The sequence below is a fragment of the Streptosporangium brasiliense genome, assembly GCF_030811595.1.
In the GTDB taxonomy this organism is placed as follows: Bacteria; Actinomycetota; Actinomycetes; order Streptosporangiales; family Streptosporangiaceae; genus Streptosporangium; species Streptosporangium brasiliense.
Genome location: NZ_JAUSRB010000002.1, coordinates 1303648 through 1417964, shown reverse-complemented (window position 1 = coordinate 1417964; position 114317 = coordinate 1303648). Strand labels below are relative to the sequence as shown.

The following is a 114317-nucleotide window of genomic DNA, read 5'->3' as shown; positions in this document are numbered from 1 at the left end:
ACGCCTGGCCTCCCCGTCAGTGGACCAGCCATCCGGGGGCGGATCTCCCCGACGCTCCGGTCTTTCCCGGTGATTTCCCGGAAAGGGGGGCGCCTGTGGTGTGAACCGGGCGTCACGTCACAGGCGGGCTGCGGAAGGTTCATCACTCCCTTACTCCCCGCCCTTCACGTGCTCGGTGTCCTCCTCGTCGAACTTGCGGGTGTCGCGGGGCTCGGCGTAGGGCTCCTCGTCGGCCGGCCGACCCGCCTCGATGGCGCGTTCCCGGGCGAGTTCGGCGTCGAACTCCACCCCGAGCAGCACGGCGATGTTGGAGATCCACAGCCAGATCAGGAAGACGACGACCCCGGCCAGCGCGGCGTAGGTCTTGCTGTAGGAGCCGAAGTTGGCCACGTAGAACCCGAACGCGGCGGACGCGGCGATCCACACCACGACGGCGATCATGCTGCCGGGAGTGATCCAGCGGAACCCCGGATGCTCGACGTTGGGCGCGGCCCAGTACAGCAGGGCCAGGACCAGCGCCACGATGACCACCAGGATCGGCCACTTGGCGATCCCCCAGATCGTCAGCGCGGTCTCGCCGATCCCGAGGACCTTCCCGGCCTGCGCGGCGAGCTCTCCGGTGAACACGACGGAGACCGCGCCGACCGCCATCAGGATCACCAGGACCGTGGTGATGCCCAGGCGCAGCGGCAGGGTCTTCCAGATGGGCCGGCCCTCGGGCATCTCGTACATGACGTTGGCGGCCCGCATGAAGGCTCCCACGTAACCCGACGCGGACCAGAGCGCGATGGCGATACCCATGATCGCGGCGATCCCCGCGGCGCGCTGGCTGCTCTGCAGGGCCTGGAGCACGGTGTCGATGGTCTGCCGGGCGGGGCCGGGGGCCAGGGCCCCCAGGTTGTCGGTGAGCGACCGGGTGGCCGACTGGCCGAACAGGCCGAGGACGGATATCACCGCCAGCAGCGCGGGGAAGATCGACAGCACCGCGTAGTAGGTGAGCGCGGCGGCCCAGTCGGTGAGGTTGTCCTCCTGGAACTCCTTGACGGTGCGTTTGAGCACGTCCCACCACGACCTCTTGGGCAGCTCGGCCGGGCTCTCGGGCGCCCGCTCGCCCTCCGGCCCCCGGGCGGGGGCGGTTGCCGTGTGCCGGGTGTCGTTATGTGACATGGTGCACCATCTCCAGGTCCAGCGGCCGTACCGCCCGCGTCGGGGCGGCGGCCGCGCTTGTAGCGGCCGGAGCCGCCGGCGGCAGGGCCCGGACCGGGCTCCGTCGGGTGCCGGGCGCGCCCTGTCCCGGCCGGGGATCCGTCCGCCGGCGCCTCCGAGGGGTGTGCGTTCTCGCTCGGAGTCGGCGCTACCCCGCCTGGCCCGCGGCATTCACCGGAACGGCCGGCAGGGATCCAGAGGCTTCACGCCGGAGGGCGGGACCGGGCCCCGCGGTTCCGGAAGGTGGGGCCGGGCCCCGGGGCTCCGGAGGGTGGGGCCCGGACCGGCGGTGAAAAGTTCGGTACGGGGCGAAATGTCCTGTCCATAATCTTCACTTATGGAGCAAACAATTACCGCGGAACCCCGCGTCGACCGTCGGGCGCTCGCCGCGGTGGGCGTCACCGTGCTGCTGTGGGCCTCGGCATTCGTCGCCATCCGCAGCGCCGCGGAGCACTTCGCCCCCGGCGCCCTGGCCCTGGGCCGGCTGCTGGCGGGCTCGGTGGTGCTGGGCGTGATCTGGCTGGCGCGGCGCGAGGGGCTGCCGCCGCGCGCCGCGTGGCCCGGCATCGTGGGCTCGGGGATCCTGTGGTTCGGCCTCTACATGGTCGCCCTGAACTGGGGCGAGCAGGAGGTGGACGCGGGGACCGCGGCGATGGTCGTCAACGTCGGCCCGGTCCTGATCGCGCTCCTCGGCGGATGGCTGCTCAAGGAGGGGTTCCCGCCCCGGCTGCTGGCGGGGATGGCGGTGTCGTTCGCCGGCGCCGTCGTGGTGGGGATCTCGATGTCCGACGGTGGTCGCGCGTCGATCGTCGGCGTCCTGCTCTGCCTGCTCGCGGCCGTGACGTACGCCGGTGGCGTGGTCTGCCAGAAGCCAGCGCTGAAGCACGCCTCGGCGCTGCAGGTCACCACCTTCGGCTGCTTCGTCGGCACGGCGGCCTGCCTGCCGTTCGCGGGCCAGTTGGTGTCGCAGGTCGCCGCCGCCCCGCTGCCCGCGACGCTGAACGTCGTGTATCTCGGGATCTTCCCGACGGCTCTGGCGTTCACCACCTGGGCCTACGCGCTCGCCCGCACCACCGCCGGGAAGATGGGCGCCACCACCTATGTCGTCCCGGCGCTGGTGGTCCTGATGGCCTGGCTCATCCTCGACGAGGTGCCCGCCTGGCTGACCCTCGCCGGCGGTCTGCTCTGCCTCGCGGGCGTGGCGGTGTCCCGGGGAAAGGGCCGGGCGCGGGCCCGGTAACGTGGCAGTCCACTACGTGATCAACGGGTGGTCGCGGTCCGCCTCGACCTCCTGAGCGACTCGGGGAGGCGCGGATGCGCGACCAGACGATCGGTGACTTCCTGGACCGGTTGGCCGACCGGGTGCCCGCGCCGGGCGGGGGAGCGTCGGCCGCCCTGCACGGTGCCCAGGCCGCCGCGCTGCTGGGCATGGTGGCCCGCTACAGCGACGGCCCGAAGCACGCCGAGCACGGGCAGGTGATCAACCGGATCCTCGCCGAGGCGGACGCCCTCCGTGACCACGCCCTCCAGCTCGCCGAGGACGACGCGGCGGCGTTCACCGCCGTGACCGACTCCTACCGGCTGCCCAAGGCCACCGACGAGGAGAAGGCCGCCCGTTCGGCGGCGATCGCCGGGGCGCTGGCCGCCGCGGCCGTACCTCCGGCCGGGACCGTCGCCGCGGCGCGCCGGCTGGTCGAACTCGCCGAGGAGCTGCTGCCCATCGGCAACCGCAACGTCATCACCGATGTCGCCGCCGCCGCGGAGGCCGCGCGGGCCGCGGCCACCACCGCCCGGGTCAACATCGAGATCAACCTCGCCGGCATCAAGGACGAGGAGGTCCGCGCCGGCCTGGCCGCCCAGGCGGCTGGGGTGGACGAGATCGCGGCCAGGGCCGAGAGAGTCACCGCCGCCGTGCGCGAGGAGATCAGCGGGTGACCACCTCCGCACGGCCGGAGCCCGGGACCCCCACACTGGAAGGACTCACCCAGATGAGCGCACGACCCCTGTCCGGGAAAGAGCTGGCCGCCGCCATCCGGGCGGACGCCGCCGGGCAGGCCGCCGAGCTCGCCGCGGCCGGCCGCCCCCCGAGACTCGCCGTGGTCACGGCCACCGCGGACGAGTCCAGCGCCTGGTACGTGCGCTCCATCGTGAACGCGGCGGGCAAGGCGGGCATCGCGTGCGAGGTCGTGGACCTGGGGCCGGAGGCGCCGGTGGCGGCGGTCCGGGAGCGCCTGGAGTCGCTGAGCGCCGACGGCCGGGTGAGCGGGATCATCCTGCAGACCCCCCTCCCCGGGGGCGCGAAGCTTGAGGACCTCGCCTCCTCCATCGCCCCCGGCAAGGACGTCGACGGGGCCAACCCGCTCTCGCTCGGCCGCCTGGCCGCCGGGCTGCCCGCCTTCGCGCCGGCCACCGCCGAGGCGGTGGTACGGATCCTGGAGCACCACGGGGTGGAGATCGCCGGCCGCCACGCGGTCGTGGTCGGCCGTTCCACGGTCGTCGGCAAGCCCGCGGCGCACCTGCTGCTGGACCGCGACGCCACCGTGACGGTCTGCCACTCGCGCACCGCCGACCTGGCCGCCGTGGCCGCCACGGGCGACATCCTGGTCGCGGCCGTCGGCCGGGCGGGGCTCATCACCTCCGAGCACGTCAAGCCGGGGGCCGTGGTGGTGGACGTGGGCACGAACCCCACGCCGGACGGCGGTCTCGTCGGCGACGTCGACCCGGCCGCGGCGGAGCGGGCCGGCGCGCTGACCCCGGTGCCCGGCGGGGTGGGCCCGGTGACCACGGCCCTCCTGCTGAGCCACACCGTGCGGGCCGCCCGGGGGTAGCCGGAGGCCGGCGCCTACCGGACGGCGGTGGGGCAGAACGTGCCGGGCGGCCGGTACGTCTCGCGCGCAGACGCGGCCCGGGCATCCGCTGAAGGACATGCGGACAATCGAGCTGCCGGACGGCGGCTGGGGCCACGGCCGGGAGGAGGGCGCCAAGTTCGGTGGTTATAGGGTCATACCTCGCATTCGGTGATGAGGAGCCCTCTTGTGTCCGCCAAGCCAACGATCCTTTATCTGACGGACCTGTCGTACGAGGCGCGGGGCCGGCGGTACTGCGACGAGGACATCTTCGTCTCCTCCCAGCTCAGGCAGGGGTTCACGGTCGTCCTCTGCCATCCGCTGGACGCGGTCGCGCTGATGGACGACTTCGACGTGACCGTGGTCCGCAACACCGGGCCGGTGATCCACTATCAGGCCGAGTACGACCGCTTCCGGGCCCGCGCCCTGGAGAGCGGCGTCCGGGTGTACAACCCGCTGACGGGCAAGGCCGACATGGTCGGCAAGCGGTATCTGGTGGATCTCAGCCGCGACGGATACCCGGTCATCCCCACCGTCGACCGTCCTGACGACCTCGGCCGCCTGCCCGGGACGGCGGAATACGCGGTCAAGCCCATGCTCGGCGCCGACTCCATCGGGCTCAGGTTCGTGGGGCCGGAGGAGCTGGACCGGATCGCCTTCGGCGACGTGCTCGTCCAGCCGCGGATCGACTTCGTCCACGAGGTGTCGTTCTACTTCGTCGACCGCGCCTTCCAGTACGCCCTGTACGCCCCCCGGCCGGATCGGCGCTGGGAGCTGGAGCCGTACCGGCCGGACGCGACGGATCTGGTCTTCGCCCAGCGCTTCGTCGACTGGAACGGCCTCGACCACGGCATCCAGCGGGTGGACGCCTGCCGCACGCGCGAGGGGGAGCTGCTCCTGGTCGAGCTGGAGGACCTGAACCCCTACCTGTCGCTGGACGCCCTCGACGCGACGGCGCGCACCGCCTTCGTCTCGGCCATGGAGAGATCGGTTCTCGGGCTGCTCCGCGGGTGACCCGCGGGGCGGCCGGAGGTCGCGGGGTGCGCGCGGCGGCGGTGGGATGTCACCGCCGGGCGGTGGCCTCGGGACCGACACCGCCGCGCGGCGGCCGCGGCGCCGGGGCCGCCGCGGTCAAGCGGGGATCGAGACCCCGAGGCCGCCCCGGGTCCGCGCGCCGTAGCGCTCCTTCTCCCTGGCGAGGTCGAGCGGCTTGATGCCGCTGCGCCCCTGGAGCACCTCCTCGGTGAGCAGGTCGGCCGGGACCAGCCAGGACACCTCGAACTCCAGGCCGTCGGGGTCCTTGGCGTACAGGGCCTTGGTGGTGGAGTGGTCCGAGGCGCCGACCAGCGCGTTCAGCTCGCCGAGCTTGAGCGCGATCCGCTCCAGCTCCTCCAGGGTGTCGACCTCCCAGGCCAGGTGGTAGAGGCCGACGGTGGAGCGCCCGGCGCCGGAGGGGCCCGCCTGGGCGCCGATCTCGAACAGGCCGAGGTCGTGGTCGTTGCTGGAGCCGGAGGCCTGCAGGAACGCGGCGCCCGGCATGTTCATGACCACCCTGAAGCCGAGGGCCTCCGCGTAGAAGGCCACGCTGCGCTCGACGTCGCGCACGAACAGGACCGCGTGGTTGAGCCGCTGGACCGGCATGGTTCCTCCCATGAAACTTGAACTCTCAAGTACGCTACCCCCATATTCTTGAGAGTTCAAGTAAAGTGGGACCGTGACGCGATGGCTGGACGATGACGAGCAGCGCGCCTGGCGCGCGTTCCTGGGAGCCTCGCAGCTCGTCCAGGAGGAGCTGGACCGGCAGCTGCAGAGAGACTCCGGCATGCCGCACGCCTACTACGCGGTGCTGGTGAAACTGTCGGAGGCGCCGGAGCGCATGCTGCGGATGAGCGAGCTCGCGGCGGAGGTCAACGCCTCGCAGAGCCGGCTGTCCCACGCGGTGGCCCGGCTGGAGGAGCGCGGCTGGGTGCGGCGCGAGCCGTGCGCCGCCGACCGGCGCGTGAGCTGGGCGGTGCTCACCGACGAGGGGTTCGAGGTGCTCGCCGCGGCCGCGCCCGGTCACGTCGAGGCGGTACGGCGGAGCTTCTTCGACCTGCTCGACCCCGAGCAGGTCCGCCGGCTCGCCGAGATCTGCACGGCGGTGCTGCGGAAGGAGACTCCCTGAGCGGGCCTTGCGCCGACCGAGGCTCTTCCGTCGTACGGTTGCTCCCGACCATTCGACTCGACAGGGGGATGCGCACATGGCGGAGGCTTCTCTGATCCGGACGTACGCCGATCGCGACGCGGAGCGCGCGCTTTTCCGGACCGTCCACGAGGTCGCGGTGGGTTACGCCGGAGTGGAGGTGTCCCAGGTGTTCGACGTGCTCCGTCGCCGGCTGGTCGGCGTGCCGGGCCTGGACGACCACGGGCTCCGGCGGATCGCCGAGGAGATCAGCGTGGGCCGGGACCCGTCCGGGCTGTAGCCGCCGGTCCCGGGGGCCCGCGAGGTCCCCGGGGCCGACGGCCGCCGGTCCGGAGAGGCCGCGGCCCCCCACGGGGCTCCGCGGGCCCTGCGCGGCGCCCGGAGGGTCAGTGCGGGCCGGGGGCCGTCCGGGCGGCGGCCAGGTGGGCCCCGGGGTCGGCGACGATCCGGTGGATGACCTGCCCGGCGGCGCCGAGGGACGCGGCGTCGCCGCCGAGCCGGGAGACCGTGAGCTCGGGCACGGCGTGGCGCATCCCGGCCAGCCGGGCGGTCATCGTGTCGTGGGCCGGGCCGTGGATCCACCGGAACAGCGGGGCGAAGACGCCGCCCAGCACGACCGTCCCGGGGTCCATCAGGTGGACGGCGGAGGTGAGGGCCACGCCGAGCGCCTGCCCGGCGCGCTCGCAGGCGCGCAGCGCGCCGCTCTCGCCCGCCTGGAGGGCCGCCACGAGCTCGGGCACCCCGCGCAGGCCGGCCGCCCGCAGGAGGGCCTCCTGCCCGGCGTACTGCTCCAGGCAGCCCCGGCCGCCGCAGCGGCAGGCGGGGCCGTCGGGGGAGACGATCACATGGCCCAGCTCCCCCGCGAGGCCGCGGGCGCCGCGGAACAGGGCGCCCCCGACCACCAGGCCGGCGCCGATACCGATCTCCCCGGACACGTGGAGGAAGTCGCCGGGGCCCGAGCCGAACCAGAGCTCGCCCAGCGCGGCGAGGTTGGCCTCGTTCTCCACGGCTACCGGGAAGTCCAGCAGGTCGCCCACGCGGACGTCGTGCCAGCCGAGGTTGGGGGCGGTGTGGAGCAGCCCGCCGTCCACCGGGCCGGGGACGGCGAGGGCGGATCCGGCGATGACGAGGCCTTCCGCACGGGCTTCATCCACAATCATGTGGGCAAGTTCTTGCAGGTGAGACATGGTTTCCACAGGCGAGCCGGCCTGGTTGTCCACAGCCTGTGCACGGCGCAGCCGTACCGCGAGAGTGAGGTCCACGACGCACGCGGACAGGTAGTCGACGTTGATCTCCAGGCCGAGGGCCCCGACCCGGTGCCCGCTGAGGCTGACCGCCGTGCCCGGCCGGCCGCGCTCGCCGTCCCGCAGCGCGCCCGACTCGGTGACCATGCCCGCGTCGAGCAGGTCGCCGACCATCTTGGACACCGTGGTCTTGGTCAGCCCGGTGATCTCGGCCAGGGCCGCACGGGTGATCGGCCCGCTCCTGCGGACCTCGGCCAGGACCACGCCGAGGTTGCGGGCGCGCATGGAGTCATGGCGTACGGCCTGCGTCATGGAACACCCACCCCTTGACGATCCCATCTCCCCGCCCCATATTAAGTCCATTAAGTGGATTAAATCGGAGGACCGCACATGAGCGACTACACGCCCAAGCCCGAGGACCGCTTCACCTTCGGGCTGTGGACCGTCGGCTGGCAGGCCCGCGACCAGTTCGGGGACGCGAGCCGGGCCCCGCTCGACCCGGTCGAGAGCGTCCACCGCCTCGCCGAGCTCGGTGCGTACGGTGTCACCTTCCACGACGACGACCTGCTGGCCGTCGAGCCGGACCGGGACAAGGCCGTCGAGCGTTTCAGGAAGGCGCTGGCGGAGACCGGTCTGAAGGTCCCGATGGCCACCACGAACCTGTTCACCCACCCGGTCTTCAAGGACGGCGGCTTCACCAGCAACGACCGCGACGTGCGGCGCTACGCCCTGCGGAAGGTGATGCGCAACGTCGACCTGGCCGCCGAGCTCGGCGCGACCACCTACGTCTGCTGGGGCGGCCGCGAGGGCGCCGAGTCCGGGGCCGCCAAGGACATCAGGGCCGCGCTCAGCCGTTACAAGGAGAGCATGGACCTGCTGACCTCCTATGTGATCGACAAGGGCTACGACATCAGGTTCGCCATCGAGCCCAAGCCGAACGAGCCGCGCGGCGACATCCTGCTGCCGACCGTCGGCCACGCGCTGGCGTTCATCAACGAGCTGGAGCACTCCGAGCGGGTCGGCCTCAACCCCGAGGTCGGCCACGAGGAGATGGCCGGGCTCAACTTCGCGCACGGCGTCGCGCAGGCGCTCTGGCACGGCAAGCTCTTCCACATCGACCTCAACGGCCAGCACGGCCCCCGGTTCGACCAGGACCTGGTCTTCGGCCACGGCGACGTGAAGAACTCCTTCTTCCTGGTGGACCTGCTGGAGAACGGCGGCTACGACGGCCCGCGGCACTTCGACTACAAGCCGCTGCGGACCGAGGACGCCGAGGACGTCTGGGTCTCGGCCGCGGCGAACATGCGCACCTACCTGATCCTGAAGGAGAAGGCGAGGGCCTTCCGCGCCGACCCCGAGGTCGCCGAGGCGCTCGCCGCCAGCCGGGTCGCCGAGCTGTCCGAGCCCACCCTGGCCCCCGGCGAGACGCTGGAGGATCTGCAGCGCGACGACTTCGACCTCGACCGGGCCGCCGCGCGCGGCTTCCACTTCTCCCGCCTGAACCAGCTCGCCCTGGAGCACCTCCTCGGGGTCCGCGGATGACCCTCGTGGCCGGGGTCGACTCATCGACCCAGAGCTGCAAGGTGGTGATCAGGGACGCCGAGACGGGTGCCCTGGTCCGGCAGGGGCGCGCCGATCATCCGGGCGGGACCGAGGTCGACCCGGAGGCCTGGTGGACGGCGCTGCGGGAGGCGATCGCGCGGGCGGGCGGGCTGGACGGCGTCGCGGCCATGAGCGTCGGCGCCCAGCAGCACGGCATGGTCTGCCTGGACGAGTCCGGCGCCGTCGTGCGCGACGCGCTGCTGTGGAACGACACCCGCTCCGCCGGGGCCGCCCGGGACCTGGTGGAGGAGCTGGGCGGGCCGCTGAGGTGGGCCGAGGCGGTCGGCAGCGTGCCGGTCGCGTCGTTCACCGTGACCAAGCTCCGCTGGCTGGCCGAGCACGAGCCCGCCAGCGCCCGCCGCACGGCGAGCGTGTGCCTGCCGCACGACTGGCTCACGTGGCGGCTGGGCGGGGAGTTCGTCACCGACCGGGGCGACGCCTCCGGGACCGGATACTGGTCGCCCGCGACCGGCTCCTACCGGACCGACCTCCTCCGGGCCGCCTTCGGCGCCGTCCCCGAGCTGCCGCGCGTGCTGGGGCCCCGTGACCCGGCGGGCGAGCTGCGCGCCCCCGGCGGCGCCCGGGGACCGGTCCGGCTGGCCCCCGGGACCGGCGACAACATGGCCGCGGCCCTCGGGGTCGGGGCCGCGCCGGGGGACGTGGTCGTGTCGATCGGGACCTCCGGGACGGCGTTCGCGGTCGCCGGGAGCCCGAGCGCCGACCCCGGGGGCGCCGTCGCCGGGTTCGCCGACGCCACCGGGCGGTTCCTGCCGCTGGTGTGCACGCTCAACGCGGCCCGGGTGCTCGACGCCGCCGCCCGGATGCTCGGGGTCGGCCTCGACCGGCTCGGGCAGCTCGCCCTGGAGGCCCCCGCCGGGGCGGACGGCCTGGTCTGCGTGCCGTACCTGGAGGGCGAGCGGACCCCGAACCTCCCCGAGGCCACCGGGTCGCTGCACGGCCTGACCCTGGGCACCTCGACCCCCGCGCACCTGGCCAGGGCTGCGGTGGAGGGTCTGCTCTGCCACCTGGCCGACGCCTTCGACGCCCTGGGGCTGGACCCGGCCCGGGTGCTGCTCATCGGGGGCGGCGCCAGGTCGGAGGCCGTACGGCGGATCGCCCCGGCGGTCTTCGGACGGCCCGTGATCGTCCCCGAGCCGGGGGAGTACGTCGCGGACGGGGCGGCCAGGCAGGCGGCCTGGCTGCTCGGCGGCGGTGACGAACCCCCGGCCTGGCAGGTGGGCGGGGCCGAGCGTCACGAGGCCGACGCCACGCCCGCGGTGCGGGCCCGCTACGCCGAGGTCCGCGCCGGGCGCTGACGGCCCGCCGCGCCGGCGTCCGGGGCGGGCGCCGCCCGCCCCGCTCACCGCCGCCGCGCCTTCTCAGGGGGCCGCCGCCTTCTCAGGGGTGGGTCAGGGTCGGATCAGGGGCGTCGCCGGATGTGTGGAAGGGGCTCCGCGGGACAGTCTTGGCGCATGCTCGCGTTGAAGAGGCTCTACCCGCTGATCGCCTGCGCCGGGATCGTGATGGCCACGGGGGCCACGATCATCGGTCAGATCGATCCGGATCCGTATCTGGACCCGCTCAATCTGACGATCAGCGAGTACGCCACCCTGGACCGTGGGGGAGCGACCGAGTTCGCCATGGCGGCCCTGGGGATCGCCTCCTTCGCGCTGGTCGCGGGGTTGCGGGCGGCCAGGGCACCGGTCGGCGCGGTGGCGGAGCGGCTGATGCTGGTGTGGAGCGCCGCATTGGTGGTGATCGCGATCGTGCCGACCACCGCCCCGGGGCCGGCGCTGGACCTGACCGCGCAGGTGCACCGCTACGTGTCGATCGCCGCGTTCGTCGCCATGCCCGTGGCCGGCGCGCTGATGGTGGCGCGGTTCAGGGAGGACGAGCGGTGGCGGGCGGTGTCCAGGCCGGTGGAGTGGCTGGCGCTGGCCGGCGGCTTCGGACTGCTGGCGATCACCTACGTGGCGCTCCCCGGCGACCGGGTGCTGATCGGCCTCGTCGAACGGGTGCTGCTGGGCACCGAGGTCGCGCTGGCCGGCGTGCTGGCCGTACAGCTGGCGCGGCTCACCTGGAGGCGGAGCGGCGCCCGCGCTCCGGAGGCCCCGCGCGCGGCCCACGCCTCACGCACGGCTCTCGGCTGACTTGTCAGTTCTCATGACTGTTCATGACAGGTCACAAATAGGATACGAATACTGCTACCAGTCAGTGCTATCCTCGTCGGCGATCTAAGAGATCGTCCGGAGGTCTCCCGCCCCGGCGCTCCGAGACCGAACCGTAGAGGTGACATGGCATCGAGCAGGTCCATCCGGTTCAAGATCTCGGTATTGGTGGCCATCCCGCTGACCTCTCTGGTCGCACTGTGGGGCTTCGCGGCGACCGTCACGGTCGGCGAATCGATGAGCCTGCTCACCGTCACCACGCTGTACGACTCCTTCGGCAGTCCCGGTGACGACCTGACCAGCGCACTCCAGCGCGAGCACCTGCTGTCGGCCGAATACCTGGCCGGCCGCTCGGCCGCCGACCGCGCCACCCTCGCCGGCCAGCGCACCGTGACCGACCAGGCCCGCGAGCGCTTCCGCGAGGCGACGGTCGCCGACTCGGCGCAGTCGGCCATGACCGAGGAGATCAGGGCCCGCTTCGACGAGCTGATGAGCCGCGTGAACGCGCTCGACACGGTCCGGGCCAAGGTCGACAGCGGCAGGATCGGGCCGATCGCGCTCTCCAAGGACTTCGCCCTGGTACCCGACGCCCTGCACCGGCTCTTCACCACCATGAGCCTCAACAACGACCTGCCGCTCTACCGGCAGTCGCGGGGCCTGGCCCTGATCATCTACTCCAAGGACTTCCTCAGCCGCCAGCGGGCGCTGGCGGCCGGGGCGCTGGCGCTCGGCCGCGCGTTGACCCCCGGTGAGCTGCGCCTGTTCACGCAGCTGTCGACCAAGCGGGTCTTCCTCATGGAGCAGGGGCTGCCCGAGCTGGAGCCGGGACTGCGCCAGCCCTTCGCCGAGCTGACCGTCTCGCGGCTGTACGCCAGATTCGCCGACCTGGAGGAGCGGCTGCTGGCCGGGGCCGCGGTGTCGCCCACCGAGTGGCGGGCCGCCAGCGACGAACTGGAGGCCGGCTACCAGCGGTCTGTGACGACGACCGCCACCGTCCTGTCCGAACGGGCGATGCCGTCGGCCGTCGAGACCTTCGCCAGGGCCGGGATCGCCGGGGTGCTCGGCCTCGTCGCGGTCGTCGCGTCGCTGCTGGTCTCCTACCGGGTGGGCAGCGGGCTCACCCGGGAGCTCGCCGGTCTGCGGCGGGCCGCGACGGATCTCGCGGAGATACGGCTGCCGCGGGTCATGGAGAAGCTGCGCCGGGGCGAGGCGGTGGACGTGGAGGCCGAGGCGCCCTCGCTGAAGCCGCCGGGCAGCACCTCCGAGATCCACGATGTCGCCGCCGCCTTCGACAGCGTCCAGCACCGCGCCGTCGACTCCGCCGTGGAGCAGGCCCGGCTGCGCGACGGCGTCGCCCAGTCCTTCCGCAACCTCGCCCGGCGCAGCCAGTCCCTCCTGCAGCGCCAGCTCAAGCTGCTCGACGGGATGCAGAAGCAGGCGGAGGAGCCCGAGGCGCTGGAGAACCTGTTCCGGCTCGACCACCTCACCACCCGCATGCGCCGCCACGCCGAGGGCCTGGTGATCCTCTCCGGCGGGGCCGTGGGCCGCAAGTGGCGCTCGTCGGTCCTGATGGAGGACGTGCTGCGCGGCGCCACCGCCCAGGTGGAGGACTACGCCCGGGTGCGGATCTACCCGATGTCCGGCACCACGCTGGTCGGCAGCGCGGTGGCGGACATGATGCACCTGTTCGCCGAGATCATCGAGAACGCCACGGTCTTCTCCCCGCCCGGCGGCGAGGTGTCGGTCCGGGGCGAGCTGGTGGGCCGGGGCTTCACGATCGAGATCGAGGACAGGGGGCTGGGCCTGACCGCGGACAAGCGGGCCGCGATCAACGAGCGCCTGGCCAGCCCGCCGGAGCTCGACCCCGCCGAGACCGACCGTCTGGGTTTCGCGGTGGTCGGCCTGCTGGCCGCGCGCTACGGGGTCGGCGTGACGCTGCGGGCCTCGCCGTACGGCGGGACCGGGGTGGTCATCCTGCTGCCGGAGTCCCTGCTGGGCGACCCGGAGCCGGCCGAGTCGCCGGAGCCGGTGCTGCGGGAGATCGCCGGGCCCGCGGAGCCGGCGGAGCCCGCCAAGCCCGTGGTCCCGGTCCCGGCCGACCTGTGGAAGGCGCCGGTCCGGCGTGGCAACGGAGGGCTGCCCCGCCGGGTGCGCCAGGCGAACGTCTCACCGAAGCTCCGGCAGGAGCCCGCCCCGGTGGCCCAGGTCGAGGAGCGGTCGCCGGAGGAGGCGCGGGCCCTGCTGAGCTCGCTCCAGGCGGGGTGGCGGCGCGGGCGGGCGGACAGCGAGAACGACGACGACAGCGGTATGGAGCGGTGAGCGGGTCCGGGATCGGGAGCGCGGCCGCCATCACGGGCCGCACGGCCGACCAGGGCCCAGAACGAGCGTGACATCAGAGGGGAAGGGGTTTTACCACGTGCCGGGTGAGCTTTATTGGCTGCTGGATGACTTCGTCACGAGCGTGGCGGATGTATCGCACGCGTTGATCCTGTCCAACGACGGGCTGATGATGGCCTCGTCCCGGGGGCTGAGCAAGGAGGACGCCGACCATCTGTCAGCGGTGGCCTCCGGTTTCCAGAGCCTGGCGAAGGGGACCAGCCTGCAGTTCGGGGGCGGGGCCGTACGCCAGACGATGGTGGAGATGGACTCCGCGTTCCTCTTCGTCACCTCCGCGGGCCAGGGAAGCTGCCTGTCGGTCATGACCACCGGGGCCGCCGACGTGGGACTGATCGCCTACGAGATGGCCCGGCTGGTCACCCGTGTCGGCCAGCATCTGGCCACCGGCCCGCGGGTGGCCGGCCAATGAGCGACGACATCGAATGGGTCGACGAGGAGGCGGGACCGGTCGTCCGCCCCTACGCGCTGACCGGGGGGCGGACCAGGTCCTCCTCCACCGCGTTCGATCTGTTGTCGATGGTGGTGGCGACCGGGTCGGCGGTCTCCGCCAGTTCGCACCTGGGCTCGGAGCACCGGCGGCTGCTCGGCCTGATGCGGCGGACCCGGCCGATCGTGGAGGTCGCCTCGGACGTCGGGCTGCCGATCGGGGTGATCAGGGTGCTGCTGGGGGACCTGCTGGACCAGGGGCTGATCCTGGTGCGGTCGCCGCTGCCGGCGGCCACGGCGCCCGCCGAGAGCCTCCTGCGGGAAGTGATCAGCGGCCTCCGGGCGCTGTGACCCCCGGAGACCGCTGGGAAGGCGGTGACGGGCCGGTGGTCCGCGGCCTGGGCCGCGGGCTGCCGGGCCGGGTCAGCGCTGGCTGGCCGTGAGCACCTTGAGGGAGTGCTCCACGAGCGTCACCAGCACGGTCTTGGCCGACGCGCGGCGCCGCACGTCGCACAGCAGCACCGGCACGTCCGGATCCAGGTCGAGGGCGACCCGCACATCCTCGGCCTCGTAGCGGTCCGCGCCGTCGAAGCAGTTGACCGCCACGATGAACGGCGTCCCGCGCTGCTCGAAGTAGTCGATCGAGGGGAAGCAGTCGGTCAGCCGCCGGGTGTCGGCCAGCACGACCGCGCCCAGCGCGCCGTAGGACAGCTCGTCCCACATGAACCAGAACCGCTCCTGCCCGGGGGTGCCGAACAGGTACACGACCAGGCCCTCCCGGATCGTGATGCGGCCGAAGTCCATCGCGACAGTGGTGGTCGTCTTGCCCTCCACGCCCTCGACGTCGTCGATGCCGATGCCGCGGTCGGAGAGCACCTCCTCGGTGCGGAGCGGACGGATCTCGCTGATCGCGCCGACGAGCGTGGTCTTGCCCACCCCGAAGCCACCCGCGATGAGAATCTTGAGCGCGACGGGTTCGTCAGAGGGCCCGAAGTCCATTGATCACTTCCTTGAGAATGCGCTCGCTCGCCGAAGCGCGCCCGATCGAGATGAGCTGGTGATCCTGTAGATCGCCGAGGAGGACGCGGACCACGCCGAGCGGCAGGTCGAGCTCCGAGGCGACGTCGGCCACCGACGTCGCGGTGACGACCAGGGAGAGGATGCGTTCCTGTTCCGGCCCTGGCACGAACCCGCCGGACGCGACCGCGCCGGTCGCGGTGACCATCGCGATCAGGTCCAGCTCGTCACCGGAGGAGCGGGTACGGCCTCCGATGAGCGCGTAGGGCCGGACGACCGGTCCGGCCTCCTCGTCCATCCACTGTGTCATCCGGTCCCCGCGCCTTCGGCCGGGGGAACGGACGGCGCGTGTACTCCGTGTGCGCCCGCCTCCCTCACGAGAGGCCTTGGCGCGGAAGGGTGGAGATGTGCTGGCCGACCCGCTTGACCAGCATGGCCATCTCGTAGGCGATGTGGCCGACGTCGGCGTCGGAGCTGCTCAGCACGGCCAGGCAGGTCCCCTGCCCGGCGGCCGTGACGAACAGGAACGCCGATTCCATCTCCACGATGGTCTGGCGCACCTCGCCGCCGCCGAAGTGGCGTCCGGCTCCGCGCGCCAGGCTCTGGAACCCGGCCGCGACCGCCGACAGGTGTTCGGCGTCCTCCCGGCTGAGACCCTTGGAGAAACCGACGGCGAGTCCGTCGGTGGACAGGATCACCGCCTGGCGTACCGCGCCCACCCTGGTGGTCAGGTCGTCGAGGAGCCAGTTCAGCTCGCCGGTGTTAGTCACTTTTCCGGTCATCAGTCCCCCTTGTCGCCTGTCGTCTGGTGTGCGAAGTCATTTCCGTGTTCTTCCTCGCGCCCGCGCCGCGCACCCGCCTGGAAGGCGGAGAACAGCGCCCGGACCTCGTCCGGTGAGCGCTCCGACTGCTCCGGATCCTCAGGGGGCTCTGCCGCCCGCTCAGGCTCGACAGGCGCCTGAGCCTCCTGACGGAGCTGTGGTGCCAGGTTCGCCTGCCGTACCCGGCGGGGCAGGGTCCCCGGCCCGGTGGTCTCACGGGCGGGCTCGCCGGTCCCGCCGCGGGCGGGCCCGCCGGACGCCTCGCGGTCGGCTCCGAGTTCCGGCAGGTCGGTCACCACGGCGAGGGTCGGGGCGGCGAGCGGAGGCACGGGGGGCCTCGCGCCGGAGGGGACCGTCCTCGTCCGGCGGGGCAGTCCCGAATCGGAGCGGGCCGGAGGGAGCGCGGCGGGCTGCGCGGGCTGGGGGAGGTCCGCCGGCCGCTCGGTGAGCCGCTCGGCGGTCAGGGTGAGCGGCGAGGGGGTCTCGGCGAGCACCGCGCGCGGGATGAGCACGATGGCCGTGGTGCCGCCGAACGCCGAGCCGCGCAGGAGGACCTGGATGCCGTGCCGGGCGGCGAGCTGGCCCACCACGAACAGGCCGAGCCGGTCGCTGTCGGCCAGGTCGAACTCCGGCGGGCTGGCCAGCCGTTCGTTGATCGCCGCGTACTCCATGGCGCTCAGGCCCAGGCCCCGGTCCTCCACCTCGACGGCGAACCCGTTGGCCACCACGTCACCGCGGACGGTCACCGTGGTCTGCGGCGGCGAGTAGATCGTCGCGTTCTCGATCAGCTCGGCTATCAGGTGGGTGATGTCGGCGACCGCGGCCCCGTCGAGCGAGGCGTCGGGCATCGGCGGCACGCTGACCCGCTTGTAGTCCTCGACCTCGGCGATCGCGGCCCTGACGATGTCGACCACGGCCACCGGCCTGCGCCAGGCCCGGCCGGGCGCGGCGCCGGACAGGATGATCAGGCTCTCCGCGTGCCGCCGCATGCGGGTGGTCAGGTGGTCCAGCCGGAACAGGTCCTCAAGGCTGTCGGGGTCGGTCGCCCGGCGCTGCATGCTGTCGAGCAGGGTGAGCTGGCGGTGGAGCAGGCCCTGCTTGCGCCGGGCCAGGTTCACGAAGACCTGGCTGACGCCGCGGCGCAGGTTGGCCTGGCCGACGGCGGCCTCGACGGCGGTGTGCTGCACCGAGTCGAACGCGTGGGCCACGTCGCGGATCTCGATCGAGCCGTCCGCGGCGATCGGCGGAGCCTCGGCCTGCACGTCCACCTCCTCGCCGCGCCGCAGCCGCTCCACGACGCGCGGGAGCCGTACGTCGGCCAGGTCCAGCGCCGTCGAGCGGAGCCCGGCCAGCTCGGCGGCCAGGCGGCGGCCGAAGCGGACCGAGATGATGATCGAGGCGATCACCGCGATCAGGCCGATCCCGCCGGCGATCCCGATCCGGACCATGATGCCGGTGGCCACCGACTGGGCCCGGTCGGCCAGCATCTTGGAGGAGGCGAGGTTGAGCTGGTCGAGCCAGGTCGCGACCCCGTTCGTGGTCGTCTTCCAGTTGCGGGCCTCGGGCGGCAGCCGCTCGTCCGGAGTCCCCGCGACGGCCCGCTCCAGCGCGACGAACTTCTCGAAGGCCGTGGAGTCGAAGGTGGCCCGGTAGGGGTCGCCCAGCTCGGAGTCCAGGGCGGACAGTCCGCGCGCGTGCAGGAAGCGCCGGGTGGCGGCGTACTCGCCGAAGGCGGTGCGCTCCCCCGGGGTCATCCGGTAGTCGATCAGGGCCCCGCTGATCAGCGCGTTCTCCCTGGCGATCATCTCGCGGGCGTTGCCCATCGACTGCATGGCCGCGGCCTGCTGGAAGATCGACAGGTCGGGGACCGCGGCGAGCTGGTCGTAGAGCAGGAAGACCGAGTCGAGGATCCGGTTGTAGTTCGTCAGCACCTCCAGCCGGATGTCACGGCCGCTGTCGATGCCGGCGCGGATGGCCGGGAGCCGGTCGAGCTGGCGGATCAGGGTGTCCAGCGCGGAGCGCAGCTCCGGACCGTGGGAGTCGGAGAGGGCGGCCTCGCGGAACTTCTCGACCGATCGGTCGGTGCGGCCGCGCTGCTCGCCGATCTCGCTGGTGAGGATCCGGGAGGTGATCGCCACCGAGGACTGCGCACGCTCGGCCTGGAGCTGGAGTCCCAGCTCGGTGGAGGAGACGCCGATGGTCTGGTAAACGCTGTTGGCCCGGAGCAGGGCGGCCCCGTCGCCGACGGTCAGGTTGAGGACGAAGCCCCACAGCGCGCTCAGCGACAGCAGGGGTAAGAGCAGCAGCAAAAAGATCTTGAACCGAATCGACCGGTTTCCAGAGCCCATGCCCACTCGTCCCAACCTCTGAGTGTGTGGAGGCCCGTGCCGCTTTGGGATTAATTCGCCTCCGGAAGATCGCACAGGAGACTAGCACCGATAAGGTTTTTCCGCAGTGGAGGATCTGATGATTAGTGTGATTACCGGGGCTAGTGCCGGAATCGGCGAGGCCGCCGCGGTGGAGCTCGCCGGGCGCGGGCAGCAGGTCGTCCTGGTCGGCCGCGACCCCGCCAAGACGGCTCGGGTGGCCGAGCGGGTGAGGGCGGTCTCGGGGACCGCCCCGGCCACCTTCACCTGCGACTACACCTCGCTCGACGACGTGCGCCGGCTCGGCGCGGAGCTGCTGGCCCGCTACGACCGGATCGACGTCCTGATCAACAACGCGGGCGTCATGACCACCGCGCGCACGCTCACCCGCGACGGTCACGAGACGATGATCCAGGTGAACCATCTCGCGCCCTTCCTGCTGACGAATCTGCTGCTGGAGCGGGTGACCGGCCGGGTGATCACCACCTCGTCCCGGGCCGGCAAGACCGGGCGCCTCGATCCGGCCGACCTGAACCGCGACCGGCGGCGGTGGAGCGGCTGGCTGCAGTACGGCGACTCCAAGCAGGCCAACGCGCTGTTCACGGTGGAGCTGGCCCGGCGGCTGTCCGGGACGGGAGTGAGCGCCACCTGCTTCCATCCGGGGGTGATCAAGACGGAGTTCGCCGCGAAGACGTTCATGATGTGGATGGTGAAGAACATCCCCGGCATGGGCCAGACCACCGAGCAGGGCGCGAGCACCATGGTCCACCTCGCCACCCACCCGGACGGTGCCGCCCACCCGGGCCGCTACTTCGCCAGGAGCGCCCCCGCGGCCGTCCCCCGGGGGATGACCGACCCCGCCCTGGCCCAGGCCCTCTGGGACGCCAGCTCCGCCGCCGTCACCCTGCGCGCCGGGGCGTAGCCGGGCCGCCCGGCGGCCCGCCGGGGCGCGGCCGGGAGACGCCGGCGCCGCGGGTACGGCGTGGGCGGTAGACGTCGGCGCCGCGGGTACGGCGTGGGCGGCGCGGGCCGCCCGGTGGGCGCGGGGACGGCGTGGGTACGGCGGGGCCGCCCGGTGGGCGCGGGGAAGTTCCCCGGGCGGCCACCGGCGGTTCGCCGGGCGTTGGGCGGGCCCGGTTAGGGTCCCGGGCCTGTGAGTGTCACGACCCCGCTGCGGGTGTCCGCGCGCCTCCCGGCCGGCCGCGACCCGTTCTTCGACAACGCCAAGTTCCTGGCCATCACCCTGGTGGTCTCCGGGCACCTGGTCGAGGACCTGCGAGAGGTGCCCGCCGTGCACGCGGCGTACTTCTACGTCTACCTGTTCCACATGCCGCTGTTCATCGTGCTCAGCGGCTACCTGTCGCGGAACTTCACCTTCTCGTCGGGGAAGGCGCGCAGGCTGATCAGCGCGCTCGCGGTGCCGTACGTGATCTTCGAGCTGGTCTACGCGCTGCCCCGCCTCGTCCTGTACGGCAAGCTGGACATCAGCCTGCTCGACCCGTACTACCTGACCTGGTTCCTGATGTCGCTGTTCCTGTGGCGGCTGTCCACCCCGGTCTGGCAGCAGCTCAGATGGCCGCTGGCGGTCGCCGTCGCGCTGTCACTGCTGTCGGGGACGAGCAGGCTGCCCGACGAGCTGTCGATGAACCGCACGCTCGGGCTGCTGCCGTTCTACGTGCTCGGGCTCATGCTCCGGCCGGAGCACTTCGAGTGGCTCGGACAACGACGGGTCCGGATCGCGGGGGCGGTCACGCTGGCCGCCGGGGCGGTCGTGGCGCTGGTCGTGCACGCCCGGGTCAAGACCGAGTGGATCCGCTGGCGGCACGCCAACGACGCGATCGGGGTGGACGACCTCACCGGCAGCCTGGTCCGGCTGGCCCTGCTCGCCTCGGGGGCGCTGCTGGTCGCCGCGTTCCTGGCGGTCACGCCGTCCCGGCGCACCTGGTACTCGGGGCTGGGCATGGCGACCATGTACGCCTACCTGCTCCACGGCCTGGTGGTGAAGGTCGCTGAGCGGTTCTACGGGGACTGGGCCGCGACCCTGCCGGGCGCGGCGGCCGTCGCGGCCTGCGGGGTCGGGCTCGCCGCGCTGCTGTGCACCGGGCCGGTGCGGCGGATGACCCGCTGGGCGGTCGAGCCCGGGACGAGCTGGGCCTTCACCCGGCTGCGGAGGCCCGCCTGAACCGGGACCCCAGCCGGCCGAGCCGGGACCCAGCCGGCCGGACCGGACTCTCATCCGGCCGAGCTGGGACCCAGCCGGCCGGACCGGACTCTCATCCGGCCGAGCTGGGACCCAGCCGGCTGAGCCGGACTCTCACCCGGCCCGCTCACGTCTGGAGCTCCCTGACCGCGCGGTAGGCGGCGGTGATCGCCGCGTCGGCGTAGGCGGCCGGCACCGAGTCGGAGTTGGCGATCGCGATCCGGCCGGCCCGCCGGCGGGCCAGCGTCGCGGGGAACGGGCCCCGCGGGTAGAAGTCGAGGTTCCACGGGGTGGCGTACTCGGGCGCGTAGCCGTGGCCCCACCGGTTGACCGTGATCGCCTGGATGTCGCGGGCCGGGTCGAAACCGCCCGGGCCGAGCAGCCGGGTGAGCTGGTCGCGGATGCTGTACTCCAGGTAGTCGTAGGGCGTCTTGATCAGATTGTGGCGCCCGGCGATCGAGCCGTCGGCCGGTGACATGCCCGGCACGGCCGGGGTGGAGATCATGTGCACGTTGATCGGCTGGTCCGGGGTGTCCGGGCGCCGGTAGTCCCCGATGCTCACCGGGTAGTCGAGCTCGGCCACGCACCAATAGGCGCCGGTGAAGCGGGTGTGGTGGACGCCCAGCCTCTTCCAGGACTCCCAGTTGCGGAGCTGGACCGTCGAATACAGCATCGGCACCTTGACCGCCTTGCGCAGCGCGTCCTTCTGCTCGTCCGGCAGCTCGCCGACCAGGTAGGGGATCACCATGTTCCAGCAGGCCATGATCACGCCGGCCGCCCGGACGGTCCTGACCCGGTCCCCGTCGAAGTAGCCGACCGTGGCGGTGGCGGCCGTGGCGGGGTCGCCGTCGTTGGCGGCCGAGACCACCGGGCACGACAGGCGGACGCGGACCTGGTTGCGCGGCAGGTCCAGCCGGTCGTAGTCGAACGTCGCGGTGCTGATGTCCGCCATCTCGGTGGCCGTGGCGAAGCCCGGGACCATCCGGCCGACCATCATCCGGACGAGCGCCTGGTTGCCCTCCGGGAAGTGGTAGATGTACGGGTCGTCGGCCTTCCACTGCTTGATCACACTCGGCGAGTTGTACTCCGACGGCTCGGACCTGTCGAGTCCCAGCCCCCGGAACCCGGGATAGCCGTGGGCGCCGGCGCTGCCCCAGGCGTCGATCGCGCCGAAGGTGTCGGAGCCGTAGCCCCACTCGTCGTTCGGCATGGTCCGGACGTACCGCAGCACGTCCGGGTGGACCTTGCAGACGTCCCTGAGGAACTCCGCGTAGGTGAGCCCGGCCAGGCGCCGCTTCTTCTGGCGGTCGGACAGGCCGGGGAACCAGTCCGGCGGGTGCCCGTAGAGCATGATCAGGTCTTTCCTGGCCTGCTCGGCGACCGGCAGCTCGGCGATCCACTCCGGGGCCTTCTTGCCGGGGGTGAAGACGACCAGCTTCTCCCTCGTGAAGGTCTCCCGGTCGCAGAAGACGCTGTCGTACATCTTGAGGTCGGTGTAGAGCTTCTGGTCGAAGTACTTCTCGAACCTGCGGACCTTCACCCCGATCTTGTCGAGCAGGTCCTTGCCCTCGGGGGTCCACGCGGACGGGGCTTCGATCGACTGCGATCCGCCGTACCCGATCAGCGGTCCCCCGCGGTCCTGCGGGTGGAACTCGTTGCGGCGGGCGTGGCCGCCGAGCTCGTCGTGGTTGTCCAGGATCAGGATCCGCGCGTCCGGGGCGTGCTCCAGCCACCGGTGGGCCGCGCTGACGCCGCTGATCCCCGCGCCGACCACGACCAGGTCGTAGTGCTCGCCGGTGGGTTCGGGCGCGCCCGCGTAGTCCCAGAAGCGGCCGTCGCGCAGGGCGTGCGGCACGCTCAGCGCCTGGGGGGTGTTGCCCTGCAGCCCCGTGAGGTCCGGCGGGTAGACGATCTCGGGCGGAGCCTCCGGCCGCCCCGTGCCGATGGCGCCGGGCCGCCCCGCGCCGGCGCACCCGGCCAGCGCGCCCAGCGCCGCGACCCCCGCGGTCACGGCCACCCCGTCGAAGAAGTCGCGGCGGGAGATGGGCCGGTCCATGCCCAGCTCGCGGGCCTTGATCGGAGTGATCTCCTGGGGATCGGTCATGGGGCGATCATCACGATCAGGGGGAAATCCCCCAGCCGCCACACGCCGTTTCCGGCAAGTTTTTGCCCGCCCGGCCGGAACGCCATTAATGATATTCGCCGATTGGACGCCCGATGTCACCGGGGAAAGGCACCGGGTGGTAAGCGGAAACGGGCGATGCCCGGAATCGTTTCAGTGATATGTGCGGTAATGCCGCTTTCCGGATGGATGTGCGGGGCGTGCAGGATCGACCGGCCGGGCGCGCCGGACCCTTCGATGGGGCGCGGTGACCCCGGCCGGCGGGGCGGGGCGCCCGGCCGGCCGGATCGCCGGCCGGTTCAGGAACGCATTGACGATTGCGCTCGTTGTCGGGGCAGAGATGAAGCGCAGTGATTTGCGCCGATAGTCCGACAACGCCTATCTCGCCCGGAGGGCGGGTGGTGAATCAGGGCATATCGGAGTAGCGTCCGCATTCGGGATTTCGGTTAATGACGGGACGAGGAGCCTCGCGTGGTCGGTAAGCAGGGCAGGGTCACCGGCAAGATCGGTCCCGGCCTGGTCGGGGAGGTGATGGTGGCGGTCCGAGGGGGTGTCGAGGCGTTCTACGCGCACGCCACGGTCCCCGACGAGGAGATCCCCACGGGCTCGATCGTCATCGTGGTCGACTACTTCCCGCCGCGTACGGTCTACGTCGCCCGCGCGCTCGTCTGACTCCCTCCTTCTTCTCCTTCCTCCCTCTCCCTCCACCGCGGAGACTGTGATGCCTACGGAGTATCTCGTCATCGGGGGCGCCGTCCTTGTCGCCCTTCTCGTCATCATCATGCTGTTCAAGGCCGTCTGGCGGGTGGCCGAACCCAACGAGGCGCTGATCATCTCCGGTCTCGGCGCCCGGGGCAAGACCGAGCTGACCGACAGCCTCGGATTCAAGATCGTCACTGGTAAGGGCACCTCCGTGCTCCCCGGCTTCCAGACCGCGCGCCGCCTGCGCCTGGACAGCCGCGCCGCCAACCTCCAGGTCTCCTGCGTCACCCAGCAGGGCATCCCGGTGGTCGTGAAGGGCGTGGTGATCTACAAGGTCGGCGACGACCTGCACTCCATCGCCAACGCCGCCCGCCGCTTCCTCGACCAGCAGGACTCCATGAACGGCGCCATCCACGAGCTGTTCACCGGCCACCTGCGCTCGATCATCGGCAACCTGACCGTCGAGGACCTCATCCTCAACCGCGAACGGCTGACCGGCGAGACCCGCGCCTCGGCCGCCGACGAGATGATCAAGCTGGGTCTGATCGTCGACTCCCTGCAGATCCAGGAGATCGACGACGAGACCGGCTACATCACCAACCTCGGCAAGCCGCACGCCGCCAGGATCGCCGCCTCCGCCCGCATCGCCGAGGCGCAGCGCGACCAGGAGGCCACCGAGGCCGAGCAGATCGCCGCCGCCAACAAGGCCTCGGCCTGGCGCGACTCCCAGATCAAGCAGGCCGCCTACCAGGCCGAGATCGACGAGGCGCAGGCCAGGTCCCGCCAGGCCGGCCCGCTGTCGGAGGCCTCGGCCCGCCAGGAGGTCGTGGTCCAGGAGACCCGCGCCGCCGAGCTGGAGGCCGCGCTGGCCGAGCAGCGGCTCCAGGCCCAGGTCCGCAAGCCCGCCGACGCCAGGGCGTACGAGACCGTCACGCTCTCGCAGGCCGAGCGCGACGCCCGCATCGCCCAGGCCGAGGCCGAGGCCCGCGAGACCGAGCTCCGTGCCACCGCCCAGGCGTCCCAGGTCAAGCAGGCCGCCGCGGCCGAGGCGGAGTCGGTACGGCTGCGCGGTCTGGCGGCGGCGGAGGCCACCAAGGCCACCGGTCTCGGCGACGCGGAGGCGGCCAAGGCCCGCGGCCTGGCCGCCGCCGAGGCCGCGCAGGCCCAGGGCCTGGCCGAGGCCGAGGCCGCCAGGGCGAAGGGCCTGGCGGAGGCCGAGGCGATCCGGGCCCGCGCGCAGGCCCTGGCGGAGAACCAGGAGGCGGTCATCGCCCAGCAGCTCGCCGAGAACTGGCCGAAGATCGTCGAATCCGGGGCGAAGGCCTTCGGCAACGTCGACCACATGGTCGTCCTGAACGGTGCCCAGGGCATCGAGGAGATGCTCGCCAAGGCCCTCACCCTCGGCGGCACCGGCCTCGGCCTGGCCCGCTCCCTCCTGAACGGCGCCACCCCCAACGGCACCGCCGCCAACGGCACCGGCCCCGAGACCAACGGCAAGGCCGTCGACCCGGCCCCCTGAGGCAGGCGACCGCCCGCCGGGGCTGTCTCTTGAGGGAGGGTCCCGCGCGGGCGCGCGGGGGGCCGTCCGCGGCCTACCGCGTGCCGTAGCGCTCCCGGCGGACCGTCGCCTTCTTCCCCTTGATGGTGCTTCCCCGCAGGACCGCGATCACCTCGTCGGCCGCGGACTCCGGGACCTCCACGAGGGAGAAGCGGTCGGCGATCTCGATCGCCCCGATCTCGCGCCCGCTCAGGCGCGACTCGCCGGCTATCGCGCCGACCAGGTCCTGCGGCCGGATCCCGGAGTTGCGCCCGGCGCCGACGAACAGGCGGGTCATCCGGCCCGTCGGCGCCGGGCCGCGCCGTTCCTGGCGTCCGGCGGGCTCACGGCGGCCACGGCCGTCCCGCTCGGTCCTGAGTGTGACGTCCGGGATCTCCTCGTCGTCGTCGGCGCCCCCGCCGGCCTCGTGGGCCAGCTTCACCGCGGCGAGCGCCACCTCCACGATGTCGAACTCGTCGGCGAGCGTCTCGACCACGACGCGGAAGCGCTCCAGGTCGTCCTCCAGGAGGCTTTCGTGCAGCGCGGCGCGGGTCAGCTCCAGCCGCCGGGCGCGCATGTCGGCGATCGTCGGCACCTTCTCGATCGGGATCCGGCGCTTGGTCACCCGCTCGATGGTCTTGAGCATCCGGTGCTCGCGCGGCTCGGCCAGGGTGATGGCCACGCCCTCGCGGCCGGCCCGGCCGACCCGGCCGACCCGGTGCACGTAGGACTCCGGCGCGGAGGGGACGTCGTAGTTGACCACGTGGGTGAGCTGCTCGATGTCGAGCCCGCGCGCGGCCACGTCGGTCGCGACGAGCAGGTCCGCCGTGCCGCTCCGCAGCCGTCCCATCACGCGGTCGCGCTGCTCCTGGCCCATCCCGCCGTGCAGCGCCTCGGCGCGGTAGCCCCGCCCGTTCAGGGTCTCGGTGAGCTGGTCGACCTCGTCACGCGTGCGGCAGAAGACGATCGCGGCAGTGGGCGCCTCCACGTCCAGCACGCGCCCGAGCGCCGCGGGCTTGTGCGCCCGCGGGACCATGTAGGCGGTCTGCCGCACGAGCGGGGCCTCGCCCGGGGCCGTCGTCTCGCGTCCGATCTCGATCCGGACCGGGTCGTTCAGGTGGCGGCGGGCGATCCCGTTGATGCGCGGCGGCATCGTCGCCGAGAAGAGCACCGTCTGGCGGTCTTCGGGGGTCTGCTGCAGGATCGCCTCGATGTCCTCGGCGAATCCCATGTCGAGCATCTCGTCCGCCTCGTCCAGGACGACCATCTCCAGGTCGTCCAGGCGGAGCGTGCCGCGGCCGATGTGGTCCAGCGCGCGGCCGGGCGTCGCGACCACGACGTCGACGCCCTGCTGGAGCGCCCGCAGCTGCCGGCCGATCGGCTGCCCGCCGTAGATCGGCAGGATGCGCGCGCCCAGCTCGCGGCCGTAGTGGTGGAACGCCTCGGAGACCTGGACGGCCAGCTCGCGCGTGGGCACGAGCACCAGCGCGATCGGCTCGGGGCCCTCCCCGTCCCGGGCCATCCGCTGCAGGACCGGCAGCGCGAACGCGGCCGTCTTCCCCGTCCCCGTCGCGGCCTGCCCGAGGAGGTCGTGCCCTTCGAGCAGCGGGGGGATCGCCTCGCGCTGGATCGGTGTGGGCTCCTCGTAGCCGAGACCGGACAGCGCGCGCAGCAGCTCGGGCCGCAGTGCCAGGTCGGCGAAGCTGCTCGTGTCGTCGGTCGTGTTCAGGCTCATGGTCGGGCTCCTCGTTCCGGGACGGACGTGTACGGGACTCACGCTGACCACACGTTCCGTCCCTGCTGCGTGTCCCATCCTCGCGGCGGACCCGGGCCGCCGGTTCCGCCGACCCAGTATGGTGCACCTCTTCAGCGTGGCGGCCGTGGCGAACGGCCTCCCGCACGTGTGCGGATGGGGCAGCCGACCGACCCTACCGGGGATGGGCCGGGCGACGTCGACCGGGCAGCGTTGGGCAGGCCAAGGTGCTTATTTCGTGACATGCCCCGGTATGGGCTAAATGAACAGTTCCCGGCCGATGGGCCGCCGCCGGCGGCGGTCACCTTCCGGACAGGTGCGTCAGGCGGGCGGCAGGCCGAGCTGCGTGCGCAGGTCGGCGTGCTCCTCGGTGAGGACCGCCCTTTCCGTGGCCGCGTTCAGGGTGCCTGGGGGGCCGTCGCGGCGTGTGCCCGCTGCGATGCGAGTGCCAGGACCACCTGCCACGGCTGGGTGAATCGCAGCATATTGCCGGAGGGATCAAGGAAGGCGCAGTCGCGGACGCCGTCGAGCTGGTTGATCGGTTCTTGCATCACTTCAGCGCCCGCGGCCTCGATGTGCTCGAAGGTGGCGTCGCAGTTGTCGGTCACGAAGACAAGGCGGCCCAGCAGGCCCTTGGCCATCAGGTCCTCGATCGCCTGACGGTCGGCCGGCGAGGCACCCGGGTCCGCGCCGGGTGATCCGAGGCGGATCTGCACGTCCGGCTGCGACGGCGGGCCGACGCGCACCCACCGCGTCCCCTCGGTCTCGACGTCGTCGCGTACCTCGAAGCCGAGCACGTCACGGTAGAAGCCGAGCGCCTCGTCAACGTCGTGGACGGCGAGAGTGCAGGACGACAGCTTGAGATTCATGCCGGTCACGCTGCGGACCGGTCGGGGGGTACGGCTCATCGCCGTTCCTTGTCGTCGGCGCTGAGAAAGACGATGTCGAGGTCGCGGAGCCGGTCCGGGTCGGTGTCGATGGCGATATGGGCGATCTTCCCGCCGCTGACGGTGAACGTGAAGACGGCCTTCGGCCGGCCGCGGTGCGACCAGACGGCCGCTGGAACGCCGTCGACCAGAGCGAGCCGGGCGGCCTGAGCCCGGCCGGCGAAGAAAGCCGCCACCGCGTGGGCGCCGCGGACCTCGACGGCCACGGCGTCCGGGTCGAGCAGTTCGAGCAGGGCGGCGAAGTCCCCGCTCCGGGAGGCGGCAAGGAAGGCGGCGACGATTTCCCGCTTCGCCGATCGCGCGGCGTCGGACGCGTCCGCCGCGCCTTGCACCCGGCGCCGGGCCCGGCTGGCGAGTTGCCGGGCCGCCACCGGGGAGCGGTCCATGATGGCGCCGATCTCGCCGAACGACACGGCGAAAACGTCGTGCAGGACGAACGCGAGCCGTTCGGCGGGAGTCAGCGTGTCCAGCACCACCAGCAGCGCGACACCGACCGAATCGGCCAGCAGCGCCTCGTCCTCGGGGCCGGCCTGGCCGACTGGGCGGATGCCCGGGTGCGGCGCGGCCGGCTCGGGCGGCAGCGCCCCGGCCGGCTCCTCACGCCGGGCCCGACGCGCCTCGAGCATGTTCAGGCAGACCCGGGCAACGACCGTGGTCAGCCACCCAGCCAAATTCTCCACCTGGCCGGTGTCGGCGCGGCTGACCCGCAGCCACGCCTCCTGCACCGCGTCCTCGGCCTCGCCAGGTGAGCCGAGCATCCGGTAGGCCACCGCGTGCAAGCGGCCCTGGTGCTCGGCGAACCGCTCGCTCAGCCAGTCGTGCTCAACCATCTGTCACATTCCTCCGTCGCGGCCTGTCATACCGATTGACCGGCGAACCCACGCCGATGTGACATCCGGGCCCGGCCCGGGATGTTCGGCCTGCCGGTTCAGGCAGCGCGTACACCTCGAACAGGGTTCAGGCAGCGCGTACACCTCGAACAGAAGGAGACACACCATGAAAGCGCACGTGAGCTCGATCCTGCTCGGCGTCCGGGACATGGAGCGGGCCAAGCAGTTCTACACGGACGGTCTCGGCTGGAAGATCAAGAACGACTACGGCATCTCGGTGTTCTTCGAGTCGGACGGAGCCTCGCCCGTCGGCTTCTACGGCCGTGAAGGCCTGGCCGACCAGGTGGGCACGGCCCCGGAGGGCAACGGCTTCAGCGGACTGGTCCTCACCTACGTCGTCCGCAGCGAGGCGCGGGTCGACGAGATCATCGCGGAGGCCGAGAAGGCCGGCGCCACGATCCTCAAGCCCGCCGGCGCTCTGCCATGGGGCGGGTACGGCGGCACCTTCGCCGACCCGGACGGCTACATCTGGAGCCTCGGCTACAGCGCCCGGGGAACGGATCAGCCCTACGCGGAGTAGCCGCCAAGGAGGAGGAGTGGGTCCGGCGTCGACGCGGGACGCCGGTGCCCTCGCGGAGGGATCCGGCTTCCGCGGCGTCTCGCTCCACCTGAACCCGGACTCCAGGGAGGCGGTGGACGAGACCATCCGCAACGCGGTGGCTGCGGGCGGCGGCGTGGTCAAGCAGGTGGCCGCCGCCCGGTGGGGCGGCTCGTCCGGCCTCGCCGCGCGCCGGGCGGCTCAGATCATCACGTGGGCGTCGGGGTGGCCGACGAAGGAGAACTGGGCGTTGCGGGTGAGCTTGATGTCGTCGGCCTGCCAGGTGTGCATCCCGGCGTCGCCGCTGCGCCAGTAGACGAAGTTGAACCGGTCGGCGGAGTAGATCTTGACGCGGTCCTCCTTCAGTCTCCGGACCAGGTGGGTGTCCTCACCACGGGTGATGTCGGCGAAGCCGTAGTGGCGGAACATGTCGGCCTTGCCGAGGAAGGTGCCGCCCTGGACCAGCCAGCTGTAGCGGTGCTCCAGGCCGGGCAGGCGGAGCATCGTGGTGTTGCTGCCCTCGAAGTAGGCGTAGTGGGCGCCCTTGCCGACGAGTTCGGCGTCGGAGTAGTCGAAGGCGCGGACCAGGTCGGACAGGTAGTGCTCGCCGTAGAGGTTGTCGTCGTCCATCTTGGCGATCAGCTCGCCCTCGGCCGCGGCGATGCCCAGGTTCATGCAGGCGCCCAGCGACAGCGACGGGTCGGCGGGCAGCACCACGACGTCGGAGATCCCGGCCATGCGGGCCTTGTCGGCGACCACGACCGGGTCGATGTCCAGGCCGTGCAGGACCATCACGAGCTGGAGCGGCCGGTGGATCTGCTTGGCCACCGAGGAGATGGCGTGCTCGATCTGGGCGGCGCGGTTGGTGGGCAGCACCACCGAGACGGACCTCGACCGCTGCTCGACGGGCCTGCCGAGGAAGGAGAGGATCTGGTCGACGCGGTGGGTGAACAGGTGCTTGTCGAAGACCTCACGCATGGCCAGGTGGCCCTGGCGGGCGCGGAGCTCGGGGCTGTTGATCAGGTGCAGGACCTGGTTGTAGGACTCCAGCTCGTCGCGGGCGATCGGGATCAGCGAGCCGAAGGTCTCCTGGATGGCCCGTGACCAGCCGGAGACGATCGAGGTGGAGCAGGCCGACAGCTCGAAGACCCGGCGGGCGCACATGGTCGGTGAGTCGAGCACCGAGTTCACGTTCAGGAAGACCTTGTACATCTTGTACGCGGCCAGCATCTGGTCGTAGGGGAGCTCGCCCACGATGTGCGGGACGTATTCGGCGGGCCAGGCGTACTTCTCGTCGACCGTGCCGTTGCGGGCGAAGATGTGCAGGCCCAGCTCGCGGATCGGGGCGAGGACGGTCTCCATCTGCTCGCGGCGCTCGGGGTGCTTGTCGCGGAAGTACATGCCCGCGAAGACCACGTCGTGCAGCCGGCCACGCCGCTCCTGGATCGGGTTGTGCACCCGGGGCTGGGCGGCGAACTGCAGGACGTCGACCCGGTCGTGCCCCAGCACCTCCCGGTAGCGGGGCACCATGTCGCCGTCGCAGGTGAAGACGTAGTCGAACAGCTTGGCCGTGTCGATGAAGAAGTCGAAGTTGGGCGGGTCCTCCTTGTTCCAGAAGACCGTGGGGATCCCCTCTTCGCGGCACCAGTCGATCAGGGCGCGCAGCTCCGGCTTGGGGGCGTTGGAGCCGGTCATCTGGTAGCGCCAGCGGCCCTGGTTGCCGTGCCAGGCCGACTCCACGAACAGCAGCTCGGGACGGCGCTCGGCGAAGATCTCCGGCCAGTCGCGGAGCCCGAACTCGATCTGGTCCCACTCGTATTTGAACGCCATCCGGGAGAAGTCGTCCAGGATGACCGCGACCTTCATGTCCGGCCGGTTGACCGGTCCGGCCGGCCACTTCACCTTCGGCACGTCCACGACGGGCCCCTGGCGGTCGAGCTCCTCGATCACCTCGGCCACCGGCCGGGGCGCCTCGGGCCCCTTGCGGGGCCGCAGCGCCATGCGGAGCTTGCCCGGCAGCCGCACGACCCCCGACCCCTTGGCCCCCGTGATGGCCTCGGCCACCCGGTAGGGCCGCTGGACCTTGGTGGACTCCAGCTTCCACTGCGCGTAGTCCGCGCGGGCCTCGGCGATGGCCAGCCGCCGCTCCAGGTCCCGGACGCGCTCCTCGAAGCGCTCGACGACCTTGCGCTCCTCGGGCAGCCAGTTGATCGGTCCGAGACGCTGGTACTTCGGCTCTTCGGGGGTCTGCTCACTCATGGGGGAACTCATGGGGATCGCCTTTATCCGGGGTCGTGCCAGCGTACGGCTTCGGCCGCGACGAAATATTCGTTTTACAGGGATTTGGGCGGTACGGCCTGTGCCGCCGGAGAGAGGTTGCCGCCCTTGAGCCAGGCCTCGATCACGCGGGCGATCCGGGGGCCGGCCTTGCCGTCCCAGAGCGGGGGCAGCTCGCCCGAGGGCGTCGCCGCGCCGTCGGCCAGGGCCCGGTCGGCGGCGGCGGGCAGCAGCGCCGGGGTGACCAGGCGGTTGGTGCCGTGGGTGACGGTGATCGGCCGCTCGGTGTTGGGCCGGACGGTCAGGCAGGGGACGCCGAGCATGGTCGTCTCCTCCTGCACGCCGCCGGAGTCGGTGACGACCAGCGCCGCGCCCCGCACCAGGGACAGGAAGTCCACGTAGCCCAGCGGGTCGACGATGAGGAGGTTGTCGCCGTTCACCAGCCCGGCCTCGGCCAGGCGGGCCCGGCCGCGCGGGTGCAGCGGCACCGCGATGGGCAGGCGCTCGCTCACCGCCAGCACGGCGTCGACCAGCTCCTTGGCGGAGGCGGGGTCGTCCACGTTGCCGGGGCGGTGCAGGGTGGCCACGCCGTACCGCTCCGGGAGCCCGAGGCGGGAGCGGACCGGGGCCGGGTCGAGGCGGTCCAGCGCCGAGAACAGGCTGTCGATCATCGGGTTGCCGACGAGGTGGACGCGCGCCGGGTCCACGCCCTCGTTGGCCAGGTGCGAGAGCGCGTCCGGCGAGGTGGCGAACAGGATGTCGGACAGGGCGTCGGTGACGACCCGGTTGACCTCCTCGGGCATCTCCCGGTCGAAGGAGCGCAGGCCCGCCTCGACGTGCGCGGTCGGGACGTGGAGCTTGGCGCAGACGAGGATCGCGGCCAGCGTCGAGTTGACGTCGCCGTAGACGACGACCAGCGCGGGCCGGTGCGCCAGGACGACGTCCTCCAGGCCGGTCAGCAGGGCCGCCGTCTGGCGCGCGTGCGAGCCGGACCCGACGCCCAGATTGGCGATCGGCTCCGGCAGCCCGAGGTCGGCGAAGAACACGTCCGACATCAGCGCGTCATAGTGCTGACCGGTGTGGACGATGCCCTGCCTCACCCCCAGGGCGTCGAGACCGCGCACCACCGGAGCGGCCTTCACAAAGTTGGGCCGCGCGCCGAGCACGTGCAGGACGAGGGGATTGTCGGGGTCCGGGGTCGTCCCCAGTGGGGCGTTGTCCCTCATTGACCTCGCCTTTCATGCGGGAGTGTGGCAAACGTTGCCTATGGTACGGTCACGGCGTGGTATCCGATGCCAGCAGGCCAGACTCCTCCAAGATCTCCGCGAAGTCGGCACGTGCCGGTCTGCGGGGGCTCATCAGGGGGTTCGTCCAGCACCCTGTGATCGTCTCCCGAGTCGTGGTGACCAAGGTCAAGTCCGACCCCGTGCGTGTGGCGCAGGCGGCCGCGGAGACCCTCCCGCCGAGGCTCCGCCCCGTCGTGGGACGGTTCGCCTGGCCCGCCGCGCGCCAGGCCAGGTTCGTGGTCCGCAGACTCGGCATGCGCGTGCTCAAGGGCCCGTGGAACGGAGCCAAGGAGCACTTCGACGCCGGCCGGATGACCGAGGCCGTCGCGGTGCTCCAGCCGTACGTCAAATACCCCTTCATCAAGCGCCGGGCCACCTACTACGCCGGCGAGCTGGCGGCCATCCAGCCCAACCCGATCCCGCCCAAGTCCAAGGTGATCGTGGGTGAGCGGATCGAGGGCCGGGTGCTGCACTGCGTCACCAACGCCCTGCCGTACACGCAGGCCGGATACACCGTGCGCACGCACCGGATCGTCACCGCGCAGCGGGCGGCCGGGCTGGACCCGCACGTCGTGACCAGCTGGGGCTGGCCGATGATGCAGGGCCACGTCGACGTCACGCCGTACGAGGAGATCGACGGGACCCCCTACCACCGGCTGCTGCCGAGCGGCGAGGTGCCGTTCGAGAGCCACGGCCGCATGATCCGGGGCGCCGGCGAGGTGACCGAGCTGGTCAGGACGCTCCGGCCGCAGGTGCTGCACGCCGCGACCGACCACCGCAACGGCTCGGTGGCGCTGGCGGTGCGGGAGCGGACCGGCACGCCGATGGTCTACGAGGTCCGGGGCTTCCTGGAGGAGACCTGGGCCTCCCGCGACCCCAAGCGGGTCGGCAGCCAGCGGCACGTGCTTCAGCGCGACCGCGAGGCGTTCATCATGCGCTCGGCCGACGCCGTGGTCACCCTCGCGGAGACCATGGCCACCGAGATCGTCGAGCGGGGCGTGCCCAGAGAGCGGATCTTCCTGGCGCCCAACGCGGTGGACGACTCGCTGCTGACCGCCGAATACGACGGCGCCGCGTTCCGTTCCGCCTACGGCATCGAGCCCGGCGAGATCGTCATGGGCTCGGTGTCGAGCATCGTGGCCTACGAGGGCTTCGCGACCATGATCAGCGCCGCCGCCCTCCTGCGCGACCGGGGCGCCCCGATCAGGCTGCTGCTGGTCGGGGACGGCGCGGCGCGCCCGGAGCTGCTGGAGCAGGTCGAGGAGCTGGGGCTGGGCGACCTCGCGATCCTGCCCGGCCGGGTCGGTCCGGACGAGGCGCTGCAGGCCCAGTCGGCCATCGACATCTTCGTCTGCCCCCGGGAGGACCTGCGGGTCTGCCGGCTCGTCACGCCGTTGAAGCCCGTCGAGGCGATGGCTCTGGGCAAGCCGGTCGTGCTCAGCGACCTGCCGGCCCTGTCGGAGCTCGTCGGCTCCGACGGCGCCGGGCTCCTGGTCCCCGCCGGGGACCCGGAGGCGCTCGCCGACGCCCTGGCCGGGCTCCGCGACGACCCGGCACGCCGGGCCGCGATGGGCGAGGCCGGACGGGCCGAGGTGGCCGCGAAGCGCACGTGGAGCCGTGTCGCGGAGACCTACCGTGACATTTACCGGTCGCTTGCGGGTTGATGGTCCTGTGCCGGTGACAGGTAACCCAGCCGTTTGTGATGCGTTCAATCGCATTAGGCGTGGCTTGCGCGGAGTTGAGATAGCCTTTGCCACCATGAAGTGTTGTTTCCGGCTTTCCAGGGTCACCCTGTGAGTGAGCACAGCCAGCCGGCCGGCGGGCGCGGTGCCCTCGCGGGCGCGGCCGAGGAAGGAGGCCGCGTGAGCGCCTATGACCTGGCCGTGATCGGTCTGGGATACGTCGGCATGCCACTGGCCAAGGAGGCCGCAGCCGCGGGCCTGCGGGTCGTCGGCTTCGAGGTCGACCCCCGCAAGGTGGAGGCCCTCAACGCGGGGCGTTCCTACATCGACGACCTGACCGACGCCGACCTCGAACACATGCTGGCGGGGGGGTTCAGCGCCACGCTGGACGAGTCCGTGCTGGCCGACAGCCGCACCATCGTCATCTGCGTGCCGACCCCGCTGGACGAGGACCACCGCCCTGACCTGTCGGCGGTGGAGGGGGCCACCCAGACCGTCGCCCGCAACCTGTCCTCGGGCACGCTCGTCGTGCTGGAGTCCACGACCTGGCCCGGCACCACCGACGAGGTCGCCCGCCCGATCCTGGAGGCCTCCGGCCTCGTCGCGGGCACCGACTTCCACCTCGCCTTCTCGCCCGAGCGCATCGACCCGGGCAACCCCAAGTACGGCCTGCGCAACACCCCCAAGGTCGTCGGCGGCTACACGGCCGCCTGCCGGGACCGGGCGGTCGGCTTCTACTCCCAGTTCGTCGAGCAGGTCGTGCCGGTCAGCGGCACCCGCGAGGCCGAGATGGCCAAGCTCCTGGAGAACACCTACCGCCACGTCAACATCGCCCTCGTCAACGAGATGGCGATCTTCTGTGACGAACTCGGCATCAACCTCTGGGAGTCCATCGAGGCGGCGGCCACCAAGCCGTTCGGCTTCCAGAAGTTCCTGCCCGGACCGGGCGTCGGCGGGCACTGCATCCCCGTCGACCCGTCCTACCTGTCCTACACGGTGCGCAAGCTGGGCTACCCGTTCCGCTTCGTGGAGCTGGCCCAGGAGATCAACGAGCGGATGCCGTCCTACGTGGTGGCCCGCGTCCAGCGGCTGCTCAACCGGCACAAGAAGGCCGTCAACGGCTCCAAGGTGCTGTTGCTCGGCGTCACCTACAAGCCCGACATCGCCGACGAGCGCGAGACCCCGGCCCTGCCGGTCGCGCGGGCGCTGCTCGAACTCGGCGCCGAACTGGTCTTCGCCGATCCGTACGTCAAGGAATGGCGTGTGGACGGTAACCCGGTGCCGCGTGAGGAAGACCTCTCCAGGGCGGTCGCCGAAGCGGACGTGACGCTGCTGATGCAGCAGCACGCCGCCTTCGACCTGTCGACCGTCGAGGACCACGGCAGACTCGTGCTCGACACCCGAGGCGTCCTCGCCGAGGGTGAACGCGTCGAGCGGCTCTAGCGACGGAGGGCTGCGCGCAGTGCACGTGCTCGTCATGACGGTGGTGCATCACCCCGAGGACGCCCGGATCCTGCACCGGCAGATCCGCGCGCTCGTGGATGCCGGTCATGAGGTCACGTATGCCGCGCCGTACACCGCACGGGGCGTAATGGTCCGGTCGTGGGTGAACGGCGTCGATCTCCCCCGGGCGGCTGAGCGCAAGCGGCTTTCGGCCGTGCGCGCCGCCCGCAAGGTGTTCAAGCGCATGCGCGACCAGGTTGATCTGGTGGTGATCCACGACCCCGAGCTGCTGCTCGCGGTCGTAGGCGTGCGCAAGCGGCCCCCGGTGGTCTGGGACGTGCACGAGGACACTCCGGCGACCCTGTCGCTGAAGCCCTGGCTGCCCGCGTTCCTGCGCCCGCCGGTGCGCTTCCTGGCCCGCATGCTCGAAGGCACGGCCGAGCGTCGCCTGCACCTGCTGCTCGCCGAGACCGCCTACGCCGGCCGCTTCCACCGGGCCCACCTGGTCGTCCCGAACGAGACCTGGGTGCCCGACGACGTGACCCCGCCGGGAGACGACCGCGTCGTCTACCTCGGCTGGCTGTCGGAGGCGCGCGGGGTGCGCGACGCCATCGAGGCGGCCCGGCTGCTGCGGCCCTACCGGGTGGCGGTCGAGCTGATCGGCTACGCCGACCCGCAGTCGCGTCCCATGCTGAACGAGGCGGTGGCCGAGGGCGTGCTGGAGTGGCGCGACTTCATGCCGAACGACGAGGCGCTCAAGCGGCTCGACGGGGCGCTGGCCGGGCTGTCGCTGCTGCACGACGAGCCCAACTACCGCCACTCCATGCCCACGAAGATCGTGGAGTACATGGCCCACGGCATCCCGGTGATCACCACCCCGTCGCCGCGCGCGGTGGAGCTGGTCGAGCGCTACAGCAGCGGCATGGTCGTGCCCTGGGAGGACCCCAAGGCCGTGGCCCAGGCCGTGCTCACCCTGCGGGACGACGTCAGGGAGCGGCATGCTCAGGGCGCCCGAGGGTATGCGGCGGCCCGTGCGAACCATCACTGGCCCAACTCGGCCCGCCGTTTCGTGTCCCAGCTGGAGGCATGGGCAGGGGTTAAAAGCTGATTTCTTGTCTGGCGATGCTGCTTATGTCCGCCTGATCACAAGAACGGTAGTGTCCTGAACGTGCGCTGGTTGACCGCTCTTCTCGGCGTGGCGATCCTCGCGGCGGTGGCGGCGATCGTGCTGGTCCTGCCCAGGGACGGGGACGTCCCGGCGGGCGACAGGACCTCGGCCGCCCCCTCGCCCTCCACCACCGTCTCCGCGGCGCTGACCCCCGAGGCCAGCGCCTTCACCGACCCGTGTGGAACGTTCGACACCGAGATGGCCTCGCCCTACGCGGTGACCGGCTACTGGCTCATCCCCACCGCCGACCACTGCACCTGGCGGCGGCAGTTCGGCGCCATCCACGAGGTGGGCGGCGACACGGTGATCCGGATCGGCTGGGGACTGCAGGCCCGCCGCCTCGACGACGACGGCCGGATCCTGGAGAACAAGAGCGAGGACGACGAGGAAGAGGACAAGGTCGACCCCCGCTACGAGCCGTGCGAGGAGGACGGGCTGCCGTGCGTGGCGGCCGCGGAGCGGGATCTCAAGGCGGCCAACCCGGGCAACCGGGTGAGCTGGACGTTCGTCTACCGGACCGACGAGGCGTTCGGGCCGGGGCTGTTCCGCTGTCCCGAGTTCGAGCGGAAGATCCAGGTCGGCAAGACCGTCTTCTACCGGCTCATCGCGACCGAGGACGGCACCGACGACCCGAGCTGCGCCAACGTCAGGAACAAGGGCCGCGGCTATCACGTGATCCTGATAGCCGCCGCGGAGAAGGACAGCCTCACCGAGCTGCTCGACCTCGGCGACCAGTTCGGCGTGAAGGTCTTCCCCGCGCTGCCGCTGGCCCCGCGCGACCCGGCGCAGAAGACCCGGGCCGCCCAGCAGGGGACGAAGACCCTCATCACGCTCACCCGGCGCATCCTGCAGGACTACGGCGCCCGCTTCCAGGACCGCGTCTCGCTCGGCGGCTTCTACCAGCCCTTCGAACTCCAGATGCGGGAGATGCGCTACACGGGGTCGGACGACCCCGAGGTGGCCAAGCTCGACCACCCGACCCTGCGGGTCTACGCCTCCCAGCACGAGATCGTCGAGCAGGAGATGCCGGGCAAGCCGATCCTGGTCAGCCCCTACATGGACGCGCGCAAGCGGCTGCCGATCAGCGCCAGCCCCAAGCAGGTGGCGGCCGGCTTCGAGGCCCTCGCCAGGACCGGGGTCGGCATCATCGCGCCGCAGGACAGCCGGGGCACCGGCAAGGTCGGCCTGTTCTGGCCGGACCAGCGCGACGACCAGGTGGACGAGCGGCTCCGCACGGTCGTGGGGGAGACGACCAACGGCATCGCCTACCACGGCTCCACCCGCGACTACTACCGGGAGATGGCCGCGGCGCGGACCCGGATGGTGGAGCAGGGCTACAACGTGCAGCTCTGGGCCAACGTGGAGGCGTTCGAGCCGTCCGACGAGAAGTTCTGCGCCGACCGGGCGGGCACCCGGGGGCGCACCGACAAGGAGCGGCTCGACACGGCCGTGACCCAGGTCGGCCGCTACGTCTCCAAGGTCGTCTCCTACATGTGGAGCGACTTCTTCACCTGCGGCTCCCCGTCCCTGGCCGAGGACATCGCCCGCGACCACGACCGGCCGATCCCGGTGGACGCCGTCCGCAAGGAGCGCGACATCCAGGACGGCATGGAGATCCGGGGCTACAACCTGCCCATGGGCTCCAAGGTGACGATCACCTGGGACGGGCAGGAGGCCCCCAAGGTCGTCGACGTGGCCGGGGTGGACCTGACGGAGCCGCCGCCCGACCTGCCCGCCCGGATGACGACGGCCTGGGTCCCGTTCGACTGGACCCAGGTCCCGCCCGGCGCCTGGGTGCGGATCGAGGTCGCCGCGCCCGACGGACGGGCCGCCGCCGCGCCGCTGCACGTCCTGATAAACGCCTGACCGGTGTAACGTGCCTGGCATGGTTCCGCGCATTCCCGTCAGCGTGGATCTGGTCGTCCTCACGGTGCGCTGCCAGGCGCTGAGCGCGCTCGTCTGGCGGCGGGACAAACCCCCCTATGAGGGACGCTGGGCCCTCTCAGGCGGCTTCATCCAGCTCGACGAGGACCTGCCCGCGGCGGCGGCCAGGGTCCTCGCCGAACGGGCCGGCCTGCCCGGCGCCCCGGTCCACCTGGAGCAGCTCCAGACCTACGGCTACCCCGACCGCGACCCGCGCCAGCGCGTGCTGAGCGTCGCCTACCTCGGCCTCGCCCCCGACCTGCCGGCCTCCACCGAGGCGCACATGAGCTGGCAGCCGGTCTCCTCGCTCCAGGAGATGGCCTTCGACCACCGGCGCATCATGGTCGACGGGATCGAGCGCGCCCGGGGCAAGCTCGAATACACCCCGCTGGGCGCCGCCTTCTGCCCCCCGGAGTTCACCGTCGCCGACCTGCGCCGGGTCTACGAGATCGTCTGGGGCCGCGCCCTGGACCCGCGCAACTTCCACCGCAAGGTCACCAAGGCCGAGGGCTTTCTGGTGCCCACCGGCCGCACCACCACCCGCGACGGCGGCCGCCCCGCCAAGCTCTACCGCCGGGGCCCGGCTCTCCTGCTCCACCCCCCGATGCTCCGCTCGCTCAAGGAGTAGGCGCGGGGTCTCAGAGCTCGTCGATCTCCGTCAGGTCGAGGTCGACGTCGAAGGGGACGCCGAGCTTCAGCCGGTCGTGGTGGATGCCGGTGGCGACGTAGGACCTGGTGGCCGGGTCGAGCTCGTAGACGTAGACCGTCGGGCGGCCGTCCTTCTCCTCGATCCGCCAGAAGTGGGGGATGCCCGCCGCCGCGTAGAGCGCGGGCTTGCGCTCCCGGTCGCGGATCTCGGACTCGGTGGAGACCACCTCGACGGCCAGGACGACGTCGGCCGGTTGATAGGTGGTCTGCCTCGGGCCCTTGACGGCCTCGGCACGCACCACCAGGACGTCTGGCTCGGGCCGTTGCCGCTCACCGAGCGTCACGGTCATCTCGCGCTTGACCCGCAGGTCCGGCGGGACCGCCCGCCGCAGCGCACTCTCCAGGAGGAAGAGCGTCGACATGTGGAAGTTGGTCTGGGGGCTCACGAAGACGAGAGTGCCATCGATCAGCTCGGTGTGCGGGGGAATCTCCCGCAGCCGGTCGAGGTCATCGGCGGTGAAACCATCCGATGACGGGATGATCCAGTCGGGGACGGACTCCCGCTCGGACGGCTCCGTCTCGGCCGCCTCCGCGTCGGACGGCTCCGTCCCGGTCGCCTCCGTGTCGGGCTGCTCGGTCTCGGCCAGCGGTGCGGTGCTCATGTCGTCCTCCCGGTCGGGCACGCCTCTCACCTCCAGTCTTCCAGGATGATGCCCCATCCGCCCGCTCCTCATAAAGTAAGGCCATGCCTCGTTTCCGCGCGATCCTGGACACAATGCCCCCATACAAGGCGGGCAAGGCCGTGGTGTCAGCCGACGGTCGGTCCTACAAGCTGTCCTCGAACGAATCCCCCTACGAGCCGCTGCCCTCCGTGGTCGAGGCCGTCGCGAAGGCCGCGACCGAGATCCACCGCTACCCCGATCCCGCGGCGACCGGCCTGACGCACGCCCTCGCCGAGCGGTACGGCGTGCCGCCCGAGCACATCGCGCTGGGCGCGGGCTCGGTGACGGTGGCCCAGCAGCTCTTCGAGACCGTGAACGAGCCGGGCGCCGAGGTGATCTACGCCTGGCGGTCCTTCGAGGCATACCCGCTCCTGGCCGACCTGGCGGGGACGGTCTCGGTCCGGGTCCCGCTCCTGGGGGAGACGCACCACCTGGAGGCCATGGCCGAGGCGGTCACCCCGCAGACGCGCATGATCTTCGTCTGCAACCCGAACAACCCCACCGGCACGGTCGTCCACGCCGCCGAGCTGGAGGCGTTCCTCGACCGGGTGCCGGAGAACGTGCTCGTCGTCCTCGACGAGGCCTACCGGGAGTACGTCAGGGACGCCGACGTCACCGACGGTCTCACCGTCTACCGTGACCGGCCGAACGTGGCCGTGCTGCGGACGTTCTCCAAGGCGTACGGCCTGGCCGGGCTCCGGGTCGGCTACCTGATCGGCGGCGAGGCGGTGGCGACCGCCGTGCGGAAGACGACCGTGCCCTTCGCGGTCAACCACCTGGCCCAGGCCGCCGCCGTCGCCTCCCTGGCGGCCGAGGACGAGCTGCTGGAGCGGGTCGACACCGTGGTCAAGGAGCGCACCCGGGTCCGCGAGGCCCTGATCGCCCAGGGCTGGACGGTGCCGGTCTCCGAGGCCAACTTCGTCTGGCTCCGGCTGGGCGAGCGCACGACGGAGTTCGCCGAGGCCTGCGCGGCCGAGGGCGTCGCCGTGCGTCCCTTCGCCGGTGAGGGGGCCCGCGTCTCCATCGGCTCCGCCGAGGCCAACGACACCTTCCTGGCCGTCGCCGGGGCCTTCGAGAGGCCCTGACGCGACCCGAGAGGCCCTGACGCCCTCGCCGGGGCCCGAGCCCGCTCTCGCCCCGGTGCGGCCGTCAGAGCCGTCTCGGGCCGCCCACGGCGGCCTCCCACCGTTCACGTGGCCCTCCGCGCCCGGCGGTCCCGTCCCGAGGTGGGGGCCGGCGGGCCCGCGCGTCACACGGTCGCCGGCTCCCTCTCCTCGACAGGGGCCTTCTTGCGGCGCTCGGTGGAGACCACCAGGGCCACACCGAGAACGATCACCAGGCCCGCGGCGAGCATCGAGCCCGTGACCGGCTCGCCCAGGACGAGCGCGCCGAGGGCGACCGCCACCACGGGGTTGACGTAGGCGTAGGTGGAGACCAGGGAGATCGGGGCGCTGCCCAGCAGCCACACGTAGGCGGTGAAGCCGACCAGGGAGCCCATCACGACCAGGTAGGCCAGTCCGGCCCAGGAACGCCCGGAGACGGCGCCGAGGTCGAGGTGCTCGCCCATGACCGTGCTGGTCAGTACCAGCCCGGCCCCGCCCGCGGCCATCTCGACCGCGCTCGCGGTGAAGGGGTTGGCGGGCATCGGGATCCGGGCGGACAGGAACGAGCCCACCGACCACGACATCGACGCCAGCAGGATGACCGCGATCCCGATGCCGTCCGACGCGCTGCTCCCGCCGGTCAGCGACAGCACCGCCACCCCGCCGAAACCGATGAGCACCCCGGCCAGCGTCAGCAGTCCGGGCCGGTCCCGGGCGACGATCCTGAAGATCACCAGCCAGAGCGGCACCGAGGCCACCAGCAGCGCCGCCAGCCCGCTGGAGATGTGCTGCTCGGCCACCGCGACCATGCCGTTGCCGGCGGTCAGCAGCAGCAGCCCGACCAGGGCCGCCCCGCCCAGCTCCTTCCAGGTCATCCGGAAGGCCGGCCGCCCCCGGAGCAGGAAGACCACGGCGCCGAGGACCAGCGCGGCCGTGGTGAAGCGCATGGCTCCGCTGAGCAGCGGCGGGATGGTCTCGATGACGATTTTGATCGCGAGGTAGGTGGACCCCCACACCACGTAGACGATCGCCAGCGCTCCCCAGATGAGGAGCGATCCGCGGCTGTCAGCAGTGTCATGACCCATAGCTCATGACAATATCGCCCGTGCCCGGAACGCGGCTCGCGGGGTTCACCCCTTGAGACAGGTCGAGACGGGCCCGCGCGGACGTGGTCAGGGGCCGCGCCGTACGTGGTCCGGGACCCGCGCCGCAGGTGGTCCGGGGTTACACCGCATGTGGCCCGGGACCGCGCGGACGTGGTCCGGGGCCACGCCGTACGTGGTCAGGGGCCGCGCCGCACGGGCGGGCGCGGCCCCGGACCACGGGACGGCCGGGCGGGTCAGCGGCTGCCGAGCTTCTCCACGATCAGGCGGTAGAGCTGGCGGGGGCGGCCCGGCTGCGGGGTGCGGTTCGGCGGAAGCGGCCACGCGAGTCCCTCGTCGACCAACGTGCGCAGCAGCCGCCGTGCCGTACGCGGCGTGACGCCGAGCATCTTGCCCGCGCTCTCCGCGTCCACCACCGTGTCCCCGCCCTCCAGCTTGGCCGCCAGCCGGGCCAGCACCTCCACGCCCTTCGGCTTCAGCGGCCCGCCGCCCTGCGGAGGCATCCGGGGCGCGGGGACCAACGCCCGGCCCTCGCGGTCGACCGCGAAGCCCTGGGCCTGCTTGCCCGCCTGCGTGCGCGCCAGCGCCGCCCGCGCGTGGGACTCGGCGTCATGGGCGGTGCGGCCCATGCCGACCCCCACCTCCACGGCCAGGCCGAGCTCGTCCCGCACCCGTGCCGCGAACGGCAGCACCCGGAACCCCTCGGTGGCCGTGGCCACCGAGCCGCGGGTCGCGGTGACCATGTAGCTGTGGTCGTCGACCGAGGTCACCGACGCGTTGATCCGGTTCGCCTCCTGCACCAGCAGCCGGTGCAGGGACAGCCGGAGCTCGTCGCGCCAGTAGCGCGGCGCGGCCCGGCGGACCGGCTCGCGGAGCGTCGGCACCTCCACCAGGATGACGGTGAGCTGCGACTCCTCCAGCCGGTGGTGGGCGCCGAGCAGGGCGGCCGTGTGCAGCGCCGTACGGACCGCCGCGGACGTCGGCCGGATCCTGACCACCGGGACCCCGGCCGTCTGCAGGCGGTCGGCGACGGCGGGCAGGCAGGTCAGCGCCCCGCTGGTGCTGCCCTGCCGGGCCAGGCGTTCGTGGAAGGCGGCGATCGTCCCGGTCGCCCCCGGCTCGTCGCGGCTGTGCACGTCACCGACCGGCAGGCTCAAGTCGGTGTAGGCCTCCTCGACGTCGGCCCGGCTCAGCACGTCGACGCTGACCCTGCGCGGGTCGATCCGTTCGTCCAGCGCGGCCCTGGCCAGGGCCGCGATCAGCGCGGCACCGCCGAGCTGCACGTACGTCGCCGGCATCGTCAGCACGCCCGAGCGCCTGGCCAGGTCATAGGGGACCGGGCTGGCGAACAGGCAGGCGTCCACGCCTGCCCCCAGGCGGGTGACTTTGTCGGCGGCTTCCTGCTCGTCCCGGTAGGCAGCGGCTACCAGGCGGCAGGGCAGGGGCGCCGCCGCGTGTCCCATCAACATCACTCGCTCGACGAGGTCATGGGGGCCCACCACACCGATAGTGAGGTCCGGTGTCATGGCACCCGGGCGTGACACTCGTGGAGTTTCTTCGGCCCGCTCGACCAATGTTCGTCCCATCTTGCTGTCCGTTTGTTTTCGGCTCTCTTTTGGAACGATCGCTTGCGGGGGCCGTAATGTCACGCCCGATTTGCCGTCAATTCCGGGACGAACCCCCCGGCTAAACCCCTAACTGTTACTGTTTACACAGGTCAGAGCGGTTTTTGAGTGACTGAAACCCGCTGATTATGAGGAAGAAATCTCTCGCCTCACATCTGCGCCCAGGGCCTGCATACGCTCGGCCAGATATGAGTGGCCGCGGTCGATGAGATAACCGGATTCGATCAGGGTCTCCCCTTCGGCGGCGAGACCGGCGAGAACCAGGGCGATTCCGGAACGCAGGTCGTGCGCGGTCACCTCGGTCCCGGTCAGCGGGGTCGCGCCGCGGACGACGGCGCTGTTCTCCTTGACCTCGATGTCGGCGCCCATCTTGTTCAGCTCGGTGGCCAGGGCGAACCGGCCGTCGAAGATGCGCTCGTGGATGTAGCTGGCGCCGTCGGCGAGGCAGGCGACCGTCATGATCGGCGACTGCAGGTCGGTGGCGAAGCCGGGATAGGTGTCGGTGATCACGTTGATCGGGCGCAGCGGGCGGTCCCGGCGCACGTGGAGCACCGCGCCGTGGTCGGCGAACTCCACCCCCATCTGCTCCAGCTTGTAGCGGACCACGCCGAGGTGGTCCAGGTCGGCGCCGACCAGGTTGACCTCGCCGCCGGTGATGGCCGCGGCCATGGCGAACACGCCCGCGTCGAGGCGGTCGGGCATCACGGTGTGCTCGACGGCCTGGAGCTCCTCCACGCCCTCCACCGTGATGAACCCGGTGCCGCCGCCGCTGATCCGCGCGCCCATCCGGGTCAGCATCTCGATCACGTCGAGGACCTCGGGCTCCAGCGCCGCGTTCTCGATCACGGTGGTGCCGCGCCCGAGGGCGGCCGCCATGATCAGGTTCTCGGTGCCGGTGTGCGAGGGGGTGTCCAGATACAGCGTGGCACCGGTGAAACCGGCCGTCTTGACGTGGATGACGGAGTCGCCCTCGTCCACGATCGCGCCCAGGCGCTTGTAGCCCAGGTAGTGGAAGTCGAGGTTGCGGCTGCCCAGGTTGCAGCCGCCCACGCCCTCGATGATCGCCTCGCCGAGGCGGTGCAGCAGGGCGGGGACGAACAGCACCGAGCCGCGGAAGCGGCGGGCGATCTCGGCGGGCAGCACCGGGCTGCTCAGCGTGGAGGCGTCGATCACCAGTGTGCGCTCGGCCTCGTGGAGCTCGACCTTGGCGCCGATCGCCTCGGCCAGCTCGACCGCCCGGCGCACGTCCTCGATGATCGGGACGTTGCGCAGCACCGTCCGGCCCTTGGCCGCCAGGAGCGCCGCGCCGATCATGGGCAGTACGGCGTTCTTGGCACCCTGGATGAAGGCGGTTCCACGCAGTGGGGTGCCACCGCGCACGCGGTAACGGACCATGCGACATGCTCCTTGGGGAAAGGGGAAGCGGGGATTCGGCTGATGCGGAGGCCAGTGGCGGCAGCCGGGGGTTATCGGCCAACAGTAGCCGCTGGATGCCCCTGAACCGGCCACTTCGGGTGGCGACTACCCGCTGTGCCGCCGATCATTCGGTCGCTCGCGAGCCTCCCCGCAATGGTCCCGCATCCGCGCCCCCGCCTGGCCGCGGGGGCGACCGTCCGGCAGTCCCGAGTCCCGCCCGCGCGGCCGGACGGCCGCGCGGGCGGGACCGGCTCCCCGCGCGGCGGACACCGGGTCGCTCACGCGGCGCGGGTCCCCCTGCCGGCCGGGGTGAGCGGCGAGGCGGCCGACAGGAGGTTGTCGGCCCGCTGGTCGACGAAACGGGTGACGACCTGCTGGCCGTAGCCGAAGGCCATGGCCCAGACCAGGATGGCGGGCTGGGAGCCGAGGCCCGCGAAGCCGGGGACGAAACCGGAGTTCAGGATCAGCAGGCCCAGCACGGAGGTGGCCACCCCGGCGGGGGCCTTGAGCAGGTTCTGGACCACCGCCAGCGAGTAGCGCGTGGACAGCTCCGAGCGGGTGGAGAGCGAGGCCGCCGTGGCCAGCGCCGCGCCCAGCATGCCGATCAGGGCCACGAGGGGGACGTCGCCGTGGCTGGGCCGCAGGGCGCCGGTCGGGCAGATCTGCGCGGGCATCAGCCCCTGGGCCTGGATCACCGCCTGGTTGCCGCACATCGGGATGACGTCCGGCCAGATCGCGCCGATGGCCACCACGCCCAGCACGATCAGGGTCAGCATGACCACCCCGCCGAGCAGCAGGTTGCGGAAGCTGCGGACCCGGCCGGTCTCCATCGCCTGCGCGGTGTAGGCGGCCCGCAGCACCGACTGCATCAGCGGCCTGTCGTCCTCCGCCAGATCCCCGGCGGCGAGCCTGGCCTGCAGCTGGACCAGCCGGGGGTCGTCGCCGGGCAGGTAGGCCCGGCCGATCGCCACCACCTCGGGCACCCGGCCGCACAGCTCCGCCGTCGGCAGCACGCCGTACAGCATCACGGTCGCGCTGTTGACGTTGGACCAGGCGCCCTCGATGGCCTGGCCGGTCAGCCAGCGCCGCAGGCCGTGCTTGCCGCGGGCGTAGGTCTCGGCGCGGGCCAGGTGCGTGCCGATGCCCTCGCCCACGGACACGAGCTGGCCCGCCTCCTCGCGCATGGTCAGGGCGCGCTCGGCGTCGGCCCGGATCTCCTCGCTGCGGGTGGCGACGTAGACCCGCCAGGTGCCCGGCCAGCGCAGCACGCCGGTGTCGCCGATCCGTTCGGGGACCGCTGACTGGTCGAGCGACATCTTTCCTCCGTGGGGGCGGAGCGGCCGGGGACGGGGCAGAGCCTGCCCCCGGCTTATCGCGACATGCCGATCAAGCGCTACGTCCTGCGATGTCCGTGCGGTGGTGCGAGCCGCGCATCCGGATGTGGCCGACCGCCTCGTAGGCCGCCGCGCGCGCCGCGGCCACGTCGGGGCCGGTGCCGACCACGCTGAGCACCCGCCCGCCGCTGGAGACGATCCGGTCGCCCTCGAACGCGGTGCCGGCGTGCAGCACGTAGGCGTTCTCGACGGTGTCGGACAGCCCCTCGATGACGTCGCCCTTGACGGGGTCGGCCGGGTAGTTCTCCGCCGCGACCACCACGGTCACCGCGGCGCCGTCGCGGTAGGACAGCGGTCCGAACCCGCCGAGCGTCCCGTCCGCGCACGCCAGCAGCAGGCCCGCGAGCGGCGTCTCCAACCGGTCCAGCACGACCTGGGTCTCCGGGTCGCCGAACCGCGCGTTGAACTCGATCACCTTCGGCCCCTCCGCCGTGAGGGCCAGCCCCACGAAGAGCACCCCGGTGTACGGCGTGCCGCGCCTGGCCAGCTCGGTGACGGTCGGCAGGACGGTCTCGGCCATCACCCGCTCGGTGAGGTCGCCCGGGGCCCACGGCAGCGGCGTGTAGGCGCCCATGCCGCCGGTGTTGGGGCCCTTGTCCCCGTCGTAGGCGCGCTTGTGGTCCTGGGCGGGCTGGAGCGGCACGGCCGTGGTCCCGTCGCAGAGGGCGAACAGCGACACCTCGGGGCCGTCGAGGAACTCCTCGATGACGACCCGCCCGCACGAGGCGGCGTGCCCGAGCGCCTCGTCGAGGTCGTCGGTGACCACCACGCCCTTGCCGGCCGCGAGGCCGTCGTCCTTGACCACGTACGGGGCGCCGAACTCGGCCAGGGCCGCGGCGGCCTCCTCGGGCGTGACGCACGTGCGGGACCGCGCGGTGGGCACGCCCGCCGCGACCATGACGTCCTTGGCGAACGCCTTGGAGCCCTCGATCCGGGCGGCCTCCTTGGAGGGCCCGAAGCACGGGACGCCCGCCTGCCTGACCGCGTCGGCGACGCCGGCGACCAGCGGTGCCTCAGGGCCGATCACGACCAGGTCGGCCCCCAGCTCCCCGGCCAGCCGGGTGACCGCCGCGGGGTCGGTCGGGGTCACCGGATGAAGGGTCGCGACCTGTGCGATGCCGGCGTTGCCGGGAGCACAGTGAACCTCGGTGACCTGGGGATCTGCCGTCAGCGACCGGCACAGGGCATGCTCACGCCCGCCGGATCCAATCACAAGAACGCGCACTCGCGAGAGCCTATCGGCCCCCGGCCGGCCATCCATCCACAGGCTGTGGACAACGGGTCCCGTGTCGACGGGCCGCGTCGGCGGGGCGGCGCGCACGCTCACGGCGCACGCTCATGGCGCGCTGTCGTGGCGTAGGACCGTGGCGCGGTTCCCGTAACACCGCGTCCGCGGGCTCCGCCGTCGAAGACGGCGGATGCGACCGTAAATCACGCGGGAATTTCGTCAGGTTATGGATGATCGCTTGTTGCGGCCGGGAGTACGCTTAAGGGGCGTGCCCAGATCTGTGCTAAGTTTGGGCGGCTTTGCCTGTCTCTTACTGATTGGAGGTGGTTGGGAATGTCCTCTGGCGATCCCAGCAGTACGTGCCCGCGCACGCACTGTGTGCGCACTCTCGACCACTCCGGATCAGTGCCCGACCGGCTCCCACGCGCATTCCCGTTCGAACTGAGGTGACATCGCGTCGCGCGTGAACGGTGCTGGGTTGGGCGGGAAAGGTTTGCCATGCGCTCCTCGCTCCTTTTTCCCCGCATCAAGCACGCACGGGCCGTCCGTGCCCCGCACGCCCCCGCCGTCCCGGTCCGTGACCGGATGAACGGCGTCTGCGTCCCGCCGAGCGACTCACTCGTCGAATACGCCGCCTACGTCGACGGCAAGAAGATCGACGCCCTGGGCATCCCCGACGCCCTGGAGCTCGTCCGCGCGCACAACGCGGCCGACGAGAAGAGCAACGCCTTCGTCTGGGTCGGTCTGCATGAACCCGACGCCCCCGAGGTCGAGTGGCTGGCGGAGGTCTTCGCCCTGCACCCGCTCGCCGTCGAGGACGCCGTCAAGGCTCATCAGCGCCCCAAGGTCGAGCGCTACGGCGACTCGCTGTTCGTGGTCCTCAAGACCGTCGCCTACCTCGACCACGACGTGTTGACCGCCACCAGCGAGATCATCGGCACCGGCGAGATCATGGTGTTCGTCGGGCCCGACTTCGTGGTGACCGTACGGCACGGCAAGCACTGCCCGCTGTCGGAGGTGCGCGAGCGCCTGGAGGACAAGCCCAAGCTCCTCAACCGCGGCCCGACCGGCGTGCTGCACGCGATCGCCGACCACGTCGTGGACCGATACCTCAACGTGGCCGACCTGATGCAGGCCGAGCTGGAAGACGTCGAGGCCATGGTCTTCGCCGACGTCAGCGCCCGTGACATCGGCCGGATCTACAACCTCAAGCGCGAGATGATCGAGATGAAGCGGTCCGTCACCCCGCTCCAGTCGCCCCTGTCGACGCTGGCCCAGCGCCGGATGATCCCCTCGGAGATGCGCGAATACTTCCGCGACGTCGTCGACCACCTGGCCCGGGTCTGCGAGCAGGTCGAGTCGTCCAACGAGCTGTGCAACTCCATCCTGCAGGCGGCGCTCGCCCGCTCCAACGCCCTCGCCAACGAGGACATGCGGAAGATCTCCTCGTGGGTCGCGATAATGGCCGTCCCCACGATGATCGCCGGGATCTACGGGATGAACTTCGAGCACATGCCCGAGCTCGACTCCGTCTTCGGCTACCCGGTCGTGATCGGTGTGATGGTGGTCGCCTGCTCGCTGCTCTACCGGGGTTTCCGCCGCAACGGCTGGATGTGACCACGGCGCGTCCGCCGGGGCGCGGGAGGGCCGGGCCGCCCGGCCATGCCCTCCCGCGCCCCGGCGGAGCCGTGCGACCGCCGGACGGGTGCCGCAGGGGCGACGGCCCGGGCGGGGCCGCTACGCGCTCGCCCGGCGCATCGGGGTGGCGGGCGGAGGGACGCGCATGCCCCGCTCGGCCCACAGGGCGCGCATCCGGTCCGGATAGTCGGTGACGATCCCGGCCACCCCGAGGTCGAGCATCTCGGCGGCCCGGCCGGGCTCGTTGACGGTCCACACGACCAGGGGCAGCTCGGCCTTCTCGGCCCGGCGCGCGAGCTCCTCCTCCATCAGCACGTGGTCGGGGGACAGGGCGGTGCCCCCGGCCGCCACGGCGGCGGCCGGGATGTCGCCGTCGAAGTCCTCAAGCCGCAGGCCGTCGAGCCAGGCGCTGTCCATGGTGGCGCGCTCGATCAGGGCGTAGCGCCGGGTCGCCGGGGCCAGGGAGCGGGCGGCCCGGAGGATCCGCCAGTCGAAGCTGAGGATCGCCGCCCCGTCGAGCCGGTGGTGCCGGTCGAGCTCGGCGACCACCAGCTCGGTGAACTCCTGGGGGTCGGCGCTGAGCTCCGGCCTCGTCGGATCGGACTTCAGCTCCACGTGCATCCGGACGCCGTCGGCGCCGTAGGCGTCCACCAGGCCCAGCACGGCCCCGAGCGTCGGCATCCGGGTGTCCGGCACCGGCACCTGGGTGCCGACGAAACGGTCTTCGGGGTGGCGCGGCAGCCGTACGCCGCAGTCGAGGGTGCGCAGCTGGGCCAGCGTGAGCTCGCCGACCGGCCTGCCCACGTAGGGGAAGAGCGGATCGCCGTGGCGGGCCGGCCGGGTGTCGGCGCTGGTCACCGCCGACACCGTGAGGTCGTGGGTGAGCACCAGCCGGCGGTCGGCCGTCAGCGCGACGTCGAGCTCCAGCGCGTCGACGCCCAGCTCCAGGGCGTAGGCGAACCCGGGCAGCGTGTTCTCCGGGCGCAGTCCGCGGGCTCCGCGGTGACCATGAATCTCGGCATGCACAGAGGGACCCTACCGACCCCGCGCGCCGATCTCTCGGTACGGCTCGCGCCCGGCGGCCGCCGGGCGCGAACCTTACCGGGAGCAGACTAGATCATCGAGTGGATCTGGAGTGTCTGGGTGCGGCCGGGGCCGACGCCGATGGCGGAGATCCGGGCGCCGCTCATCTCCTCCAGGGCCTTGACGTAGGACTGCGCGTTGGCGGGCAGGTCCTCGAAGGTCTTGGCGCCGGTGATGTCCTCCTGCCAGCCGGGGAACTCCTCGTACACCGGCTTGGCGTGGTGGAAGTCGGTCTGGGTCATCGGGATCTCGTCGTAGCGGACGCCGTCGACCTCGTAGGCGACGCAGACCGGGATCCTCTCCAGACCGGACAGCACGTCGAGCTTGGTGAGGAAGAAGTCGGTGACGCCGTTGATCCGGCTGGCGTAGCGGGCGATCACCGCGTCGAACCAGCCGCAGCGGCGGTTGCGGCCGGTGGTCACGCCGTACTCGCCGCCGGTGGTGCGCAGCCACTCGCCCATCTCGTCGTCGAGCTCGGTCGGGAACGGGCCGGAGCCGACACGGGTGGTGTACGCCTTGAGGATGCCGATCACCCGGGTGAGCCGGGTCGGCGGGATGCCGGAGCCGGAGCAGGCGCCGCCGCTGGTCGGGGAGGAGGAGGTGACGAACGGGTAGGTGCCGTGGTCGATGTCGAGCAGGTTGCCCTGGCCGCCCTCCAGCAGCACGACCTTGTCCTCGTCGAGGGCCTTGTTCAGGATCAGCGTGGTGTCGGCGATGTGCGGCTTGAGGCGCTCGGCGTAGCCGAGGTATTCCTCCAGCACCATGCCGGCGTCGATCGCCCGGCGGTTGTAGATCTTGGTGAGGATCTGGTTCTTCTCGCCGAGGGCGACCTCGATCTTCTTCTGCAGGATGCCCGGGTCGAGCAGGTCCTGGACCCGCACGCCCATCCGGTAGATCTTGTCGCCGTAGGCGGGGCCGATGCCCCGGCCGGTGGTGCCGATCCTGGCCTTGCCGAGGTAGCGCTCGGTGACCTTGTCGAGGGCCTTGTGGTGGGGCATGATCAGGTGCGCGTTGGCCGAGATCAGCAGCCGCTCGGAGGAGACCCCGCGGGCCTGGAGCCCGTCGATCTCGCTCAGCAGCACGCCCGGGTCGATGACGACGCCGTTGCCGATCACCGGGATGACGTTCGGGGAGAGCACTCCCGTGGGCAGCAGGTGCAGCGCGTACTTCTGGTCGCCGATGACGACCGTGTGACCCGCGTTGTTTCCGCCCTGGTATCTGACGACGTAGTCGACCTTGTCGCCGAGCAGGTCGGTCGCCTTACCCTTGCCCTCATCGCCCCACTGGGCGCCCACGAGAACGACAGCCGGCATCGCTAATCTCCTACCACAAAAACGAAAACCCCTGACGCAATCGCGACAGGGGCTCTTGCGTGGAGAGAATACCCGACCGTGTCACATTTGGGGGATCTCCCACCCCCGGGCGGGAGATCCGGGGCTCAGCGTCCGAGCAGTTCCTCGGCCGCGTCGGCGCTGGAGTCCTTCAGGAACTGGAGGCAGCGTTCGGCCTCGTCCCGCTCGCCGATGGCCTGGGCGGCGCGGGCCAGGGCGTGCAGGCAGCGCAGGAAACCGCGGTTGGGCTCGTGATCCCAGGGGATCGGGCCGTGGCCCTTCCAGCCCGCCCGGCGCAGCTGGTCGAGGCCGCGGTGGTAGCCGGTGCGGGCGAACGCGTAGGACGTCACGGCGTGCCCGCCGGCGAAATACTCGTCCGCGAGCGTGGCCCACGCGGCCGGGTAGGAGGGGAAACGCGCGGCGACATCTGATGCTTGGGCGCCGGATTGCAGCGCCTCTCGGGCCTCGGGCAGGTCCGGCAGCCGGGTGGGTGGCGGGCCGGCGATGAGGTTCTCGTGCGATTCCATAACGACAGTCCTACCCGTTACACCGGTGTCAGGCCAAGATCGGCCCCCGAAGACGCGCTCCGGGGACCGATGTGTCACCCTGGCGGACCCGCCGCCGGGGCTCCGAGCGTCGCGGCCCGGACGTTGTGAGCGCTCCGGACGCGCCGCGCGTGCCGGAGCCGGCCGTCCGGGACCCGGCGGTCGGGACCCGGCGGTCGGGACCCGGCGGTCCGGGGTGTTTGTGCTCAAGTGAGCACGTCCAGGGCGTCCGTGCCTAGGAGAGCTTGGTGCCGGCGGACTTCAGGTGCCGGCACGCCTCGACGACGCGGGCCGCCATCGAGGTCTCGGCGGCCTTGCCGTACGAGCGGGGGTCGTAGGCCTTCTTGTTGCCGACGTCGCCGTCCACCTTGAGCACGCCGTCGTAGTTCTTGAACATGTGGTCGGCGATCGGGCGGGTGAAGGCGTACTGCGTGTCGGTGTCGATGTTCATCTTGACCACGCCGTAGGAGATGGCCTCCTGGATCTCCTCCAGCAGCGAGCCGGAGCCGCCGTGGAAGACCAGGTCGAAGGGCTTCTCCTTGCCGTGCTTGGCGCCGACGGCCTCCTGGATGTCCTTCAGCACGCTCGGGCGGAGCTTGACGTGGCCCGGCTTGTAGACGCCGTGCACGTTGCCGAAGGTCGCGGCGAGCAGGTAGCGGCCCCGCTCCCCGAGGCCCAGCGCCTCGGCGGTCGCGAGGGCGTCTTCGGAAGTGGTGTAGAGCTTCTCGTTCATCTCGCCGACGACGCCGTCCTCCTCGCCGCCGACGACGCCGATCTCCGCCTCCATGATGATCCTGGCGCGGGCGCACTTGTCCAGGAGCTCCTTGGCGATCTCCAGGTTCTCCTCCAGGGGTACGGCGGAGCCGTCCCACATGTGCGACTGGAACAGCGGGTCCTGGCCGCGCGCCACCCGCTCCAGGGAGATGTCGATCAGCGGGCGGACGAAACTGTCCAGCTTGTCCTTCGGGCAGTGGTCGGTGTGCAGCGCCACCGTCACGGGATATTTCGCCGCGACGACGCGGGCGTACTCCGCCAGAGCCGTCGCGCCGGTCACCATGTCCTTGACGGTGGTGCCGGACAGGAACTCGGCCCCGCCGGTCGACACCTGGATGATGCCGTCGCTCTCCGCCTCGGCGAAACCTCTCAGAGCGGCGTTGAGAGTCTGGGACGAGGTCACATTTATCGCCGGGTAGGCGAACTCGTTCGCCTTGGCCCGGTCGAGCATCTCTGCGTAGACCTCTGGGGTTGCGATAGGCATCGGTGTCATCTCCCTCGAGACGGCTGTGAACAGCTGGCGGGACTTTGGAGACATAGCCCGTTGGCCAGTATTCCGGGTTCCTTCCCGGCCGGATAGCTCCGTCACCACTTCTACCTGTGCCGTATCTCGATCTGGGCCCTTTCCGCCGGTAGGCTTCACGCCGATGGACCTCCTGCACAACATCCTCGACCCCAAGTGGTGGCTCGGCCTGCTCGGCCCGTTCGCCACCATCGGCGTCCTCGGCATCATCTTCGCCGAGACCGGGCTACTGCTCGGCTTCTTCCTGCCGGGCGACTCCCTGCTCGTCGCGGCGGGTGTCTTCAGCACGCCCGAGGCGGCCGCGGCCATCGAGGGCCTCAAGCCGCTGTCGTTCCCGCTGCTGCTGGTCCTGGCCCCGGTCTGCGCCATCGCCGGAGCCCAGCTGGGCCACCACCTCGGCGCCACCTACGGCCGCAGGATGTTCGACCGGCCCGACTCCAAGCTCTTCAAGCAGGAATACGTCGACAAGGCCGAGCACTACTTCGAGAAGTTCGGCCCGTCCAAGGCCGTGGTCCTCGCCCGGTTCATCCCGATCGTCCGCACGTTCCTCAACCCGGTCGCGGGCATGCTCGGCATGGACCGCAAGCGGTTCTTCCTGTGGAACTGCGTCGGCGGCATCATCTGGACCGACGGCCTGCTGGTCTTCGGCCGCCTGGTCGGCTCGGCGGTGCCCGACATCGACAAATACATCCTGCCGGGCGCTCTGGTGATCATCCTGCTCTCGATCATCCCGATCGTCAGGGAGTTCATGAAGAACCGCAAGGACGGCGGCGTCCCCGCCGTCCCGCTGCCGCAGGGCAAGCACCACCGCAGCACGCCGACCGGCCCGTCGAGGGGCGACGGTCAGCGATAACGGTCCGCGGAGGTCGGTCGTGGGACCTCCGCCTCAGCCGCTACCCTCCACTGTGTGGGACGCCACAGGTCTGATCCGATGGGCATCGCCCGCCTCGTCCTCATGGGCCTGGCGGTGCTGGCGCTGGTCGCCCTGATCGTGGTCGGCGTCCTGTCCCTGGTCGGCACGCTCGGCTCCGGCACCGAACCGGCCGCGCGGCCCACTCCGGCGGCCTCGCCCTCCACCCCGCCCTCCGCCACCGCCGGGCAGACCCCCACGGTCCGCGTCCAGTGCCTGCGGGAGCACTGCCCCAAGGTCTTCCTCAGGGTCGCCGGGGGCGACGTGCTGATCGACCGGGAGATGGCCGCCGACGAGCAGGCCCAGTCCTTCGACGCCAAGGTCGACGTGGTGCTGACCGACTCCGCCTCCGTCCGCGTCGAGGTGAACGGCGCCGTCCGCCCCCCGGGCAAGGCCGGGGAGCGTCAGGAGTTCACCGTCTCCCGCGACTGACCTCTCCCCGGCCCTCAGGTCCCCGGCTTTCAGGTCCCGGGCTCGCAGGCCTCCGGCTTTCAGGTCCCGGCGCCCAGGTCTCCGACGCTCAGGCCAGGCCGAGGTCCTGGAGGCTGTAGGCGGTCCGGTACGGCAGGCCGGCCTCGGCGATCGCGGAGGCCGCGCCCCGGTCCACGATCGTGGCCACGGCGACGACCTCGGCGCCGGCCTCGCGCAGCGCCTCCACGGCGGTCAGCGGGGACCCACCGGTGGTGGAGGTGTCCTCCACCGCCAGCACCCGCCGGCCCGCCACGTCCGGGCCCTCGATCCGGCGCTGCATCCCGTGCGCCTTCTGCGCCTTGCGCACCACGAACGCGTCGAGTGTCCGGCCCCGCGCCGCCGCCGCGTGCAGCATGGCGGTCGCCACCGGGTCGGCGCCCAGGGTGAGCCCGCCGACCGCGTCGTAGTCGAGGTCCTCGGTGAGATCCAGCATGACCCGGCCCACCAGGGGTGCGGCCTGCCCGTCGAGGGTCACCCGGCGCAGGTCCACGTAGAAGTCCGCCTCCTTGCCGGAGGACAGCACCACCTTGCCGTGCACGACGCCCTTGTCCTTGATCTGGGTCAGCAGGTTCTCACGATCGCTCATGGCAACAAGGTTAGGGCGGTTCCGGCAGCGCCCGGATCGTGCCCCCACGGGTGCGGTCACCATCGCCGCGCCCGGACCCGGTCCGCCGGAGGCAACGGCGCGATCCCGGTTTGGTCATGCCGTGAAGCGCGGAATCATCCGACAGGCGACTCCGAGTAATCGTGAGGTAACAATGAGTGCAAATATGGCTCAAGGTGATGCCGAACTGCTGGCCGAGGCGCGGCATGGGGACGCGGCGGCCTACGGCCGGCTCCACGGACGGCACGCGCCTGCGGCCCGGATCCTCGCCCTCCGGCTCGTCGGCGGTCCCGCCGAGGCGGAGGAGGCCGTGGTGGAGACGTTCGCCGGGATCCTCGGACTCCTCAGGCGGGGCGGCGGCCCGCGGGAGGCGTTCCGGCCCTACCTGCTCACCGCGCTCCGCCGTACGGTCCATGACAGGCCGCCGGTGGAGGGCGGCCAGGCGGCCACCGGGGAGATGGAGGCGCCCGACCCGGACGCGTTCACCGAAGGGACGGGGGCGCCCGAGCCGGACGCGTCCTTCGCCGGCCCCGCGCCGACCGGCCCGGCACGCTCGCCGGCCGTCAGGGCCTACCGGTCCCTGCCGGAGCGCTGGCAGCTCGTCCTGTGGCATACGGGGGTCGAGGGGGCCACGGCCGCCGAGGTGGCGCCCCTGCTGGGCCTGACGGCCGGTGGGGCGGCCGCCCTGGCCCGCACGGCCAGGGCGGGGTGGCGCCAGGCATACCTGCGGGCCCGTCTCGCCGGGGTCCCGAGGCCGGGATGCCGTCCCGTGCTGGGCGGGATGGACGCCTACGTGCGGGGCGCCCTGGCCAGGCGCGAGAGCCGGGCCCTGGACGGGCACATGGACGACTGCACCGGGTGCCACGAGGCGTTCCTGGAGCTCACCGACGTCGACCGGAGCCTGCGCGCCACCGTCGGCCCGCTCGTCGCCGGCCCCGCGCTCGCCGGATACCTCGCGGCTCTGGGCGGCGTGGGCGCCGCCGGCACGTCCGGACCGCCCGGCCGGTGGCGGCCGGCGCCCACGGCGCGGCGGCGGGCGGTCGCGGCCGGCGCGGCGGCCGGAACGGTCACCCTGGCGGCGGCCCTCGCACTGGTCTCGGCCCGGGGGCCGCAGGCCGCGCCGGCCGCCCCGGTCCCGGATCCGCCGCCGATCGCCGCCCCGGCGCCCGTGCCGCAGGACCCGCCGTCCCCACCGCCGTCCCCGCCGGGCAGGACGTCCTCGCCGGGGGAGGGAGACCGGTCGCGGGGGCGGGCCGGCCCCCGGCCCGCCGCGCCGCCCTCCGGCGGAGGAGCGGCCCTCGTGCCCGCGCCGCGCCTGATCGCCAGGATCGACGCGCTCGGCGCGCTGGTCCGCTCCGAGACGGGCATCGTGGCGGTACGGCTGCGCAACGTCGGTGCGGGGAAGAGCGGGGAACTCGTCGCCGACGTCGGCCTGCCGTACGGGGTGACGGTCTCCGCGGCGGCGCGCCGGGGGCGGGCGGTCTCCGTCGTCAAGCCGGTCGGCACGGTCGACGGCTGGGCCTGCCGCGCGGACGTGGCGGGCGCGCGGTGCTCCCGGGGGCCGCTGGCGGCGGGCCGGACCACAGCGATCTTCCTCCGGGTCGTGGTCTCGCCGGCGGCGGACGAGGGGGCCGCGCCCTCGGTCCGGGTCTCCACCCCGGGGGCCGGGGTGACGGCCAGGGCGCGGACCGGGGTGCGGGCCGTCGGGGCTCCGGCCCGGTTCGCCACCGACGGCCAGGTGGTCACCTCCGCCATCGGCAACACCTTGCTGGACTGCGCCCGCGCCGACCGCCGGTGCCGGGCCGCCCGGTCCCGCCGGGGCCACAGTCGCGACAACGACCTGTGGAGGATGAGGCCCTTCGACCAGGACCGGGACGGGTCGACGAGAAGTTCGAGCGCGGCCCGGCTGTCCCTGCCCAGGAGAGCCAGGCTGGTCTGGGCCGGGCTCTACTGGTCGGCCAGCGCGCCCGCGGACGGCCGGATCAAGTTCAAGACGCCAGGGGACGGGGGCTATACGCGGGTGCGGGCCGACCGGGTGACGGAGCGGCGGCTGCCCGCCGGGACGGCATACCAGGCGTTCGCCGACGTGACCCGGCTGATGGGCGGGCTCCGCGGGACATACTGGGCGGCCGACGCCTCGCTCACGCCCGGCGTCTCCCGGCACGCCGGATGGAGCCTGGTGGTCGTCGCGGCCGACTCCCGCCGGCCGTACAGCCAGGCCGTCGTCGTCGACGCCGCCACCGTGGTGGACCGGGAGCACGGACCCGCGTGGATCCCCCTCGACGGGCTGACGTCCACGGCCTCGCCCGCCCGGGTCGACCTGGTGACCTGGGAGGGCGACGCCGACCTGAGGGGAGAACGCGTCACGCTGGGCGGGCGCCCGCTCCGGCCGGACGACGGTGACCGGGACGCGGACAACCCCTTCGACGGGTCCGCCACGGGGGCCGAGGGCACGGACCTGACCTTCGGCACGGACGTCGACGGCTTCCGGGCGCCCCTCGGCCCGAACCCCGTCCTCAAGGTGAGCACCGGCCGTGACGTCCTGTTCTTCGGCGTGGCGGTGGTGCGGGTCCAGGTCCGTTCGTGAGGGTCCCGGGGGCCGCCCGTGAGGTCCGGGGGTCCGGGAGGTCCGGCCGGAGCGCCGCAGGTTCCGGCGGGCCACGGTGGGTCCCGGTGATTTTTCCGTGCGGCGAGAAGCGGCGGGGAGTGTGGAACGGGCCAATAAAGGCCGGGGACAGGTACGGCCAACGGGGGCGGTCTCAAGAACTGGACGAACTGGTACGGTCTGCGTGAACACTCCGGCGTATGGTCAGGCGCAGGTCGAATCGTCGGGATTCACCCTCGGACGATCAGTTGCTTGATTACCCTGAGGAAGGGCCGTCTGGCTGGTCTCTCAGAGGTCTTTCAGGCTTGTCTGAGCCGAAGGGGCGGGCCACGTAGGAAGGGCGGTGTCGCGTGGATCGCTGCGCGCTGTTCGTGGACGCAGGCTACCTGCTGGCCGACGGCGCGATGGCCGTGCATGGGACCCGCCATCGCGAGGCGGTCTCCTGGGACTACCCGGGTCTGCTCAAACTGCTCGGCAACCTGTCCAAGGAGCGCACCGGGCTGCCGCTGCTGCGCTGTTACTGGTACGAGGCGAGCGTCGAGGGCCGCCGCACCGCCGAGCACGACGCGCTGGCCGACCTCCCCGGCCTCAAGCTCCGGCTGTCACGCATCCGTCCCGGCCGCCGCGAGGGCGTGGACGCCCAGGTCCACCGCGACCTGATGACGCTGGCCCGCAACAGCGCGGTCTGCGACGCGGTGGTGGTCAGCGGCGACGAGGACCTGGCACAGGTCGTCTGCGACGCCCAGGACCTCGGCATCCGCGTCACCGTCGTGCACATCGCCGCCGACGGCGGCTGGGCGGTCTCCCGCTCGCTCCGCCAGGAGTGCGACGACCTGATCGAGATCGGCAGCAGCCACCTGCGGCCTTACGTCAGCCTGGCCACCGGCTCCCCGGAGACGCCCGCCCTGAGCAACGGCCACCAGCCGGCCGGCAACGGCCAGGCCACCGTCGCCCTCGGCAACGGCGCCCCGCCCACCGCGCCGGCCCCGCTGGTCCAGGCTCCCCGGGCCACTCCCGCGCCCGCCGCCCCCCATCCCGCGCCGCCGTCCTACCCGGCCTACAACCACGAGCCCCCGCCGGCCCCGGCCCCCCAGCCGCCGCAGGCCCCCGCGCCGCAGCCCCTGGCCGCCCCCAACAGCCCGACCGGCCCGCTGCCGACCCCCCAGCAGGCCCAGCAGTACGGCACGGGCAACACCGGCGGCATGCCCGGCTACCAGCCCGGCCAGCTCGGCGCCTACACCGGTCCCCAGGCGGCCCCCGTGCCGGTCCAGAACGCCTCCAACAGCAGCACGACCACCCTGTCCGACGCCGTGAAGGCCGCCCACAAGGAGGGCCACGACTTCGGCGAGTCCGTCGCCAAGGACGCCCCCGCCCTGTGGCTGGAGGCCGTGCTCGCCCGCAAGCCCCGCATGCCCTCTGACCTGGAGGCCCGCCTCCTCCAGGGCTCCTCCCTGCCGATCGACTTCCTCCTCCACGACGAGGTCCGCCACGCCCTCCGCCGGGGCTTCTGGGACGCCCTGGAACGCGCCCGCCGCTAGGCTCCGCCGGCCTGGGGCCCTGGAACGCGTCCGCCGCCGGGCTCTGCCGGCCCGAGCCGTCGCCGTGCTGTCTCTGCCCGCTTCCGCCGGCCGCCGCAGCGGGGCGGGTTCCGGCCGGCCTGCGCGGCCCGCGCAGGCCGCACAGGCCCGGCTCGGTGAAGATCTTCTCTCCGGTGGGTCTGGGCGGGTCAACGTCTTGCCACGGATCGGAACCACCGCACGTGTCGCGCGCGCTCACCTCTGCCGTCAGGCGAATCTGCCCTCCAGCGCCGGTGCCGTTCCCCGCGGCCTGGTGGCTGGAGACAGTCCGTAGCCAGACGAGAGGAAGTCGATGATGAGGCACATCCGACGGATGTGTTACCCGGTCGCCGCACTGGCGATGCTGACCGCACCCCTGACTCTGCTCAGCGTGCCCCAGGCCGACGCCGCGCGGATCGATCCGGCCCAGGCGGCCCTGCGCGCCACGCCTGATCCGGCCTCCTGCCCGGGGCGGGTGGCGCTGGTCAACGGAGGCTTCGAGCGGCCCGTCGTCACCGGCGGCGCGGTCGGCTTCTTCCCCGACGCCTCGCAGAACGGCGTGCCGGGCTGGCTGACGACCGCCACCGACCGCCAGATCGAGCTCTGGACCGGCCCGCCCAACCCGACCAACGCCGCGCCCGCCGAGGGCAGGCAGTTCGCCGAGCTGAACGCCAACCAGGTCTCGACCCTTTACCAGGACCACCCGACCACCCCAGGGGCGAAGCTGTACTGGCGGCTGTCCCACCGCGGCCGCCTGGGCGTCGACACGATGAGCCTGGACATCGGCGCGCCCGGCTCGCCGGCGCCGCAGAAGGTGGTGTCCGACGGCGCCACGGGCTGGGGCGCCTACGCCGGCACCTACACGGTGCCCGCCGGCCAGACGACCACCAGGTTCGCCTTCCGCTCCATCTCGTCGGCCGGCGGGAACCAGGGCATCGGCAACTTCCTGGACGACGTCTTCTTCGGCACCGCGCCGTGCGTCGTCGTCACCAAGGCCGCGATCCCCGTCGGCCCCGTCGACGTGGGAGATGTGATCACCTACCGGCTGACCGCCCGGAACGAGGGCGGAGCGGCGGCGGAGAAGGTGCGGCTCACCGACGCCGTCCCGGCCGGGACCTCCTACGTGCCCGGCTCGCTCCGCGTCGTGGACGGCCCCGACGCCGGGGCCAAGACCGACCAGCCGGGCGACGACCAGGGTGATTTCGACCCCGTGGCGGGGAAGGTCTCCTTCTCGCTGGGCGACGGCGCGACCGGCTCGGCACCCGGTCGGCTGCCCAACACCGCCGATCTGCCCGGCGGCACCACGGTGGAGTTCCAGGTCAAGGTCGACCGGGCCGCCGCGGGCAAGCAGATCACCAACCAGGGCACCGTCGGCTACGAGAACCAGCTCGGCTCCACTCCCGAGCCGCTGACCTCGACCTCCGGTGAGACCCTCACCAAGGTCAACCCCGCCGTCGACCTGAGTCTGGTCAAGTCCGCCGACCTGACCAGGGCCACCGTCGGCCAGACCGTCACCTACCGCCTCGCCGTCCGCAACGCGGGCCCCAACGACGCCACCGGGGTCACGGTCAAGGACGTGCTGCCGCCCGGCCTCGCCTTCGTCTCGGCGACGCCCTCGGCCGGTGCCTACGACCCCGGGACCGGGACATGGACGGTGGGCGCGCTCGCCAAAGGTGGCACGGTCACGTTGACGATCCACGCCAAGGCGGTCTCGGTCGGGACCAAGACCAACACCGCCACCGTCGGCGGCGACCAGAAGGACCTCGACCCCGCCAACGACACCGACACCGTCAAGATCTGCGTCGACCCCGTCCCGGCCTGCGCGGACTGCGATTCGACCCGGTGCCCGTCCTGCACGCCGCGGAACAAGGGGTGATCTCCGTCCGGCCGGTGCCATGCGGCTGGATCTGACTCCTGAACCTGTCCTGTGAGAACCTGTTCTGACTGCCCGCGACGGCACGGTGCCTGCTGTCGTGGGGCGCGGCCGGCGGCTCACAGGACCGCCTGCGCCCCCGGTGAGGGCGGTCCACAAGACTCACCTTGAACACCGGGGCTGCGGGAGGATCGGGAGCCGGGCGCGGACTCGCGAGGGTCACCCCATGGCCGGACGGGGGCCGGGCGCGGCCGTGCTCATGCTCTCCTCCGCGGAATCTTCCATGGAGCCTTCCGCGGGGACGGCGGAGGTGGGCTCGTAGCCGCTGGCCTGCAGGGCGAACAGCCGCGCGTACTCACCTCCCAGCGCCACGAGCTCGCGGTGGGAGCCGCGTTCGGCGATCTTCCCCTCGCTCAGCACGACGATGAGGTCCGCCTCCCGCAGGGCTCCGAGCCGGTGTGAGATCAGGACGCTGGTACGGCCTGCCCGGTGCCGGCGCAGTCCCAGGTGGACGGCGTGCTCGGCCTCCGCGTCCAGGCCGGAGCTCGGCTCGTCGAGGATGAGCAGATCCCGGTGGTGACGCATCAGGGCGCGGGCCAGCGCCAGCCGCTGCCACTGCCCGCCCGACAGCACCACCCCGGCCTGCTGGTCCTCGTCGTCACCGAAGAAGATCCGGCTGAGCAGCGTGTCGTAACCCTTCGGCAGGTCGGCGAGCGTGTCGTGGATCCCGGCGCGCCGGGCGGCGGTCCGGACGAGCTCCGGATCGGCGCCCGCGGCCAGGTCGCCCAGCATGATGTTCTCGCCGGCGGTGAGGTCGTAGGACATGTAGTCCTGGAACACCACGCCGATCCGTTCGCGCAGGTCGGCCGGGCGCATGTCACGCAGGTCGACGCCGTCCCAGTGGATGGAGCCGCGGACCGGGTCGTACAGCCGGCACAACAGCTTGACCAGGGTGCTCTTGCCCGCCCCGTTCAGGCCGACCAGGGCGACGGCCTGGCCGTGCGGGATGAAGAGGTCAACCCCCCGCAGCACCCAGGGGTGCTCGTCGTCATAGCGGAACCACACGTCGCGCAGCTCGATGCCCTCTCGCAGCGGGGGCAGCGCGGTGGGCTCCGCGGGTACCGGGAGGCCGGGATCAGCCTGGACGACACCGAGATAGTGCCCGAACATCAGCAGGGCGTTGTGCGCGCTCGCCCACTGGCCGACGATCGAGGTCAGGGCCGTCTGCACCCCGGCGACGGCGGCGACGAACACCGAGACGTCCCCGACGCTCAGACCTCCCGCCGTGGCGGCCAGTACGGCCCAGAACAGGCCACCGGCCGCGACGGCGGCGCCCAGCAGGGACAGCAGCCCCTGGCTGCGCAGCGTCCGCCGGTCCAGATCCCGTTCGGCCTCGTTGACGGTCTTGAGTTCGGTGAGCATCCGGGTGCGCAGGAAGTCACCCAGCCCGAACAGCCGCACCTCCTTGGCGGCGTCGGGGCTGGTGAGGAGGGCGCTGAAGAAGATCTGGCGACGCGTGTTGGAGCTGATGCCCCACATCGTGCGGGCCCTGCGGCGGCTCAGCGCGAGCTGCACCCTGGCCGACGGCAGCGCGGCGGCGATGACGATGACGACCATGACCGGGCTGAGCACGGTCAGCGTGGCCATGAACCCCAGCAGCGTCAGGAGGCCCTGGCAGATCGCCAGGGACGAGCCGACGATCTGCTGCGGGGCGTTCTGACCGGCCTCGTGGGCCAGCCGCAGCTCGTCGTGGAAGGAGGGGTTCTCGAAGCGGCTGAGCCCGGGGTCGGCGTTGACGGCCCGGAACAGCCGGTCGTAGATCAGTCGTTGGAGCCCCCGGTGCAGCTGCCCCGTGAGGTACTCGGAAACATGTGGCAGGACGACCAGAGCCAGACCCGCCACCCCGAGGGCGGCCGCGAGGGGGAGCAGGACACTCCGGCCCCCGTCACCGGCCAGCCCGTCGAGAACCAGCTTGGTGAGCCAGGCGGTCGCCACCGGTGCCGTCCCCATGAGCAGCACCACCACCAGTGAACCGGCCACGGCGGCAGGCTGGGCCTGCCAGGCCAGCTCGCCCGCCGCCCGCCCGCGGTGGAGAAGGGACCCGGTCCCCGAGCCCTCCCCGCCGGGCTCCCTCACGTGCGCGCCGCCAGTGGCAGCCGGTCCGGGGCGTCCGCCGCAGCGGTGATCACCGCGCGGTCGTCGACGAGATAGAAGGTCGGGAAGAACGACACCTGGAACGCCCGGGCCAGTGGCCCGTCCGGTGGTTCGACGACCACGGGAGCCACCGGGGCCAGCGCGGCGGTGAACACGCCGGCGTCCTCCGGGTCGCCCGTGACCACTGCCAGCGCGCGTCCGGGCCCCAGCTGTCCCGCCCAGGCGGTGAACTCGGGCAGCCGCTCGTGGCAGGCGGCGCAGGTGGTGGAGAACATCCCCACCAGGGTCGGCCCGGTGAAGAAGTCCTGTGACACGGTCGTGCCGTCAGACGCGGAGGCGGTGAACTCGGGCAGCGCGGTGCCGGAGGCCACGAGCGGCGGTCTCGTCGACCGGCCGTTGGCGAGCTGGGCCGAATGCTCGCGGAGGCGGCGGATGACGGCCAGGGTCAACAGGAGGTTGACGGCGCACAGGGCCCCGACGAAGACGACGGCGACGACGAGGTACGGCATCGAGATCCCCTCACAGGTGCCCGGGAGTGGGCGGTGGCCCGGCGAACAGGTCGGCCAGGTCGTCGAAGAAGACGACGGTCAGGGCGAGCACACCGGCGCCGGCCATCGCGATGGCGACGCCCGCGGGATGCGCGTCACCCGGTGCGGTGAGCAGGTGGGCCACGCCTCCCGTCGCGGTGACGGCGAGCAGGCCCGCGTTGCGGATCAGGTGCCTGCCGCTCAGCGGGGTCGCCGTGGCGCCGAAGCAGCGGCAGGGGGTCCGGGAACCGGAGCGCACGACCCGCGCGATGCCCGCGTAGAACGCCAGCAGTACGGCGCCGGCCAGCACGAAACCGGCCGGCACCGTCCACTGGACCGTCAGCAGTACGACGACGCACGCCTCGGCGAGGATCACCGCGACGCTCAGCGGCGTCGCCCTGCCGGTGGCGAGCGGGACCATGTCCGGCACGGAGGCACGGAAGGCAAGGAAGGCCTCCCGGCCGCGCACCTTGCCGAACACCGCCATCAGGAAGACGACGCCCAGTGCGCATCGGCAGGCCAGCGCCACGTACTGCATGACGGTCACTCAGCCGGAGTCTCGGTCAGCGCCAGGGGGTGCAGGCCGTGCGACCGGCGGCGATGCAGCACGTCCGGCGTACGGTGTACCCGACCCACTTCGTCTCGTCCCAGCACGTCTCAGCGGCCGCGGAGGCCGTGGGGAGCAGCCTGTCGAGCAGCCGGTCGCCCAGCTTGCCGAGGGAACGGATCATGAGATCTCCTCTGTCGAACCGTACGGTGTGATCGATACCGATTGGTCATCGAGCGTTGTGTGCCATCTCCGTGCGGCCGGAGTCGGTGATCATCGCTCGTTGGCGCCTGCACCGTAAGCCGGACCAAGATCAGAGAATAATGGTGAAGATCGCCACACCAGCGGTCACGCTTCGACAGTTTCTGATCTTGACATCTGCTCGCGGAGTGATTTCGGCCTGCTCTGGGCGTCTTTTATAGCTAGTTTCGGATAGGTGCCTTTGGGGCCGGCTCACCAAAAATCCTCTCCGCGGAGACACCCCGCCGGACCCTGTCCCGGTGCGACCGGCCCGCGTCGGCCTCGCCGACGCGGCATGCGCCCTCTCCCGTGCGCCGGGTCCCAGCCGGCCCGGTGGAGGCCGAGTGGCGCGTACGGCCTCGCGAGGGCCGCGCGCCTACGCCTGGCGAGGCCCGCTGCGTCTACGCCTGGCGAGGGCCGTCGTGCCTACGCCTGGCGAGGGCCGCGCGCGTGCCACGCGAGGGCCCGTCCGGACGCGGCCGTGCTCAGGTGAGGGCGTCCAGGCCCGCCCTGAGGTGGCTGAGGCGGTGGGCCAGGTCGGACAGCGGCCCCGCGAGGCTCGGGTCGTTGGCCTTGCGGGCCAGCTCGCTGACTCGGGCGAGCTCGTCCTCGACCGCGGTGAGGCGCCTGGACAGCTCGGGGAGCACGGCCGCCTGGTCGGACGCCTCGCCCGGCGGCAGCTCGGCGGCCAGGCGCTCGCGGAGCATGGAGGCCTGCTCGGCCAGGCGGCGGTTCATGTTGTAGAGCTCGACGAACACCGCGACCTTGGCCCGGAGCACCCAGGGGTCGAACGGCTTGGTGAGGTAGTCGACGGCCCCGGCGGCGTAGCTGCGGAAGGCGTAGTCGGGGGCGCTGTCGACCACGGTCAGGAAGATGATCGGGATGTTGCGGGTGCGCTCGCGGCGCTTGATGTGGGAGGCGGTCTCGAATCCGTCCATCCCCGGCATGCGCACATCCAGCAGGATCAGCGCGAACTCGGTGTTGAGCAGGGCTTTGAGCGCCTCTTCGCCAGACCTGGCCCGGACGGGTATCAGGTCGAGGGAGCTGAGGATTGCCTCGAGCGCGATCAGGTTCTCCTCCCGGTCGTCCACCAGGAGGATTTTCGCTCGCTCAGGCATTGATCACGCCCCTTCGTCGGAGTCACCGGCCGGCTTGCCCCGGGTGAGCCAGCCGCGCAGGCGTTCGAGCAGGCGGTCGACGTCCACGGGCTTGGGCACGTAGTCGGAGGCGCCCGACGCGATGCTCTTCTCCCGGTCGCCCTGCATGACCTTAGCGGTAAGCGCGATGATCGGCAGATCGGCGAACTGCGGCATCCGGCGGATGGCGGAGGTGGTGGCCCAGCCGTCCATCTCGGGCATCATGATGTCCATCAGCACCAGCGCGACGTCCTCGTTGCGTTCGAGCTGCTCGATGCCCTCGCGGCCGTTCTCGGCGTAGACCACCGTGGAGCCGTACCGTTCGAGGACGCTGGTCAGGGCGAAGACGTTGCGGATGTCGTCGTCCACGATCAGGATCTTGGCGCCGGTGAGCGGGTCGTCACCGCCCTTCCACGCCTGGGCCTCCTCCTGCGGGAAGTGCGGGACCGGCATGTCCTCCGGCAGCGCCAGCTCCGGCAGGTCGTCGGGCTCCTCCAGCACCCCGATGAGCGTCTGGCTGCGCGGCGGGGAGTTGGGCGCGGCCGCTCCGCCGTCGCGCGAGGACAGCGGTCCGCCGTAGGACGGCGGCAGGTAGAGGGTGAAGGTGCTCCCCTGGCCCACCTCGCTGACCACGTGGATCTCGCCGCCGAGCAGGCGGGCGATCTCGCGGCAGATGGACAGGCCCAGGCCGGTCCCGCCGTACTTGCGGCTGGTGGTGCCGTCGGCCTGGCGGAACGCCTCGAAGATGACCTCCAGCTTGTCGGCGGCTATGCCGATGCCGGTGTCCACCACCTCGAAGGCCAGGATGCCGTCGGCGCCGCGCAGGGTGTCGTCCACGAAGGTCACGGCACGCTGGGCGTGGATCACGCGCAGCCGCACCTCGCCCTTGGGTGTGAACTTGATCGCGTTGGAGAGCAGGTTGCGCAGCACCTGCTGCAGGCGCTGCTCGTCGGTGCGGAGCTCCTGCGGGATCGACGGGTCGACCTCGACCGCGAACGACAGCCCCTTGTCCTGGGCCAGCGGCGCGAAGGTGGCCTCGAAGTAGTCGACGAGCTTGGGCAGGGAGATCTGCTGGGGGTGGATGTCCATCCGCCCGGCCTCGACCTTGGACAGATCGAGGATGTCGTTGATCAGCTGGAGCAGGGCGGAGCCGGCGCCGTGGATGGTCCGGGCGAACTCCACCTGCTGGACGGTGAGGTTGCCCTCGGCGTTCTCGGTGAGCAGCTTGGCCAGCACGAGCAGGCTGTTGAGCGGGGTGCGCAGCTCGTGGGACATGTTGGCCAGGAACTCGGACTTGTAGCGCGAGGAGACCGCGAGCTGCTCGGCGCGCTCCTCCAGCGTCCGGCGGGCCTGCTCGATCTGGAAGTTCTGGATCTCGATGGCCCGGTTCTGCTTGGCCAGCAGCGCGGCCTTGTCCTCCAGCTCGGCGTTGGAGCGGCGCAGCTCCTCCTGCTGGCGCTGGAGCTCGTCGGAGCGTTCCTGGAGCTCGGTGGTGAGGCGCTGCGACTCGGTCAGCAGGTCCTCGGTCCGGGAGTTGGCGATGATCGTGTTCATCGTGACGCCGATGGTCTCGACGAGCTGGGTCATGAAGTCGTGGTGGACCTCGCCGAAGTGGCTGAAGGAGGCCAGCTCCACGACGCCCAGGACCTGGGTCTCGAACAGGATCGGCAGCACGACGATCTGGGCCGGGGCGGAGGAGCTGAGGCCGGTGTCCACGGTGAGGTATCGGGCCGGGACGCTCTCCAGGATGATCCGCTTGCCCTCGAACGCGGCCTGTCCCACGATCCCCTCGCCGACCGAGAAGCGCTGCCGGATCTTCGAGCCGGGGCGCGCGCCGTATCCGGCGATCAGGTAGAGGTCGTGGTCGCCGGTGGGCTCGGCCAGGTAGAAGGCGCCGTAGTGGGCGGAGACCAACGGGGTCAGCTCACTCATGATCAGCTTGGCGACCTCCATCAGGTCGCGGTGGCCCTGCATGAGGCGGGAGATCCGCGCCAGGTTGGACTTCAGCCAGTCCTGTTCCTGGTTGGCCTTGGTGGTGTCGCGCAGCACCGACACCATCGTGTTGATGTTGTCCTTCAGCTCGCCGATCTCGCCGCCGGCGTCAACGGTGATCGAGCGGGTCAGGTCGCCGGTCGCGACCGCGGTGGTGACCTCGGCGATCGCGCGGACCTGGGTGGTCAGGCGGCCCGCCAGCTCGTTCACGTTCTCGGTGAGGCGCTTCCAGATGCCCTCGGCGCCCTCGACGCGGGCCTGGCCGCCGAGCTTGCCCTCGGAGCCGACCTCGCGGGCCACCCGGGTGACCTCGGAGGCGAAGGAGGAGAGCTGGTCGACCATGGTGTTGATGGTGGTCTTGAGGGCGAGGATCTCGCCCTGGGCGTTGACGTCGATCTTGCGCGTGAGATTGCCGTTGGCGACGGCGGTGGTGACCTCGGCGATGTTGCGCACCTGGTAGGTCAGGTTGTTGGCCATGGAGTTGACGTTGTCGGTGAGGTCCTTCCACACGCCCGAGACGCCGCGGACGCGGGCCTGGCCGCCGAGCTGTCCTTCGGTGCCGACCTCGCGGGCGACGCGGGTGACCTCGTCGGCGAACATCGACAGCTGGTCGACCATGGTGTTGAGGGTGTCTTTGAGCTGGAGGATCTCACCCTGGGCGTCGGCGGTGATCTTCTTGGACAGGTTGCCCTGGGCCACCGCCGTGGAGACCGCCGCGATCTGGCGCACCTGGGTGGTCAGGTTGTTGGCCATGACGTTGACGTTGTCGGTGAGGTCCTTCCAGGTGCCGGAGACGCCGCGCACCTGGGCCTGGCCGCCGAGCTGTCCTTCGGAGCCGACCTCGCGGGCGACGCGGCTCACCTCGGAGGCGAAGGAGGAGAGCTGGTCGACCATGGTGTTGATGGTGGTCTTGAGGGCGAGGATCTCGCCCTGGGCGTCCACGTCGATCTTGCGGGTCAGGTCGCCGTTGGCGACGGCGGTGGTGACCTCGGCGATGTTGCGCACCTGGTAGGTCAGGTTGTTGGCCATGGAGTTGACGTTGTCGGTGAGGTCCTTCCACACGCCCGAGACGCCGCGGACGCGGGCCTGGCCGCCGAGCTGTCCTTCGGTGCCGACCTCGCGGGCGACGCGGGTGACCTCGTCGGCGAACATCGACAGCTGGTCGACCATGGTGTTGAGGGTGTCTTTGAGCTGGAGGATCTCACCCTGGGCGTCGGCGGTGATCTTCTTGGACAGGTCGCCCTGCGCCACCGCCGTGGAGACCGCCGCGATGGCCCGGACCTGGGTGGTCAGGTTGCTCGCCATGACGTTGACGTTGTCGGTGAGGTCCTTCCACACGCCCGAGACGCCGCGCACCTGGGCCTGGCCGCCCAGTTCGCCCTCGGTGCCGACCTCGCGCGCCACCCGGGTGACCTCCTCGGCGAACGCCGAGAGCTGGTCGACCATCGTGTTGACGGTGTTCTTCAGCTCGAACATCTCGCCGACCGCGTCGACGGTGACCTTGCGGCTCAGGTCTCCCCTGGCCACCGCGGTGGTGACCAGCGCGATGTCGCGGACCTGGGCGGAGACGCGGCTGGACATGGTGTTCACGGCCTCGGTGAGGTCACGCCAGCTGCCCGACATGCCCCGCACGTTCGCCCGGCCGCCCAGCCGGCCCTCGGTGCCCACCTCGCGCGCCACGCGCGTCACCTCGGAGGTGAACAGGGAGAGCTGGTCGACCATGCCGTTGATCGCCTTGCCGAGGCGGCGCACCTCGCCCCGTGCTCTCCGGTCGAGGTCGATCCGCCGGGACAGATCTCCCTTGGCGACCGCGTCGATCACGTCGGCCGCGCCGCTGACCGGCCCGACCAGGGCGTCGATCAGCGAGTTCACCGAGTCGACGCTCTCCGCCCAGGAACCCACGCCCGGACCCGCGGTCAGGCGTTCGCTGAAGCGGCCCTCCTTCACCACCTCGCGGCGGACCCGGTGCAGCTCGTTGGCCAGGTGCTCACGGCGGTCGGCGACCTCGTTGAGCAGCAGGCGGATCTCACTCAGGATCCCGGGAGGAGCATGCGGCACCCGGCGGCGGAAGTCGCCGTCGCGCCAGGTGATGAGTGTCTGAAGAATCGGCTTGAGATCCGATTCGCTGTAACGTCGCTCCTCGACGTCGGGCACGGTGTTGGCCGTGGTCATAAGACCTCCTTGACTCCCGGGGGCGCAGCCGCGAGTCATCCCAGTCTGTCACGGTGCGCAACCCACAGTCCCGCCTTCGAATTACCCCATGCGGGCGCGAAGTGTGGTAGGCACGGAACAGTGACCAACGCTCCCCGAGCCGTCCTGGCCGCGACATTCGCCCCAGGAGACACGGCCGTCCCCGCAGTCCGGCGTTTCACCAGAGAGGTGATGACCGCCTGGGCTGCCGCGTCCGTGCTCGACGTGGCGGAGCGGCTGGCGGGGGAGCTCGTCGGGCAGACGGCCGAGGTGCCGTTCGAGGTCGTCTGGAGCCATCTGGGAGACGGTGTCCAGATCGAGGTCCGGCAGCGGGGCGTCCCCGAGGGAGTCCCCAGCGGTCCGGCCGCGCCGGTCGACGAGTGGGGCGTCACCTTCTCCGGCGAGCTGCGCACCGACTGGGCGCGGCTGCGGCTGCCCGGCTCCGCCGAGCGGGTGGCCGCGGAGTGGTCCATCGAGGAGCCGACCCGGGGGCCGATCTGGATGGGCTTCCTCGCCGACGCCAGCGACCTGCTGGCCGGCACCCTCGACCCGGACATGGTGCCCGCGATCATCTCCCAGATCGTCGTGCCCCGGCTGGCCACCTGGTGCGCGGTCTACACCTGGAGCGACGGGAGCGGCCCGCAGCGCCCGGCCTACCTCTGGCACACCGACGAGCGGCGCATCGACGGGCTGCGCGAGGAGCTCGCCACGGCCCGGATCCCGCAGGCCGGCGGCTCCATGCAGCTCGGCGACTCGCAGATGCTCGTCATCCCGCTGCTGGCGCGGGGACGGTCGCTGGGGGCGATGTGCCTGGGGCGGCCGGACCGGTTCGCCGAGGACGTCTTCCAGTACGCCGAGGACATCGGCCGCCGCGCGGCCCTCGCCATGGACAACGCCCGGCTCTACGCCACCCAGGCGGCGGCCAACCGGGCGCTGCAGCGCAGCCTGCTGCCCCCCAACGAGCCGGGCGAGATCCCCGGGCTCGACCCCGCCGTGGTCTACGAGCCCGCGGGGGAGACCAACGAGGTCGGCGGTGACTTCTACGACCTGTTCGCGGCCGGTGACGGCTCCTGGCGGTTCGCGGTCGGCGACGTCTGCGGCACCGGCCCCGAGGCCGCCGCGGTCACCGGCCTGGCCCGCCACACCCTGCGCCTGCTCGCCCGGGAGGGATACGGCGTGGCGGCCGTCCTCGACCGGCTCAACCAGGCGATCCTGGACGAGGGAGAGCGGGCCCGCTTCCTGACCCTGCTGCACGGGGAGATCAAGCCCGTGCCCACCGGGCTGGACGTGTGGCTGGTCTCCGCCGGCCATCCCGAGGCGCTGCGGCTGCGGCCCACCGGCGTCGTGGACACGGTGGTGACCTCCCAGTCGCTGCTGGGGGTCTTCCCCGAGGCGACCTTCAAGGCCGAGCTCGTCCACCTCGACCACGGCGACGTCCTGCTCGCGGTGACCGACGGGGTGACCGAGCGGCGCCAGGACGGCCGGCTGCTCGACGACGACGGCGGACTGGCCAAGCTGTTCGCCGAGTGCGTGGGCCTGTCGGCGCGGGCGGTCGCGGAGCGGATCCGCCGGGCCGTCCAGGACTTCGCCCCCGAGCCGAGCGCCGACGACATGGCGATCGTGGTCCTGCGCGCCCGATAGACGACACGGCGATCAGGGTCCTGCGCGCCCGACAGCGGCCGGCCTCTCTGGCGCCGCCGTGTCACATCTCCGTCTTGACGTGCCTGCGGGCGAATTCGAGCTGGGCCGACATCTGCGCGATCCGCTCGGAGACGACCAGCGAGCCGTGGCCGGCGTCGTAGCGGTAGACCGTGTGCTCGTGGCCGCGCGCGGCGAGCCGGGACACGTAGGTCTCGATCTGCCCGATCGGGCAGCGCGGGTCGTTCTCCCCGGCGAGGATCAGCAGCGGCGCCTCGACCTGGTCGACGTAGGTGATCGGCGAGCAGTTGGCGTAGCGCTCGGGCTGCTCGGCCGGGGAGCCGCCGAGCAGCGCGCGGTGGTAGGCCCGCAGCGCCTCGGTCTCCTCCTCGTAGGTGGCCAGATGGTCGGCGATGGGTACGGCGGCGATGCCGGCCGCCCACACCTTGGGCTGGGTGCCCAGGCCCAGCAGCGTGAGATAGCCGCCCCAGGAGGCGCCCGACAGCACGAGCCGGTCCGGGTCGGCGACGCCGCGTTCGACCATGACGTCCCGGACGGCGGCCACGTCGGACAGCTCGATGTGGCCGACCTCGCCGGTCAGGGCGTCCCGCCAGGCCGAGCCGTAGCCGGTGGAGCCCCGGTAGTTGACCCGCACGACCGCGAAGCCCAGGTCCACCCACGCGGCCACCTGCGGGACGAAGGAGTCGTCGTCCTGCGAGGTCGGCCCGCCGTGCAGCAGGAAGATCGTCGGGAACGGTCCCGAGCCGCGGTCGGGCCGGGACACCAGGGCGTGGATGCGCCCGCCGGGGCCCTCCACGTCCACGTCCTCGACCGGGACGGACGGCGGCGAGGTCGGGCCGCCGTGGTTCATCACCACGTGGCCGTTGCTCGACCGGATCACCGGCGGGTGGGCGCCGCTGGACCAGGAGTACTCCACCGAGCCGTCGGGGCGGGGCGCGGCGGCGTCGATCACGCCGTGCTGGGTCTCGATCGGGAAGAGTCGGCCGCCGGCGAGGTCGTAGCGGTGCAGATGGGTGCGCCCGCGGTTGGCCCGGACGACGAGCAGCGAGCGGCCGTCGTCGTACCAGTCGGCGGTGATCTCCCCGGGGTCGCGCAGCCAGATCTCCCGCTGCTCGTCGCTCTCCGGGTCCCAGACCAGCGGTTCGCGGCGGCCCCTGCGCTCGTGCAGGGTCAGCAGCCGGCGGTCGCCCGGGACGGGCGCGAAACGCAGGCCGAGGACGCCCTTGCCGGGGCCGTCGCGCAGGTCGCCGACGACGTCGCCGTTCTGCCGGAGCACGCGCAGCGCGGGGTGCCGGGAGTCGCCGTGCTCACTGTGGCTGATCGCGATCAGCGAGCCGTCCAGGGAGATGGCGGCCACGGAGGCGGCCTCGGCATGCTCGTAGATCAGCCGGACGGACCCGCCGGGCCGTACGACATAGATCTTGAAGCCCTCGCCGGGCCTGGCGACGCCGACCGCGGCCTCGCCCGTCGCCGCCAGCGCGATCCCCGACGGGTAGCCGGGGTCGAGGTCGATCGGCTCGTCGGGGCCGCCGGTGAAGGGCTGGCGCATCCAGCCGCCCCACTCGTCGCCGTCGGTGTCGGAGAACCACCAGATCCACCGGCCGGTGGGGTCGATCGTGCCGTGCGAGGTGCCCTTGGGCCGGGTGGTGGCCTGGCGGACGATCCCCGTCGACCGGTCCCAGGCGTAGATCTCCCACGCGCCGGAGGCGTTGCTGCGGTAGACGGCGCGGGCCGGAGCCTGACGCGCCCACACGGGCAGCGTCACGCGCGGCGCCCGGAACCTGGCCTGCCAGCGCTCCTCCGCCTTCATATGGCGCTTCCCTCCGTCAAGACGTTCGCTTCACGCGTCCAGGCGCGGGCTCGCCGGATTGCCGTCCAGTATGTCGCTTCCACCCCCAATTTGCTTAGTTAATGTGTGGGAATTTCGGGCTAAATACCACATCAGTAACATGCGTCCCGAAGGTGGCTGTCAAGCGCATCGCTTGATCAGGGGCGGGGCTGAAAGATAGACATGCGGAAAGAAGCAGTCACATCGCTTACTTCGGGAAGGTCCGCCACTTTTCTCCGCATGACTTCCGGATCGGTGTGCCAGGCGCTCGGCCCCATGCCCACGACGGCCTCGACCGCCCCGCGCCCCAGCGTCATCCCGAACTCGTGAACGCTCCGTCCGGTCTCGACGAAGCGGCCGCTCAGACTCTCGGCCACCCGCCGCTCCTTCGACTCGTCCACCGAGAGCAGCCCCAGCCGCTCCACCAGCGGTTCGAGGTGCCGCGACGTCGGCGTGACCACGATCAACCGGCCGTCGGCCCTGAGCATCCGGGCGAACTCCGCCCCGTTGCGGGGGGCGAACACGTTGAGGATCACGTCGACCGTGCCGTCCCCGACGGGCAGCGGCCGCCACACGTCGGCCACCACCGCCCCCAGCCGGGGATGCGCCCGCGCGGCCCGCTTGATCGCGTGTTTGGACACGTCCAGCGCGATCCCGACGGCCCCCGGGAGCCGGTCGAGGGCCCCGGCGAGGTAGTGGCCCGTCCCCGCGCCCGCGTCCGCGACCACCTCCGCGCCGGTACGGCACGCTCCGGCGACCGCCTCCGCAAGGGGACCGAAATACCCCGCCCCGAGGAACGCCTCCCTGGCGGCCACCATGGCCGCGCTGTCGGCCGTGCCGGGGGCCTGGGAACCGGTCAGCAGGCTGACGTATCCCTGCCGGGCGATGTCGAAGGAGTGACCCTGGGAGCAGCGGAGAACCCGCTCGTCCAGGTCGAACCCGGCTCCGCAGACCGGGCAGGCGAGGTATTCGACGACGTCGGCCAGCATCCCCTCATCATCCCGCCTCCGGGGCGCGCTGCGCTCCACCGGTGCCAGTGGGATGCAAGGACGCTACAAGCCGCAGGCCCTATAACTCGGAGGTATGAGGAAGAGATCTTTCACCGGCGTGCTGCCGGCGTCCGTGCTCGCGGCGGCCCTGCTCGCGACGGCGCCCGCGCACGCCGGCGCCGCGGGCCCGGCGGCGCTCGCGGACGCCGCTGCGAGCCCCGCCGCGGCCGCCGCCGCGGGCGTGAAGCACCACTGGGGGCCGGTGCGGTCGGCCGCCGGGCACTCCGGCCACGCCGCCGCGGACGTGTGGATCACGGACTTCAGCGCCGAGACGTTCACCGTGTCCGGCACGCTCCGTGACCGTGACCCCCACCGCAATCACTGCGCCTACATCCGCGCCCGGTTCCACTACGTCGGCGGCGGCACGGGCTGGGCGCAGCCGCGCTCGACCTGCCGCGCCGGCGACACCTTCAGACTCTCCTCGGACGGTGAGGTCACCCGGGTGGACGTCAAGGTCTGCGTCCTGGACCGCGGCAGGCGCGCGATCTCCTACTGCCACGTCGACGCCATCCGGGAGGAGGTCGTCGCCAACTGGCCCCGCTAGCGCGGTCGCCGGTCACGTGCCCGCGCGGCGCCCGTGGTCATCAGGCACCGTGGTCGCCAGGCACTGTGGTCGCCAGGCATCGTGGTCGCCGGACCGGCCGGCCGCCGCGCGGATCGCCCGTGGGGAACGGGCCGGACCCGCCTGACCCGCCGGGGTCAGGTGGTCTGCTGGACCTGCTGGAGGAAGGCGGCGTTGGAGGGGGTCTCGCGGAGCCGGTCGGTGAGGAGCTCCAACGCCTGCTGCCGGTCCAGGCCGCCCAGGGTGCGGCGCAGCCGCCAGGTGAGCTGGTGCTCACGCGGGTCGAGGAGGATCTCCTCGCGCCGGGTGCCGGAGGCGTCGAGGTCGACGGCGGGGTAGAGGCGCTTCTCGGCGAGGGCGCGGCTGAGGCGCAGCTCCATGTTGCCGGTGCCCTTGAACTCCTCGAAGAGGTTGTCGTCCATCCGGGAGCCGGTCTCGACCAGGGCGGTGGCGAGGATCGTCAGCGAGCCGCCGTCGCGGAGGTTGCGCGCGGCGCCGAAGAAGCGGCGCGGGGGGAGCAGGGCCGCGGCGTCGAGGCCGCCGGCGAGGGTGCGCCCGCCGCCGGGGGCGAGGTTGTTGTAGGCGCGGCCGAGACGGGTCAGGGAGTCCAGCAGGACGACGACGTCGCGGCCGCTCTCGGCGAGGCGCTTGGCGCGCTCGACGGCGAGCTCGGCCAGGGCGGTGTGGTCGCGGTCGGGGCGGTCGAACGTGGAGGCGGCCACCTCACCGTGGACGGACTCGCGCATCTCGGTGACCTCCTCGGGGCGCTCGCCGACGAGCACGACCATGAGGTGGCAGTCCGGATGGTTGCGGGTGATCGCGGCGGCCAGGTCCCGCAGGACCATGGTCTTGCCCGCCTTCGGCGGGGCGACGATCAGGCCGCGCTGGCCCTTGCCGACCGGCGCGAACAGGTCGACGACCCTGGTGGTCACCGACTCGGTCTCCAGGCGGAGCCGCTCGCGCGGGTGGATGGGCGTCATGTCCGCGAAGTCGGGCCGCCGCCGCCAGTCGGTGGAGCCGTTGACGCTCTCCACCTCGACCAGTCTCTCGTACGGCGTGCGGGCGGTGGCGACGACGTGGTCGCCGGGGCGCAGGCCGTACTGCCTGATCTGGGCGTGGGGCACGCGCACGTCGTCGGGGCCGGGGAGGTAGCCGCGGGTGCGGAGGTAGCCGGTTCTGTCGCGGACGTCGAGCAGGCCGGCCACGGTCTCGGTGTAGGCGTCGCTCTCACGCGGCTGCGGAGGGCGTGGACGCTTTCGGGTGGTGGTTTCGGTGGTCATAAGGGACCTTTCACAGGCGAAAAGTCATGATCGACCTCTCGCAGGGGGGACCGCGTGCCGGAGCAGATGCGGTAAAAAATGGGGTAAAAGGGGCGGATCATCGCACGCGGCTCAGCCTGCAGTGCGTCACGCCCACCATTACGGTAGCACCGTCAATCCGTGCCGAACAGGAGACCGGATGCCACATCAGTCCATAACAGTCGGGGGCGTCGAAGTGTTCCCCCTGTGTGACGCCGTAGGACCGATGGGGGACTCGATCAGGCGTCCGCTGCCGGAGATGTTCCCCGGCGGCTGTCACGGGGAGTCCGACGAATGGATCCTGCACTTCCACTGCTACCTGCTGCGTGACGCGGTGGGCCGGACCGTGCTGGTGGACACCGGGGTCGGCCCGGAGGACTCGCCGGCGGCGAGCTGGGCGCCGGTCCCCGGAGCGCTCGGCGCCGAGCTCGCCCGGGTGGGGGTGGCCCCCGAGGAGGTGGACGCGGTGGTCATCACGCACCTGCACAGCGACCACGCGAGCGGGGCCGTGATCGGCGGGGTGCCCGTCTTCCCCAACGCCCGGCACGTCTTCCAGCGGGCCGAGGTCGACGCGGCCGCCGAGGCGGTCCTCGACCACGTGGTCCGGCCGCTGGGCGAGCGGGTGCAGGTGGTGGACGGCCAGGCGGACGTGCTGCCCGGCATCAGGGTGTTCCACACGCCGGGGCACACCCCGGGCCACCAGGTCGTCCAGGTGGGCGAGCTGGTGCTGACCGGCGACGTGGTGCTGCACCCGGTGCAGCTGGCCGACCCGGCGGTGACCTACCTCTACGACGCCGATCCCGTGCTCGCCGCCGCGACGCGGAAGGAGCTGCTGGAGCGGGTCAGGGCCGAGCGGGGGATGATCGCCACCGCCCACTTCGCCGAGCCCTTCACCGTGCTCCCTCAGGTGGCCTCCCGCCAGGCGTAGCCCGGCTCCCGCCGGTGGGTCGCCAGGCGTAGCCCGGCTCCTACCGGTGGCCTCCCGCCAGGTGTGTGTCCCGGCTCCCGCCGGTGAGCCCTCGCCGTCCGGGTCCGCCGGGCAGGCGCTCGCCGTCCGGGCCCTCGCCAGGTGCTCGACAAGCGCTCGCCAGTCGCTCGTCAGGCGCTCGGCTCGGTACTCGGCTGGGCACTCGGTCAGGCGCTCGGCTGGGCGCTCGGCTGGGCCGAGAGCAGCAGGCGCCGGGCCTTGCCCCGGTAGCGGAGGACCTGGACCGCGCCCAGCGCCCAGATCGGGTACTGCACGGCGAAGGCCCAGCGGAACGCCTCCAGGCCGGTCTCCCCGACCAGGTCGAGGGTGACGCCGACCAGGGCGATCACCGCCATGCTCGCGACGAAGCCGCCGCCGTTCACGATGCCGGTGGCCGCGCCGATCCGGGCGGCCGGGTTGAAGGTCCTGGCGTAGTCGAAGCCGATCATCGACCCCGGGCCGTTGGCCGCGAGCACCACCACGAGAACGACGAGCAGCCAGAGCGGCGCGCGGCCGGGCCAGGCCAGCACGGCGGTCCACGCCGCGGCGGTGGTGCCGATCACGATGAGCACCATGCGGGAGCGGTGGAAGGGGAAGCGCCCGGCGAGATAGCCGAGCAGCGGTCCGCACGCCATGCCGCACAGGGTCAGCGTGGACAGCAGCACGCCGGCCGTGGCGGGGGCGAGGCCCTGCCCCTGGACCAGGAACGGGTAGCCCCACAGCAGCAGGAACGCGGCCGCCGAGCACTGGGTGGCCGCGTGGGTCCACATGCCCAGGCGGGTGCCGGGCTCGGCCCAGGCGGCCTTCAGGCTGGGGGGCTGTCCCGTCCGCTCCGGGCGGGAGTCGCGCAGCACCGTGAGCAGCAGCAGCACCGACAGCACGCCCAGGCCCGCGGCGCCCAGGAAGGTGGCCGTCCAGCCGTAGGCGTGCAGGGACTGGATCAGCGGCACCGCGGAGGCGATCGCGCCGAGCTGCCCGATCAGTCCGGTGAGCTGGACCATCAACGGGTTGCGGCGGGCCGAGAAGTGGAGGTTGACCAGCCGGATCACGCTGATGAACGTCATGGCGTCGCCGCAGCCGATCAGCGCCCGGCCGGCGATCCCGGTGAGCAGCCCCTCCGACAGCGCGAAGACCAGCTCGCCGCAGGTCATCACGGCGGCTCCGGCGACGAGCATGCGCTTGGAACCGAGCCGGTCGACCAGGACCCCGACGGGCACCTGCATGGCCGCGTAGACCAGCAGCTGCAGCATGGCGAGGGTGGACAGCCCGGCCGCGCCGACACCGAGCCGCGCGGCGGCCTCGATGCTGGAGACGCCGAGGGACTGGCGGTGGAAGACCGCGATGACATAGGCCAGCACACCGGTGGCCCAGAACAGCACTGCCGTGGGCCGTGGTGTCATGGGGCCAATATTACTTTTAGGGATTTTTGAGAATTTATTGGGGTTGTCGCAGTGACCGGGGGCGGGGGTAGCGCATGAGCAGGCTGGCGTGGACGTCCTGGCCGCCGACCGCCGAGTAGATGTGCGGGACGTCTGAGCGCCAGGTGAGATGCTCGCCCGGTCCGGCCTGGAGGGGGGCGTCCTGCGGGCCGGCGCTCAGCACTCCGGCGAAGACCGTGATGTGCTCGGTGACGCCCTCGTGGTGGGCGGGGGAGACCTGCGTGGCCCCCGCCGGGATCGTCAGCCGGTAGAGCTCGTAGGTGACGGACTCGTCCTCGAAGACCTGGAGCAGCACGCCCTCCACGGCGGTGCCGTGAGGGACGGGGCCGCTCTCCCCCACGGCCAGCGCCAGCGGCACGCCGAGCTGGGCGGTGACCGCCCAGAGCGTGTCCAGGGTGGGATTGCGGGTGCCGTTCTCCAGGCCGGAGAGCGTGGCCTTGCCGATGCCCGCGCGCCGGGCCAGCTCGGAGAGCGATATGCCGCGCTCCTCGCGCAACCTGCGGATCCGCTGGCCTACGCCCGGTGTTCTGGCCTCCTGGGCGGAACGGGAATTTTGTGCGCCGGACTCCATGAGGCTATCGTGCAGCACGATGTACGTTCCGTATACGGAACACGCTGAGGAGAACACGATGAATCGCCTGCTGCAACCCATGCTGGCCGGTGTGGTGACCGCGCTGGTCGGCTTCGCCAGTTCCTTCGCCGTGGTGCTGGCCGGTCTCCGCGCGGTGGGCGCCGACGAGCGGCAGGCGGCCTCCGGACTGCTCGCGCTCTGCCTGGCCAACGGCGTGGTGGCGATCTGGCTGGGGCTGCGGCAGCGGGTGCCGATCACCATCGCCTGGTCCACGCCGGGGGCGGCGCTGCTGGTCGCGACCGGCGCCGTGGAGGGCGGCTTCCCCGCCGCGGTCGGCGCGTTCGTGGTCTCCGGCCTGCTCATCACCGTCGCGGGGCTCTTCCCCCCGCTGGGGCGCTGGATCGCGGCCATCCCCGCCCCGATCGCCGGCGCCATGCTCGCCGGGGTCCTGCTCAACCTGTGCGTCGCGCCGGTCCGGGCCCTCGGTGAGGTGCCGTGGATGGCCGGTCCCGTGGTGCTCGTCTGGGCGTTGCTGAGCCGTTTCGCCCGCAAGTGGGCGATCCCGGGGGCGCTGCTGGCCGCCGTCGTGGCCATCGCGCTGACCGGGCCCGGCATGGGGGCGGTGGACCTGCGCCCGGTGGCCGAGCCGACCGCCCCGTCCTGGAGCCTCGCGGCCATGGTCAGCATCGCGCTCCCGCTGTTCCTGGTCACCATGGCCTCCCAGAACGTGCCGGGCATGGCGGTCCTGGCCGGGTACGGCTACCGCCCCCCGCTGCGCGGCATCCTCGTCGCCACCGGCCTGGCCAGCACCCTGGGCGCGCCGCTGGGCGGGCACGCGGTGAACCTGGCCGCCATCACCGCGGCGCTGGCCGCCGGCCCGGACGCCGACCCCGACCCGGGGCGCCGGTGGATCGCCTCGGTCACCGCCGGGGCCTCGATGATCGTCCTGGGTGTCGGATCCGGCCTGGCCACCGCGCTCGTCCTGCTCTCCCCGCCGGTGCTCATCGAGGCGGTCGCGGGCCTCGCCCTGATCGGCGCGCTCGCCTCGGCGGTCACCGCGGCGGTGGCGGATCCGAAGAGCCGGGAGGCGGCGGTGGTCACGTTCGTGGTGACCGCGTCGGGGCTGACCCTGCTGGGGGTGGGCGCGGCGTTCTGGGGGCTGGTGGCCGGCGGCCTCATGACGCTCCTGCAGCGCGGGAGAGCCCCTCGGCCCTCTCCCGCTCCTGAGCGGCCCGAGGAGGGGCCGCGGGAGTCCCGGCCGGCGGCGGCCGTCTCCGGGGAGGCGGCGAGCGCTCCCGAGGAGCTCGGCAGGCGGTGAGCGTTCACCTCCGCGGGGACGGGCCGGGAGACCGGTGGCGGGACGGACGGTCGTCGGCGGGACGGACCGGCGGCGCGGGACGGGCGACCGGCGGTGGACCGTCCGCAGCCACCCGGGGCGTGGCCGCCGGGGCCGCGGACACAGACCTCCGCCGGTACGGCATGCATAGCCGCACCGGCGGAGGGGTCGGGGGAGAAGCGGGCGGGAGGTCGGGGGGAGAAGCGGGCGGGAGAGGCTACCGGCCGTCTCCCGGACGGCCGTGGCGGCCGGCGACGAGCTGGTCGGTGCTGTGCTGACGGGGCACCTCGATCCTCGGGTGGGGCGCCGTCGTCTCGCCGCGGTCGTCGACGCCGTCACGGTCGCGGTCGACCGGCGGGCGCGCCGCCGTCTGGGCCCGGTCGTCGACGCCGTCACGGTCGCGGTCGACCGCGGGGGCCGCGGCGGTCGCCGGAGTCTCCTCCAGCTTCCGCTCCAGCTCGCGCTTCTCCTCCTCCAGGCGGGCGACGCGGTCACGCGCCTCCATCCGAGAGGTGCGGATCCTGCGCCGGTGGGTGGCGGAGCGGCGCATCCCACTGAACATCATCGCCAGGCCGAGCAGGAACAGCGCCCCGGTGGCGGCGCCGGCGAAGAAGAACTCCAGCTGGGAGAGCTGGACCGTCTGGTCGAAGACCGTGAACGATGCGGGGGTTGTGGCTGTGGCGGCCTCATCCCAGGAGACCGCGACCACAGCCGCGCCCGCGAGTACGATCAGGAGGAGTCCCAGCACTATCATGTGACCTCATCTCGGGCTGCGTCTGTTGTGAATCTCGGGCTGCGTCTGTCGTGATATGTGCTGCTGCCCCGCGGGCGCAGGATTATTCGCCGGGCGCGGGCGGTTGCCAGGGAACGTGACGGACATCGACGTTGTGGTCATCGGGGCCGGGCAGGCCGGGCTGTCCAGCGCCTACTTCCTGAGCAGGGCCGGGATCGACTCCGTGGTCCTCGACCGCTCCCCGCGTCCCGGCGGCGCGTGGCAGTTCCGCTGGCCGTCCCTGACCCTCGGCGCGGCGCACCGGGTGCACGATCTCCCCGGCCTGCCGATGGGCGTCGTCGACATGACCCGGCCCTCGTCGGAGGTCGTGTCCGAGTATTTCGCCGCCTACGAGCGGACCTTCGGCCTGCCGGTGCGCCGCCCGGTGACGGTGCGGGCGGTCCGGGAGGGGCCGGCCGGGCGGCTGCTGGTGGAGACCTCGGCCGGCGACTGGTCCCCCCGGGCACTGATCAACGCCACCGGCACCTGGGAGCGCCCCTTCTGGCCGCGTTACCCGGGTCAGGAGACGTTCCTCGGGCGGCAGCTCCACACCGCCGACTACGTCACCCGGGACAAGTTCGCCGGCCGGCACGTGGTGGTGGTCGGCGCGGGCGCCTCGGCCGTCCAGCTCCTGATGGAGATCGCCGAGATCACCACGACCACCTGGGTGACCCGCCGTCCTCCCGTCTTCCGGGAGGGGCCGTTCGACGAGGAGGCCGGCCGGGCGGCCGTCGCCCGAGTCGACGCCCGCGTCCGCGCCGGGCTCCCGCCGGGCAGCGTGGTCGGGGCCACCGGCTATCCGGTGACGCCTCAGGTCAGGGCGGCCAGGGCGGCCGGGGTGCTGGACCGCCTGCCGATGTTCGACCGGATCGTCCCCGACGGGGTGAGGTGGGACGCGGCGCCCGCCGGGCACGGCCGGCTGGTCAGGGCCGAGGTGATCCTGTGGGCCACCGGCTTCCGGCCGGTCGTCGGCCACCTGGCCCCGCTCCACCTGCGCGAGCCGGGCGGCGGCATCCGGGTCGAGGACACCCGGGCCGTCCTCGACCCCCGCGTCCACCTGGTCGGCTACGGCCCCTCCGCCAGCACCATCGGGGCCAACCGCGCCGGCCGTACCGCCGTCCAGCACATCCGCCGGCTCCTCGGGGCGCCGATGGCGGCCTGAGGTCCTTCCGGCCGCCGGTCCCCTCCGGCGCGGGATGTCGCTCCCGCCCCGGGCGGCGCGGACGGCGACGCCGCACACGCCGCGGCCGCCGCGCGGTCCGGGATCGAGCCGGCCCCGCCGGCGTGGGGTCGACCACTCACCGCCCTGCGCGCCGGCGCGGGGTCGGATCAGGCGGGTGCGGCGGTGGCGAGGCGGGCGGAGAGGGCGCGGATGCGGTCGACGAGCTCGGGCGGCTCGTGCACCTCGAAGTCGATGTCCATCAGCGCGACCCAGACGGCGAGTTCGTCGAGGTCGTTCGCGCCGCTGGACAACGTGCAGGACCGCTCGTCGATCGGCTCGACCGTCCCCATCGTGGCCGACATGTGCGCGGCGACCACCTCGGCCGGAGCGTGCATCGTGAAGCGGCCCCGGTACCGGTAGGGCGCGATGGAGATCGACCGGGACATGTAGGCCACCAGGTCGGAGTCGGGCGGGTCGCGGGGGACGAAGCGCGGTCCGTTCGGCGTCCGCAGGCTCAGGCGGTCGACCCGGTAGGTGCGCCAGCCGGCCCGGTCGGTGTCCCAGCCCAGCAGATACCAGTGCCGCCCCGAATGGACGAGCCGGTAGGGCTCGGCGGCGCGGACGCCCTCCTGGCCGTCATGCGTCCGGTAGTCGAACCGCAGGGTCTCGTGGTCGCGGCAGGCGGCGGCGATCGCGGTCAGGGACGCCGGGGCCACCGCCGAACCCGCCCGTCCCATCGGCACGGTCATCGACCGCAGCGCGTGCACGCGATGCCGGAGCCGGGACGGCAGCACCCGCTCCAGCTTGGCCAGCGCCCGCACGGAGGTCTCCTCGATCCCCGACACCGAGCCCCCGGCCGCCGTCCGCAGCCCCACCGCGACCGCCACCGCCTCGTCGTCGTCCAACAGCAGCGGCGGCAGGTCCGTGCCCGCGCCGAGCCGGTAGCCGGGCGCGCCCGCGGTGGCGTGCACGGGATAGCCGAGCTCGCGCAGCCGCCCGACGTCACGGCGGACGGTCCGCGCGGTCACGCCGAGCCGCTCCGACAGCTCCGCGCCCGACCACTCCCGGTGGGTCTGCAGGAGCGAGAGCAGTCTGAGCAACCGGGCCGATGTCTCCAACATGTTCTCCAGAGTGCCCTCCTCCTAGGACCGGCCCTGTCCTAACCCGTCCCTAGCGTGTTCTCCATGACGTTCACCACGGAGATCACCCCGTTCCGTATCGACATCCCGCAGTCCGCGCTCGACGACCTGCACGACCGGCTGGCACGCACCCGCTGGCCCGACGAGCTGCCCGGCGTCGGCTGGTCCTACGGCATCCCGGTCTCCTACGTGCGGCGACTGGCCGAATACTGGCGCAGCGGATACGACTGGCGGAAGCACGAGGCGGCGCTCAACGACCACCCGCAGTTCACCACCGACATCGACGGCCAGAACATCCACTTCCTGCACGTGCGCTCCCCCGAACCGGACGCGCTGCCGCTGGTCCTCACCCACGGCTGGCCCGGCTCGATCGTCGAGTTCATGAAGGTCATCGGCCCGCTCACCGACCCCCGCGCCCACGGCGGCGACCCCGCCGACGCCTTCCACGTCGTCGCCCCGTCCATCCCCGGCTTCGGCTTCTCCGGCCCCACCCGCGAGAGCGGCTGGGACCTGCGCCGGGTCGCCCGTGCCTGGGCCGAGCTGATGGGCCGCCTGGGCTACGAGCGCTACGGCGCCCAGGGCGGTGACAGCGGCTCGGTCATCTCCCCCGAGCTCGGCCGCCTCGCCCCCGACCGGGTGGTCGGCGTGCACGTCAACGGCGCGCTCGGCTTCCCGACCTTCGACCCGGCCGAGACCGAGGGCCTCACCGAGACCGAGCAGGCCCGCCTGCGGAGCTACGCCGACGACGACCGCTCCGGCTACGCGATCATCCAGGCCACCCGGCCGCAGACCGTCGCCTTCGGCCTGCACGACTCTCCCGCCGCCCAGCTGGCCTGGATCGTGGAGAAGTTCAAGGAGTGGACCGACCCCGCGCACGACCTGCCCGAGGACGCGGTCGACCGGGACCAGATGCTCACCGACGTGACGATCTACTGGCTGACCCGCACCGCCGCCTCCTCCGCCCGGCTCTACAAGGAGGGCTCGGCACAGTGGGGGACGCCGGTCGAGCGCTCGGAGGTCCCGCACGGGGTCGCGGTCTTCCCCGGCGACGGCGGGATCCGCCGGGTCGCCGAACGCGAGCACAATGTGATCCACTGGTCGGAGTTCGACCGGGGCGGCCACTTCGCCGCCATGGAGGCCCCCGACCTGCTGATCGACGACATCCGGGCGTTCTTCCGGAAGGTCCGCTGACCCCGGCCGCGGCTCGGCGACCACTGACCCGGCCCAGGACTTACTCGTCCGACCCGGTCCAGGACTTACTCGTCTAGTGTTGACGGGCATGGACCGCACCCGTCTGTACCGCAATGGAGTCCTGGAAGCCGAAGGCTTCTCCGTTGACGAGGTGTCCGATCACCTCGCAGACCCTTCCGCGGTGGTGTGGTTCGACCTGTGCTCGCCCTCGTCGGCGGACCTGGACAAGATCAGCGAGGAGCTCGGCCTGCACCGGCTGGCCGTCGAGGACGCCCTCCACAGCCAGCAGCGTCCCAAGCTGGACACCTACGACAGCCACCTGTTCCTGACCGTCTACGGCGCCAAGCTGGTGAAAAAACGTCTCGAACTCATCGAGATATCGATCTTCGTCACCAAGCACGCCCTGGTCACCGTCAGGGAGAACCCTCACTTCGACATCGACGAGGTGATCAGGCGCTGGGACGCCAACACCGAGATGGCCAAGTACGGCGTGCCGTATCTGCTGCACGGCCTGCTCGACTACGTGGTGGACGGATACTTCGAGGTGCTGCAGGCGCTCGACGACCAGGTCGAGGCGCTGGAGGACGACCTCTTCGAGGAGGACGCCGGCGACCGGGTCCACATCCAGCGCCAGACCTTCGAGATGCGCAAGAAGCTGGTGCGGTTCCGGCGGCTGGCGGTGCCGGTGCGCGAGGTCGTCGGCAGCCTGCTCCGCAGGAGCGTGGACATGCTGGACCCGGCGCTGGACCCCTACTACCAGGACGTCTACGACCACGCCCTGCGGGCGGGCGAGTGGACCGACTCGCTGCGGGAGCTGGTGGGCAACATCCGGGAGGCCCACATCAACCAGCAGGGCTTCAAACTCAACGACATCATGAAGCGGATCACCAGCTGGGCGGCCATCATCGCGGTGCCCACGATGATCACCGGATATTACGGCCAGAACGTGCCCTATCCCGGCTTCGGCCAGTCGCTCGGCTTCTGGACCTCCACCGCCGCCATCCTCGTGGCCTCGTCCATCCTCTATCTGATCTTCAAGAAGAAGGGCTGGCTCTAGGGCCGGTTCCCCGGGCGCCACGCAGATGCGTCCTGACGTTCCGTGTCAACCAACCCCATTGCGGGCATCGGTCATGTTTCGACCGGTAATCCTTCATGGAGGCATGGGTGGGCATGCGGGGGATGGTCACCGCCGTTCTGGGCGCCGCGGTGATGTTCTCGTTGGGGACGCAGGGAGACGGTCAGGCGAGAGCCGCCTTGGAGAGCCGGGCGAGAGCCGCCCCGCTCGACAACCCGCACGGCACCCTGCCGGGCCTGGCCCCGCTCAGGTCGGCGCGTGACAGGGGCATGGCGGTCAGGCTCATCAAGAAGCTGCGGACCAGGGGGATGGGGCCCAGGACGGGCTACACGCGGGCCCGGTTCGGCGACAACTGGGCGGACACGGCCAGAGGCGTGCCGTACGCCCGCAACGGCTGCGGCACCCGCAACGACCTGCTCGCCCGGGACGGCGAGGACGTGAGATACCGCCGGGGCTCGGACTGCGTCGTCGTCGCGATGAGACTGCGCGACCCCTACACCGGCCGGACGATCCGGTGGCGCAAGGAGCGGGCGGACCAGGTCCAGGTCGACCACGTGATCCCGCTGTTCTACGAATGGCGGATGGGCGCCTCCCGCTGGCCGATGGCCAAGCGGATGCGGATCGCCAACGACCCGCTCAACCTGATCCCCGTGTACGGCGGCGCCAACCAGGCCAAAGGCGGCTCGGGCCCGGCCTCGTGGCTCCCGCCGGCGCGCCGGATCCGCTGCGCCTACGTCGTGCGCTTCGCCCAGGTCGCCCTGAAATACGGCCTGCCGGTCACCCGGGCCGACAAGGCCGTCATGCTCGCCCAGTGCCGTTAGGCCGGCTCCGGGGCCGCCTCCTGTGCCGGGCCGCCTCCCGCGCGGGCGTCTCTCAGAAGCGGCCCAGCAGCGCCTGCTTGGCGACGGTGAACTCCTCCTCGGTGAGCACGCCGTCCCGGCGGAGGTCGCCGAGCTCGCGCAGGCGGCGCAGGAGCGCGTCCGGGTCGTCGCCGGCGGGGGCGGGGGCGGCCGGCGCCGGGGCTTCGAGAGCGGGCGGCGGCTCCGGAGGGGCCGAGGGATGGGGCAGCCGGGCGAGGACGGCGGCGACGAACAGTGCGGCCGTCCGGGTCTCCTTGTCCATGCCCCACAGCACGAGGCAGTGCGGGTCGTGCTTGGGGGCCAGCCTGTGCGCCGTGCCCCGAAGGTTGAAGCGCAGGTGCCCGTTCTCCAGCCCGGCGGCCGGGATCCAGTCCACGCCGTCCAGGTCCTTCAGCGGAAGGCGCTGGGGACCGGCCGACTTCTTGACCCCTTCGACCGCCCAGTTCCACTCCAGGCGGATCGACTCGCCGTCGAACGTCGCGGTGCCGTCACCCCCCGACACCGTCAGCGGCAGCCCGGGACCGGGCATCAGATAGCGGTCGCTGGGCCCGTCGGGCACCTGATCGATCACCAGGGCGTTGCGCACCTCGTCGACGAAGTATCCGGCGACGCCCGTGCGGTCGGCGTCGACGGCCAGCTGGTAGGGGTCGGCCGCGTCGGAGATCCGCCCCCGCGCGGCCTGGGTGAACGGGTCGGCGCCCTCCCGCAGCCGCAGCCGCAGCCGCCCGCCCTTCTTGCCGGGCTCGTAGGCGATGCCGGCCACCGCCGCCAGCGGGACCGCCACCTCGCCGAGGAACTGCCGCAGCTTGTTCACGCCCCGGTCACGGCCGGGCACGATCCGCAGGATCTCGCCGTCGAACGTCCATGTCCCGTCTCGTCCCATGACCTCCGCCATAGCGGGATCCTACGGTGACCGCCGCCGCCGGCGGAGGGTCCGGTGCCGTGGGGGCCGGCGGTATGGCATGGCACAGCCCGGTCCGGCCCGGTTTCCGGTCGCTCCCGCAGGTCTTCTATCCTTCGAAGCCCACCCGCGATCGGCAGGCGAAGGAATCCCCGTGAGCTTTTCGGCCCTGAACCTCGATGAGCTGACCGCGCAGCGTGAGCGCGCCCTGCGCGACTACGAAGCGCTCGTCCAGCGAGGACTCTCCCTCGACCTCACCCGGGGCAAGCCGTCGGGGCGGCAGCTCGACCTGGCCTCCGCCCTCCTCACCCGGCCCGGCGGCCACACGGCCGCCGACGGGACCGACTGCCGCAACTACGGGGGGCTGCAGGGCCTGCCCGAGCTCCGGGAGATCTTCAGCGGCCTGCTGCAGGTGCCCGCCGGCCAGCTGATCGCGGCGGGCAACTCCAGCCTCTCGCTGATGCACGACTCCATCGTCCACGCGCTGCTCAGCGGGGTCCCGGGTGGCGAGGGCCGCTGGGTGGACGCGCCGCGGACCGCGTTCCTGTGCCCGGTCCCCGGGTACGACCGCCACTTCGCCCTGTGCGAGCGCTTCGGCATCGAGCTCATCCCCGTGCCGATGACCGCCGAAGGCCCCGACATGGACGTCGTCGAGCGGCTCGTGCTCGAAGACCCCCAGATCAAGGGGATCTGGGCCGTGCCGAAATACAGCAACCCCAGCGGCGTCTCCTACAGCGACGAGACGGTGCGGCGCCTGGCGGCCATGCCCACCGCCGCACCGGACTTCCGGATCTTCTGGGACAACGCCTACGCCGTGCACCACCTCACCGACACCCCGGTGGAGATCGCCGACCTGCTGGCGCTGTGCGCCGAGAGCGGCAACCCCGACCGCGCCTTCGTCTACGGCTCCACCTCGAAGATCACCTTCAGTGGCGGCGGCGTCGCCTTCTTCGGCTCGTCCCCGGCCAACGTGGCCTGGCTGCTCGGGCACATGGCCAAGGGGACCATCGGCCCCGACAAGCTCAACCAGCTCCGCCACGTGGAGTTCCTCCGCGACGAGGAGGGCGTCCTGGAGCACATGCGCCGCCACCGCGAGCTGATCCGGCCGAAGTTCGACGCGGTGGACCTGATCCTCGCCAAGGAACTGGGCGGCACCGGCCTGGCGTCCTGGTCCAGCCCCGAGGGGGGCTACTTCATCGGCCTCGACGTGCTGGAGGGCTGCGCGCGGGAGGTGGTGCGCCGGGCGGCCGGCGCAGGCATCGCCCTGACCCCGGCGGGCGCCACCCACCCCTACGGCGACGACCCCCGCGACAGCACCATCCGCATCGCGCCCACCTACCCGGAGCTGGAGGAGGTGGAACTGGCCATCACCGGCCTGGCCATCTGCGTGCGCCTCGTCGGGACCGAGAAGCTGCTGGAGCAGGCCCGGTAGCCGTGGGCGAGGGGCCACCGGCCCAATCGATCCGTCGGGATTTGGCCCTGTGAGCCCGGCCGGCCCGCTCCTTATGGTGTGAACCGCACAGCGCGCACGGCGGGCGAGGAGATGGACGCGGCGACCGGCCTCCGCATCACCCGGCTCAGCGGTGATGACCAAGGAGGCCCATCGTGTCCAGCAGGATCCTCCCGCCCTCCGGGCCGCCCCGGGTTCTCGCGCTGGCGCAGCTGGCCAACGCCTTCGGTGACGGCGCCTACTACGTGTGCTCGGCGCTGTATTTCACCCGGATCGTGGGGCTCACCCCGACCCAGGTCGGTTCCGGGCTGACCCTCGGCTGGGCCCTGGGGTTCCTGGCGGGGGTCCCGCTCGGGCACCTCGCCGACCGGCGGGGGGCCCGGGGCACGGCGGCGCTGCTGGCCGTCGCGACCGGCACCGCGGTCGGCTCGTTGCTGTTCGTCCGGTCCTTCCCCCTGTTCGTCCTGGCCGCCTGCCTCTACACCTGCTGCCAGTGCGGCCTCGGGGCCGCCCGGCAGGCGCTGCTGGCCGGGCTGGTGGAACGGGCCGAGCGGACCGGGGTCCGAGCCCACCTGCAGGCGACGGTGAACGCCGGGCTGGCGGTCGGCGCGGCGCTCGGCGGGGTGGCCCTGCACCTCGACACTCGGCAGGGGTATCTGGCGGTCTTCGCGATGGACGCCCTGAGCTTCCTGGTCTCCGCCCTGGTGCTGCTCCGGCTGCCCGCCGTGCCGTCCTCGCCGCCCGCCCCCGCCGGGGAGCCGGCGCTGGCGGTGCTCCGCGACCGGCCCTACGCGCTGATCGCACTCCTCAACATGATCATGTTGCTGTACATGCCCCTCCTCAGCCTGGTGATCCCCCTGTGGATCGTGCAGCGGACCCAGGCGCCGAGCTGGACGGTCTCGGCGCTGCTGGTGCTCAACACGCTGAGCGTGGTGCTCCTGCAGGTGAGGGTGGCCCGCCGGGTGAGCGGCCTGGACACCGCCTCCCGGTCGGTACGGCACGCCGGCCTGGTGATGCTCGCCTCGTGCGCGGCGTTCGCGCTGTCGGCGGCCGGCCCCTCGGCGTGGGCCGCCGGCGCCGCCCTGCTCGTGGCCGCCTGCCTGCAGGTGCTCGGCGAGATGATGCACACCGCCGGCTCCTGGGAGATCGGCTTCGACCTGGCCCCGCCCGACAGGCAGGGCCAGTACCAGGGATTCTTCGGCGCGGGCACGGCGGTCGCGCGGATGCTCGGCCCCCTGCTGCTCACCGCCCTGATCGTCACCTGGGGCCCGCCGGGCTGGTTCCTGCTGGGCGGCCTGTTCCTGCTGGCCGGCTCCGCGATGGGGCCGGCCGTACGCTGGGCGGAACGCACCCGGGCGGCGGCCTCCACGGCCGGCCCCCTCCAGCCGGTGCCCTCCCTTGACCCCGCGGGCGCCTACCGCCGCGCATCGCGCTGAGCCGGGCCGTACAGCTGCCGCGTAGAGCCTGCTTTGCCTGCGGATTTGCGTCCCGTCACGCTCCCGGCGCGGTGCGACGGCCGGCGGCGTCCGGACCTTGACAGGCCGGTCGGATTTCGGGTAGTCCGGAACTGTGGCCCGATCCGTTCCGGATCCGTGGTCCCGTCAGCCGGAGGGCCGGGCGTGAGAGGCGTCGTTCTCGGGCAGGCGGAGTGGAGGTGCCTATGGCGACCTATGAATACCTTTGCCGAGAGTGCGGCCGGTTCGACGTCCAGCTGCCGATAGGGACCGCACCGGCATCTCGTGACTGCTCCGCGTGCGGACGCGGTGCCCGGCGCGTCTTCTCCCCACCGGGCCTGTCCCGGGTTCATCCGGCGCTGTCGGCCGCGCTCGACCTGGACGAGCGGAGCCGGGAGGCCCCCGAGGTCGTCTCAAACATCCCCCGCGAACACCCACCACGCCCGCCGCATCCGGCACTGGCACGCCTGCCGCGGCCGTAGACGGCGGACGGCACAACACGTCCACCTACGTCCCCCCGCGACGCCTGACCCGGCGAAGACCGGCGTCCAGCCGCCTCCACGGCTGCCACGGCCCTGGGCGCGGCCGTGCCGCCGCACGGCGTAGGTGGATCACGTCGCCCATCTGAATATCCCATCACCGGCACTAGGGGGTGTCACGGTTGGGAGCGGTTGGACTGCTCTACGTCGGCGCGGTGCTCTTCATCAACGGGCTGATGCTGCTGGGGAAGGTCGAGCCGCGGGCGACGGCCATCCTCAACCTCTTCGTCGGCGCGCTACAGGTGATCACGCCCACCGTGTTGATCATCATGTCCCGTGGTGACACGGACGTGATTCTCGGCGCGTCGGGGATCTTCCTGTTCGGGTTCACCTATCTCTATGTGGGGATCGGCCTGCTCGGCGGGTTCGACACCACCGGGATCGGCTACTTCTCGCTGTTCGTGGCCATCATGGCGCTCGGCTACTCGTTCGCGAACTTCCGGATCCTCAACGACAGGCCGTTCGGCGTCATCTGGCTCTACTGGTCGTTCCTGTGGCTGCTCTTCTTCCTGCTGCTGGGGCTGAAACACGATCACCTCACCACCTACACGGGCTGGGTGACGGCGATCCAGGGATGGGTCACGGCGGCCATTCCGTCGTTCCTCATCCTCACCCGCTACTGGCAGCGCTGGGACCAGAACGTCCTCGCGATCATCCTGGTCGTGTTCGGCGTGGTGGTGTTCGGCGCGCTGTGGCCGCTGACGAGGAAGAGAGGCGCGCTCTCCAGCCGGGCCGGACCCGCCGGAGGGGAGACGATCCCGGCGCACTAGCCCGCCCGCGAGCCGTTCCCGGTGGTCCGGCGGGGGCCGGCACCGGTGAGGAGGTGATGTGACCTGGCAGCTACCGGATCACCGCGTACCGAATTCAAGAGGAGGACTCGTCATGCCAAAAGTCGTGTTCAGCGTGGACCAGTCAAAGTCGATGCGTGACCAGGAAGTACCGGGTCACAACCGATGGCACCCGGACATACCTGTGGTCGCCATGGTGAAGCCCGGGGACGAGTTCCGGGTCGAATGCCGGGAATGGACCGACGCGCAACTGCACAACAACGACTCGGCCAACGACGTGCGGGACGTCGACCTCACCGTCGCGCACATGCTGAGCGGGCCCATCGGGGTCGAGGGGGCGGAGCCGGGTGACCTCCTGGTGGTCGACATCCTCGATCTTGGTCCGGTGCCGCAGCAGGTCGGCGACGCGCCGGGGCAGGGCTGGGGCTACACCGGCGTGTTCGCCAAGGTGAACGGCGGCGGGTTCCTGACCGACTACTTCCCGGACGCCTACAAGGCGATCTGGGATTTCCACGGGATATACGCGACATCCCGCCACCTGCCCGGCGTCCGGTACGCCGGCATAACCCACCCGGGACTGTTCGGCACGGCGCCGTCGGCGGAGCTGCTGGCGAGCTGGAACCAGCGGGAGCAGGCCCTCATCGACACCGATCCCAACCGGGTCCCCGCCCTGGGTCTGCCGCCGCTGCGCGACAACACCCTCGCGGGGACGGCGACCGGCGAGGTGGCCGACCGGATCGCCCGTGAGGGCGCCCGCACCGTTCCCGCCCGGGAGAACGGCGGCAACCACGACATCAAGAACTTCACGCGCGGGGCGCGCGTCTTCTACCCCGTCCATGTGAAGGACGCCAAGCTCTCGGGCGGGGACCTGCACTTCAGCCAGGGCGACGGTGAGATCACCTTCTGCGGGGCGATCGAGATGGGAGGCTTCATCGACTTCCACGTGGATCTCATCAAGGGCGGCATGGAGAAGTACGGCGTCAGCACGAACCCGATCTTCATGCCCGGCAACGTCGAGCCGCGTTACTCGGAGTTCATGTCGTTCATCGGCATCTCGGTCGACCACGACACCAACACGAACTACTACCTCGACGCGACGGTGGCCTACCGCCGGGCCTGCCTCAACGCCATCGAATACCTCAAGAGGTGGGGCTACACGGGCGAGCAGGCGTATCTGCTCCTCGGCTCGGCGCCCATCGAGGGCCGGATCAGCGGCATCGTCGACATCCCCAACGCCTGCTGCTCGCTCTACCTGCCCACGGAGATCTTCGACTTCGACGTGCGGCCGAACCCCGAGGGGCCCGTCAAGCAGGACAGGGGGCAGTGTGCTGTGACGTCCTGACCGGCGGACCGGGGCGGGTGCGGCTCCCACGGAGAACGCGGCCGCCCCGGGACCGGGACCCCTGACCCCCTTCACCGCCGCGACACGCCGTCCGGGGTCCACGGGCCTGCCTCCCCAGGGAGGCAGGCCCTCCGGCTGCCCATGGGGGAGATGGGCGCGGACGTCCTCCGGTCCGAGGTCGGGGCGGCTGAGCCGTCCGAGGTCGGGGCGGTTGAGCCGTCCGAGGTCGGGGCGGTTGACCTCAGGTTAAGTTGAGGTTTTAGTGTCCTCTTGTGTCGCCACCGGCGAACGCCGGCGACGTCGTGGCCCCGCGGGAGGTCCGCCACGGCGGAGCCACGCGTGACCCCGGCGACCGACGCGATCACCGCGACCCCCGGAGGGACCCGCCGCATCCACGGCTCCGGCCCACGGGTTCTGTCGGTGCTCCATGAAAAAGTCGGAGACCACCCCCCAGACACCGGAGACATGCGATGGACATGGAAGTGACCGCGTGGACGTCGCTCTACCACGCGATGAACGCGCAGGACGAGAAGCGGCCGTTCTCCAGGGCCGCGCTGCGGCGCATCGCCGGGTTCGCGCGGCCACACCGTAGGCTTCTCACCTGGTTCCTGCTGCTCAGCGTCGTGACGGCGACCCTGGCCGTGGCGACCCCCGTGCTCGCGGGCCGGGTCGTCGACGCGATCGTCAAGGGCCTGGCGCTGGAGACCGTCGTCGTGCTCGCCGTGCTCATCGCCGTCATCGCGGTGGCGGAGGCCGGGCTCGGGCTGATGACGCGGTGGCTGTCGGCGAGCATCGGCGAGGGCCTGATCCTCGACCTGCGCACCGCGGTCTTCGACCACGTGCAGCGCATGCCGATCGCCTTCTTCACCCGCACCCGCACCGGCGCGCTGGTCAGCCGGCTGAACAACGACGTCATCGGCGCGCAGCGGGCCTTCAGCGACACCTTCTCCGGCGTGGTCGGCAACCTCGTGACGCTGGTCCTCACCCTCGCCGTGATGATCGGGACCTCCTGGCAGATCACCTTGCTCGCGCTGCTGATGCTGCCGGTGTTCGTCCTGCCCGCGCGGCGGATGGGCACCCGGCTGGCGCGGCTCGAACGCGAGTCGGCCGACCACAACGCGGCGATGAGCACGCAGATGACGGAGCGCTTCTCCGCGCCCGGGGCGACGCTCGTGAAACTCTTCGGCCGGCCCGCCGACGAGTCGGCCGAGTTCGTCACGCGGGCCCGCCGGGTGCGTGACATCGGGGTGCGCACGGCGATGGTGCAGTCGGTCTTCGTCACCGCGCTGATGCTGGTCTCGGCGCTGGCTCTCGCCGTCGTCTACGGCCTCGGCGGGTTCTACGCGCTGCGGGGGCAGCTGGAGCCGGGCGCCGTCGTCGCGATGGCGCTGCTGCTGACCCGCCTCTACGCCCCGCTGACCGCCCTGGCCAGCGCGCGGGTCGAGGTGATGAGCGCGCTGGTGAGCTTCGAGAGGGTCTTCGAGGTGCTGGACCTCAAGCCCCTGATCACCGAGCGGCCGGACGCCCGGCGGGTGCCCGAGGGGCCGGTGTCGGTGGAGTTCGACGGGGTGCGGTTCGCCTACCCGTCGGCGGACAAGGTGTCGCTCGCGTCACTGGAGGAGGTCGCGGCCCTCGACACGCGGGGCGGTGTCGAGGTGCTGCACGGGGTGTCCTTCCGGGCCGAGCCGGGGCAGATGGTGGCGTTGGTCGGCTCCTCGGGCGCCGGGAAGTCGACGATCGCGCAGCTCGTGCCGAGGCTCTACGACGCCGACGAGGGCGCCGTGCGCCTGTCCGGCGTGGACGTCCGCGACCTGTCCGCCGAGTCGATCCGCCAGACGCTCGGGATGGTGACGCAGGACGGCCACCTGTTCCACGAGTCGATCCGCGCCAACCTGCTCCTGGCCCGGCCGGGGGCCTCGGAGGAGGAGCTGTGGGAGGTGCTGCGCCGCGCCCGGCTCGCCGAGCTCATCGAGGCGCTGCCCGACGGGCTGGACACCGTCGTCGGCGAGCGCGGTTACCGGCTCTCCGGCGGTGAGCGCCAGCGGCTGACGATCGCGCGGCTGCTGCTGGCCCGCCCGCGGGTGGTGATCCTCGACGAGGCCACCGCGCACCTGGACTCCACCTCGGAGGCCGCGGTGCAGGAGGCCCTGGGCGAGGCCCTGGCCGGGCGGACCTCGGTGGTGATCGCGCACCGGCTCTCCACCGTCCGGGCCGCGGACCTCATCCTCGTCATCGAGGACGGCCGGATCGTGGAGCGCGGCACGCACCTCGACCTCCTCGCCGCCGGCGGCCGCTACGAGGAGCTCTACCGGACCCAGTTCGACCAGCCCTCCGTCAGCGAGGCGGTCCACTGACCGGCCCGCGGGCCCGCTTCCGGTGCGCCGGCCCGGAGTGCGGGATCCCGGTCCGCCGGGACGCGCCCCGGGCTCCGGGGAGTCGGGGCCGCCGCTCAGCGATCGGCCAGCCGGGCCGCGGCCCGGGCCCATGCCTCCTCCTCGGCCCCGGGGCGGTAGGTGACGAGCTGCTCACCCCGCCGCACCAGGGCGCGGATGTCGGAGACCACACCCTGGGCGCGGGCCTGGACCAGCGCGTTGCCCAGGGCGGCGGCCTCCACCGGGCCGGCGATCACCGGTAGGCCGGTCGCGTCGGCGGTCATCTGGCACAGCAGCGCGTTGCGGGCGCCGCCGCCGACCACGTGCACGACCTCCACGTCCTGGCCGCTGAGCCGTACGGCGTCGCGGACCGCCCGGCGGTAGGCGAGGGCCAGGCTCTCCAGCACGCACCGCACGGTCTGGGCCCTGCCGTCCGGGGGCCGCTGGCCGGTGCGCTCGCAGAACGCGGCGATCCTGGCGGGCATGTCGCCGGGCGGCAGGAAGGCGGGGTCGTCGGGGTCGATCACCGCCTGGAAGGGCCGGGCCCGCGCGGCGGCCGCGAGCAGCTCGGGCAGGCCGGCGTCGCCCCAGGCGCGCACGCACTCCTGCAGGATCCACAGGCCCATCACGTTGCGCAAATAGCGGATGGTGCCGTCCAGGCCGCCCTCGTTGGTGAAGTTGGCCAGGCGGCTCTCCTCGGTCAGGACGGGCCGGGGGAGTTCGAGCCCGACGAGTGACCAGGTGCCGGAGGAGATGTAGGCGAACCGGTCGGTCACGGCGGGCACCGCCACGACCGCCGAGGCGGTGTCGTGCGAGGCCACCGCGGTGACCGGGGTGGAGCCGGGCAGCCCGGTCTCCGCGGCGACCTCTGCGCGGAGCGTCCCGGCGGCCGACCCCGGCCGCCGCAGCTCCGGCAGGATCCCGGCCGGCAGCCCCAGCCGGTCCGCCAGCCCGCGGGCCCAGCCGCCGGTCCGCACGTCGTACAGCCCGGTGGTGGAGGCGTTGGTGGCCTCCGCGCCGACGGAGCCGGTCAGCCAGTGGGTCAGCAGGTCGGGGATCATCAGCAGTGTCCCGGCCCGGCCGAGATCCGGTTCGGCGAGCAGTTGGTAGACCGTGTTGAACGGCAGGAACTGCAGGCCGCTGACCTGGTAGAGCGCCTCGGCCCCCATGTCTGCGGCGACCCGCTCCATGATCCCGTCGGTCCGCCCGTCGCGGTAGTGCACCGGGTTGCCGATGAGCCGCCCGGCGCCGTCGAGCAGGCCGTAGTCGACCGCCCAGGAGTCGATGCCGACCGAGTCGACCGGACCGGCCGCACGCAGCCCGTCGAGCACTCCCCGGTACAGGGCGAGGATGTCCCAGTGCAGGGTCCCGCCGACCCGGACCGGGCGGTTGGCGAAGCGATGCACCTCGGTGAGACGCACCCGGCCGTCGGCTATCCGCGCGGTCATCACCCGGCCGCTGGAGGCACCCAGGTCCACTGCCGCATATACGCTCATCCGTCACTCATCACTGCTCGTCGGGTGGTCGCCGCCCCGCCCGGCCCGGCCGGTGGACTCGCGGACGACCAGTTCGGGCTGGAACATGATCTGCCGGTGGGCGTGTGCGGCGGGGTCGCCGCACTCCTCCAGCAGCAGCTCGGCGGCGATCTGCCCGAGCTTGTAGGTGGGCAGCCGGCCCGAGGCGGTCCGGTTGAGCACGTTCGAGGCCGTGCCGGGGGAGACCTGCGCGAGCTGGGCGACGTCCTTGATGCTGACAGTGCCCAACTGCCCTCCCGGTCCCGGTGTCGTTAAAACGTGTTACTCATTTCGCGGAGACCTTATCCAAACATGCCGCCCGGCCGGGCGCCACCCTCCACCCGACATGAGGCGTAACGTATTGGGAACTGGCTGCTCATCCCCCGTTGACAGGGCTGGATCGCCGGGTTTAGCGTCCCATCCGATCCTCTAAAACGTTTTTAAGTCCAGAGAGCCGGAGAGGGGAACCGGAGTTCATGAGCGACATCAGGGCCACGCTGCGGGCGCAGGCCGTCGAGACCCCGTCCTGGGCGTACGGCAACAGCGGCACCCGGTTCAAGGTGTTCGCCCAGCGGGGCGTGCCCCGTGACCCCTACGAGAAGCTGGCCGACGCGGCCCAGGTGCACGCCTTCACCGGGGTCGCGCCGACGGTGGCGCTGCACATCCCCTGGGACCGGGTGGACGACTACGCCGACCTGGCCCGGCACGCGACCGAGCTGGGCGTGCGGATCGGCGCGATCAACTCCAACGTCTTCCAGGACGACGACTACCGGCTGGGCAGCGTCACCAACCCCGACCCGGCGGTGCGGCGCAAGGCGCTGGACCACCTGCTGGCGTGCGTGGACGTCATGGACGCCACCGGCTCCGACACGCTGAAGCTGTGGTTCTCCGACGGCACCAACTACCCCGGCCAGGACGACATCCGCGACCGGCAGGACCGGCTGGCCGAGGCGCTGGCGGCCGTCTACGACCGGCTGGGCGAGGGGCAGCGCTTCCTGCTGGAGTACAAGCTGTTCGAGCCCGCCTTCTACGTGACCGACGTGCCCGACTGGGGCACCGCCTACGCGCACTGCCTGCGGCTGGGCGACAAGGCGCAGGTGGTGGTGGACACCGGGCACCACGCGCCGGGCACCAACATCGAGTTCATCGTGGCGTTCCTGCTCCGGGAGGGCAAGCTCGGCGGGTTCGACTTCAACTCCCGCTTCTACGCCGACGACGACCTGATGGTGGGGGCGGCCGACCCGTTCCAGCTCTTCCGGATCATGTACGAGGTGATCCGCGGCGGCGCCCTCTCCGGCCGGTACGCCGGGCCGGAGCAGGGGGTGGCGTTCATGCTCGACCAGTGCCACAACATCGAGCCGAAGATCCCCGGCCAGATCCGCTCGGTGATGAACATCCAGGAGGCCACGGCCAAGGCGCTGCGGGTCGACGGGGACGCGCTGGCCAGGGCCCAGGCCGAGGGCGATGTGCTGGGCGCCAACGCCGTGCTGATGGACGCCTACAGCACCGACGTCCGGCCGCTGCTGGCCGAGCTGCGCCAGGAGATGGGCCTCGACCCCGACCCGATGGCCGCCTACGCCCGCTCCGGCTACTCCGAGAAGATCGTCGCCGAGCGTGTCGGCGGCACCCAGGCGGGCTGGGGCGCCTGACCGCCGCACCCGTCCCGCCGGACGCGTCCCGTGCCGGGGCGCGGGACGGCACATCGAGAGATCACTGTTTATCCGTGGGGGGATGTTCCATGACTTCGCCGGTTGAGAAGCTGCTGCGGCGCTCGCACGCGCTCGGCGCGGATCCGCGCAACACGAACTTCGCGGGCGGCAACACCTCGGCCAAGGGAGCGGCCGTCGACCCGGTGACCGGGTCCGAGGTGGAGCTGATGTGGGTCAAGGGGTCGGGCGGCGACCTCGGCACGCTGACCGAGGCGGGCCTGGCCGTACTGCGGCTGGACCGGCTGCGGGCGCTGGCCCAGGTGTATCCGGGGGTGGAGCGCGAGGACGAGATGGTCGCCGCGTTCGACTTCTGCGCCTTCGGCAAGGGGGGCGCCGCGCCGTCGATCGACACCGCCATGCACGGCCTGGTCGAGGCCGCCCACGTGGACCACCTGCACCCGGACGCGGGCATCGCGATCGCCACCGCCGCGGACGGCGAGGAGCTGACGGCGCGGATCTTCGGCGACCGGGTGGTCTGGGTGCCGTGGCGCCGCCCCGGCTTCCAACTCGGCCTGGACATCGCCGCCATCAAGGACGCCCACCCGGAGGCGGTCGGCTGCGTCCTGGGCGGCCACGGCATCACCGCCTGGGGCGCCACCTCCGAGGAGTGCGAGGCCAACTCGCTGTGGATCATCCGGACCGCCGAGGCCCACATCGCCGAGCACGGCGCGGCCGAGCCGTTCGGACCGGTCAGACCCGGCTACGGCGCGCTGCCGGAGGAGGCCCGGCGCGAGCGGGCCGCCGCCCTGTTCCCGGTGATCCGCGGCCTGGCCTCCACCGACGTCCGGCAGGTCGGCCACTACACCGCCACCGAGGAGGTCCTGGACTTCCTGTCGCGCGAGCGCCACCCCGAGCTGGCCGCGCTCGGCACCTCCTGCCCCGACCACTTCCTGCGGACCAAGGTCGCCCCGCTGGTGCTCGACCTGCCCGCCGACGCGCCGCTGGCCGAGGTCACGGTACGGCTGGGCGAGCTGCACGCCGCCTACCGCGAGAATTACGCGGCCTACTACGACCGGCACGCCACCCCGGACTCGCCCGCCATGCGCGGCGCCGACCCGGCGATCGTCCTGGTCCCCGGCGTCGGCATGTTCAGCTTCGGCAAGGACAAGCAGACCGCCCGGGTGGCGGGGGAGTTCTACGTCAACGCGATCAACGTGATGCGCGGCGCCGAGGCGCTGTCCAGCTACGCCCCGATCGAGGAGTCGGAGAAGTTCCGCATCGAATACTGGGAGCTGGAGGAGGCCAAGCTCCGCCGGATGCCCGCGCCCAAGCCGCTGGCCACCCGGGTCGCGCTGGTCACCGGGGGCGGGTCGGGCATCGGCGCCGCCACCGCCCGCAGGCTCGCGGCCGAGGGCGCCTGCGTGGTCGTCGCCGACCGCGACCTCGCCGCGGCCGAGAAGGTCGCCGCCGAGCTCGGCGCCCGGGCCTACCGGCCCGAGGACGTCGCGACCGCCGTACAGGCGGACGTCACCGACGAGGAGCAGGTCGTCGCGGCCGTACGGCAGGCGGTGCTGGCCTTCGGCGGCGTCGACCTGATCGTCAACAACGCCGGGCTGTCGCTGTCCCGGTCGCTGCTGGAGACCAGCGTCGCCGACTGGGACCTGCAGCACGACGTGATGGCCCGCGGCTCGTTCCTGGTCTCCCGCGAGACCGCCCGCGTCATGATCGACCAGCGGATGGGCGGGGACGTCGTCTACATCTCCTCCAAGAACTCGATCTTCGCCGGGCCTGACAACGTCGCCTACGGCGCGGCCAAGGCCGACCAGGCCCACCAGGTCCGCCTGCTCGCCGCCGAGCTGGGCCAGTACGGGATCCGGGTCAACGGCGTCAACCCCGACGGCGTGGTCCGCGGGTCCGGGATCTTCGCCTCCGGCTGGGGTGCCAACCGGGCGGCGGTGTACGGGGTGGAGGAGGACAAGCTCGGCGAGTTCTACGCCCAGCGCACCCTGCTCAAGCGTGAGGTGCTGCCCGAGCACATCGCCGCCGCGGTCTTCGCCCTCACCGGCGGAGAGCTGTCGCTCACCACGGGCCTGCACATCCCCGTCGACGCCGGCGTCGCCGCGGCCTTCCTGCGGTAGGGGGCACCCCAAGTACGCGGGAAAGGGCTGATAGGGCTGTTCAGAGGCCGGCTGCGGTCCTCGTTACACAAGCCGGCTCGGCCGTGGTCGCGTTGAGGCGCTCCGGGGTGTCTGTGTCGGTGAGGCCTCAGAGATCCCTGCCCGAGGAGTTCCGTCAGGGCGGGCGGCGCGGTGTCGCCTTCTTCTCGCATCTTCTGAACGCCTGGCGAGCTGCCATCAGCATTCCCCGATAGCTTCGGGGAGCGCGCCGGGCATCAGGATTGACCACAGGTCGCGGGGCAGAACTTGACCTCGGGATACCGTGATGACGACTTGTTCAGGAGAGGCTGGGGTTGCGACTTCAGGTGCTGGTCGAGGAAGGCCGCCACGTAGGTGCGGGTGAGCTCGGCGGCGCGCACCGCGGGCAGAACGCCGTAGGCGGGCTTGATGCCGAGGGCGCCCGCCATCAGGGGGAGGTCGGTGAAGGACTGGTGTTCGCCGCCCGTCAGCACGAGCCAGCGTTTCCATCCGGTCAGCAGCTTCCAGTCGCGGTCCCAGGAGGTGTCGCGGCCTCCGGGGACGTGCTGCGGCGAACCCAGGAACATGAACGGCCGGGAGAACCCGCTCTTGGGGATCCGGGCGTAGGTGGTGCCGTCCATGTCGATGCCGGCGCGCACGCGGGAGTCCTTCACCATGGTCGCCATGGCGCTGGCCCCGCCGATCGACTGGCCTGCCATCGCGATTTTGGAGCGGTCGATCAGGTCAGAACCGTCCCATTTCGATGGCAGCTGGTCGAGCACGAAGGAGACGTCGGCCGCCCGTCCCGCGACCACCCCTGTGCCGAAGCCCGGGTCGGTGTCGCTGTCGCAGGCGAGGCATTCGGCGACCCGCCCGCCGGGGAAGGTCGTGGCGTGGCTCTCGTAGGTGTGGTCGATCCCGGCCACGACGTACCCTCGGCTGGCCAGGTCCTCGGCCAGGGACGTGAGTGTGCTCATCGGATTGGTGAAGCCGGGGGAGATCACCACCAGCGGCAGGTTCCGGCCCGCAGGTTCGGCGTCTTCGATGGCGTTGGTGCGCGTCTTGCTGAGCGTGTCGTTCGGCACGCCCCCAATCCCCAAGCGCCTCAGGATGAGCTCCGATTCCTTCGGCGTCATGTACGGCGCCCGCTGTCCGTCTCGCTGCTCGGTCGGATACCACAGGGTGACCTTGAGCTCCCTGGCGTCGACGTCGAGGTTCCAGGGGTCGGGGCGGGAGGCGTCTTTCAGATACAGGGCGGTGGTGCCGACCGGATGGGCACCGGTGGGGGCGGGCAGGGTGGCGGGGCCGGTCGGCGTGGCCGACTGGTTGGCAGCGGACCGGGGTGGCGCGGGCGCGGAGCAGGCGGACGCGGCCAGGACGACCAGTCCCGCGGCGACTGCCAGGATCTGTCTCATGGAGAGGTCCATTCACTTGTTCAGCAAGGTCAGGGCCTTGGCCAGGACGGGGTCGCGCCCTGCGGCCGCGTCCTTCGGGGTCAGGGGCACGTGGTGGTCGGGCGGCACGCCGATCCGGTCGATCACCTCGCGGTCGGGCCCCAGATGGTGCCTGACGGGGAAGATCAGCGTGGTGTTGTTGCTCAGCAGGTACGGCTGCGCCGGGCCGGAGATGACCCCCGCGGTCCTGGTGCCGACCAACTGGCCGATGCGCAGGTCTTTGACCGCAGAGCTGAAGTGCTCGCACGCCGAGGCGCAGCTGCGGTCGGTGAGCACCATCAGCGGCAGGTTGAGCAGCTCGACGGTGTCATCGGTCCGCGAAGTTTCGCACTTGCCGTCCACGGTGCACTGGTAGGCGGTGACCTTGCCGTGGCCGAACGCGCTTACCAGCCGGGTCGCCTCCACGGGGCTGCCGCCGCCGTTGCCGCGCAGGTCCAGCACGACGCCGGACAGGGTCCGGCCGGCGCGCAGCCTGGAGATCGCCTTGAAAACCCTGTCCGCGGAGTCGGGAGCGAACCCGCGCAGCCGTACATAGGCGATGCCGTCGTTCAGCAGCTTCGAGGTCACCACTTGCAGGGCGGCCAGATCCCGCTGGTAGAGGCCGGGCTTGAGCGTCACGCTCCAGCGGCGGCCGGTGCTCTGCCGCAGGAGCCGTAACCGGATCGGGCGCGCCTCCGGGTACCCCGGGTAGAGGGCGGCGATCGCAGGAGTGGCCTTCCCGTCGATGAAGGGCGCCGATCCGTTGATCGATTCGATGACGTCGCCCGGGTGCAGCCCGGCCGCTTGCGCCGCGCCACCCTGCACGGTGGTGACGAACAGCGGGGGTAGAGCGACGCCGGGGTTGCCGTTCACCTGGGGACCGTTGACGTTCGCCTGGAAACCGAGGCCGTAGCCGTCGCCGTCGTAGTAGTCGGGCGGCCGCTTGACGTCGTGCGTCCAGCGGGCGTGGTTGTCGCCGAGGCTGGCCACGATGGCCTCGAGGGTGACGATGGCCAGCTTGTCGCGCAGGTCTGGGACCTGATCGGTGGTCTTGCGGTAGGCGGTCTTGAAAGCGGCCCAGTCGGTCTTGCGGTCACCGGTCAGCGCCGGCATGGTGGCCTCGGGTACGTCGCGGCCGTTGCGGTTGAGCTCTTGGGTCAGGGCGACGAATCCTGCGCTCAGCAGCGAGCGGGCGTCCAGCGTGGCGCCGCTGTAGTAGGTGCCGAGGATGCAGAAGTAGGCCTGCTCGATGACGTCGATCGTGGTGGCCGTCTCCGGCCCGGGAGTTCCCTGGGGCGGAGCGCAGACTGTACTGGCTGCCGTGCTCGCCTGGCCGCGTGGCGGTGTCGGGGCCGTGCAGGCCGCTGCCAGGAGGAGGGCGAGCGCGGCGGCCGTGGTCCTGATGACGGTCATGACAGGCGCCTGCGGATCCACCAGAAGCAGAACCACGTCAGGCCGAGGGTGAGCAGGGCGTAGATCCCGGTCTCGATCCATTGGAAGGGCCAGAAGCGCTCAAGGGGCTGGTAGGTCGCCTGCTGCCGATAGCCGAGCCGGTTGATCTCGACCATGCAGCCGTCCCCGGCGCCCGCCGACGGTGCGCAGGGGCCCGACGTGGTGGAGACCTGGGCGGCGGCGAAGCCGCCATCGGTGCCGAGCGCACGCCCGGATGGGTCGACCAGGTTGGCGGACAGGACCCAGGCGCCCGCATGACCGGGAACGGCCGACTTCAGGCGAATCTCCACATATCCGCCTCGGTCCCGGTTTATGCCGATGCCGTCCACGTTCGTCTTGCCGAGCTCGAAGGTCGAGGTGATCGGGGGCATCAGGTGGGGCCGGACCAGCAGCGGCATGGCGAGCTGGATCGCGGCGAAGACGGCCAGAGTGAGGGCCATGGCGGGCAGTGTGCGGCGCACCAGCATGCCCACGGTCACGCCCAGGACGAAGGCGAAGGCCGCATACCCCATCGGGGCGATGCCGCGCGCGCCGAACACCAGGGGAGCCATCAGGGCCAATTTCTCAGCGGCTGATTTGTCCAGAGGGTCGGACCACCAGGTCACCATGAGGCCACACAGGCCGGCGACGGCCACGGTGGTCAAGCCCATGAACCCGAGCTTGACCGCCAGCCAGCGGCCGCGGGTGATGCTCTGGTTCCACACCATCAGGTGCGTGCCCGCCTCCAGCTCGCGGGTGATCAACGGTGCTCCCCAGAAGATCCCGGCGAGGGCGGGCAGGAGGAGCACGACGAGAGTCAGGGCCATGAACGAGGTCTCGTGCCGGTCGAAGAAGTGGTCGTAGAAGCGGTCGCAGGTGTTGTCCTGGGTACAGGCGGCGATCCCGGCGGAGTAGTCGGAGGCCAAGCCGGGGCCGGTCAGGGCCAGGGCGGTGGCGAGGATGACGAGCAGGGCGGCCATCATCGCGGCCGAGCCGCGGAACTGGCGCCAGGTCAGCCAGATCATCGCTGCACCTCCAGGGCGACTCGCTGGTCCACGGTGCGCTTGTCCATGTAGGCCAGGACGAGGTCTTCCAGACTGAGTTGGGTGACCGTCCAGGCGGGATCGTGGATCGGGGCGTCGGTGCGGATCACGTACGTGCTCTGCCGGTCGGTGTGGCGCACGGAGACGACGTGCTGGTCGGCGGGCAGCCGGTCGGGGTCGCGGCGTGGGCCGGTGAGCCGGTGATGGGTGGCCAGCAGTTGGTCGACCTCCCCGGCCACCTGGACGCGGGAGTCGACGAGCACGATCAGGAAGTCGCACACCCGTTCCAGGTCGGAGACCAGGTGGGAGGAGAGCACCACGCTGAACTCGTGCTCGACCGTGGCCTCCATCAGCCCCTGCAGGAACTCGCGGCGGGCCAGCGGGTCGAGCGAGGCGACCGGCTCGTCCAGGATCAGCAGCTCGGGCCGTTTGGCCAGGCCCAGGGTAAGGGCGAGCTGGGCGCGCTGGCCGCCCGACAGCTTGCCTGCCCGCTGGGCGGGATCGAGACCGAGTTGCGCGATCCGGTCCCGCGCCATGGCGGTGTCCCAGCGGGGGTTGAGCCGCGCTCCCAGCCGCAGGTGATCGGCGACGCTCAGCCCGGCGTAGACGGGGGTGTCCTGGGCGACGAACCCGACCCTGGCCAACTGCGCCGGGCCGCTGGCGGGACGGCCGCCCAGCACGGTGATGCCGCCCACCGTCGGCTCCAACTGGCCGCTGGCCAGCTTCAGCAGCGTCGTCTTGCCGGCTCCGTTGGGACCCACTAACCCCACGACGTGGCCCGCCGGGATGTCGATGGTGCACTCGCGCAGCGCCCAGTGCTTGCCGTATTTCCTGCCCAGTCCCTGGGCCTGTAGGGCAGTGTTCACGCTATGTCCTCCTGAGCGGTGGTCCGAAAGGTGGTCATGAAGAGGGCCTCGATGCTTTCCTCGTCGAGGCCGGCCCGGCGGGCCTTGACCAGCCAGCGCTGCAGTTCCAGCCGCAGCGGGCCGTGCGCGGCCAGCGAGGCGTTGGTGAGCGTCGCCGTCACGAACGTCCCCACCCCCGGCCGGGCGGCGACCAGGCCCTCGTGCTCGAGTTCCCGGTAGGCCTTCAGGACGGTGTTGGCGTTGATCGCCAAGTGCGCCACGACCTCCTTGACGGTCGGCATCTGGTCGCCCTCGCGAAGCACGCCGAGCCGCAGCGCATGCCGTACTTGCTGAACCAGCTGCAGGTACGGCGAAACACCCGACCTGCCGTCCAGATGGAACTCGATCACCAGTTTCTCCATTTATCTAGCCTGCTAGTACTTTAGAGTCCCAGATGTTAAAGGATCATAAGGAGCGTTGTACAGGCCTCGCCCGGGAGCGCCCGAAGCGGTCCATCGCTCCTCCGGGCATGATCGGCCCGACACCTATGCCGACGCGGTCGAGGCGTATCTGCGTTCGGCCGGGATCGCCACGCTGTTCGAGCTGAAGGCACCTCTGCGTGAGAAGACGCTGTGGCGGGCCTTGTATGACACGTGCGCCCGCACCGAGGAGATCCTCAGCGTCGACATCGACGACTTGCTGCTGGCCGACAAGCGCGCTCGCATCGTCTCCAAGGGCGGCGCCACCGACTGGGTGCACTGGCAGTCCGGCACCGCCCAGCTGCTGCCCCGGCTGCTCAAGGGCCGTACCCGTGGCCCGGTCTTCCTCACCGACCGGCGGGCACCCGCTCACACCCCCACCCTCGACGTCTGTCCTGTCACCGGCCGAGCGCACCTGTCCTACCGGCGTGCCGCCGAACTGTTCGAGACCCTCACCCGGCCGCTGGCCCACCCCGGCATCACCGACCCGGGCGAACTCGAGCAGCGCGGCGGCTGGACGCTGCACCAGCTACGTCACTCCGCGCTGACCCACGAGGCCGAAGACGGCACCAACACCCCGACCCCGCTGGCCCGCTCGCGGCACGCCTCGGTCCGCTCCCTGGAGCGCTACTCCCGGCCCAGCGTCGATGCCGTCGCCAGCCACGTCGCATCCCGCGACCCCCGAGCACGCCGCACCACCTGAACACCATGCCCCGACCAGCCACCCCGACAAGGAGGCATGATGAGCGACGTGCAGCCCGTACGCGCGCGGCTGGCAGCCCGGCTTCTGCAGGAGGCTGACGACGTCACCCGGTACGTCGGCACCGACCCGGCACCGCCCGCCCCGGCCGTGCTCGGCCACGCGTGCCGGGCGTTCGTGATCGCCGAGACCACAAGCCGGCTCCTGGATGAGTACGCCGTCCCCCGCCGTGACAACTACGTCGTCTGCGCCGACTACTCCCAGCGGGCGGTGCGCGTGCTGAGCGGGGTCCTCGGCCCGCACCTGCTGCACCGCAGATACCGCCCTGCGGGCCGACATCGCCACGCTGCAGCAGCAAGGCGAGGCAGAGCTCAACCTGGCCAGCGGCGAGGACATCGACCGCATCACCGCAGCGCTGCTCACCCTCGGCAGCGCCCTGGCCGAGACGTTGACGCCGATGGCCGCCGACGACAGCCTCCCGCCGATGATGCGAGGCGTAGCCCACATCGCCGCAGACGCCGCCGGCATCCTGTGGAGCCACTCCGGCGGCGACTCCGGCGGTTGGTAGAGCGCCCAGCAGAGTCACCCCGGCCGCTTCACGTCATCGGTGACCAGCCTGCGAAACCCATAGCTACGGCAAGCCGCCACATCGACCGACCGAGTCGATGGACCACGCGAGCTTCGACACCGGCCAGTGGCCGGCCTGCTGCGGCGCCTGCCCGCTCTTCGGCCTGCTGCAAACGCCACGCCGACCCTGACCTGTTGTGATCCAAGAGTGGGCACGTCCGCACGCCGGACGTGCCCACTCTGGCGTCCGGCTGGCAGGAAGTGGTCGACCGCGGGCAACTTGCTGTCTCCGAAATCCCTGGTTCCGGAACCCCGGAACGCGCAGAGTTGTCTTTACGAGGACAGCTGAAAGGACGGAGGAAGGGCCTCGGGAAAAAGGTCACATGGATTTCCGTCGGCGGCTCCACCTGGGAACGAGAGGAGGAAAGCGGTCGGACCGCCGGACCCGAGAATCGTGTCGAATTTAAATTGCCGGTGAATTTACGGACAGCGGGAATGGAGATGGAATGTTCTATTCGGAGAGCGGACTGAAGGCGTTGGGCGCACCGGCGGGGAGACCGGCGACCGAGCCGGGCGGCGGGGAGACGGCCGGCGCGTGGATCCACGCCCAGCCGCCGGGACCCCGCGTGACCGGTCGCTGGACGCGGACGTACGCCCGCGTCCAGAACCGCTTACACGATCAGAAGGGGATCCCATGACTGAGATGGCGTCGGGCAACGGCGCGGCCACCGCCATGAGCAAAGTCCTTTCGAGTGACGGCACCGCCATCGCCTTCGAACGGGTGGGGCAGGGGCCGGCGCTCATCCTGGTGGGCGGGGCGCTCAGCCACCGGGCGCTGCCGGGGATGGTGGAGCTGACCGGGCTGCTGTCGCGGCACTTCACCGTCGTCAACTACGACCGCCGAGGCCGGGGCGACAGCGGGGACAGGGAGCCGTACGCGGTGGAGCGGGAGATCGAAGATCTCGACGCCATGATCAACATGGTGGGCGGGTCGGCGTCGGTGTGGGGCATCTCCTCCGGGGGAGTCCTCGCCCTCAAGGCGGCGGCGCACGGCCTGGCCATCAACAAGCTGGCGCTGTACGAACCACCGTTCGTGGCCGGTGGCAGTGGCCGCCGGCCACCGGCCGATCACCAGGAGCGGCTGACGCGGCTGGTCGCGGCCGGGCGGCGGAGCGAGGCGGCCGCCTACTTCATGACGAAGGTGGTCGGCGTCCCCTCGGTGCTCGTGGCGGCGATGCGGCTGCTGCCCCGGTGGTCACGGCTCAAGGCGGTGGCCAACACGCTGCCCTACGACGCCGCGGTGATGGGGGACTACTCGTTACCGGTCAGGCAGCTGGGCCTGATCACGGTGCCGACGCTCGTGATGGCCGGGGAGAGGAGCCCGGCGGTGCGGCGACAGGCGGCGCGGGAGCTCACCGAGGCCGTCCCCACCGCGCGGCACCGCCCGCTGGAGGAGCAGAACCACAACGTGTCGATGAAGGCCCTCGCGCCCGTGCTGGTGGAGTACTTCAAAGACTGAGAGGCCTGGAAGGAGAGGGTGAGAAGGGCGAGTGACCTGAGAGGAGAGACTGAAGGGAGAGGCGGCGCGTCCCGTGCCCGGCCTCCGGTCCGCCCCGGAGGCCGGGCACGGGACGCAGGCATGTGTCCTGCCGGTGCCGGGGATCACGGGTGCCGGACAGGCAGTGGTGCCGGAGCGGCAGCGGCGTCGCGCCTCGTCGCGGCGCGGCGCCGCGGCGACCAGGCGGGCGGCAGCGCGCTCAGGATCCCCTGGCGGGCGGCAGCGTACTCAGGAGTCCCGGTGGGCGGCAGCGTGCTCAGGAGTCCCGGTGGGCGGCAGCGTGCTCAGGAGTCCCGGTGGGCGGCAACGTACTCAAGGTCCCCGGCGGGTCCGCGCGGGACGGGGTCAGGCGCCGAGTCCGGCCAGAAGGGCGGCGAGACGGTGGATGTCGTCGGCGGTGATGTCCACGTGCGGGCTGAAGCGCAGCACCGGACGGGTCATGTCGTGCGGCGCCCGCTCCGTTCCGGCGACGGTGCTGACCACCCCGTGGTGGAGCAGTCCGGCACGGGTCCGTCCGACGTCGTGGCCTCGCCCCTGCGGCTCCAGGGACACGATCGCGCCGGGCGCGTCGAGCGGGTCCCGCAGCCGCCAGCCGGGGAGACCGGCGAGCGCCGAGCGGAGCGCGGAGCCGACGGCGTGCAGCCGCTCCCTGATCAGGGCGGGGCCCAGCCCGTGATATTCGCGCAGTGCGGTGGCCAGCCCGGCACGGCCGGCGACGGACGCCTCACGGCTCTCCAGACGGCGCACCGGCCGCTGCTCGCCGGGCCACGTCCCGACGGCGAGCGCGGGGGCTCTGGGGACCAGGCGTGCCTGCCATGGATCCCGTACTCCCAGATAGCCCACACCGCGCGGGCCGCAGAGATATTTCCGGCCCGTGCCGTAGACCGCCGCGCAGCCGGTCGCCGGCAGATCGATCTGGCCCAGCGCCTGAGCGGTGTCGACCACGACGGGCACCTCGGCCGGCTCGCACACCGCCACGGCCTCCGCCACCGGCTGGACCAGCGCACGGTGCGCCGCCGCGGCGGTGAGATGCACCATCGCCGGCCGGTCCGCGGCCAGCCGTCGGCGGAGGGCCTCCACATCCAGCCGCCCCTGGCCGTCTGCGGCGAGGAACTCCACGCGCAGCCCGCGGTCGCTGAACGCCGCCAGGTTCGGCCCCCACTCGCTGGGCAGCACCCACACGCGGTCCCCGGTCTCGACGGGCCACGAGGCCAGCAACTGCGCGAGCGCGGCCGACCCGCTCTCCACGAAGGCCAGGTCGTCGCCGTCGAAGCCCAGCAGGGCGCCCAGCAGGTCACGTGCTCCGCGCAGTTCCTCCGTGACCGCGGCCTCCGCGACGTATCCGCCCACTCCGGCCTCAAGGGCGAGGTGGTCGGCGACGCGGTCGCGGACGGCCCGGCTGGTCCGCCCGCACGCGGCGGTGTCCACGTGCAGCCCCTGAGCCGGTCCGCGCGCGGCGGCCCAGCTACGCCCGACCTCCTCGTGCGGCAGCTCCCGGCCCACGGCCGTCCTCACCGGCCGTCCCGGCCGCCGCCGTGACCGGACCCGTTCACCGTGCCCGGGACCGGGGCACGCCGCTCCGCGGGTGAGACCGGGGCACGCCGCTCCGTGGGCGGGGCCGGGCGATCACCCGCCACCGGGCCACCCGGCCTGTGCCCGGTCCGCGGGCGGTCGATCAGTGATCACGATCCCAATGGTAGAGGCGTGCCCTCCGAGATCCACGCGGTCGCCCGGCGATCCCACGGCACGGCCACGCGGGCACCGGCGACCGCGGAGGCGTCGGGTCGCGGAGGCGTCGAGTTCGGAGGCTTTCCGGCTGTGGAGGCATCCGGTCGTGGTGCCGTGGCACGGCCACGCGGGCCCCGGGCGGTCGCGGAGGTATCCGGCTGCGGTGCCGGGCGGTCACGGAGATATCCGGCTGCGGCGGCGTATGGTTCCGGTGCCGTCCGGCCGCGGGGGTGTCCGGTCGCGATACGTAAATTCCCCGATGCGGGAAATGCCCTCGGGGCTCTACCGTCTGGGAGGTCGAGAGCCCCCCAGGCAAGGGTGAGCCCATGCGCGTGCTGAGCGTGTTCGTCTCCGCCGTCCTGCTGACCACGACCTTCACGGCCGCCGCCGCGAGCTCCGCCGCGGCCGAGGCGAAACCTCCACCCGGCCCGGTGAACGTCGTCTACCAGCGGGCCGCCTTCACCACGGGCACCGCCGAAGGCGTGACGGCCGGAGACGGCCTGTCCTTCGCCTCCCCGGCCGGGACGACCTCCTACACCGACGCGCTCGGCACCAGGACCTGGGAGTACGCCCGCTGGACCGGCCCGGAACAGCAGGTCGGCTTCGCCGCGACGGAGCTGATCGCCTCCTGGACCGCCGACACCCCGCCCGGTAGCTGGCTGCAGGTCGAGATGCGCGGCCGCCACGCGGCCGGGCTGACCAAGTGGTACGTCATGGGCCGCTGGGCCTACGGCGAGGCCGACATCCGGCGCACCTCGGTGCCGGGCCAGGCCGACGCCGACGGCACCGTGTCCGTCGACACCTTCGTCGCGGCGGCGGGCAGGGCGGTCACCGCCTACCAGCTGCGCGTCACGCTGCACCGCACGCCCGGCTCCGCCGTGACGCCGAAGGTGCGGACGCTGGGGGCGATGGCCTCGGCCGTTCCCGAACGCAAGACAGTGCCGGTCAGTCCCGGCGGCGGGGCGTGGGGGACCGAGCTGAACGTGCCCCGCCGCTCTCAGAGCATCCACCAGGGCCACTACCCCGAGTGGGACGGCGGCGGTCAGGCGTGGTGCAGCCCGACCTCGACCACGATGGTCCTCGGCTACTGGGGCAGGTGGCCCAGCGCGCAGGACACCTCCTGGGTCGACCCGTCCGACCCCAACCCCGAGGTGGACTACGCCGCCCGATACACCTACGACCACGCCTACCAGGGCGCCGGCAACTGGCCGTTCAACACCGCCTACGCCGGCCGCTACGGCATGGAGGGGTTCATCACCCGGCTGCGTTCGCTGACCGAGCTGGAGCGCCTGATCGCCGCCGGCATCCCGGTGATCACTTCCCAGTCGTTCAAGAAGGGCGAACTGCCCGGCGCGGGATACGGCACCGACGGCCACATCATGGTGGTGGTGGGCTTCACCGCCACCGGCGACGTCATCGCCAACGACCCCGCCTCGCCGAGCAACGACGCGGTGCGCCGGATCTACCCGCGGGCCGACTTCGAGAACATCTGGCTGCGCAGCTCCAGCAGTGGCGGCGTCGTCTACGTCATCCACCCGCCGGGCCACGCCCTGCCCCCCACCGTCCCGGGGCTGCCCGCCAACTGGTAGGACCCCACCCGCCCGCGGTGTGCCGCCCGGCGCGCCGCGGGCATGACTCCGCCTTCCCGAGGCGTCCGCCTTCCCCAGGACGTTCGCTTCCCGAGGCGTCCGCCTTCCCCGGGACGTCCGCCTGACGGCGGCAGGCGGGCCACCGGCCCGGAGGCGGGCCAGGACGGGCTCCGGGCCGGCCACGGCCCGTGGGTGACTACGACTCGGCGGCCTGCTTGATCCGCTGGCAGATGCGCAGCCACGCCTCCTGGCGTCTGGCCCTGGGGAGGGCGGCGAGGGGGGTGCGGATGTCGTGGGCGGCCTGGTAGGCCGCGATGGGCGTCTCCTCGTAGAGGCAGTTCTCCACCAGGACCCAGAGGATCTTGACGTTCTCCGTCTTGGCCGCTTTGAGGAAGTAGGGGAGCTCCTCGGCGGTGATGAACGTGGAGTTCAGGAACTCCGGGCTGACGAGCATGACGGCGACACTGGTGGAGGCCAGTGCCTGGTTGATCTCATCACGCCACAATCGGCTCGGCTTGATCTCCTGGTCGTACCAGACGTTGAGCGCGTTGTTGCGGATCAGGGGGCCGAGCATGGTCGTCAGCTCCGTCAGCCACGCGCGGTCCTTCCTGCTGTAGCTGATGAAGACGCGGTCGCGTTTCACGGCCACCGGCCGCCCCTTCTTGTCCAGGAGAGTCGCGGGGCGCGCTCCCCTGACGACGTCTTCGTCCACGAGGCAGGAATGGATGTCCTTCCTGTCGGGGAGCAGGAACAGCACGTCGCGCATGGTCCGGTCGAGGACGCGGTGCAGCCCGCGCGCCCCCGCCTGCTCCCTGAGCGCCCGCTGGACGAGCTCCTCCACCGCTCCGTCGGTGACCGTGAGATCGCAGCGGTGCTCGCTCAGCAACGCCTGGTACTGCCGGATCGGCGACTGCGGCGTCGAGTGCAGGATGGAGCGGAGATGATCGGCGCTCAGCGGCTCGAAGGCGCTGATGGTGGTGAACCGGGCGGCGAACTCCGGCATGAGCCCGAAGGCGATCAGGTCCTCCTGACCGGCCTCGGTCAGGATCCTCCCCGGCTCCGCCGCGACCTGCTGCGGTGTCTTCAGCCGCGTCCGCACCAGGCGGTCGGCCACGATGCGGGTGAGCCCTTCGAACGACCCGCCGCCGATGAACAGGATCCCCTCGGTGTTGACGGCCGTGCGGTCGCTGGAGGGGTGCTTGCGGTTGCTC

Annotated in this window: 94 protein-coding genes and 1 pseudogene (1 of these 95 running past the window's edge); 48 read left to right on the top strand and 47 right to left on the bottom strand. The window is 71.9% G+C overall.

Going from position 1 to position 114317, the window contains the following annotated elements:
• Window positions 1-150 precede the first annotated feature (150 nt).
• Window positions 151-1167 (bottom strand): YihY/virulence factor BrkB family protein, encoded by a 1017-nt coding sequence (locus tag J2S55_RS15005; RefSeq protein ID WP_306860957.1) that lies wholly within the window; start codon window positions 1165-1167, stop codon window positions 151-153.
• A gap of 376 nt (window positions 1168-1543) precedes the next feature.
• Here J2S55_RS15005 and J2S55_RS15000 point away from each other — a divergent pair, with 376 nt between their 5' ends.
• The 4 genes from J2S55_RS15000 to J2S55_RS14985 all read left to right on the top strand — a co-directional run bounded on the left by J2S55_RS15000 (window position 1544) and on the right by J2S55_RS14985 (window position 5066).
• Window positions 1544-2446 (top strand): DMT family transporter, encoded by a 903-nt coding sequence (locus J2S55_RS15000; RefSeq protein WP_306860955.1) that lies wholly within the window; start codon window positions 1544-1546, stop codon window positions 2444-2446.
• Between the two features lie 74 nt (window positions 2447-2520).
• Entirely contained in the window at window positions 2521-3141 is a 621-nt protein-coding gene (locus tag J2S55_RS14995) for a cyclodeaminase/cyclohydrolase family protein (protein ID WP_306860952.1), read from the top strand.
• Between the two features lie 53 nt (window positions 3142-3194).
• A complete protein-coding gene (locus J2S55_RS14990) occupies window positions 3195-4034 on the top strand; it encodes a bifunctional 5,10-methylenetetrahydrofolate dehydrogenase/5,10-methenyltetrahydrofolate cyclohydrolase (protein ID WP_306860950.1) in 840 nt (279 codons plus the stop codon).
• Window positions 4035-4241: 207 nt separating this feature from the next.
• Window positions 4242-5066, top strand: a complete 825-nt coding sequence (locus J2S55_RS14985; RefSeq protein ID WP_306860948.1) for a hypothetical protein — start codon at window positions 4242-4244, stop codon at window positions 5064-5066.
• A 117-nt stretch (window positions 5067-5183) separates the two neighbouring features.
• Here J2S55_RS14985 and J2S55_RS14980 read toward each other — a convergent pair whose 3' ends face one another.
• On the bottom strand, window positions 5184-5693 hold the full coding sequence (locus J2S55_RS14980; protein WP_306860946.1) for a VOC family protein: 510 nt from the start codon (window positions 5691-5693) through the stop codon (window positions 5184-5186).
• A gap of 73 nt (window positions 5694-5766) precedes the next feature.
• Between J2S55_RS14980 and J2S55_RS14975 the strand changes: the two genes are divergently transcribed.
• The gene (locus tag J2S55_RS14975; RefSeq protein ID WP_306860944.1) at window positions 5767-6216 is read left to right on the top strand and encodes a MarR family winged helix-turn-helix transcriptional regulator; all 450 of its coding nucleotides are present in this window, start codon (window positions 5767-5769) and stop codon (window positions 6214-6216) included.
• A gap of 76 nt (window positions 6217-6292) precedes the next feature.
• Window positions 6293-6514 (top strand): hypothetical protein, encoded by a 222-nt coding sequence (locus tag J2S55_RS14970; RefSeq protein WP_306860941.1) that lies wholly within the window; start codon window positions 6293-6295, stop codon window positions 6512-6514.
• Window positions 6515-6620: 106 nt separating this feature from the next.
• Here the strand turns inward: J2S55_RS14970 and J2S55_RS14965 are convergent, their stop codons facing one another.
• Window positions 6621-7790 carry an ROK family transcriptional regulator gene (locus J2S55_RS14965; RefSeq protein WP_306860939.1) on the bottom strand — a complete coding sequence of 390 codons (1170 nt, stop codon included), beginning with the start codon at window positions 7788-7790 and terminating at the stop codon, window positions 6621-6623.
• Window positions 7791-7868: 78 nt separating this feature from the next.
• On the opposite strand from J2S55_RS14965, the gene xylA reads away from it, so the two are divergent.
• The 6 genes from xylA (at window position 7869) to J2S55_RS14935 (ending at window position 14422) form a co-directional block, all read left to right on the top strand.
• Window positions 7869-9020 (top strand): xylose isomerase, encoded by a 1152-nt coding sequence (xylA, locus tag J2S55_RS14960; RefSeq protein ID WP_306860937.1) that lies wholly within the window; start codon window positions 7869-7871, stop codon window positions 9018-9020.
• Window positions 9017-10396 (top strand): xylulokinase, encoded by a 1380-nt coding sequence (gene xylB / locus J2S55_RS14955; protein ID WP_306860935.1) that lies wholly within the window; start codon window positions 9017-9019, stop codon window positions 10394-10396. Before xylA ends, xylB begins: the two co-directional genes overlap by 4 nt.
• Before the next feature lie 156 nt (window positions 10397-10552).
• A complete protein-coding gene (locus tag J2S55_RS14950) occupies window positions 10553-11230 on the top strand; it encodes a DUF998 domain-containing protein (RefSeq protein WP_306860932.1) in 678 nt (225 codons plus the stop codon).
• 144 nt (window positions 11231-11374) lie between these two features.
• A complete protein-coding gene (locus J2S55_RS14945) occupies window positions 11375-13567 on the top strand; it encodes a sensor histidine kinase (protein ID WP_306860930.1) in 2193 nt (730 codons plus the stop codon).
• Window positions 13568-13664: 97 nt separating this feature from the next.
• Complete coding sequence (locus tag J2S55_RS14940) at window positions 13665-14054, top strand: roadblock/LC7 domain-containing protein (RefSeq protein WP_306860927.1); 390 nt, start codon at window positions 13665-13667, stop codon at window positions 14052-14054.
• Window positions 14051-14422 carry a DUF742 domain-containing protein gene (locus tag J2S55_RS14935; RefSeq protein ID WP_306860925.1) on the top strand — a complete coding sequence of 124 codons (372 nt, stop codon included), beginning with the start codon at window positions 14051-14053 and terminating at the stop codon, window positions 14420-14422. Before J2S55_RS14940 ends, J2S55_RS14935 begins: the two co-directional genes overlap by 4 nt.
• A gap of 72 nt (window positions 14423-14494) precedes the next feature.
• Here the strand turns inward: J2S55_RS14935 and J2S55_RS14930 are convergent, their stop codons facing one another.
• From J2S55_RS14930 to J2S55_RS14915, 4 genes are all read right to left on the bottom strand, one after another.
• Window positions 14495-15070 carry a GTP-binding protein gene (locus J2S55_RS14930; protein ID WP_306860924.1) on the bottom strand — a complete coding sequence of 192 codons (576 nt, stop codon included), beginning with the start codon at window positions 15068-15070 and terminating at the stop codon, window positions 14495-14497.
• Window positions 15051-15398, bottom strand: coding sequence for a DUF742 domain-containing protein (locus tag J2S55_RS14925; protein WP_306860922.1), 348 nt, complete (start codon window positions 15396-15398; stop codon window positions 15051-15053). The genes J2S55_RS14930 and J2S55_RS14925 overlap by 20 nt, the downstream gene beginning before the upstream one ends.
• A 64-nt stretch (window positions 15399-15462) precedes the next feature.
• On the bottom strand, window positions 15463-15870 hold the full coding sequence (locus J2S55_RS14920) for a roadblock/LC7 domain-containing protein (RefSeq protein WP_012887139.1): 408 nt from the start codon (window positions 15868-15870) through the stop codon (window positions 15463-15465).
• Window positions 15870-18257, bottom strand: a complete 2388-nt coding sequence (locus tag J2S55_RS14915) for a sensor histidine kinase (protein WP_306860917.1) — start codon at window positions 18255-18257, stop codon at window positions 15870-15872. Before J2S55_RS14915 ends, J2S55_RS14920 begins: the two co-directional genes overlap by 1 nt.
• Window positions 18258-18375: 118 nt before the next feature.
• Here J2S55_RS14915 and J2S55_RS14910 point away from each other — a divergent pair, with 118 nt between their 5' ends.
• Both J2S55_RS14910 and J2S55_RS14905 read left to right on the top strand, forming a co-directional pair.
• A complete protein-coding gene (locus tag J2S55_RS14910) occupies window positions 18376-19197 on the top strand; it encodes an SDR family NAD(P)-dependent oxidoreductase (RefSeq protein ID WP_306860914.1) in 822 nt (273 codons plus the stop codon).
• Between the two features lie 231 nt (window positions 19198-19428).
• A complete protein-coding gene (locus J2S55_RS14905) occupies window positions 19429-20457 on the top strand; it encodes an acyltransferase family protein (protein WP_306860912.1) in 1029 nt (342 codons plus the stop codon).
• A 145-nt stretch (window positions 20458-20602) separates the two neighbouring features.
• On the opposite strand, the gene J2S55_RS14900 is transcribed toward J2S55_RS14905, so the two are convergent.
• Window positions 20603-22579, bottom strand: a complete 1977-nt coding sequence (locus J2S55_RS14900; RefSeq protein WP_306860909.1) for an NAD(P)/FAD-dependent oxidoreductase — start codon at window positions 22577-22579, stop codon at window positions 20603-20605.
• 489 nt (window positions 22580-23068) lie between these two features.
• Here J2S55_RS14900 and J2S55_RS14895 point away from each other — a divergent pair, with 489 nt between their 5' ends.
• Both J2S55_RS14895 and J2S55_RS14890 read left to right on the top strand, forming a co-directional pair.
• Entirely contained in the window at window positions 23069-23269 is a 201-nt protein-coding gene (locus J2S55_RS14895) for an NfeD C-terminal domain-containing protein (protein ID WP_306860907.1), read from the top strand.
• 49 nt (window positions 23270-23318) lie between these two features.
• Window positions 23319-24818 carry an SPFH domain-containing protein gene (locus J2S55_RS14890; protein ID WP_306860905.1) on the top strand — a complete coding sequence of 500 codons (1500 nt, stop codon included), beginning with the start codon at window positions 23319-23321 and terminating at the stop codon, window positions 24816-24818.
• 73 nt (window positions 24819-24891) lie between these two features.
• On the opposite strand, the gene J2S55_RS14885 is transcribed toward J2S55_RS14890, so the two are convergent.
• The 3 genes from J2S55_RS14885 to J2S55_RS14875 form a co-directional block, all read right to left on the bottom strand.
• Window positions 24892-26571: a DEAD/DEAH box helicase gene (locus tag J2S55_RS14885; protein ID WP_306860903.1), complete on the bottom strand. Its 1680-nt coding sequence runs from the start codon at window positions 26569-26571 to the stop codon at window positions 24892-24894.
• 416 nt (window positions 26572-26987) lie between these two features.
• Window positions 26988-27497: a VOC family protein gene (locus J2S55_RS14880; protein ID WP_306860901.1), complete on the bottom strand. Its 510-nt coding sequence runs from the start codon at window positions 27495-27497 to the stop codon at window positions 26988-26990.
• Window positions 27494-28366, bottom strand: coding sequence for a sigma-70 family RNA polymerase sigma factor (locus tag J2S55_RS14875; protein ID WP_306860898.1), 873 nt, complete (start codon window positions 28364-28366; stop codon window positions 27494-27496). Before J2S55_RS14875 ends, J2S55_RS14880 begins: the two co-directional genes overlap by 4 nt.
• Before the next feature lie 166 nt (window positions 28367-28532).
• Between J2S55_RS14875 and J2S55_RS14870 the strand changes: the two genes are divergently transcribed.
• Complete coding sequence (locus tag J2S55_RS14870; RefSeq protein ID WP_306860896.1) at window positions 28533-28946, top strand: VOC family protein; 414 nt, start codon at window positions 28533-28535, stop codon at window positions 28944-28946.
• A 219-nt stretch (window positions 28947-29165) separates the two neighbouring features.
• Here J2S55_RS14870 and J2S55_RS14865 read toward each other — a convergent pair whose 3' ends face one another.
• Window positions 29166-31223, bottom strand: a complete 2058-nt coding sequence (locus J2S55_RS14865; RefSeq protein ID WP_306860894.1) for a glycosyltransferase family protein — start codon at window positions 31221-31223, stop codon at window positions 29166-29168.
• Between the two features lie 74 nt (window positions 31224-31297).
• Window positions 31298-32467, bottom strand: a complete 1170-nt coding sequence (gene wecB, locus J2S55_RS14860) for a non-hydrolyzing UDP-N-acetylglucosamine 2-epimerase (protein ID WP_306860892.1) — start codon at window positions 32465-32467, stop codon at window positions 31298-31300.
• Between the two features lie 56 nt (window positions 32468-32523).
• On the opposite strand from wecB, the gene J2S55_RS14855 reads away from it, so the two are divergent.
• The 5 genes from J2S55_RS14855 to J2S55_RS14835 all read left to right on the top strand — a co-directional run bounded on the left by J2S55_RS14855 (window position 32524) and on the right by J2S55_RS14835 (window position 39371).
• Window positions 32524-34191, top strand: coding sequence for a glycosyltransferase family 4 protein (locus J2S55_RS14855; RefSeq protein WP_306860890.1), 1668 nt, complete (start codon window positions 32524-32526; stop codon window positions 34189-34191).
• 198 nt (window positions 34192-34389) lie between these two features.
• Window positions 34390-35652 carry a nucleotide sugar dehydrogenase gene (locus J2S55_RS14850; RefSeq protein ID WP_306860888.1) on the top strand — a complete coding sequence of 421 codons (1263 nt, stop codon included), beginning with the start codon at window positions 34390-34392 and terminating at the stop codon, window positions 35650-35652.
• Window positions 35653-35671: 19 nt separating this feature from the next.
• Window positions 35672-36760 (top strand): glycosyltransferase, encoded by a 1089-nt coding sequence (locus J2S55_RS14845; RefSeq protein WP_306860885.1) that lies wholly within the window; start codon window positions 35672-35674, stop codon window positions 36758-36760.
• Window positions 36761-36820: 60 nt separating this feature from the next.
• Window positions 36821-38686 (top strand): DUF4434 domain-containing protein, encoded by a 1866-nt coding sequence (locus J2S55_RS14840; RefSeq protein ID WP_306860883.1) that lies wholly within the window; start codon window positions 36821-36823, stop codon window positions 38684-38686.
• Window positions 38687-38705: 19 nt separating this feature from the next.
• Window positions 38706-39371 (top strand): NUDIX hydrolase, encoded by a 666-nt coding sequence (locus J2S55_RS14835; RefSeq protein WP_306860881.1) that lies wholly within the window; start codon window positions 38706-38708, stop codon window positions 39369-39371.
• Window positions 39372-39381: 10 nt separating this feature from the next.
• Here J2S55_RS14835 and J2S55_RS14830 read toward each other — a convergent pair whose 3' ends face one another.
• Window positions 39382-40053, bottom strand: a complete 672-nt coding sequence (locus tag J2S55_RS14830) for a Uma2 family endonuclease (RefSeq protein WP_306860879.1) — start codon at window positions 40051-40053, stop codon at window positions 39382-39384.
• Window positions 40054-40136: 83 nt separating this feature from the next.
• Between J2S55_RS14830 and hisC the strand changes: the two genes are divergently transcribed.
• Window positions 40137-41198 carry a histidinol-phosphate transaminase gene (hisC, locus tag J2S55_RS14825; RefSeq protein WP_306860877.1) on the top strand — a complete coding sequence of 354 codons (1062 nt, stop codon included), beginning with the start codon at window positions 40137-40139 and terminating at the stop codon, window positions 41196-41198.
• A 164-nt stretch (window positions 41199-41362) separates the two neighbouring features.
• Here the strand turns inward: hisC and J2S55_RS14820 are convergent, their stop codons facing one another.
• From J2S55_RS14820 to purD, 5 genes are all read right to left on the bottom strand, one after another.
• Window positions 41363-42301 (bottom strand): EamA family transporter, encoded by a 939-nt coding sequence (locus J2S55_RS14820; RefSeq protein WP_306860875.1) that lies wholly within the window; start codon window positions 42299-42301, stop codon window positions 41363-41365.
• A 254-nt stretch (window positions 42302-42555) separates the two neighbouring features.
• Window positions 42556-43845: a GTP cyclohydrolase IIa gene (locus J2S55_RS14815; RefSeq protein WP_306860873.1), complete on the bottom strand. Its 1290-nt coding sequence runs from the start codon at window positions 43843-43845 to the stop codon at window positions 42556-42558.
• A 225-nt stretch (window positions 43846-44070) separates the two neighbouring features.
• The gene (murA, locus tag J2S55_RS14810; protein WP_306860871.1) at window positions 44071-45339 is read right to left on the bottom strand and encodes a UDP-N-acetylglucosamine 1-carboxyvinyltransferase; all 1269 of its coding nucleotides are present in this window, start codon (window positions 45337-45339) and stop codon (window positions 44071-44073) included.
• Window positions 45340-45638: 299 nt separating this feature from the next.
• Window positions 45639-46676 carry a hypothetical protein gene (locus J2S55_RS14805; protein ID WP_306860869.1) on the bottom strand — a complete coding sequence of 346 codons (1038 nt, stop codon included), beginning with the start codon at window positions 46674-46676 and terminating at the stop codon, window positions 45639-45641.
• Window positions 46677-46746: 70 nt separating this feature from the next.
• Entirely contained in the window at window positions 46747-47979 is a 1233-nt protein-coding gene (purD, locus tag J2S55_RS14800; RefSeq protein ID WP_306860867.1) for a phosphoribosylamine--glycine ligase, read from the bottom strand.
• A gap of 501 nt (window positions 47980-48480) precedes the next feature.
• Between purD and corA the strand changes: the two genes are divergently transcribed.
• The gene (corA, locus tag J2S55_RS14795) at window positions 48481-49599 is read left to right on the top strand and encodes a magnesium/cobalt transporter CorA (RefSeq protein WP_306860865.1); all 1119 of its coding nucleotides are present in this window, start codon (window positions 48481-48483) and stop codon (window positions 49597-49599) included.
• 120 nt (window positions 49600-49719) lie between these two features.
• Here the strand turns inward: corA and J2S55_RS14790 are convergent, their stop codons facing one another.
• From J2S55_RS14790 to fbaA, 4 genes are all read right to left on the bottom strand, one after another.
• Window positions 49720-50646 (bottom strand): glycerophosphodiester phosphodiesterase family protein, encoded by a 927-nt coding sequence (locus J2S55_RS14790; protein WP_306860862.1) that lies wholly within the window; start codon window positions 50644-50646, stop codon window positions 49720-49722.
• A gap of 86 nt (window positions 50647-50732) precedes the next feature.
• A complete protein-coding gene (locus J2S55_RS14785) occupies window positions 50733-52016 on the bottom strand; it encodes an adenylosuccinate synthase (protein WP_306860860.1) in 1284 nt (427 codons plus the stop codon).
• Between the two features lie 125 nt (window positions 52017-52141).
• Complete coding sequence (locus J2S55_RS14780) at window positions 52142-52561, bottom strand: DUF3151 domain-containing protein (protein WP_306860858.1); 420 nt, start codon at window positions 52559-52561, stop codon at window positions 52142-52144.
• Between the two features lie 253 nt (window positions 52562-52814).
• The gene (gene fbaA / locus J2S55_RS14775; protein ID WP_306860856.1) at window positions 52815-53837 is read right to left on the bottom strand and encodes a class II fructose-bisphosphate aldolase; all 1023 of its coding nucleotides are present in this window, start codon (window positions 53835-53837) and stop codon (window positions 52815-52817) included.
• 163 nt (window positions 53838-54000) lie between these two features.
• On the opposite strand from fbaA, the gene J2S55_RS14770 reads away from it, so the two are divergent.
• Both J2S55_RS14770 and J2S55_RS14765 read left to right on the top strand, forming a co-directional pair.
• Complete coding sequence (locus J2S55_RS14770) at window positions 54001-54729, top strand: DedA family protein (protein WP_306860854.1); 729 nt, start codon at window positions 54001-54003, stop codon at window positions 54727-54729.
• 54 nt (window positions 54730-54783) lie between these two features.
• Window positions 54784-55218 (top strand): hypothetical protein, encoded by a 435-nt coding sequence (locus J2S55_RS14765; protein WP_306860852.1) that lies wholly within the window; start codon window positions 54784-54786, stop codon window positions 55216-55218.
• Between the two features lie 88 nt (window positions 55219-55306).
• Here J2S55_RS14765 and pyrE read toward each other — a convergent pair whose 3' ends face one another.
• Complete coding sequence (pyrE, locus tag J2S55_RS14760; protein ID WP_306860850.1) at window positions 55307-55843, bottom strand: orotate phosphoribosyltransferase; 537 nt, start codon at window positions 55841-55843, stop codon at window positions 55307-55309.
• Window positions 55844-56027: 184 nt separating this feature from the next.
• On the opposite strand from pyrE, the gene J2S55_RS14755 reads away from it, so the two are divergent.
• From J2S55_RS14755 to J2S55_RS14745, 3 genes are all read left to right on the top strand, one after another.
• Window positions 56028-58448, top strand: a complete 2421-nt coding sequence (locus tag J2S55_RS14755; protein WP_306860848.1) for an RNA polymerase sigma factor — start codon at window positions 56028-56030, stop codon at window positions 58446-58448.
• Window positions 58449-58816: 368 nt separating this feature from the next.
• Window positions 58817-60004 carry an NYN domain-containing protein gene (locus J2S55_RS14750; RefSeq protein ID WP_306860846.1) on the top strand — a complete coding sequence of 396 codons (1188 nt, stop codon included), beginning with the start codon at window positions 58817-58819 and terminating at the stop codon, window positions 60002-60004.
• 331 nt (window positions 60005-60335) lie between these two features.
• Window positions 60336-61898: a CLIPPER-2 domain-containing protein gene (locus J2S55_RS14745; protein WP_306860844.1), complete on the top strand. Its 1563-nt coding sequence runs from the start codon at window positions 60336-60338 to the stop codon at window positions 61896-61898.
• A gap of 216 nt (window positions 61899-62114) precedes the next feature.
• On the opposite strand, the gene J2S55_RS14740 is transcribed toward J2S55_RS14745, so the two are convergent.
• The 6 genes from J2S55_RS14740 to J2S55_RS14715 form a co-directional block, all read right to left on the bottom strand.
• Window positions 62115-64031 (bottom strand): ABC transporter ATP-binding protein, encoded by a 1917-nt coding sequence (locus J2S55_RS14740; RefSeq protein WP_306860842.1) that lies wholly within the window; start codon window positions 64029-64031, stop codon window positions 62115-62117.
• The gene (locus tag J2S55_RS14735) at window positions 64028-64558 is read right to left on the bottom strand and encodes a TlpA family protein disulfide reductase (RefSeq protein ID WP_306860840.1); all 531 of its coding nucleotides are present in this window, start codon (window positions 64556-64558) and stop codon (window positions 64028-64030) included. Before J2S55_RS14735 ends, J2S55_RS14740 begins: the two co-directional genes overlap by 4 nt.
• Window positions 64559-64568: 10 nt before the next feature.
• Window positions 64569-65114: a MauE/DoxX family redox-associated membrane protein gene (locus J2S55_RS14730; protein WP_370879785.1), complete on the bottom strand. Its 546-nt coding sequence runs from the start codon at window positions 65112-65114 to the stop codon at window positions 64569-64571.
• A 25-nt stretch (window positions 65115-65139) separates the two neighbouring features.
• Window positions 65140-65307, bottom strand: a complete 168-nt coding sequence (locus J2S55_RS14725) for a hypothetical protein (protein WP_306860837.1) — start codon at window positions 65305-65307, stop codon at window positions 65140-65142.
• A 541-nt stretch (window positions 65308-65848) separates the two neighbouring features.
• Entirely contained in the window at window positions 65849-66481 is a 633-nt protein-coding gene (locus J2S55_RS14720; protein ID WP_306860835.1) for a response regulator, read from the bottom strand.
• Window positions 66482-66484: 3 nt separating this feature from the next.
• Window positions 66485-70663, bottom strand: coding sequence for a HAMP domain-containing protein (locus J2S55_RS14715; RefSeq protein WP_306860833.1), 4179 nt, complete (start codon window positions 70661-70663; stop codon window positions 66485-66487).
• A gap of 210 nt (window positions 70664-70873) precedes the next feature.
• On the opposite strand from J2S55_RS14715, the gene J2S55_RS14710 reads away from it, so the two are divergent.
• Window positions 70874-72322, top strand: a complete 1449-nt coding sequence (locus tag J2S55_RS14710) for a PP2C family protein-serine/threonine phosphatase (RefSeq protein WP_306860831.1) — start codon at window positions 70874-70876, stop codon at window positions 72320-72322.
• A gap of 61 nt (window positions 72323-72383) precedes the next feature.
• Here the strand turns inward: J2S55_RS14710 and J2S55_RS14705 are convergent, their stop codons facing one another.
• The gene (locus J2S55_RS14705) at window positions 72384-74150 is read right to left on the bottom strand and encodes a S9 family peptidase (RefSeq protein ID WP_306860829.1); all 1767 of its coding nucleotides are present in this window, start codon (window positions 74148-74150) and stop codon (window positions 72384-72386) included.
• Between the two features lie 176 nt (window positions 74151-74326).
• Window positions 74327-75157, bottom strand: coding sequence for a putative RNA methyltransferase (locus tag J2S55_RS14700; RefSeq protein WP_306860827.1), 831 nt, complete (start codon window positions 75155-75157; stop codon window positions 74327-74329).
• A 94-nt stretch (window positions 75158-75251) separates the two neighbouring features.
• On the opposite strand from J2S55_RS14700, the gene J2S55_RS14695 reads away from it, so the two are divergent.
• The gene (locus tag J2S55_RS14695; protein WP_306860825.1) at window positions 75252-75761 is read left to right on the top strand and encodes a hypothetical protein; all 510 of its coding nucleotides are present in this window, start codon (window positions 75252-75254) and stop codon (window positions 75759-75761) included.
• Window positions 75762-75916: 155 nt separating this feature from the next.
• On the opposite strand, the pseudogene rho reads toward J2S55_RS14695, so the two are convergent.
• Window positions 75917-76984 (bottom strand): annotated as a pseudogene (gene rho / locus J2S55_RS14690) (transcription termination factor Rho); the annotation flags it as partial.
• 319 nt (window positions 76985-77303) lie between these two features.
• Here rho and J2S55_RS14685 point away from each other — a divergent pair.
• A complete protein-coding gene (locus tag J2S55_RS14685) occupies window positions 77304-78005 on the top strand; it encodes an MBL fold metallo-hydrolase (RefSeq protein ID WP_306860822.1) in 702 nt (233 codons plus the stop codon).
• Window positions 78006-78211: 206 nt separating this feature from the next.
• Here the strand turns inward: J2S55_RS14685 and J2S55_RS14680 are convergent, their stop codons facing one another.
• Together J2S55_RS14680 and J2S55_RS14675 are read right to left on the bottom strand one after the other, a co-directional pair.
• On the bottom strand, window positions 78212-79444 hold the full coding sequence (locus J2S55_RS14680; protein WP_306860821.1) for an MFS transporter: 1233 nt from the start codon (window positions 79442-79444) through the stop codon (window positions 78212-78214).
• 34 nt (window positions 79445-79478) lie between these two features.
• Complete coding sequence (locus tag J2S55_RS14675; RefSeq protein WP_306860819.1) at window positions 79479-80072, bottom strand: helix-turn-helix domain-containing protein; 594 nt, start codon at window positions 80070-80072, stop codon at window positions 79479-79481.
• Between the two features lie 40 nt (window positions 80073-80112).
• On the opposite strand from J2S55_RS14675, the gene J2S55_RS14670 reads away from it, so the two are divergent.
• Window positions 80113-81372 carry a benzoate/H(+) symporter BenE family transporter gene (locus tag J2S55_RS14670; protein ID WP_306860817.1) on the top strand — a complete coding sequence of 420 codons (1260 nt, stop codon included), beginning with the start codon at window positions 80113-80115 and terminating at the stop codon, window positions 81370-81372.
• Between the two features lie 235 nt (window positions 81373-81607).
• Here the strand turns inward: J2S55_RS14670 and J2S55_RS14665 are convergent, their stop codons facing one another.
• The gene (locus tag J2S55_RS14665; RefSeq protein ID WP_306860815.1) at window positions 81608-82144 is read right to left on the bottom strand and encodes a hypothetical protein; all 537 of its coding nucleotides are present in this window, start codon (window positions 82142-82144) and stop codon (window positions 81608-81610) included.
• A gap of 124 nt (window positions 82145-82268) precedes the next feature.
• On the opposite strand from J2S55_RS14665, the gene J2S55_RS14660 reads away from it, so the two are divergent.
• The gene (locus tag J2S55_RS14660; protein WP_370879784.1) at window positions 82269-83324 is read left to right on the top strand and encodes an FAD-dependent oxidoreductase; all 1056 of its coding nucleotides are present in this window, start codon (window positions 82269-82271) and stop codon (window positions 83322-83324) included.
• A gap of 167 nt (window positions 83325-83491) precedes the next feature.
• Here the strand turns inward: J2S55_RS14660 and J2S55_RS14655 are convergent, their stop codons facing one another.
• Window positions 83492-84445, bottom strand: coding sequence for a helix-turn-helix transcriptional regulator (locus J2S55_RS14655; protein WP_306860810.1), 954 nt, complete (start codon window positions 84443-84445; stop codon window positions 83492-83494).
• A gap of 63 nt (window positions 84446-84508) precedes the next feature.
• Here J2S55_RS14655 and J2S55_RS14650 point away from each other — a divergent pair, with 63 nt between their 5' ends.
• The 3 genes from J2S55_RS14650 to J2S55_RS14640 all read left to right on the top strand — a co-directional run bounded on the left by J2S55_RS14650 (window position 84509) and on the right by J2S55_RS14640 (window position 87550).
• A complete protein-coding gene (locus tag J2S55_RS14650; protein ID WP_306860808.1) occupies window positions 84509-85654 on the top strand; it encodes an epoxide hydrolase family protein in 1146 nt (381 codons plus the stop codon).
• An 88-nt stretch (window positions 85655-85742) separates the two neighbouring features.
• Window positions 85743-86711: a magnesium transporter CorA family protein gene (locus J2S55_RS14645; protein ID WP_306860806.1), complete on the top strand. Its 969-nt coding sequence runs from the start codon at window positions 85743-85745 to the stop codon at window positions 86709-86711.
• Between the two features lie 113 nt (window positions 86712-86824).
• On the top strand, window positions 86825-87550 hold the full coding sequence (locus J2S55_RS14640; protein ID WP_306875430.1) for an HNH endonuclease family protein: 726 nt from the start codon (window positions 86825-86827) through the stop codon (window positions 87548-87550).
• A gap of 52 nt (window positions 87551-87602) precedes the next feature.
• On the opposite strand, the gene J2S55_RS14635 is transcribed toward J2S55_RS14640, so the two are convergent.
• The gene (locus J2S55_RS14635; RefSeq protein WP_306860803.1) at window positions 87603-88484 is read right to left on the bottom strand and encodes a DUF4429 domain-containing protein; all 882 of its coding nucleotides are present in this window, start codon (window positions 88482-88484) and stop codon (window positions 87603-87605) included.
• Between the two features lie 160 nt (window positions 88485-88644).
• Between J2S55_RS14635 and J2S55_RS14630 the strand changes: the two genes are divergently transcribed.
• The 6 genes from J2S55_RS14630 (at window position 88645) to J2S55_RS14610 (ending at window position 96417) form a co-directional block, all read left to right on the top strand.
• Window positions 88645-89922 carry an aspartate aminotransferase type Ic gene (locus tag J2S55_RS14630; protein WP_306860801.1) on the top strand — a complete coding sequence of 426 codons (1278 nt, stop codon included), beginning with the start codon at window positions 88645-88647 and terminating at the stop codon, window positions 89920-89922.
• A 173-nt stretch (window positions 89923-90095) separates the two neighbouring features.
• Complete coding sequence (locus J2S55_RS14625) at window positions 90096-91376, top strand: MFS transporter (RefSeq protein ID WP_306860799.1); 1281 nt, start codon at window positions 90096-90098, stop codon at window positions 91374-91376.
• 224 nt (window positions 91377-91600) lie between these two features.
• A complete protein-coding gene (locus tag J2S55_RS48315; RefSeq protein WP_370879672.1) occupies window positions 91601-91876 on the top strand; it encodes an FmdB family zinc ribbon protein in 276 nt (91 codons plus the stop codon).
• Window positions 91877-92055: 179 nt separating this feature from the next.
• Window positions 92056-92703 carry an AmiS/UreI family transporter gene (locus J2S55_RS14620; RefSeq protein WP_306860797.1) on the top strand — a complete coding sequence of 216 codons (648 nt, stop codon included), beginning with the start codon at window positions 92056-92058 and terminating at the stop codon, window positions 92701-92703.
• Between the two features lie 112 nt (window positions 92704-92815).
• On the top strand, window positions 92816-94063 hold the full coding sequence (gene fmdA, locus J2S55_RS14615) for a formamidase (RefSeq protein ID WP_306860795.1): 1248 nt from the start codon (window positions 92816-92818) through the stop codon (window positions 94061-94063).
• Window positions 94064-94533: 470 nt separating this feature from the next.
• Window positions 94534-96417, top strand: coding sequence for an ABC transporter ATP-binding protein (locus J2S55_RS14610; protein WP_306860793.1), 1884 nt, complete (start codon window positions 94534-94536; stop codon window positions 96415-96417).
• 95 nt (window positions 96418-96512) lie between these two features.
• On the opposite strand, the gene J2S55_RS14605 is transcribed toward J2S55_RS14610, so the two are convergent.
• Window positions 96513-97931 (bottom strand): rhamnulokinase, encoded by a 1419-nt coding sequence (locus J2S55_RS14605; protein WP_306860791.1) that lies wholly within the window; start codon window positions 97929-97931, stop codon window positions 96513-96515.
• Between the two features lie 3 nt (window positions 97932-97934).
• Window positions 97935-98198, bottom strand: coding sequence for a hypothetical protein (locus J2S55_RS14600; protein ID WP_306860789.1), 264 nt, complete (start codon window positions 98196-98198; stop codon window positions 97935-97937).
• Between the two features lie 227 nt (window positions 98199-98425).
• Here J2S55_RS14600 and rhaI point away from each other — a divergent pair, with 227 nt between their 5' ends.
• Window positions 98426-99598: an L-rhamnose isomerase gene (rhaI, locus tag J2S55_RS14595; RefSeq protein WP_306860787.1), complete on the top strand. Its 1173-nt coding sequence runs from the start codon at window positions 98426-98428 to the stop codon at window positions 99596-99598.
• Window positions 99599-99687: 89 nt separating this feature from the next.
• On the top strand, window positions 99688-101736 hold the full coding sequence (locus J2S55_RS14590) for a bifunctional aldolase/short-chain dehydrogenase (RefSeq protein WP_306860785.1): 2049 nt from the start codon (window positions 99688-99690) through the stop codon (window positions 101734-101736).
• A gap of 254 nt (window positions 101737-101990) precedes the next feature.
• Here J2S55_RS14590 and J2S55_RS14585 read toward each other — a convergent pair whose 3' ends face one another.
• Genes J2S55_RS14585 through J2S55_RS14565 form a run of 5 tightly spaced genes read right to left on the bottom strand, consistent with a single transcriptional unit; the run spans window position 101991 to window position 106907 of the window.
• Entirely contained in the window at window positions 101991-103148 is a 1158-nt protein-coding gene (locus tag J2S55_RS14585) for an alpha/beta hydrolase family protein (RefSeq protein ID WP_306860783.1), read from the bottom strand.
• Window positions 103149-103160: 12 nt separating this feature from the next.
• Window positions 103161-104579, bottom strand: a complete 1419-nt coding sequence (locus J2S55_RS14580; RefSeq protein WP_306860780.1) for a S41 family peptidase — start codon at window positions 104577-104579, stop codon at window positions 103161-103163.
• On the bottom strand, window positions 104576-105622 hold the full coding sequence (locus J2S55_RS14575; RefSeq protein WP_306860778.1) for an ABC-2 membrane transporter-related protein: 1047 nt from the start codon (window positions 105620-105622) through the stop codon (window positions 104576-104578). Before J2S55_RS14575 ends, J2S55_RS14580 begins: the two co-directional genes overlap by 4 nt.
• Window positions 105619-106506 (bottom strand): ABC transporter ATP-binding protein, encoded by an 888-nt coding sequence (locus J2S55_RS14570; protein ID WP_306860777.1) that lies wholly within the window; start codon window positions 106504-106506, stop codon window positions 105619-105621. The genes J2S55_RS14575 and J2S55_RS14570 overlap by 4 nt, the downstream gene beginning before the upstream one ends.
• Window positions 106503-106907: a GntR family transcriptional regulator gene (locus J2S55_RS14565; protein ID WP_306860775.1), complete on the bottom strand. Its 405-nt coding sequence runs from the start codon at window positions 106905-106907 to the stop codon at window positions 106503-106505. The genes J2S55_RS14570 and J2S55_RS14565 overlap by 4 nt, the downstream gene beginning before the upstream one ends.
• A gap of 55 nt (window positions 106908-106962) precedes the next feature.
• Here J2S55_RS14565 and J2S55_RS14560 point away from each other — a divergent pair, with 55 nt between their 5' ends.
• Window positions 106963-107667 (top strand): site-specific integrase, encoded by a 705-nt coding sequence (locus J2S55_RS14560; RefSeq protein ID WP_306860773.1) that lies wholly within the window; start codon window positions 106963-106965, stop codon window positions 107665-107667.
• Window positions 107668-108925: 1258 nt separating this feature from the next.
• The gene (locus tag J2S55_RS14555; protein ID WP_306860771.1) at window positions 108926-109750 is read left to right on the top strand and encodes an alpha/beta fold hydrolase; all 825 of its coding nucleotides are present in this window, start codon (window positions 108926-108928) and stop codon (window positions 109748-109750) included.
• Window positions 109751-110134: 384 nt separating this feature from the next.
• Here J2S55_RS14555 and J2S55_RS14550 read toward each other — a convergent pair whose 3' ends face one another.
• On the bottom strand, window positions 110135-111304 hold the full coding sequence (locus tag J2S55_RS14550) for an aminotransferase class V-fold PLP-dependent enzyme (protein WP_306860769.1): 1170 nt from the start codon (window positions 111302-111304) through the stop codon (window positions 110135-110137).
• Between the two features lie 539 nt (window positions 111305-111843).
• Here J2S55_RS14550 and J2S55_RS14545 point away from each other — a divergent pair.
• Complete coding sequence (locus J2S55_RS14545; RefSeq protein ID WP_306860767.1) at window positions 111844-113106, top strand: C39 family peptidase; 1263 nt, start codon at window positions 111844-111846, stop codon at window positions 113104-113106.
• Between the two features lie 196 nt (window positions 113107-113302).
• Here the strand turns inward: J2S55_RS14545 and clpX are convergent, their stop codons facing one another.
• Window positions 113303-114317: the 3' portion of an ATP-dependent Clp protease ATP-binding subunit ClpX gene (gene clpX / locus J2S55_RS14540; RefSeq protein WP_306860765.1), read on the bottom strand. Its footprint extends 671 nt past the window's final position; 1015 of the gene's 1686 nt are visible here — the last part of the coding sequence; its start codon lies off the right edge, out of view — the gene reads right to left on this strand; it ends in the stop codon at window positions 113303-113305.

Coding starts and splice junctions, on each gene's coding strand:
- J2S55_RS15005 (WP_306860957.1), bottom strand. CDS start 1,167: ATGTCACATAACGACACCCGGCACACGGCAACCGCCCCCGCCCGGGGG.
- J2S55_RS15000 (WP_306860955.1), top strand. CDS start 1,544: ATGGAGCAAACAATTACCGCGGAACCCCGCGTCGACCGTCGGGCGCTC.
- J2S55_RS14995 (WP_306860952.1), top strand. CDS start 2,521: ATGCGCGACCAGACGATCGGTGACTTCCTGGACCGGTTGGCCGACCGG.
- J2S55_RS14990 (WP_306860950.1), top strand. CDS start 3,195: ATGAGCGCACGACCCCTGTCCGGGAAAGAGCTGGCCGCCGCCATCCGG.
- J2S55_RS14980 (WP_306860946.1), bottom strand. CDS start 5,693: ATGCCGGTCCAGCGGCTCAACCACGCGGTCCTGTTCGTGCGCGACGTC.
- J2S55_RS14970 (WP_306860941.1), top strand. CDS start 6,293: ATGGCGGAGGCTTCTCTGATCCGGACGTACGCCGATCGCGACGCGGAG.
- J2S55_RS14965 (WP_306860939.1), bottom strand. CDS start 7,790: ATGACGCAGGCCGTACGCCATGACTCCATGCGCGCCCGCAACCTCGGC.
- xylA (WP_306860937.1), top strand. CDS start 7,869: ATGAGCGACTACACGCCCAAGCCCGAGGACCGCTTCACCTTCGGGCTG.
- xylB (WP_306860935.1), top strand. CDS start 9,017: ATGACCCTCGTGGCCGGGGTCGACTCATCGACCCAGAGCTGCAAGGTG.
- J2S55_RS14950 (WP_306860932.1), top strand. CDS start 10,553: ATGCTCGCGTTGAAGAGGCTCTACCCGCTGATCGCCTGCGCCGGGATC.
- J2S55_RS14945 (WP_306860930.1), top strand. CDS start 11,375: ATGGCATCGAGCAGGTCCATCCGGTTCAAGATCTCGGTATTGGTGGCC.
- J2S55_RS14935 (WP_306860925.1), top strand. CDS start 14,051: ATGAGCGACGACATCGAATGGGTCGACGAGGAGGCGGGACCGGTCGTC.
- J2S55_RS14930 (WP_306860924.1), bottom strand. CDS start 15,070: ATGGACTTCGGGCCCTCTGACGAACCCGTCGCGCTCAAGATTCTCATC.
- J2S55_RS14925 (WP_306860922.1), bottom strand. CDS start 15,398: ATGACACAGTGGATGGACGAGGAGGCCGGACCGGTCGTCCGGCCCTAC.
- J2S55_RS14920 (WP_012887139.1), bottom strand. CDS start 15,870: ATGACCGGAAAAGTGACTAACACCGGCGAGCTGAACTGGCTCCTCGAC.
- J2S55_RS14915 (WP_306860917.1), bottom strand. CDS start 18,257: ATGGGCTCTGGAAACCGGTCGATTCGGTTCAAGATCTTTTTGCTGCTG.
- J2S55_RS14910 (WP_306860914.1), top strand. CDS start 18,376: ATGATTAGTGTGATTACCGGGGCTAGTGCCGGAATCGGCGAGGCCGCC.
- J2S55_RS14900 (WP_306860909.1), bottom strand. CDS start 22,579: ATGACCGATCCCCAGGAGATCACTCCGATCAAGGCCCGCGAGCTGGGC.
- J2S55_RS14890 (WP_306860905.1), top strand. CDS start 23,319: ATGCCTACGGAGTATCTCGTCATCGGGGGCGCCGTCCTTGTCGCCCTT.
- J2S55_RS14885 (WP_306860903.1), bottom strand. CDS start 26,571: ATGAGCCTGAACACGACCGACGACACGAGCAGCTTCGCCGACCTGGCA.
- J2S55_RS14880 (WP_306860901.1), bottom strand. CDS start 27,497: ATGAGCCGTACCCCCCGACCGGTCCGCAGCGTGACCGGCATGAATCTC.
- J2S55_RS14875 (WP_306860898.1), bottom strand. CDS start 28,366: ATGGTTGAGCACGACTGGCTGAGCGAGCGGTTCGCCGAGCACCAGGGC.
- J2S55_RS14870 (WP_306860896.1), top strand. CDS start 28,533: ATGAAAGCGCACGTGAGCTCGATCCTGCTCGGCGTCCGGGACATGGAG.
- J2S55_RS14865 (WP_306860894.1), bottom strand. CDS start 31,223: ATGAGTGAGCAGACCCCCGAAGAGCCGAAGTACCAGCGTCTCGGACCG.
- wecB (WP_306860892.1), bottom strand. CDS start 32,467: ATGAGGGACAACGCCCCACTGGGGACGACCCCGGACCCCGACAATCCC.
- J2S55_RS14835 (WP_306860881.1), top strand. CDS start 38,706: ATGGTTCCGCGCATTCCCGTCAGCGTGGATCTGGTCGTCCTCACGGTG.
- J2S55_RS14830 (WP_306860879.1), bottom strand. CDS start 40,053: ATGAGCACCGCACCGCTGGCCGAGACCGAGCAGCCCGACACGGAGGCG.
- hisC (WP_306860877.1), top strand. CDS start 40,137: ATGCCTCGTTTCCGCGCGATCCTGGACACAATGCCCCCATACAAGGCG.
- J2S55_RS14820 (WP_306860875.1), bottom strand. CDS start 42,301: ATGGGTCATGACACTGCTGACAGCCGCGGATCGCTCCTCATCTGGGGA.
- J2S55_RS14815 (WP_306860873.1), bottom strand. CDS start 43,845: ATGACACCGGACCTCACTATCGGTGTGGTGGGCCCCCATGACCTCGTC.
- murA (WP_306860871.1), bottom strand. CDS start 45,339: ATGGTCCGTTACCGCGTGCGCGGTGGCACCCCACTGCGTGGAACCGCC.
- J2S55_RS14805 (WP_306860869.1), bottom strand. CDS start 46,676: ATGTCGCTCGACCAGTCAGCGGTCCCCGAACGGATCGGCGACACCGGC.
- corA (WP_306860865.1), top strand. CDS start 48,481: ATGCGCTCCTCGCTCCTTTTTCCCCGCATCAAGCACGCACGGGCCGTC.
- J2S55_RS14785 (WP_306860860.1), bottom strand. CDS start 52,016: ATGCCGGCTGTCGTTCTCGTGGGCGCCCAGTGGGGCGATGAGGGCAAG.
- J2S55_RS14780 (WP_306860858.1), bottom strand. CDS start 52,561: ATGGAATCGCACGAGAACCTCATCGCCGGCCCGCCACCCACCCGGCTG.
- fbaA (WP_306860856.1), bottom strand. CDS start 53,837: ATGCCTATCGCAACCCCAGAGGTCTACGCAGAGATGCTCGACCGGGCC.
- J2S55_RS14770 (WP_306860854.1), top strand. CDS start 54,001: ATGGACCTCCTGCACAACATCCTCGACCCCAAGTGGTGGCTCGGCCTG.
- pyrE (WP_306860850.1), bottom strand. CDS start 55,843: ATGAGCGATCGTGAGAACCTGCTGACCCAGATCAAGGACAAGGGCGTC.
- J2S55_RS14755 (WP_306860848.1), top strand. CDS start 56,028: ATGGCTCAAGGTGATGCCGAACTGCTGGCCGAGGCGCGGCATGGGGAC.
- J2S55_RS14745 (WP_306860844.1), top strand. CDS start 60,336: ATGATGAGGCACATCCGACGGATGTGTTACCCGGTCGCCGCACTGGCG.
- J2S55_RS14735 (WP_306860840.1), bottom strand. CDS start 64,558: ATGCCGTACCTCGTCGTCGCCGTCGTCTTCGTCGGGGCCCTGTGCGCC.
- J2S55_RS14730 (WP_370879785.1), bottom strand. CDS start 65,114: ATGCAGTACGTGGCGCTGGCCTGCCGATGCGCACTGGGCGTCGTCTTC.
- J2S55_RS14725 (WP_306860837.1), bottom strand. CDS start 65,307: ATGATCCGTTCCCTCGGCAAGCTGGGCGACCGGCTGCTCGACAGGCTG.
- J2S55_RS14720 (WP_306860835.1), bottom strand. CDS start 66,481: ATGCCTGAGCGAGCGAAAATCCTCCTGGTGGACGACCGGGAGGAGAAC.
- J2S55_RS14715 (WP_306860833.1), bottom strand. CDS start 70,663: ATGACCACGGCCAACACCGTGCCCGACGTCGAGGAGCGACGTTACAGC.
- J2S55_RS14710 (WP_306860831.1), top strand. CDS start 70,874: ATGACCGCCTGGGCTGCCGCGTCCGTGCTCGACGTGGCGGAGCGGCTG.
- J2S55_RS14705 (WP_306860829.1), bottom strand. CDS start 74,150: ATGAAGGCGGAGGAGCGCTGGCAGGCCAGGTTCCGGGCGCCGCGCGTG.
- J2S55_RS14700 (WP_306860827.1), bottom strand. CDS start 75,157: ATGCTGGCCGACGTCGTCGAATACCTCGCCTGCCCGGTCTGCGGAGCC.
- J2S55_RS14695 (WP_306860825.1), top strand. CDS start 75,252: ATGAGGAAGAGATCTTTCACCGGCGTGCTGCCGGCGTCCGTGCTCGCG.
- J2S55_RS14685 (WP_306860822.1), top strand. CDS start 77,304: ATGGGGGACTCGATCAGGCGTCCGCTGCCGGAGATGTTCCCCGGCGGC.
- J2S55_RS14680 (WP_306860821.1), bottom strand. CDS start 79,444: ATGACACCACGGCCCACGGCAGTGCTGTTCTGGGCCACCGGTGTGCTG.
- J2S55_RS14670 (WP_306860817.1), top strand. CDS start 80,113: ATGAATCGCCTGCTGCAACCCATGCTGGCCGGTGTGGTGACCGCGCTG.
- J2S55_RS14665 (WP_306860815.1), bottom strand. CDS start 82,144: ATGATAGTGCTGGGACTCCTCCTGATCGTACTCGCGGGCGCGGCTGTG.
- J2S55_RS14655 (WP_306860810.1), bottom strand. CDS start 84,445: ATGTTGGAGACATCGGCCCGGTTGCTCAGACTGCTCTCGCTCCTGCAG.
- J2S55_RS14650 (WP_306860808.1), top strand. CDS start 84,509: ATGACGTTCACCACGGAGATCACCCCGTTCCGTATCGACATCCCGCAG.
- J2S55_RS14645 (WP_306860806.1), top strand. CDS start 85,743: ATGGACCGCACCCGTCTGTACCGCAATGGAGTCCTGGAAGCCGAAGGC.
- J2S55_RS14640 (WP_306875430.1), top strand. CDS start 86,825: ATGCGGGGGATGGTCACCGCCGTTCTGGGCGCCGCGGTGATGTTCTCG.
- J2S55_RS14635 (WP_306860803.1), bottom strand. CDS start 88,484: ATGGCGGAGGTCATGGGACGAGACGGGACATGGACGTTCGACGGCGAG.
- J2S55_RS48315 (WP_370879672.1), top strand. CDS start 91,601: ATGGCGACCTATGAATACCTTTGCCGAGAGTGCGGCCGGTTCGACGTC.
- fmdA (WP_306860795.1), top strand. CDS start 92,816: ATGCCAAAAGTCGTGTTCAGCGTGGACCAGTCAAAGTCGATGCGTGAC.
- J2S55_RS14610 (WP_306860793.1), top strand. CDS start 94,534: ATGGACATGGAAGTGACCGCGTGGACGTCGCTCTACCACGCGATGAAC.
- J2S55_RS14605 (WP_306860791.1), bottom strand. CDS start 97,931: ATGAGCGTATATGCGGCAGTGGACCTGGGTGCCTCCAGCGGCCGGGTG.
- rhaI (WP_306860787.1), top strand. CDS start 98,426: ATGAGCGACATCAGGGCCACGCTGCGGGCGCAGGCCGTCGAGACCCCG.
- J2S55_RS14590 (WP_306860785.1), top strand. CDS start 99,688: ATGACTTCGCCGGTTGAGAAGCTGCTGCGGCGCTCGCACGCGCTCGGC.
- J2S55_RS14585 (WP_306860783.1), bottom strand. CDS start 103,148: ATGAGACAGATCCTGGCAGTCGCCGCGGGACTGGTCGTCCTGGCCGCG.
- J2S55_RS14580 (WP_306860780.1), bottom strand. CDS start 104,579: ATGACCGTCATCAGGACCACGGCCGCCGCGCTCGCCCTCCTCCTGGCA.
- J2S55_RS14575 (WP_306860778.1), bottom strand. CDS start 105,622: ATGATCTGGCTGACCTGGCGCCAGTTCCGCGGCTCGGCCGCGATGATG.
- J2S55_RS14565 (WP_306860775.1), bottom strand. CDS start 106,907: ATGGAGAAACTGGTGATCGAGTTCCATCTGGACGGCAGGTCGGGTGTT.
- J2S55_RS14555 (WP_306860771.1), top strand. CDS start 108,926: ATGACTGAGATGGCGTCGGGCAACGGCGCGGCCACCGCCATGAGCAAA.
- J2S55_RS14545 (WP_306860767.1), top strand. CDS start 111,844: ATGCGCGTGCTGAGCGTGTTCGTCTCCGCCGTCCTGCTGACCACGACC.